The sequence below is a fragment of the Halovivax asiaticus JCM 14624 genome, from assembly GCF_000337515.1.
Lineage (GTDB): Archaea > Halobacteriota > Halobacteria > Halobacteriales > Natrialbaceae > Halovivax > Halovivax asiaticus.
The window spans coordinates 338,427-421,995 of sequence record NZ_AOIQ01000014.1 but is presented as its reverse complement, the minus strand read 5'-3'; the positions used below and the strand labels follow the sequence as shown (position 1 = coordinate 421,995).

The window sequence follows — 83,569 nt, the reverse complement described above, 5'->3', positions numbered from 1 at the left end:
TGTGTATAAGAGACAGGCTCCGGATCGACGAGGCGTACCCCGGCTCCTACGCCATCGAGCAGGACGGTGAGACCGTGACGATCGTTCGCGCCCCGACGACTGCGGAACTCTCGGAAATTCACGAGGGAACGGCCCCCGACGGCGAGCACACGATCGATCACAGTATCTTCGGTGACGCGGGATCCGAATCCGGTGACGGCGAAAGCGAATCGGGTGACGAGAGTGCATCCGGGGGTGACGACAGCGACGACGATCCGATTCCCGGATTCGGCGTCCTGGCTGCCGTGATCGGAACGCTCCTCGCCGTCGCAGTTCGCCACCGACGGTAGCGTTCTCGGACGAACGACGCCAGTGGCGGACGAATACGCTTTATTCCCCGCACGAGAACGGTCAGCTATGACGACACCGTTCGGCACGATTCCAGCCGACGCGATCGCGGATGGCCGTGCCACGGACGCGTACTTCCGCCGGATGGACGAGGCGCTCGCGCACGCGGGGAAGAACCCACGCGTCGTCGCGGAGGTAACGGCCGACCAGTTCCCGACGGGCTCGTTCGAGGTATTCACCGGCGTCGCCGAGGCCGCGCGGCTCTTCGAGGGGCGCGCGGTCGACGTCGACGCGCTGGCCGACGGCCGGCTCTTCGACGGCGGGCCGGTCATGCGGATCGAGGGTGACTACCGCGCGTTCGCCGAACTGGAGACGTCGCTGCTGGGCCTGCTCTCCCAGCCGAGCGCGTTCGCGACGGCCGCCCTGTCGTGTCGGCGAGCCGCGCCGGAGTCGACCGTCCTCTCGTTCGGCGCCCGCCACGTCCACCCCGCGCTGGCGTCGGTCGTCGAGCGCGCCGCCCTCGTGGCCGGCCTCGACGGCTTCTCGCACGTCGCTGCGGGCGAGCTGCTCGACCGCGAGGCGAGTGGCACGATGCCCCACGCGCTCATGTTCTGCTTCGGCGAAGGGAACCAGGCCGACGCCTGGCGGGCGTTCGACGCGGCGGTCCCCGAACGCGTCCCCCGGATCGCCCTGACGGACACCTTCTGGGACGAGGTCGCGGAAACGCTACTCGCAGCCGAGACACTCGGCGAGGACCTGGACGGCGTCCGCCTCGACACGACCGGCTCCCGGCGCGGCGACTTCCGCCACATCGTCCGCGAGGTCCGCTGGGAACTCGACGCTCGGGGCCGCGAGGACGTCGACCTCTTCCTCTCCGGCGGCCTCGGCCCCACCCAGCTCCGCGAACTGCGCGACGTCGCCGACGGCTTCGGCGTCGGAAGCGCGGTCACGAACGCCGACCCGCTCGACTTCAGTCTCGATATCGTCGCCATCGACGGCGAACCCGTCTCCAAGCGCGGGAAACTCTCCGGCGTGAAGGACGTCTACCGGACGCCGGATGGCGGCCACCACGTCGCACTCGCCGATGGCGACGGGCCGGACGAGGGCGAGTCACTCCTCGAACCACTCGTCCGCGACGGCGAGGTCGTTCGGGAGGCAACACTGGACGAGGCCACCGACCGGTGTCTGGCCGACGCCGAGGCTGTCGGGTTCGGCGGTATGGAAGACGCTCCATAACACTCCAGCCTAGAACGATCGGAGTGCGTTCTGGAAAGACTTCGGTGAAATTTATAATTTTCCGCCCCAATAATTCAGTGATGGCGGCCGCCGATGTGCCGATCGAATGGACGGCCAGGCGACCTCGGAAACGCACGTTCGTGATCCGGCTCACGACGGCGCTGAGTGTCGCCTGTCTCTACGGGTTGGTGTGGGTCTCGAGCGGTGATCCGCCGATACGCGGGATGGTCACTGGTGGACTGGTTCTGGTACTTGTCCTGGCCGTGATAGAGAGTGAGTATACCTACCGGGCGACGACGACCGGGCTGGAGCGACGACCGATCCGGTGGGGACCCACCAAGCGCACCCACTTCGCCTGGGAGACGAGTAGCGGCTTCAGCGTAACCAACGATGCCATCGTCCTACACCGTCCTTTCCCACAGCTGGACAGAAGGTGGTCGCGGGCGGATATCATCGAGACGGAGCCGGCCATCGTGGAAGCGCTCGAAGAGCATCTCGATCGGCGGGCGTGAGCGGCGTCGCAATCGCACCGATTCCGGCCGCTCGTATAGAGACGACTACCGAGAAAGACGACTGTCAGGAACAGCGATCGGCTCCGCCGTTACAGTTCTTCGATCGTGCCGTCGGATGCGCGCTCGCGGAAGACGTGTCCCTCGAAGAGTGTGACGGCGACGTCGTCGTCCTGCCAGGCGGTCGGCGGGAGGCCGGCCTTGCGGCAGGTACGATCCAGATACTCGCGGTCGCTCCAGTCGTTCTCGACGGGGACGGTCGGGTAGAGCCAGCCGGACTGACCGCGCCCCTCGATCGCGACACCGTGGGCCCCGAGGTCGATGTCGGCCAGCGGATCGTCGGTCAGGATCACGTTCCGAACCACACAGACCGAGACCGTGAGATTGTCGAGTTCGGTCGGTGTGACCTCCGAGCCACAGGAGTTCTCGCTCGCGGCCCCGATCGCCGAGTCGACGATGACGTGACCGAGCTGGTCGTCGGTGCGATAGCCGCCGGCACAGCCACGGAGGCTGCCGCGGCCCCGGGTCGACTCGAGGCGGACGAACGCGCCCGTTCGCTCGTAAAACGCCTCTCGCATGCTACCCGGATGCTCTCGTTGCCCGTGTCGGACGAACGCTTCGACGGCTTCACGCGCGAGTTCGACCGCGCGAGCACCGTCCTCGTAGGAAAGTTCGACACCCTGTCCCTGGGACATACACGAGTACATAGGGATTACCACCCAAAAGCGCTTCCATTCGTACGCCCCCACGACTGTGACGACCGCGAGACATAAATGTGGGCGATTCCTACCGCAAAATGGGTGAGAGAGCCCGACTGCCGCGACGAGTGCCCCGGCAACGGGACGCTCGATGACTCCGGATACCCGGAGAACGGGGGTGGGTCGTCCAGAAGCACGACTCGTCCCTGCACCGTGACCGTGCCCTGGTTAGCCAGCGTCGGTCACGCCAACAGCGCGACGATCGTCGCGTCGGTCGCACCACGCCGCGAGGCCTGGCGCGTCAGTAGCGTGTCCATCTCTCCGAGATGGGCGACGCAGCCAACGTGGTCCGTCCCTCCGGGACGGGCCACGCCTGCGAGGAAAGTCCCCCCACCTGCCGAACGGGTGACCGGACGCAAGTCCGGGGCGGGAGACCGCCGGCTCTGGAACAGAAACGACACGTCTCGGCCGGACCGATGAGGCGAGCGAACCCGACCGAAAGGAAGGGGAGTTGACCCGCCGAGGGATGCGTGGTTCGGAGCCCGAAGGGCGAGAACCACGACGAAGCGAGCGGCAAACGCCGCGAGCACGAACAGCGCGGTTCAGGGTGTCACAGACACGAGAACCACGCTTCCGATGGCCGAGGATCGATGGAACGGCGAATCCTCACCGGTGCAAGTCCACGTCGCTGGTAGTTCGGCACGCCACGGCATCGCCGTGGGCGGCGTGGACGCTTAGCCAAATGCCGGGCCGAACAGAAGGGGGCTTACTCCTCTCACCCAGTTTTTCCCAGGGAGCCACTGCGACGATACCCGCGAAAGCGACGTGACGGATACCGCAGGGAACGACAGGTACAAACCGTGAGACGGCCTCTACAGACACATGTACGTTCTCGGCATCACCGGCGACGCGCCGACGGACAGTCGCAACCAGGCGGTCGATCGCGTCGCCGATCGACTCGGACAAGCTGGCCGAGTCGGTGTCGTCCGGTACGACGCGACGATCGCGGACGGTGCGGCGAGCCGGCCGGAGCGCCATGGCGGTGACGTCACGTACGAGCTCGGAGCCGACGGCGACTGGGCGGCGACGGGAACCGGGTTGTCCGTTCGAGACGCGCTCGATGGGCTCGCGAGCGACTGTGACTACGCGATCGTCGACGGGGTCGACAGACTCGCCCAGCCACAGGTCGTGATCGGCGGCCCGGCCAGGGGCGTGAACGATCCGCTCGCCATCGTCGAGCACCCGCGCGACCTCGACCTCGAAACCATCGTCGACGCACTCCACGAGCGCGAATCGTACGAGACGCTCGCTTCGCTCGTCGAGACGGTCACGAACGCCTCCGAGGCCGATCGAGCAGGGGCGATTGCTACCTTCACCGGGCGCGTGCGAGCGCGAGACGGTCCCGACGACGTCCGGACGAAGCACCTCGAGTTCGAGAAGTACGACGGGTTCGCCGACGAGCAACTGGTGGCGATCGAATCCGACCTCGCCCGTCGCGACGGCGTGCTCGCAGTCGAACTCCACCACCGGACCGGTATCGTCCCGGCGGGCGAAGACATCGTGTTCGTCGTCGTCCTCGCCGGCCACCGGCGGGAGGCGTTTCGTACCGTCGAGGACGGGATCAATCGGCTCAAAGACGAGGTCCCGCTGTTCAAGAAGGAGGTTACCGTCGACGACGAGTTCTGGGCGCACGAGCGCCGCTGAGGGCGCCAGAAGGGGAGACTGCGTTTCGCACGCAAGTGGGTAGCGAAACGGATCTCGCCGGGTCGCGAGCAGCCGGACGGACCGGGCGGATTGTCGCCGGTTTGCCCCAGTAATGGCGCCCAAACGGCCGGTACACTCCGAATACGGCCGAACGGCTACACCGACGATCGGCGTAGGCGACCCATTCACCCCGATATTGGCCGTAAGCCGCCCATTCTGCCCCCCGTACGCACGAAATACACGTTTCAACGATGGTGACGATAATGAATCCGGTACGCTCCGTCACTCGCGTATTTACCGGTTCGTCGAATAGTCGGCTCTGTTATACCTACTGCGTAGCTAAATAGTCAGTCAGGGTTGCCTCAATCGTCATGTCAGACGATGACACCGGCGATTCGCGAATTGGCCGACGATGGTACCTTCGGAGCGCCGCTGCGACTGGCGCAGCCGCACTCGGCACCGGCGCCGTGAGCGCAGGCGAAGACGAAGAGAAAGACCACAAGAAAAAGAAGGGCGTCACGGTGATCGACCACTGTGGCTACGTCATCGACGAGCCCGGTCACTACGTCCTGGAGAGCGATCTGGAGTGGAACAACGACAACGGGAACAACAACGGCGACTGCGGGTGCAACGGCCACCACCACGACCACACGCACGCCTGCATCGAGATCCGCGCGAGCGACGTCACGCTCGACGGCCAGGGCCACACGATTTCGTGCTACGGTCCCCTGAACGGGCCGAGGAGTCCGTCCGCGATCGATCTGGACTCGATCGACGACTCGATCGACCTGGATGCGGTGACGGACGGCTCGCTCGATCTGGATTCGCTCGACGACTCGATCGACCTGGATGCGGTGACAGACGGCTCGCTCGGCATGAACGGCGAGCGGCCGCGACTGTGGGAGGTCGGACGAGTCGGCGTCCTCGTTCGGCCCCACCATCACGGAAAGCACCACAAGAAATCCGGCAAGCACGGAAAGAAGGACGGCAAGAAGGGCGACTCCCGGGACCGCCTCTCCAACGTGACGGTCAAGAACCTCAACGTGGAACGGTGCACCACCGGAATCGCCTTCGTGCACACGAAAGGTGGGACTATCTACGACAATCGGACCGATGAAACCCTGGTTGGCTACTACCTCTACCGCTCCGACAAGACTACCCTGAAGTCCAATGTCGCGGTTTACAGCGGATTCGGGTTCGTCCTCCACAAATCGAGCCGGAACACGCTCAAGTGGAACAATCCGGCCGACAACTGGGGCCCGGGATTCCTGTTCGTGAACGCCGACGGGAACGCGCTGGTCAAGAACCGGTCCTGGCGCAACGCCTTCGGAGCCATCCTCTGGAGATCCGACGACAACACCATCGAGAGAAACGAGATGAACGACAACGACTTCGTCGGGTTAGCTCTCGTCCTGTCGAACGGCAACGAGATCTCGCGCCTCGAAGCGCAAGACAACGACGAAGACGGCGTGTACCTGCTCGGATCGAAGAAGAACACGCTCTCGTACGTACTCGCGACTGACAACGGCGACGACGGCGTCCAGCTCACGTTGTCCTACGCAAACGCCCTGAAAAAGATCCGTGCGGACGACAACGACGACGATGGGATCGACCTCGACGCCTCGAAGAAGAACACCATCGCGAAGGTCGAAGCGACCGGCAACGGTGCGGACGGGATCGACCTCGACTACTCGTACAAGAACACGATCGCGGGGAACATCGCGAACGACAACGGAGACGACGGCATCGATCTCGACAATTCACACAAAAATAAGATCAAGAACAACACGGCCAACGACAACGACGACGACGGCATCGATCTCGACGAGTCGGACGAGAACACCGTGAAAGGAAACACCACAAACGAGAATGGTGACAACGGCATCGAACTCGACGAATCAGATGGAAACGTTCTCTCCAAGAACTCCTCCGACGATAACGGGGACTACGGCTACGACGTGGAAGATTCCAACGACACGCAAGGCTCCGGCAACAGCGCCGCGGACAACGGCTCCGGCCCGATCGAAATCTCCGGCGGCAGCGGGAACGAGATCGAAGTTAACGGGCAAACCTACTCGTAGGCGGTAGCCCGCGAATCGCCGGTTTTACCCCGCGAACCAGTTACCGCGCCCACCGGCCAACGAGATCGAGCCCCACACGCCCCGACTACAGTGGCGCCACCGTTCTCCATCCGTTGGTCAGCTTGAGAGCGTGAATGAACACCGAATACTTGCCATTATTACAGTATCAGGAACGTTGCCGACCGGTTTCGGCCACCAGACCGATTGTTCAACGGACTCCAGAGCGCGCAGATGAACGGCCCGAAAGTATTCAGGTACCGAGAAAAACCCAGTTTATTTGATTACTATCCGTCTACACTAGCGGCCGAAGTGATCCACGCGAATAAAAGATAAGAAAGGATTATAAAACGTCTAAGCGTTTTTGAGCCATTCGTGAAGAGTCGGCGAAACGCCAGCTATTCGTTCATTACCAGCCAGTATCGTGAACGAACACGAAACGTGCCAAAGTAACCTCCCTTTATAACAGGTCCCGGCCGGTTGGGTCAGATGACGATGAGCACGACTGCATCACCCTCCACCGACACCAAGCGACGTCGCCTGAAGCAGTACCTGCGCGAACGAGCGGAAGATGGCGAGATGTACTTCAAAGGGAAGTTCATCGCCGACGACGTCGGGCTCTCCCCGAAAGAGATCGGCGCGCTCATGGTCTCCCTCGCGGAGTCCGCCGACGACCTCGAAGTCGAGAAGTGGTCCTACACGAGCGCGACCACGTGGCGCGTCGAGGCCGCCTGATCGGAACGAAACCGTCTCTCGGGTTGCGTCGGCGGACGACGCCGACCCGGGTCCCCGCAACACCCTGCATTCTCACCCCGTTTTCACACACCGAGAGACGCATCCGGACCGACCACGGCGAGCAACGAGCGGCGAGGGTGAGCGCCGAGACGGATCGGTGACTGCGAGCCAACAGGCGATTTATCCGGACGGACGACCAAGTGCCGCCGATGGCAGCCGAGTCGCCGGCCGACGGACCGCCGCTCGAAGCGATCGAGTCGGTGTTCGCCGTGACCGAAATCCATCGGTCAGCCGATAAACTCGTCTACGTCGGCCAGCCGCGCGTCTCGCCCGACGCCGTGACGCAGGAACTGTGGCCGACCTTCCACGACGCCGGGTACGAGCTCGAACTGCGCGGCGCCCGCGGGCGCGTTGCGCTCGTCGCCGAACCCCAGTCGCTCGGCGTCGACGGGATTCCGTGGAAACACATCGGCCTGTTCGTCGCGACAGTGCTCTCGACGCTGTTCGCCGGGACGTTCTGGTACCACATCGATCCGTTCGCCGAGCCCGCGGCGCTCCTCCGGGCGTGGCCGTTCTCGGCGGCGATTCTGTTCGTCCTTGGCGTCCACGAGATGGGTCACTACGTCGCGAGTCGCTACCACCGCGTCCAGGCCTCGCTCCCGTACTTCATCCCGATCCCGACGCTGATCGGGACGCTGGGCGCCGTGATCAAGATGAACGGTCGGATGCCGAGCCGGAAAGCGCTGTTCGACATTGGCGTCGCGGGTCCACTCGCCGGCCTCGTCGCCACGGTCACGGTGACGACCGTCGGCCTGCACATGGATCCGATACACGCGCCCGCGGCGGTGGTCCAGAGTCCCGACGCCGTCCAGTTACATCTGGGTTTCCCACCCCTGCTAGAGGGGCTCGCCGCGCTCTTCGACCAGCCGCTGTACCGGGGCGATCCGACGACGATGGTGAATCCCGTCGTCATCGGCGGCTGGGTCGGGATGTTCGTCACGCTCCTCAACCTCATCCCCGTCGGCCAATTGGACGGCGGGCACATCCTCCGGGCGATGATCGGCCCCGATCAGGAGACCGTCGGCGCGCTCGTCCCCGCAGCCTTGCTCGGACTCGCCGGCTACCTCTACTTCCTCACCGATCACACCGGGCAGGCGGCCTCCGTCTGGATCCTCTGGGCCGTCCTGACGACGCTGCTCGCGATCGCCGGCCCGGCGAAACCGTTCGTGGAGGAACGCCTCGACTCCCGTCGACGAGTGCTGGGGGCGCTCACCTTCGGGCTGGGAACGCTGTGTTTCACGCCCGTTCCGATCGAAATCGTCGGGTAGCTCGGCGTCGGATCGTGATTCGGCGAACTACGGTCACGCCCCGTGATCGTAGCCGTCGTCGGGAAGGGCCTGGCCGTCCATCGTCACGCCGGACGCGACGACCTCGCCGAGCACCGTCACGTCGACGGGGACCGCCGTTCGCACCGATTCCAGTGCATCCGGAGCGACGGTGAAGACGAGTTCGAAGTCCTCACCGAACGTGAGCGCCGTCTCGAGAACGGCGTCGTTAGATTCGTCCGCGTAGGCGGCCGACACGGCATCGTCGACCGGCACGGTGGCGGACTCGATGGCGAACCCACAGTCCGAGGCGTCGGCGAGCTGGTGGAGCGAGCGCGCTAGGCCGTCGCTCGAATCCATCATCGCGCTCGCGTGCGGGGCGAGCGCCACGCCGGCGTCGATCCGGGGGACGAAGCGGAACAGGTCGTTCGCTCGCTCGATCGCGCCCCGGTCGAACAGTTCGAGGGCGGCGGCGCTCCGACCGAGCGTGCCGGTGACGCAGACGACGTCGCCGGGACGGGCACCGCTGCGACGAACTGGGGGAGCGTGCTGCCGCTCGACTGCGCCAGCCGGTTCCGGAACACGACCGAGGGCAGTCGTGGCGACCGTGAACTCCGCGTGGTGATCGAGGTCGCCGCCGACGTACTGTGCCCCGACGTGCTCGCAGACGTCCCGGGCACCCGCGACGAACGCGAGGAGGGCTTCGTCGTCGAACTCGGGCGCGGCGTAGACGGCGACGGCGGCCGTCGCCTCGGCACCCATCGCGGCCACGTCGGACAGCGAGGCACCGACCGCCCGCCACCCGGCGGTGTACCGGGTCGTCCCCTCGGGGAAGTCCGTCGTCTCGTGGAGCATGTCCGTCGTCAGCACCTGGCCGTCGACGACGGCCGCGTCGTCGCCCGCGTGGGCGAGTTCGTCTCCCAGAAGGGTGAGTGCCGCGCGCTCGTCCATACGGGCGGGTTGGACGGCCCGTGAGAAAAGCGCCCCGACCACGACCGGGCGGCCCAGGCCGATACGATGGCCTTAAATGGCGCCGAAGGATACGCTCGGGCAATGGCTACGATGTACGACGTCCCGGCGGACGCCCTCATCGAGGCGGTCGCCGCGGACCTCGACGACGAACTGGACGAGCCCGACTGGGCGCCGTTCGCCAAGAGCGGTGTCAGTAACGAACTCCCCCCGGAACAGGACGACTTCTGGGCCACCCGCGCGGCCAGCCTCCTGCGCAAGGTCGCCGACACCGGCCCCGTCGGTGTCGAGCGTCTCTCGACGGCCTACGGCGGCTCCAAGCGCGGCTCGACCCGCTACCGCGTCGCACCCGACAAGCGCGCCGACGGCTCGAAGAACGTCATCCGGACGATCCTCCAGCAGCTAGAGGACGCCGGCTACGTCGAGACCGCCGAGGGCGAGGGACGCCGCATCACCGCCGAGGGCCGCAGCCTCCTCGACGAAACTGCCGGTACCGTCCTCTCGGACCTCGATCGACCGGAACTCGAGCGCTACGCGTAAATTTCGTTCGAGGCATCGCAGCAGTTCGACCGCCGCATCGAGGCGGGTTCCGAGCAGGCTCCGTAATCATTTTCCCCGCCGCGACCCAATCGCACACGTATGAGCAACGCGGACGACGAGATCGACGAACTGCGGCGCGAGCGCATGGAGGAATTGAAAGAGCGGGCCGACTCACAGGGCGGCAACGCCGAGGCCCAGCAGGCCGCCCAGCAACAGGCCGAGGCCCAGAAGAAGGCCGTCCTGCGCCAGCACCTGACCGACGACGCCAGAAAGCGCCTGAACACGGTCAAGATGAGCAAAGAGCAGTTCGGCGAACAGGTCGAACGCCAGGTCGTGGCGCTGGCCCGGAGCGGGCGCATCCAGGGCAAGATCGACGACGAGAAGATGAAACAACTGCTGACCGAACTGAAGCCCGAGACAAAGAGCTTCGACATCCGCCGACGCTAATGCAACTGGGACTGCTGTACAGCGGCGGCAAGGACTCGACGCTCGCGGCGTTGCTCCTGGAGAATTTCTACGACGTCACCCTGGCGACCGCACACTTCGGCATCACCGACGACTGGCAACACGCCGAACGCGCCGCCGCCGAACTCGACCTGCCGTTTCGCCGGATCGAACTCGACGACGCGGTCGCTCACGACGCCGCCGAACGCATCCGCGAGGACGGCTTCCCCCGAAATGGTATCCAGCACGTCCACCAGGAAGCGCTTGAGGCGCTGGCGGCCGCCGACGACTTCGACGCCATCGCCGACGGCACTCGACGCGACGACCGCGTCCCAACGGTCTCGCGCGCCCAAGCTCAGAGCCTCGAAGATCGCCACGACGTCGACTACGTCGCCCCGTTGTCGGGCTTCGGTCGTGGCGCGGTCGACAGGCTCGTCGACTCGACGCTCGACGTCACCGTCGGTCCGAGCGAGGAGATCCCGCGCGCGGACTACGAGGCCGAACTACGAGCCGTGATCGCCGATCAGGGCGGCCAGGAGGCCGTCGCCGAGTGCTTCCCCGATCACGACCAGACGCACGTGACGGGCCGGCGGTAGGGCAGATCAGCCCAATCAAAACGGCCGGATCGATGGCTGTAACCGTTGTAGCGCCTATCTGTACCCGATTCTCACTTCCGTTCAGGGGAGCGGCTGCCTCTCCCTTCCGACCGAGACAAACGCCCACTCACCAGAGATGGTTTGATTCAAGTGAAATAATTTTTGTATCATACTGTCGTCGGGGAAAGATAGACGGCGACCGTCATGTCCCTGGATACAACTGTGAGGAACAGCCGCCTCATCGCACACATCGAACGGCTCCGCCACCGGCGGCAGTATAGCCGATCACCCGCCAAGCGAGCGCTCAGAACGGTCGCAATCGCTGGCCTTTCGATCGGCATCGGTATCGGGGCCTACAGTGTGGGCCAGGGCGTTGGTGAGAGTGAGTTGACGCTGCCGATCGGCGTAATACAGGCCGTCACCACAGTGCTTGGATTGGTCGTTCTGGCAAATGCCACCAGGCGTGCGGCCGTGACGTTCGAGCAGCTCGCCATCGATCACCTGTTCACGACGGTTCGGACGCGCGAGATCGTCCTCGGGGTCGTTGGATTTCTACTCACCCAGTATACACTCCTCCTGGCGCTGCCAGTCAGCAGCCTCGCAACTGGATTTGCGCTCGGGGTCGGTGCTCCCGGGATGGTCGTCTCGATCGTGGGGGCGGGCGGCGCCCTCCTCACGCTACTCGTCGTCGGCGGGAGCACACTCGGACTCGCAAAATTGCATCTGAAACGGCGGTCCGTCCTCTTCACGCGGTTGTACTCGATCGTGCTCTACGGCTTGCCTGTGCTCGCGTGGTTCGTCGTGACGAGTTCGTCACTGTCGGGAGAGGTGCTATTCACCGTGCTGGGAGGCTCCCGATCGCGTGGTTCGTCGATCTGGCCCTGGTCGGGGATGCCACCATCGGTGGGAGCGTGGGTCGTAGCATCGGCGTGATCGGGTTATTCACAGCGGGAGTGGCCCTCCTCATTGGCTCGGCATCAGTACTCGGGAGACAGGTCTGGCAGACTGACGGAACGAAGTCAGCGCCAACCCATCGCTCACGGCCGATTATCGGTGACGGGTTCATGGATCAGGCGTTCGCTGGCCGGGTCTCACGGCCGGTACTAACTGTCGCCCGGAAGCGGTTAGTTCAGGAACGCCGAGTTCCGCGGGCAGCGCATTCGATGTTCGGTCTCCTGACGTTCATTGGAAGTGGCGTTCTGGCATACGCACTCAGTCCCTCGCCAGTACCGGCCGTCGCGCCGCTTGTAATTGCAGTTACCTGCGCGCTCGGAACGGGCCTTGGGTTCGGGATATACGTTCTCCCTGCGGAGTATCAGGGGCTACCCACGACACTCACTGCTGTATCGGGCCACGACATCAGCCGCGGGACGTTGCTTGCTGGGCTCACACTTGGCATCCCACTGACGCTCCTTCTCACGATACTTTCCGGAATCGGGAGCCCGGTGAGAGTGGTCGAACTCATATTAGTCGGTGTGTTAGGGTGCCTCCTCTGTGTTTGTGCGATCACGACCTCGATGGCGCTCGGAATGCAATTTGCGTATTCGACGTTTGTCGTCGTCCCGTCACTCCCACTGGCGAGCCTTCCGTGGATGTACGGACAACAGGGCAACGAACCGTTCCGCTACGCTGGCCAGGCAATCGGGGTACTCGTCCTCGTCGCTCTTCCCGCGTTCGCCAGCTACGTCGGGGAGATCAGGAGGCCAGTCGCCACAGAACTCGGCGTGACACCAGCAACCATCCACATTGGTGCCTTCGTCAGTTCGATACTCCTTGCGGCCGTATTATCTGTGATCGCCTATCGACGAGCTGTTCGTCGATTCGATGCGTACCAGCTACCGTGAGTAGTGACCTCTCACCGGCACTACGGGCGAATTCGAGCGCGTGGGCGGGACAATGGCCGAATCGAATCAGCAGCCGAACCGGAAAGCGAGACGGTCGGCCGAAGGGGGAAATGTAAATGGTGAAGCACACAACGGGCAACCGATGACCGATCCTCGGTGTCCAACGTGTGCCGTCGAGATGGAACCGACGACCGTCACGACGGACGGGGCAGGCACGCTCTACGTCAAAACGAAGCGCGACGGCGGGATTTTAAAGCGACTCGGTCTCGGGGATTACGCGACTCTCGATTCGTTTTGCTGTCCCGAGTGCGGACTGGTTCGACAGTACGCCGATCTCGACGACTAACAGGCGCGCGTCGACCAGTGTCGACCGACAAACTGTGCGTAGTGACAGTTCAGCCCCGTTTCAGCCGCTGTGTTCGAGTGGGGAAGAGAACCCTCCGAGCGGGTTTCTCAGAACTCGAACCGGGCGCCGCCCTCGTCACTCTCGGTCACGGTCGGCTCCCAGCCGTGGGCTTCGGCGACGGCCTGGACGATGGCGAGCCCGAGTCCCGATCCGTCCTGGCTCGACGAGACGCCTTGCTGGAAGAGCGAGTCGCGCACGTCCTCGGGAATGCCCGTGCCGTCGTCTTCGACGTAGAAGCCGGTTCGAAGCGGGCCGACGCGGACGGTGTCGGCCCCGCCGTGCTCGACAGCGTTGCGAAAGCAGTTCTCGAAGAGGCTCTGGGCGCGCGATTCCTCGACGCGGAGCGTGCGATCGCCCTCGAGTTCGAGCGTGGCGTCGCCGGTATCGACGGCGTCCCAGGCGGAGGCGGCGAGGTCGACCAGCGGGACGGGTTCGGGGTCGATCACCTCGGAGCCGCTGCGGGCGACCGAGAGGCTGTCGTCGATGAGTTCGTCCATCCGGTCGAGGCACTCGTCGACGACGTGGAGGTGTTCGGCGTCGCCAGTCCGGAACGCCTCCTGCAGGCGTCCGTCGGCGACCGAGAGCGGGTTTCGGAGGTCGTGACTGACGACGGAAGCGAATTGATCCAGGCGTTCGCGCTGGCGGCGGGCCTCGCGAACCGCGGCACGCTGACGGATCTCGTACCAGCCGGCGACGCTCCCCGCCGCGACGCCGATCGTTCCCGACAACAGCGTCAGATACAGTGGATTTCGCGGCCCAACACCCTCCATGCTGAGTACCAGCAGGTGCAGGGCAGTCACGAGCGCCGCCGCGAGAAAGCCGCTGAGTCCCCAAGCGAAGACGGTCAGTCGGTCCCGTGGCGCGACGTCCCGACTGACCAGATAACGATCGGCGACCACGACCGCCGTCGCGGCCGCCAGCGGGCCGATACTTTCGAGGATGGCCTGCGACGTGGTCTGCTCGACGACTGTCCGAACGGAGATGATCATCGCGAGAAAGAGTCCGAGTGCCGACAGCGGCGAGAAGGGCAATCGCTCGGCGACGTCCGCCACCCAGTCGTCTTCCTCGACCGTCGCGTTCACAAACTGTGTCTCGAACCGGGACTAAATGAATCTCCGGGCTGTGCTCACGCCCCGCCCGTTCGAACCAATCGTGCCGAGCGACTGGAATTAGCGACTCCACCAGGGGAAAATGAGGAGTGGTGATTCGAACCGGTTGTTCGGTGGAACGAGTCACACTGCAGTACCCCGCCTGTCGCCCGTCAGTTCCACGGCCTCTTAGCTCGCCGATCGCACGCCCGCTATCTCGGCAGTCCCAATCTCGTTGTTCCGACGGTCCCACGTTCGCCGTCTCGCCACTGCCTCGCCTGACGGTTCGGCGGCCGGTACCGCGGTGCTCTACCATCGTTCGACGGGCAACCGAGGCCGGATCCGAGTGGACACATCAAAGTACGCCCCGCGCGAACGGGCCGCTATGTACGACCACATCAAGGGCTTCCGCGATTTCTATCCGGAGGAGATGGGCGCCCGTCGGGAGACCATCGACGCGCTCGAAGGCACCGCCCGACGCTACGGCTTCCGTGAGATCGGAACGCCGGCGCTCGAACGCGCCGAAATCTGGACGGACAAGAGCGGTGACGACATCGTCGAGGAGCTGTACGCCTTCGAGGATCAGGGCGGCCGGCACGTCACGATGGTGCCGGAGCTCACGCCGACCGTCGCCCGGCTCGTCGTCGCGAAACAGCAGGCGCTCTCGAAGCCGATCAAGTGGTTCTCGACACGACCCTTCTGGCGCTACGAGCAGGTCCAGCAGGGCCGCCAGCGCGAGTTCTACCAGACGAACGTCGACATCTTCGGCTCCAGCGAGCCGGAAGCCGACGCCGAGATCCTCGCCTGGGCGGCCGACGCGCTGACGAGCCTCGGACTCACCGGCGAGCACTTCGACTTCCGGATCTCTCACCGCGACATCCTTGGCGGGCTCTTCGAAGAGTACGCTGCAGGAACGGCAGGGGACGCAGCCGGCGACATCGACGTCGAGGCCGGCATCCGCGCAGTCGACAAATCCGAGAAGGTCGACCGTGCCGAGTACCTGAGGCTGCTGGAAAACGCCGGTCTCACGGGCGACCAGGCCGAGGAGTTCGCCTCGCTGATCGAGCGAAACGACCTCGACGCCGTCCTCGCCCACACCGACTCCGATCGGGTGACCGAGGCCGTCGACAACCTTCAGAACGTCCTCGCTGCTGCCGAAGACTTCGGCGCTCGCGAGTACTGCACCGTCTCGCTGGACACCGCCCGCGGCCTCGACTACTACACCGGCGTCGTCTTCGAGTGCTTCGACTCGACCGGCGAGGTCTCCCGCTCGATCTTCGGGGGCGGTCGCTACGACGACCTCATCGAGTCCTACGGCGGCCAGCCAACGCCCGCCGTCGGCGTCGCACCCGGCTACGCGACGCTCTCGCTGCTCTGTCAGCGCGCCGGCGTCTGGCCCGACGAGGAACTCGCGACCGACTACTACGTCCTGCAGGTCGGCGACACCCGCCCCACGGCCGCCCGGATCGCCCGCGAGCTGCGGGCAGCCGGCCACGTCGTCGAGGGCGACGTCGCCGGGCGCTCCTTCGGCGCCCAGATGAACTACGCCGACTCGATCAACGCCGAGACGGTCGTCATCGTCGGCGAACAGGACCTCGCGAACGACGAGGTGACGATCAAGGACATGGAGAGCGGCGACCAGGTTACCGCGCCCGTCGACGACTTCCCCGGCGAGCGCGAGCGGCCGAGCATCGACGACTTCGAGTGATCGATCGCTACCGTATATCAGAACTCTCGTTCGACAGGCGTCCACTCGACGTCCGGTTCGGCTGCGGCGGTTGCCGGTTTAGCACGCGGCGTCGCCTCGTCCGTCTCGATCGGCGTGTGGCCCGTCTCGACGTGGTGGTCGATCATCGCTCTGTTCAGGTCGGAGCGGGTCGTCTCCGGCCCCGTTTCGTGGGACCAGCCACAGACCGCACAGTAGGCAGTAGTCACGGCTTACCACCACATAGCGAGCCGAAGGCGGTCAGTCGAAGGGTGTACTGGGACAGGCATTTTTAGCCGAGTAATCTGACCGAACTGTCCTAATCCTTCCGCCCGCGACGAACCGCGACCGAGACTACCGGATTCGAACGGTTCGGTCACGAGGATCCGCAGTTCGCTCGCACCCCACCATTATCACTGCCGTCGGTGTACGCCGCCCGATGGCCGACGCGCCGCCGAACATCCTGCTCGCGCTCACCGATCAGGAGCGCTACGACGTCTCCGCGCCCGACGGACCGCTCGTCGAGACGCCCGCGATGGACCGCCTCGCCGCAGCAGGAATGCGCTTTACGAACGCGACGACGCCGACGAGCATCTGTACGAGCGCACGGGCCTCGCTGCTCACCGGCCAGTTTCCCCACGGCCACGGCATGCTGAACAACCACCACGAGGCCGACGCGATCCGGTCGAACCTGGATCCTGAGATCCCGACGTTCTCCCAGCGCCTCGCCGAGGCGGGATACGCCCTCACCTACACCGGGAAGTGGCACGTCGGGCACGAGGCGACGCCCGAGAAATTCGGCTTCGCCTACCGCGGCGGGAGCGACGACCACCACGACGACGCGCTGGACGACGCCTTCGCACGCTACCGCGAGGAACGGGGCCTCCCGCTGGGCGAGATCGAGTTCTCGGACGCGATCTACACCGCCGGCGAGGACGGCACGCTCGTCGCGGCGACGACCCCGGTCCCCATCGAGGCGACACGAGCGCACTTTCTCGCCGACCGGACGATCGAAGCGATCGACGCTCACGCGGAGGGCGACGTCGACCGGTCCGGAGACGGCGACGCTGACGCCGGCCGGCCGTTCTTCCACCGGGCAGATTTCTACGGCCCGCACCATCCGTACGTGATCCCGGAGCCCTACGCCTCGATGTACGACCCGGCCGACGTCTCCCTGCCGGCGAGTTACGCCGAGACGTTCGACGGGAAGCCCCGGGCACACGAGCAGTTCCTCCGCTATCGAGGGGTCGCGGACTTCGACCGGGAGACCTGGCGCGAGGTGCTTGCAAAGTACTGGGGGTTCGTCTCGCTCATCGACGACGAGTTCGGTCGTGTCATAGACGCACTCGCCGACCACGGACTCGAAGACGACACCGTCGTCGTCCACACGGCCGATCACGGCGACTTCGTCGGCGGGCACCGCCAGTTCAACAAGGGGCCGCTGATGTACGACGACACCTACCGGATCCCGCTGCAGGTCCGCTGGCCCGGCGAGATCGAGCCGGGGACGACCTGCGAGGCACCCGTCCACGTACACGACCTCGCGGCGACGTTCTGCGAACTCGCCGACGTCTCGGTCCCCGAATCGTTCCACGCCCGAAGTCTCGTTCCGCTGCTCTCCGGCCGGCGACCGCACGCCTGGCCCGACTCCACCTTCGGCCAGTACTCCGGCGAGGAATTCGGCCTCTACACCCAACGACTGGTCCGCACGGAACGCTACACGTTTGTCTACAACGGCCCCGACGTGAACGAACTCTACGACCGCGAGGCCGACCCGGCCCAGCTCCAGAACCTGATCGACCACCCGGATTACGCCGACGTCCGCCGGGAGCTGGCCGACCGACTCGTCGCCTGGATGGACGCGACCGACGATCCGTACCGGACGTGGGTGCCGAAGACGTTCTCGTAGCGACGTACCACCACGCATTCGCGGAAGGATTCGTCCTCCCTCGTCTCCCGCCTGCCGCCTCGCCAACCATTATGCCCCGGTCGCTGCAAGCGAGTGCTATGACAGAATCATCGCCCGGCGTCCGGATCGGCGTCGACGTCGGCGGGACGTTCACCGACGTCGTGGCGGTTCGCGACGGCGAGCTCACCGTCACGAAGACGCCGTCGACGCCCGACGCGCCGGACGAGGGCGTCGTCGACGGCCTCGAACTGAGCCGCGACGCCGCCGGCTACGCCGTCGCTGGCGTCGCCGATCTGGCCCACGGGACGACCGTGGCGACGAACGCCGTCCTCGAACGTGACTGGGCCGACGTGGCGCTCGTGACCACCGAGGGCTTTCGCGACGCGCTGGCGATCGGGCGACAGGATCGCCCCGACATCTACGACTACACCGTGTCGAAACCGGAGCCGGTCGTCCCCCGGCGCCGCCGCTTCGAGGTGACCGAGCGTCTCGACGAACGCGGCGAGGTACGGACGCCGCTCGACGAGGCGTCCGTCCGCGCGGTCGCCGACGAGCTCCCCGCGGAAATCGAGAGTATCGCCGTCTCGCTGCTCTTCGCGTTCGAGAACGACACCCACGAGCGCCGGGTCGCGGAGATTCTCGAAGACGAGCTCGGCGGTGACGACGATACCGTCGACGAGAGCGGCGATTCGCCGGTCTCCCTCTCGCTGTCGAGCGACGTCCGGCCCGAGATCAGGGAGTACGAGCGGACGCTGGTGACGGCGCTGAACGCGGCGCTCAAGCCCGTCATGGACGCCTACGTCGGGCGGTTGGAGGAAGCCGTCGCCGATCGCGGGATCGAGCCCGCCCTTCGCATCATGCAGTCGAACGGCGGGACGATCGGCGCCGATCGCGCCCGGACGCGGCCCGTCAATACCCTGCTCTCCGGGCCCGCAGCGGGCGTCCGCGGGGCGGCCCACGTCGCCGGGCTCCGCGGCGAGGGCAACGTCATCACGATGGACATGGGCGGCACCTCCTGCGACGTCTCGCTGGTCAGAGACGGCGAACCGACGGTCACGACCGGCCTCGAGATCGGAGAGTATCCGGTCGCCGTGCCATCGATCGACGTCCATACCATCGGCGCGGGCGGCGGCTCGATCGCGTGGGTCGACGACGGCGGCGCCCTCCGCGTCGGCCCGCGATCGGCCGGCGCTGAGCCGGGCCCGGTCTGCTACGGCCGCGGCGGCACGCAGCCGACGGTGACCGACGCGCAGGTCCTGTGCGGCCGGCTCGATCCGGCCCGCTTCCTGGATCGCGACGCGGACGACCCCGGGACCGCGGGTATCGATCGGGACGCCGTCGAAGCCGCGGTGGCCGAACACGTCGCCGAGCCGCTCGGCCTCTCGGTCCCCGAGGCCGCCGAGGGCATCCTCGACGTCGCGAACGCGAGCATGGAGCGGGCGCTCAGGGTCGTCAGCGTCGAAGCGGGCCACGATCCGCGCGACTTCGGGCTGGTCGCCTACGGCGGCGCGGGACCGGCCCACGCGGCGGCACTCGCCGAGTCCCTGTCCATCCCGCGAGTACTCGTCCCCCGAACGGCCGGGGTGCTCTCGGCGCTCGGGTTGCTGGTCAGTGATCGGCTCGTCGAGCGAAGCGCGTCGATGGTCCGCCCGCTCGCGGCCGTCGACCCGGGCGCGATCGAAACCGCCCTCGCCGACTTCGAAGACGAGGGGTGGGCGCAGCTAGACGCCACAACCGACTCGATCGTCGTCGAGCGCTCGATCGACCTGCGCTACGCCGGCCAGTCGTTCGATCTCACGGTCGACCTGCCCGAGGGGCCGGTCACGGACGAGACGCTCACCGACGCCGTCGAGGCGTTCCACGCGGCCCACGAGCGACGCTACGGGCACGCCTCGCCCGACGAACCCGTCGAACTGGTCACCGTCCGGGCGCGCGTCCGAGCCGTCGTCGAGCCACCGAGGCTCTCGGCGGCCGAGGGAACCGGTTCGGACGCGGACCAGGCGGTCCACGGGACGCGATCGGTCGTCTTCGACGGGACGACCCGCGAGACGCCGGTGTACGACCGCCCCGCGCTCAGCGTGGGGAGCGACGTCACCGGCCCCGCGATCGTCGACGGACCGGAGAGCACGGTGGTCGTCCGCCCCGGCTGGCGCGCGACTGTCGACGGGTACGGCACCATCGTCATGGAGGAAAACGCATGAGCGACGAATCCGATCCGAGGGCAGCAGGTGGCACCGGCGGTGACGGCAAGCGAGACGGTCTCGGTGGGAGCGGCGGTCGGGGCCCCACCGGCGGCGACGGTGAGCGGACCGACCCCGACCGCGACAACATCGACCCGATCACGCTCGAAGTCCTTCGAAACGCCTTCGCCGCGGTCGCCGAGGAGATGAACGCCAACCTGGTCCGGACGGGCTACTCGCCGAACATCACGGAACGTAAGGACTGCTCGTGCGCGCTGTTCGACGCCGACGGCGAGATGCTGAGCCAGGCCGAGACGATGCCCGTCCACCTCGGCGCGATGCCCTTCTCCGTCGCGGCCGCGCTGGAGCGCTTCCCGCCGGAGACGCTCTCGCCCGGCGACGCCGTCGTCCTCAACGACCCGTTCCGCGGCGGCGCCCACCTGCCCGACCTCACGCTCGTGACGCCGATCTTCGTCGACGACGAGGGGACAGACGGCGCGGTCACGGCCGATTCGGTCGGAAGAAGTGCTGACGACGAACCCGTCACGGACGACCTGGAACTCCTGGGCTTCGCGGCCAACCGCGCCCACCACGCCGATATCGGGGGCGCCCGGGCGGGCAGCGTCGCGGCCGACTCGACGGAGATCTATCAGGAAGGGTTGCGGATCCCGCCGGTGAAGCTCTACGACGGCGGCGACGTCGTCACGGACACGGTCGAACTGCTCCTCGCGAACGTGCGGACGCCCGACGAGCGCCGGGGCGACCTGCGCGCCCAGCACGCGGCCAACGAGACCGGCCGGAGGCGACTGCTCGATCTCGTGGGCGACCACGGCGTCGGCACGCTGCGAACCGCCGTCGACGCCGTCCAGGACTACGCCGAAAAACGGATGCGCGCGGCGATCACGGACCTGCCCGACGGCACCTACGGCTACGCCGACGTGCTGGACGACGACGGCCGCGCCAGCGAGGATGTCCGGATCGAGGCGAGCGTGACGATCGACGGCGACGCGCTCACCGTCGACTTCGACGGGACGGACGCCCAGACCGCGGGCCCGATCAACGCCGTCTTCGCGGTCACGGCGTCGGCGACGTACTACGCGGTGCGCTGCGTGACCGATCCCGAGATTCCCGCGAACGCGGGCGCGTACCGGCCGATAGAGATCGAGACGCCCGACGGGTCCGTCGTCGACGCCGAACCGCCGGCCGCGGTCGTCGGCGGCAACCTGGAGACCTCCCAGCGCGTGACCGACGTCGTCCTGGGTGCCCTCGCCGAAATCGCGCCGGAACGAGCACTCGCGGCGGGCCAGGGAACGATGAACAACGTCACGTTTGGCGGCATCGACCCGCGGACCGACGACCCCTACGCCTTCTACGAGACCGGCGGAGGCGGCTTCGGCGCGCACGCGAGCGGCGACGGGATGGACGGCGTCCACGTCCACATGTCGAACACGATGAATACGCCGGCGGAGGTGCTAGAAACCGCCTACCCGCTCTCCGTCGAGCGCTACGCCTACCGGCCGGACACCGGCGGTGCGGGCGAGTTCCGTGGCGGCCTCGGCCTTCGACGAGACATTCGCGTCCGGGCCACAGGATCGACCGGGGTGGCGTTCAGCCTGCTCGCCGACCGCCGAACGCACGCCCCGTACGGCGTCGCAGGCGGCGAAAGCGGTGCGCCTGGTGAGGACGTGCTGTACAGAGCCGCGGTCCATCAGAGCGACGCGGACGACGTCGACGGACCCGACGAACGTACCGAGGCGCTCCCGGCGAAGTGCACGCAGCACCTAGACGCCGGCGACGTCGTCAGCATCCGGACGCCGGGTGGCGGCGGGTACGGCGACCCCGCCGACCGCGACCCGGATGCGCTCCGACGCGATCTCGCCGATGGGCTGCTTTCGGTCGAGAGCGCCCGGCAAGCGTACGACACCGACCTTGTCGAACGCGTCGCGGCCGACTTGGACGCAACCGTCGACGGTGACGAGTCGGCGCAGTCGCGGTGAGCACATCGTCGCGAAGAACAGGCATGTCGGGTCACCGGCCCGCGCCCGATGTTGCACCAGGAGAGGCCAAGGCGGCGCCGATGGGGCCGCAACGCTGGGCGAACGGGATGCCCGGCTATCGAAGCCGACCCGACCGACCGGCGGTCGCGAGGCTGTCGAGACCTCGCGCCGCACAACCGACCGTCGGCGCCGCTCGCGACGGAGTGGAGGACCGGTCCGCCGCGGCGCTGTCAGGGGCGTCGTTGGTGACGAGGAGGGGTGGCTCGCACGCGATCGTGACCGATCACGTATCGACGTACTGTGATTCCCACTCGCGTCGTTCCCGAATCAGCTGCTCGCCTTCTCCCGTGATGTCGTAGTAGTTCGTCCGGCGGTCGAGCTGGCCTTTCTCGACCAGTCCCCGATTGACGAGGGTATCGAGGTTCGGATAGAGCCGACCGTGATTGATGTCGGCGCTGTAGTACCCCTCGATCTCCGATTTGACGTCCTGGCCGGACGGCTGGTCGGCCGCGGCGATTACGTACAGCAGGTCGCGTTGAAACCCGGTGAGTTCGTGCATCGACAACCGAAGAGACACTCCATCCGACAGACCGTTGTTACTCCCGCCGTACGATTCCTAGGCCATCCATACCAGCAGAGTAGCGGGGCCAATACGAGGCGCGGTGAGACAAACCGACGCATCCAGACAGCAACCGGGCCGTGGTGCGTTCGACACTCACCGTCCTCGCCACCGGAGACACAGCCGTCGACCAGTTCCCACCTGGCCACCGAGAGGGGGTAGCCGCGGGCGATGCTGTCAGCTGCTCCCTCCATCACAGCGAGTGAACACTGGTGACGAGGTCGACGGTTTCGACGCACAGACGCTCCAGAAGCGGTAACCGAGACGACTCGGCCGTCCGTAACCCCATATTACTGTACAAACTCAAAGACATTCACAGAATCATACCAATAAAATCCAGATTTTCCCACCTTTCATGAACGAACGAGCCTTTCGACTAGAAGACTTATGGTGGGGCCCCGGCGTTTCCCGGTATGGCACGCGACACGCCGGTACGGACCGGTACGCAGTCGACCACAGACGAACCGCTTCCAAATCTCGTGACGATCGTCGGTCGCGGCGTCCCCTCGTCGTTCGAGGTCACCGTCGACGGCGAGATCGAGGCTGCCTCCGACGACCCCGTCGCCGACGGGACGATCGTCTCCGGATCAGCCGCCGAGGGAACGATCGAGGTGGGCATCACCCGCCTTCGCTTCTCCGGCGAGCTGGCCACCGTCAACCTCGTCGACTGGAACGGCGTCCCCGCACCGGAATCGGAGAGTACACCCACCGTCCACGTCGACTACAACGTGGCACAGTAAGTCGCATCGCGACCCCATTCTCCGTCGAGCCAGGTCGGATAGTGACGCGGCTACCGATAACCCAGATCGGCCAGGCGCTGCTTCGTCCCGTCACTCATCGCGACGGTTTCCGTCTGCGGCGTGTGGTCGACGCCCGCAAGCTGGGCGTCCAGCCTGGCCGAGAGGTCGGCTACCACCGACGGGTTTTCGGCGGCGATATCGCGCCGTTCGTCGGGGTCGGTGGGGAGATAGTGAAGGCGACGAAAGCCGTCAGAGCCCTCGACGTACTTGTACTCGGCCGTCCGGATCGCTCGGAGGCGACGGTCGAACGCGCGGACGCGATCGGGTACCTCGCCGAAGCGAGCTTCGAGACGCTCGATCGACGGCTGCGGTGCGACGTACTCGGCGAAGACGGCGTCTCTCGGGGACTCGTCGGCGCCGGGATGGAGTGATCGACCGGCGCCCTGTTCCCGAAGGGGCGGGTCCGACACACCCGTCACGTCGAGCAGCGTTTCAGGGAAGTCCAGCAGCTGAACGAGGTCGCGACGGGGCGTCCCATCGGTGAACGGGCCACCGTGGATCACTAGCGGGACGTGCAAGAGGGTGTCGTAGAGGTTGTACTGGTGACCGAAGAAACCGCGTTCGCCGACGTGTTCACCGTGGTCGCCACAGACCACGACGATCGTGTTCTCCCACGCGCCAGTTGCTTCGAGCGACTCCCGCAGCCGGGCCAGCTGGGCGTCGGCGTACGCGAGCGAGCCGCGATACAGTCCGCGGAGGGCTGCGAAGTCCTCCTCGTCGAGACTGTACTCCTCACAGTCGAATGCACGGGGGTCCTGCCGAATTGCACGGGCATCCTCGTGTGAGACGCCCGACGGGAGAAACGCCTCGGCGGAGGACTGGGGTGGATCGTAGACGACGTGGGGTTCAATGAGATTACAGAAGCAGAAGAACGGCTCGTCGGTCGACCGGCTTCGGAGCCACGAGTCGATCCAGTCGACGCTCCGGGCGGCGCCGTCGTCGCCCGCCGGTTGGAGGAACTCACTGTAGACGACGTTCGCCAGATTCACCAGCGGGTTGCCCTCGAAGAGACGCTCGCGGGCGGCCCGGAGCTTCTCGGAGAGGCACTCGCCGCGAACGACGGTTCCCATGTCGGTGTCGGACTGGCGATACTGCCACCCCCGTCGGAGGGCGTCGAATCCGCGATCGAAGCCGAACTCGGCGGTAATCCAGGTGTTGTTCGAGACGCCGACCGTCTCGTAGCCCGCAGCCGCGAAGGCCTCCGGGAGCGTCCGCAACCGATCGTCGAGCACCTGGTGGCCGCCGTGGGTCCCGTGCTCGCTCGTGTACGTCCCCGTAAAGAGCGAGGCGTGCGACGGGACCGTCCACGGGGCTGTCGAGAACGCGCGTTCGAACCGCGTTCCGTCCTCGCCGAGACGGGTGAGCGTCGGCATCGTCGTCGCGTCGACGTCGCTCGCCCGCGCGGTGTCGAGAACGACCAGACAGACGTTCGGTCTGTCCGTTTCTTGCGTCCCTGACCGCCCATTGCCATGGCGCTCTTCGTCGTCCGCCGAATCGCCGTGCGTCGTCATGGTACCCTATCTGCAGCAGAAGCGGGGAAGGTCACCGCCCCGGCGTACGCAGGGGGTCAGTCGCGCCAGCACTCGACATCGGTCCCGACGGAGCTAACCCGATCGCGGCGCAATTCGCCCACGATGCGCGCCTACCGGCTCGCCTACGACGGTCGCGACTACTTCGGCTTCCAGCGCCAGCCCGACGTCGCGACCATCGAGGACGCCCTCTTCGACGCGCTCCGGGCGCTCGACGCGTACCGCCCTGCGGCGGCGTCGACCTCGGCCAGCGACAGCCAGTCTGCCGGACCCGTCCCGGACCGCCCGCAGGGCTACGCCGCCGCCGGGCGCACCGACGCCGGCGTCTCCGCGCTCGCCCAGACCGTCGCCTTCGACGCCCCCGAGTGGCTCACCCCGCGAGCGCTCAACGCCGAACTCCCCGCCGAGATCCGGGCCTGGGCCAGCGCCGACGTGCCCGACTCGTTCCACGCGACCCACGACGCGACGGCGCGGACCTACACCTACCACCTGTACGCGCCGCCCGAGAGCAGGAACGATCGACGTCGGGGACGCCTTGCGGCCGCCGACGAACGTCGCGTCGACGATGCCCTGTTCCACGAGGCGCTCGATGGGCTGAGTGGCCACAACGACTACCACAACCTCACGCCGGACGACGAGGGAACCGAGCGGACGCTCTCGCTCGCGGCCGATCGGGGCGGGGACGTTCTCACCGTGACCGTCCAGGCGGGCGGTTTCGCGCGCCAGCTCGTCCGTCGGCTCGTCACCCTCCTCCACCGGGTGGGGACGGGCGAGGCCCCGCTCGAGAAGATCGATCGCGTCCTGGCCGCCGAGTCACTCCCGGGGCACGGAGGCATTCCACCGGCGCCGCCGGAACCGCTCGTCCTCGCGGACGTGACCTACCCCGACACCGAGTTCGCCGTCGACGACGAGGCGGCGACGAGCGCCCGGCACGTGTTCGAGCAACGCCGGATCGACCGCGAGGTCGGTAGCCGCGTCGCCGGGCAACTACGAGACGGCGTTCGATAATCGGGGCGCCACGGTCACCACGACAACGAACCCGGTTACAGGAACGTGGCGAGAAACCCACCGATAGTCACGACCCCGAAGAGCACCAGCATCGCGATGACAGCCCACCGACGGGCGTTACCCTCCGGGATCGGGTGGTCGATTCCCTTGTTTGGATCGCGGTCGGGCGGCCTGAGTTCGTCGTCGGTCAGTATCTCGAATTCGAACGCCTTGGTGTAAAAATATTTTCACGGCGACACGAATGGGCACACCCGATGGTCGCCTTCGGTTGGTTACCGAGCACCAGCGGCCGTCGATGTCGCCTGGCGGACTTACTCGAGCGTGACACCAGGGACTCCAGGTCCAGGTGAACGCGGCGAAAACTGAGAGAGAGATGGGCGGCGAACGAGAGGACGGCCCGTTACTCCTCGCTCGTCAGCAGCTTCCGGAGAATCGAGCCGTAGGCCGGTCGGGTGACGAAGACGCCGATGAGGACGCCGAGGATGGTGATGATGGCGAAGCCCTGGAGGTCACCGAGGCTGCTCGAGACGGCCAGCGGACTCATGGCGATGATCGTCGTCGCCGCCGCGGCGCCGATCGTCCAGAACGCCTTGCGGAAGCGATTGTTGAAGATCCGCGCCTGGGTAACCGAGCCCTCGTCCATCACCTCGTCGGCGATGATGACGAGGTCGTCCACCCCCGTCCCGACGACCGCGATGAACCCGGCGACGTGCGCGAGCGTGATCGCCATCTCCGCCGCGGCGGCCACGCCGAGCAGGATGACGACCTCCGACAGCGCCGTCAGGATCATCGGCAGGGCGACGCGCGGGTCGCGATAGCGGACGTAGACCATCCCGCTGACGGCGAACACCGCGAAGATGCCGATCAGTAGCGAATCGGTTTTGTACTGGTCACCGAGCGACGACTGCACGGACATCACCTGCGCGTTCCCGAAGTCGAGCGGAGCGTCCAGCGCACCGGCCTGGAGGTTCATCGAGATTTCGTTCGCGTGCTGGGCAGCCTCCTCATTCCCCTCGCCGCGGCCGGTTACCATGTTGTATCGCGGGTCGTTTTTCCACTCTCCGGACCGCATATTTGTAGCGAGCCTATCTTCCAGCCCCAGGGCACTGACGACCTCGCCGTCGGACATGGTCAAGAGACACCACTGGTCACCGCTGTCGGCGAAGTCGTAGTTCCCGGCAGCGTTCTGTCGGAGAGAACACTGTCCAACACCCTCGGAGGTAAAGCCGATCTCGTTCATCTGCGACTCGAACTCGGCCGCAGGGCCGTCGTGTAGCGTCACACCGACCTGGTATTGATTCTGTTCGTTATCATACTCAGCCGACATGATGGTGTCGAAGTCTTCCTGCTGGAGCAGCGTGATGTTTTCTTGACTCCCGTTCCCGTCGGGGACGTACGCCCGGACTTCGATGGAACCACGCTGTTCGAGCAGTGCCCGGAGTTCCGCCGCCGTGTACCCCGGCGCCTCCGCGACGATGTAGTGCTCGCCGCCGAGCGTCTCCGTCGTGTAGGCCTGCCCACCGGAGAGCCCGGCCTGGTTGAGTTTGCTCGTGATGACGGAGACCATCGACTCGCGGGTCTCTTCGGTCACACGATCCTCTACGTCGTTTTCGGAGACGTCGTGGCCCTCCGCCGAGAGCGTCTCGGCGAACGCGGCGGCCGAGACGTTGTCGTCGAACACTTCGACAGTGTAGCTGTCGTCGCCCTGGTGGTACCGGACCGTGACGTCGGCGGCCTGGAAGTCGTCGTACTCGGACTGGAACGACTCCCTGAGGGTGCTTTCCAGGTCGTTGCCCGCCTGCTGGGCCTGTTCGGGTGTTCCGCCGTGATCCAGCGTGACGTCGTCGACTGTCATCCCGGTCGCCGGCGCGCTGATACGGGCGCCGCCGTCGAGATCGAGGCCGAAGACGAGGTTGTGCAGCGAGTCGTCGGTTGCGGTCTCGTTCGCGTCGCCGACGGACCCGGTGTCCGACGAGCCGAACATTCCGCCGGGGATGAACAGCGCGTAGAGGGCGACGCTCACCAGCAACACGAGGACGGCGATCCGCCACCACTTCGAGAACGTCTCGCGGGCGCTCATCGGGCCACCCCCTCGAACTTGTACCAGCGAAGCAGGCTCACGTTCATCAGGTAGGTGTTCATCAGGTCCGCGATGAGACCGACGGCCAGGATCAGGCCGATGTCACGAAGGAGACCGATCCCGAAGAACCACGCGACGATCGCCATGACGAGCATCGCGACCGTCGAGGTCACCGTCATCGTGATCCCCGTCCGCATCGAGCGGTGGACGCTCTCGTAGAACGAGCCGCTCCGGCGCAGGACGTGGTTGTTGAGCAGGATGTCCGAGTCGACCGAGTAGCCGATGAGCATCAGGAGGGCCGCAACGGTTCCGAGGGTGAGCTGGATATCGAAGAGACTCATGAATGCGAGCGGGATGATGAGGTCCGAAAAGGCCGAGAGGGAGACGGCGACCGACGGGACGAACGTCCGGAACAGCCCGAACGTGATGGCGCTCATACCGATGAACGCGACGACCAGCCCGATCAGCGCAGTGAACTGGATCTGCTGGCCGAACGACGCCGACGTCAGCGACTCACCGACGACTGGCGACGAGCCGTCTGCCCCGGCTGCTGGCTCCAGGTTCTGGTCGGCCTGGTCGACTAGATCCTGGAGTATCGCCTGCCCGTCCTCGTCGAACCCTTCGAGATCGCTGGCGGCGAACCGGACGATGTACTGTTGTTGCCCTTCGACCGGCTGGATCGACGTCGGTTCCTGCTCGAACGCCGCAGCGACCTCGTCCTGATCGGCCGTGGTCGCGATCGTCAACTCCGTACCACCCGTGAACTCGATGCCGAGGGCGAGTGGCGTGCCGGTCAACGCGAAGGTGATCCCCAGTACGGCCACTGCGACGGCGAGAATCGCGAGCGGGACGGCAGCGAGCTGGCGATTCGTGTACTCCTCGTACGCCAGCTCGGGTACCTCTAGTGAGGCCATAGATGTTCCCGGCTACCAATGGCCGCCACGTAAACCTTCTCAATCGGACCCAGGGCGGGGTTTCCATCGCGAGCCGACGAATTCGCTGCCTGTAGTGACCCGTGAGAGCGGAGACGACGGGTGGCGAGACGGTTTTGTGCGTAGAGTGCATCACTATCGGTATGGCCAACCAGTCCACACAGACACCGGCGATCGACGCAGCCGACAACGACCCCGAGCGGGCCGAGCGCGTCGTCGTCTCCTACCCTGCCGACCTCTCCTCGTGGGGCCGGTTTCAGGTCGAGAAGCCCTCGTTCCGCGCCTACCTCCGAAAGGTACACGACGAGGCCCGCGAGGGCGACGGCTGGGAGGAGTTCGTCGGCGTCGGGTGCTGCGGCAACAGTCTGGACGTCACCCTCCAGGTCGAGCGTGTCGAGGGTGGACCGCTGATCGACGCAGACAGCGAGATCGAGTACACGGTTCGCGAGGCCTGCGACCTGCAGGGCAGCTGGGCGGTCCAGAGCGCCGGCGGTCCCAGCTACTCCGGGACGGCGACGGACGAGTCGAACTGACGGCGACCATCATCAGCCAGCACGGTTGCCACGTGACAATCAATCTGGCAGGTACCGAACGCTGAGTACGCCCTCGGCCCCGTCACGACGGACCTCGACCCGCACGGCGTCGAGCCGGGCCGCTCTGGCGACGGTTTCGACGTCGTCGACGACGTCGGCGGCGGCCGCTTCGACATCCTCCGGCGGCACGGACAGGACGTGGATCTCGCCCGTACCGGCGCGTTCGACCGTCTCCAGGTCGCCGACGGCCAGGTCGTCGGCGAGGTCGCGTTCGTGCGTGGTCGGCGAGAGGTCGCTGTCGATCACGTCGACGGTCCGGCGGTCGACGAGGTCGGCTACCTCCCAGGCGACCCCCATCGGCCGCTCCGGCGCGACGGTCGCCTCGATCACGTCGTGTTCGTCGAAATCCGGGTTCGAGGAGAGCGTGTGCACCTGCGCCGTCTCGACGTCCCGGAGGACGGCGTTGTTCTCGTCCGCGTGCGTGACGACGAACGTGCCCGATTTCGGCGCGGGTTCCGTCGTGTCGGTCATCGACGGAAAGACGCGTTCCACGCCTTTCGCGGTTTCGGCTCGCGGGTCGACTCAGTCGTCTGCGACGACGTCGTTCGCCGTGGATTCGATCTCGTCCCGATGTCGAACGACGATGAGATACGCGACGGCGAGCGCGAGCGCGATACCGGCCCCGAACGCGAACGCCTCGGCGACGACGTGCACGATCGTGACGCTGACGCCGAGCGTGTCGAGCGCGATGACGGCGACGACCGCGTACAGCCCAGCCTTGAGGCCATCGGCAACGGCAGCCTCGTCACCCAGTTTGGCAGCCAGTGCGGAGTCACGGGCTCGTCGCGTCGCGTTGTCCGCGACGACGAATCCGATGACGAGGAGGCCAAGGCCGCCGACGAAGACGGGGACGTAGTCAATCCCGCTCCCTAGCCACTGAGTGACGTGCGTGAACCCGATGTGTTCGAACGCAGCAAAGACCGCCACGAGGAAGACGTAGTATTTCGCGATCGAACCCAGCGCGTTCTCGACGGCACGTTCGCCGTCGCCAAAGAGCGTCCCGAGCGGCGTCCGCCGGACGAGGTCGCCAGCCTGCGCACGCGTCGCAATACGGACTACCGTCGGTCGTACCCGACGAGCCACGACGGTACCGACAAGCAGGATGACGAGCGCGACGATCAGTTCGGGAAGCATATCGAACGCGGCGATGACGCCGGATTCGATCGCGTCCACGAGCGCGCCGGTGAACGACTGATCGTCCGTCATCAGTTGTTCGGTCGTCATCGGGTGCCCTCCGATCCAATCTGTTCTTCTGCTGTACGACGAGCCTCTAATTTTTCTCGCATGCAGATTATAGCCCGGATATTTATTTTATATAAATATCGATTCGTCTTCGTCTTGGATAGATAAAGTCAGATAGTAAATTCCAATGGCGATTGCGGTCGGGGGCCGTCCGCCTGAGACAGCCAACAGAAGCCGGCATCGAACCGTGACGGAACGCCTTTGACGGCTGCTCTCGGGAATGCCAGCATGGACGTCGACATCGGCAACGCGCTCGCGTCGGTCGCGTCCCCGGGCGTCTCCCGGGCATCGCTCGACCGACTCGACGAGCGGGTGGCCACCGCACACGAACGTATCGCCACCGGACGGGCAGCCGACGAACACGGATACGCCGCGCTGAACCTGCCGGAACGGACCGACCCGGACGAGATTCGGGCGGCCGTCGAGCCGATCGCCAGTCCCGACGGCGGCAAAATCGACGCGCTTCTGACGATCGGCATCGGCGGGAGTGCGCTCGGCGCGGCGACGATCGTCGACGCGCTCGACGCCGACGTCGAGACGATCTTCCTCGACAACGTCGATCCCGAGTGGGTGCACGACAGCCTCGACACGCTCCCGCTCGAACGAACCGCGATCAACGTCGTCTCGCGGTCCGGCACGACCGCCGAGACCCTGGCGAACTTCCTCGTCGTCCGCGAGGCCTTCGAGTCGGCGGGTGTCGACTGGACCGAGCGGACGATCGTGACGACGGGCGAGGCGGGTCCGCTTCGCGACCTCGCGGAGACGCACGACTTGCCCGCGCTCGACGTGCCCGACGGCGTTCCAGGCCGGTACGCCGCGCTCTCGGCGGTCGGGCTCGTCGCCGCGGCGGCGGGTGGACTCGACCTCGAATCACTGCTCGACGGCGCCGCCGCCGAAGCCGAGACGCTCACCGGGTCGCTCTACGAGTGTCCAGCCTACGCCTACGGCGCGACCTGTCACGCCCTCGCCGCCCGCGGGGCGCAGGCCAACGCGTTCATGCCCTACGCCGAGTCCCTCGAGACGACGGCCGAGTGGTTCGCCCAGCTCTGGGCCGAGAGCCTCGGCAAGGATGGACTGGGCCAGACGCCCGTCCGCGCACTCGGCGCCACCGACCAGCACTCCCAACTGCAGCTCTATCGGGCTGGCCCGCGAAACACACAGGTCACGTTCGTCACGCCCCAAGAGCGCCCAGAGCAGCCGATTCCACCGACCGACGTCGACGACCTCGCCTACCTCGGCGGCGGCTCGCTCGCGGAGCTCCTCGACGCCGAGTTCCGCGCCACGGAGGCCAGTCTCGCCGCGGCAGGCCGTCCGACGGTCCGCATCGAGATCGAGCGCATCGACGCCTTCGAACTCGGCAGCCTCCTCTACGGGCTCGAAGCCGCGTGCGTGATGGCCGGCGAACTCGCCGGCGTGAACACCTTCGAGCAGCCCGCCGTCGAGTGGGCCAAGAAGGCCACCCGCGGCCTCCTCGGTGGTGGCGACTTCGAGGAGGCGCGGGCCGTCGAAGAGAAGACGTCGCTGCGCGTCGAGCGGTGACCTGACGGTCGCGCCCTGTTAGTGCCTGCGGGACAGTCCGAACGGCCTCGAAGCACAGCCGACCCAAATCCACAGGCCCATTAGCATCGTCGCCCAACCGGCGTGCATGACCGGCGGACGCGACCAGGCCGACGACACCGCCACAGACGGCCCGGACGACGCAACCGAACCGGCGGCGAACGGCGAGCAGTCGGCCGATCCTGCCGCTGATGACGACCGGTCGGTCGACACGACACCGACCGACGGCCGGTCGACCGGCGACACCACGACGGGGTCGTCGGACACCGGTTCCGATTCGACGAATCCGTTTCCGGACACCGTCGCGGACGTGTCGATCGTGGCCGGCCTCTTCACCGCGACGCTCGCGGTCCTGGGCGCCGCCCGGCCGCTCCGGACGGCCGGCGTCGACGCCGTTTCGCTCGCCATCGTCGGATTCGGACTGCTCTCGCTCGCCGCCGTCTTCGCCGTTCGCCACGGAATCGTTTCGCGTCCGGTCGCGGGCCCGCTCGTAGCACTGACGAGCGCCGGGGGCGCGCTCGGCGCGGTCTACGGACTCACCAACGGCTACACGACCGACTTCGGGGTGCCACCGATCGCCAACGCCCCGTCACTGCTCGTCGCGTTCGTCGGGTCGATACTCACCGTCGCCGCGGGGGTAGCCATCTACGCCGAGTTCTCGACCGAGCAACTGGTTCGCCGGCTCCGTGCGACGGTTGGCTACAGCCTGCTCGGGGCGTTCGGCTACGCGGCAATCCTGGCCTGGGCGACACTCATCGGCGGACTCGCCGTACCGCTGCTCACGGGCCAACTGGCGAACGAGTTGCCGACGACCACGATGGCGGTCCTCACGCAGATCGCGACCGTGCTCGGGACGGCCTCCGTCGCCGGCGCCTACCTCGCCTGGACCGGTCGCGATCGGTCGTACATCGACCTGCGCGTCCCCCGGCTACGCGATCTCGGGTACGTCATCGGCGGCATCGCCGCCCTCGCCGGAATCGCGATCGCCATCGGACTCCTCCTCGGCTCGGCCGGGGTCGAGAACACCGACCACAGCAGCTTCGATCGGGCCCAGGGCGCCCCCGAACTCCTGCTCGTCCTGGCCGTCGCCTCGATCCTCGTCATCGGGCCGTTCGAGGAACTGCTCTACCGGAACGTGATCCAGAAGGGGCTGTACGAGTATTTCTCGAAACCCGGTGCGATCGTCGTCGCCAGCGTCGCCTTCGCCAGCGCCCACCTGATCGCCTACTCCGGTGACTCCGTCGGCGGCCTCCTCGTAAGTCTGGGAATCGTCTTTTCGCTCTCGCTCGCCCTCGGCGTCGTCTACGCCCGGACGAACAACCTGCTCGTTCCGGCGCTCGTCCACGGCCTCTACAACGCGTACGTCTACTACACCCAGTACCTCGAACTCGTCGGATAGGCGACACTATTGCCGAGGATCCGAACGCTGCACGCGTGAGAGACCAACAGTGGTACTCACGGACAGTGGTACTCATAGGAGGAGAAGGCGATACCCACACGACAGGCTGTCAGGATAGCTCGCTCACCAGCCACCGGGACCCACACCCGCCGCCCGCGCAACCGACGCGGGCGACCGGTGTACCGATCAGGTCGGATTCTTTCGGGTCAGTTCGCTGCCGCAGATCGGGCAGCGCTCTTTCTTCTCGTCGAACTCTCGCCCGCAGCCGCGACACTGGAAGCGCCAGTCGCGCTGTTCGTCGATCCCCTCGCGGGCGATGAAATCGACGGCGACCGAGAGTTTCTCGGCGACGTTTTGCATCGCGTAGTCGTCGGTGACCAGGGTGCCGTCGAGTTCGAACGTCGCGGCGACGAGCCGAACGTCCGTGTCCGAGAGGACGTCGAGATCGCCGGACTCGCGGGCCGCCCGGCGGACCTTCTCGATCGTGTCCTCGTCGGGAATGTGAATGTGCATCCCCGAGCCCTCCATCGCGTCGTAGCGATAGGCGCTCTCGTCTTCGAGTTCTTCGCGGACGAGCGGGATCGTCGCGGTCTGTTCGGTGGTGTGGAAGTCGTGAATAAACGCCGACGAGTCGAGAACGTACATGCGAGATCGAGTAACGTAGAATTAGCGTTCGACGACGATGTAGTCTTTGACGGCCTGTACCCGAGAGACGGGTATCTGGAAGCGACCGGCGTCGTTGCGGTCGAAGTCGACGGCGCGACCCGGCAGTTCCTCGTCAGGTTCGACGACCAGATCGTGTAGCTGACCCGACGAGAGGTCCATCGTGATGTTGTAGAGGAGTCCGAGCTCGGTCCCGTCCGCCCCCATGACGGACTTGCCCGACAGGTTTTCGGCGAGTATGTCGCTCATGCCGACAACGTCACGCCGGTCGGCTATTAACATTCGGGTTCGTGGAAGACAGGTGTCTGACGCCCGGTGTCGAGCCACGCCGACTCGACCGGGAGCGGTTCGCCTCGACGGGCCCTCCGTCCGAGCCGACCCACACTCCGTGACGATGGGTTTAACTGTCGGCCCGGGGACTCTCGACCAAGAGCCTTCTCTGGTGGTTTGCATGTCGGACTCAGACACTGATTCCCCCGAAAACGCCTCGCTCCGGACACCGATCGTCGCCGTGCTCGGCCACGTCGATCACGGCAAGACGAGCCTGCTCGATCAGATCCGTGGCTCGGCCGTCATCGAGGGTGAGGCGGGCGCCATCACCCAGCACATCGGGGCGACGGCCGTCCCGCTAGACGTCATCTCCGCCATCGCGGGCGACCTCGTCGATCCCGACGACTTCGATCTCCCCGGCCTCCTCTTTATCGACACGCCCGGTCATCACTCGTTCACCACGCTGCGCTCGCGCGGGGGCAACCTCGCCGACATCGCGATCCTCGTCGTCGACGTCAACGACGGCTTCCAGCCCCAGACGATCGAGGCGCTCGACATCCTCCAGCGCTCCCAGACGCCGTTCATCGTCGCGGCGAACAAGATCGACACCGTCCCCGGCTGGAACCCGACCGACGACGCCCCGATCAAACCCACCTACGAGAACCAGTCGGATCGCGTCCGCGGCGACCTCGACGAACGCCTCTACGAGATCATCGGCGAACTCTCCGACGAAGGCTTCTCCGCCGATCTCTACTGGCGCGTCCAGCACTTCCAGCGCAACATCGGCGTCGTCCCCGTCTCCGCCATGACCGGCGAGGGCGTCCCCGACCTCCTGACCGTGATGATGGGCCTCTCCCAGCGCTACATGCGCGAGGAGATGGAGATCGACGTCGCCGGCCCCGGCGTCGGCACCGTCCTCGAAGTCAAAGAGGAGAAAGGCTTCGGCGCGACGGTCGACATCGTCCTCTACGACGGGACCATCCGCACCGACGACACGATCGTCGTCGGCGGCACGACCGAACCCATCGTCACCGACGTCCGCGCCCTCCTCCAGCCCCGACCGCTGGCCGAAATCCGCACGGAGAGTCGTTTCGAGCGCGTCGAGCAGGTCGACGCCGCCGCCGGGATCAAGGTCGCCGCTCCCGACCTCGCCGACGCCATGGCCGGCGCCCCCGTTCGCGTCGTCCGTGACCGCGACAGAGACGACGTCATCGAGGAGGTCGAGGCCGAACTCGCCGAGATCGCCGTCGAAACCGAAGAACAGGGCGTCGTCGTCAAGGCCGACACCCTCGGCAGTCTGGAAGCCATGGCCGACGCCTGCGGCGAGGCCGAAATCCCCATCGTCCGCGCCGAGGTCGGCGACGTCGCCCCGCGCGACATCTCCGTCGCCTCCACCGCCGAGGACACCAAACAGCAGGTCATCCTCGGATTCAACGTCGACGTGTTAGACGACGCCGCCGAGCGAGCCGAGATCGACGACGTGCGCCTCTTCACCGACGACGTCATCTACCAGCTCGTCGAGGGCTACGAGGACTTCGTCGAGGAACTCGAACGCGCCCAGCAGGACACCGTCCTCGAGAACATCACCCGCCCCGCCCGCTTCCGCATCCTCCCCGACCACGTCTTCCGGCAGAACGACCCGGCCGTCGTCGGCGTCGAAGTGAACGCCGGCACCCTCCAGAACAACGAACGCGTCGTCCGCTTCGACGGCAACCAGACCGAACGCGTCGGCGTGGTCAAGGGCATCCAGGAACAGGGGGAGGACGTCGACGAGGCCCGCGCCGGCAATCGCGTCTCCGTCGCCATCGACGGCCCCACCGTCGGCCGCCAGATCCACGAAGACGAAGAGCTCTGGATCGAACTCCCCGAAAAACACGCCAAGATTCTCGAACAGGAACTCGCCGAAGAGATCCCCGGCGACGAACGCGAAGCCCTCAACATGTACTTAGACCGCCACCGGAAACGGGACCCGTTCTGGGGGAAGTAACACCGAACTTTTTCGCTGCGCTCTGGCGAGACGTGCGCCAGCACACTGGCGCCGTCTCGCCGACGCTCGGAAAAACTTCGATGAAAAGCACTCCTCCTTCCGTTACAGCCGCGCGTAGCGCGGCTTTCACATCAGTCGTCGGCCCGCTCACTTCGGCTACGCCTCGTTCGCGGCGAGTACACTAGTGTACACCAGCCCTTCCCCGTTGGCAGGCGGTTCTGACCGAACCGCCTGCCAGGCCACTTGGGATGCCATGGGAGTGCGATTTCGGGTCCGGCAGGGGGATCATCCGGTCACACACGTTGATTGGCGTGCCCGGTCTTGGGTAGTTGTAGACTCACTTGTGTCCTGACACCGTTTCGGGTTGCCGTCTCGGGGGATCTTTCACAGCGAGTCGAAACCTGCCGGCGACGGCGTATCGGGGACAATCCCAACGGCTATATCGCCGTTCGTGTTGGATATAAAATACGACCATGATCGAGCGTCGATCCATCGTTCGGGGAATCGTATCGGGAGCAGTCGTGGGACTAGCCGGGTGTATCACCGGCTCCGAGGGGAACGATGAATCGGATGAATCCGATGGCAACTCGCCCGACGACGGAGGAGTCGAGCCGAGCACATTGGAACGCAGGGCCAGGGAATTCGTCGAGTCACTCGATGCCGGCGAAACGGATGCGGCCTACGAGGTAGTGACGGACACGTTCGCGTCCCAGTTGCCGCCCGCGGAGATGGAGTCGTTCTGGGAGAACCAGATTCGACCGGCCGGCGAGCTCGAGGGCTTCGCCGCGGTGGAGTTTCGGGGCCACCGGGACGATGGACTGGCTGTCGTGGTTGCTCGCGGGCAGTTCAGCGAGTCGACGATCCGGTTCGAGTACGCCTTCGCGAAGGGTGAAATCGCCGAGTTCGTCGCGCAGCCGGGCGAAGAGTGGTCGCCGCCGGCGTACGCGGACGAGTCTGCACTCACCGAACGCGAACTGACCCTCGACGGCCCCGGTGACTGTTCGATTGGCGCCACGCTCACTCGTCCAGCGTCTGACCCTGGCGGAACGGGGATCGTGTTCGTCCACGGCAGCGGCGACCAAGACCGCGATGAGACCGCCGGCGCTAATCGAACCTTCAACGAACTCGCGTGGGGGCTCGCCACCCGGGGAATCACCACGCTCCGCTACGACAAACGGACGGTCGCTTGCGACGTCGACCGGACGGCGGCCACCGTCGACGACATCATCGTCGACGACGCCGTCGCGGCCGTCGAACGACTCCGCGGGGCGGACGGGATCGACACCGTGTACGTCGCCGGCCACAGCCTCGGCGGGAAGTTCGCCCCGCTGATCGCCAAGCGGAGCGACGCGGCGGGCGTGATCATGCTCGCCCCGTCCGGCGTCCCGGTCCACGAGGCGATCGTCCGCCAGCAACGGCACGTGCTGACGCTCGACGGCGAGCTGTCGGACGCGGACGAGGCGGCGCTCGCCGATGTCGAAGCCCTCACCGAACGCATCCGGACGCTCGACATCGGCGACGACGAAGTACTCGAGATCGCCGGCGGGCGCGGCCGCGCATTCTGGCGGACGCTCCAGGCGTACGACCACACCGCGACCGCCGCCGGGCTGGACGTCCCGATTCTGCTCGTCCAGGGCGGCCGCGACTATCTGGTGACCGTCGAAGACGACCTCCCCGTCTGGGAGGACGCCATCGGCGACAAATCCGACGTGCGGATCGAAGTGTTCGACGACCTGAACCACCGATTCCAGTCCGGCGACGAACCGGCGAGGCCGAACGAGTGGGTCGAACCGGAGAACCCCGTCGACGAACGCGTCGTCGATACCGTGGCCGGGTTCGTCGGTGAGAGCCAGTAAACTGGGCGGAACTGGTGTAGTGGATATCCGGCCGATCCACCCAATCTGCCAGAATCGTTTTAGGATCCGGGTCTGTGGTCGGCGGTATGAGAGAAGTGTTAGAGGGTTTCGACAGCCGGCGTGGCCTCGTCGGGTTCGTGGTCGTGGTGAGCCTCGTCGCGGGGTTCATGGTCGTCTCGAACGAGGTACAGGCCGGCGATCGAGAGGCGTTGCTGTACTTTCTGCTGTTCGTGATCGTCCTCGTCGCCGTCGTACTCGGGGGCGCCTACGCCTGGCGATTCGTCGAGGAGTAAGCGAGCCAGACGGAGAGAAAGTACTGCGGTGACGCGTTAGCGGGCAGTCGGCGTGAACTCAGTGCCCATGGCCTGTTTGACCTGCAGGGCGGCGCTCGCGGCGAGGCCGCGGGCGACCTCGGCGCACTCGTCGTCGTCGATGACGGAGTCGGCGTCCTCGACGAGCGAGACGTCAGGGGCGAAGCCCGCACTGACCGGGTGACCGATCGGGGGCTGGACGGCGACGGTGAGCTGCGGGCCGCCGACTCCCTGCGTGATGTCGCTGTCGACGACGAACTCGTCGGGGAGCAGATCCCGGGTCTGGGCGGCGACGCGGGAGACGTCTCGGCGGAGTGCACGCCGCTGGATCGGCGTCACCTCGTCGAGATCGTCCGCCGAACGGTGCCCCGCCTGTGTGGTTCCCGGGCGGCCGGCGTACGGTGTATTGGCGTTCATGAGAAGTCGGTACCGACTCAACGAGTCGGCTGGCCAAAAGCGTTTGGCTCACCGCGTTCGTCTCGACCGAGGGAACAGTCCGACTCCCGCCGCGTCGATACGCACGAGAAGGGCTTTATTCGAGCGAAACGGCGCGTGGAGCCGAAATCGCTTTTTGAGTCGGTACGCGTGTCTGAAGTATCCGATGGTCGTCTACGACAGGTCCTCGGCGGGTGAATTGCAGGTAATCGATCGATGGTCAGGCGGCGTCGGCTGGGTAGCCCATCCCGACGAGACGGGGATGCGATCGAGTCACGCGATCGTCGCGGACGACGGCGTCTGGGTATTCGACCCGATCGACGGAGACGGGGTCGACGACCTCATCGCCGAATACGGGACCGTGTCAGGTGTGGCCGTTCTCTCCAGCTATCACGCTCGCGATGCAGGCGCAGTCGCCGCGCGTCACGATGTCCCCGTTTTCGTCCCGCAGTGGATGGAACGGATCGGAGAACGCGTCGACGCACCGCTCACCCGATACGATACCCGTATCGACGGCTCGGGGTTCACCGTCAGCCGAATCGAACCACTCGGCATGTGGCAAGAGGCGATCGCGTACCGACCGGAGGACGGGACGCTCATCGTCCCGGACATCGCCGGCACGGGACCCGGCTACACTGTCGCAGACGAACGGGTCGGCATTGCACTCTCCCATCGGCTCGTTCCACCCCGAGAGACGTTGGGGGACCTCGAACCGGATCGGATCCTGTTCGGTCACGGCACCGGCGTCCTGGAGGACGCGACGGACGCACTCGACGACGCTCTCCACAACTCGCGGCGACGGTTCCCTCGTGCGCTTGTGAAGCAGCTCGGAACGAATAGTAGGTTGCTTCTCGCGGCGATGAAGGACTAGCCGTCCACTACGGTGGACCGCTCAGACGATCGGTTCGCTCTCGCCGTAGGCGGCCACGACGACCGCCGCGGCGTACGCACCCGACTCGGCGCGGGCCTGCTCGACGTGGACATTCGCTTCCCCGAGGTCCCACTCCCTGAGGTCGGCACCAGCGCCGATCCCCTCCCGAACGCGACGCTCGACATCGTCGGGGTCCGCTTCACCCGCCGCCTCGTAGAACAACCCCGGCCCGTCGTCGATCGACTCCACCCAGCCGAGGCCGGCGCTCACGCTCGTCGGCCCGGCCGCCCGCGCCCGCCCTTCGACGACCGTCAGGCGCTCGCCCGCCGGTCCGAGATCCGGCGCCGTCCCGACCGCCACGACAGGCACGCCTGCGGGAATCACCGACGAAACGGCCACGAGATTGTAGTTCTCGATACCCGCATCCACGAGCGCCGCGTCGTAGGCCGCCATCTCCGTCGGCCCCGTCGCCGACCCCCAGACGACCCGAATCGTACTCATTACCCGCCCTCAGGCCCCGACGGCGTAAGGCGTTGCGATCCGCAATCCACCAGACCGATTGCGGTGCGGCGGCCGCGAGCGTGCCCGGTGGGCACGCGAGCACGGGGAAAGGCTGGGCTACACTAGCACGAGAACCGTGAGCGAGTCCACGGTGTGGACGAGCGAGCGGGCCGACGACTGATGTGAAAGCCGCGCTACGCGCGGCTGTAACGGAAGGAGGAGCGTTTTTCATCGAAGTTTTGCCGAGGGCCGGCGCAGCCGGCCCGTGGTTCGAAAGGCGCTTCGCGCCTTTCGTCATCACGAGAGAGCTTTGCTCTCTCGAACGACAGCGCAAAAGTTCGGTTCAGTTGAAAAAGTAGTTCTCGGAGGAGACGTACTCGCTGCCGTCGTCGGATTCGAGTTTGTCGATGGCGTCCTCGAAGTCGGCCATGGTGACAGCGGTGCGGTCGTCGCGGATGGCGAACATGCCGGCCTCGGTCGTGACGCTCTCGATCTCGGCGCCGGAGTAGCCGTCGGTGCGCTCGGCGAGGACGTCGTAGTCGACGGCGTCGGCGAGCGAGAGGTCCTGACTGTGGATCTCGAAGATGCGTTCGCGGCCCCCGACGTCGGGTTCGGGGACTTCGATGAGGCGGTCGAAGCGCCCGGGGCGGAGGATGGCCCGGTCGAGCATGTCGAAGCGGTTGGTGGCGGCGATGATGCTGATCTCGCCGCGGTGTTCGAAGCCGTCCATCTCGTTCAACAGTTGCATCATGGTCCGCTGGACCTCGGCGTCGCCGGAGGTCTTCGAGTCGGTGCGCGTGGCCGCGACGGCGTCGATCTCGTCGATGAAGATGATGGCGGGTTCGCGCTCGCGGGCGAGTTCGAAGAGGTCCCGCACCAGGCGAGAGCCCTCACCGATGAACTTGCGGACGAGTTCGGAGCCGGCCATCTTGATGAACGTGGCGTCGGTCTTCGTCGCGACGGCTTTGGCGAGCATCGTCTTGCCGGTGCCCGGCGGGCCGTAGAGCAGGACGCCCGACGGCGGTTCGATGCCGACCTGCTCGAACAGTTCGGGTTCGGCGAGGGGCTGTTCGACGGCTTCGCGCACCTCGCGGACCTGGTCGTCGATCCCGCCGATGTCGTCGTAGGAGACGTCGGGCTTCTCCGTAATCTCCATGGCCTGAGCGCGGGCATCGGTCTCGGCCGAGAGGAGCGTCTGGAGGCCGAAGGAGTCGTCGACGGCGACGCGGTCGCCGGGTTCGATGCGGTCGGCCATGCGCGGGGAGACCTCGGTCAGGACCTCCTGGTTGTTGCCGTGTTGTTTGACGACGACCTCGCCGTCGAACGACTCCTCGACGGAGGCGACGTACAGCGGCGAGTGTTTGAGACACTCGTTCTCGCGTTCGACCTGATCGACGCGCTCTCGGAGTTCGTCCCGCCGTTCCTCGGCGGATTCGAGCTGTGAAGCGAGTTTTTCCTGCACGTCGGTCAGTTCTTCGAGGTGAGACCGAAGCGCGTCGAGGCGCTCCTCGTCGGGGAGGTTCGGGTCGATGTCGCGAGTCGGTCGGTCGGGCAACGACGGACTTCGGGCCATTCTGATGAGCGATGGATAATCGGCGGATGTAAATGTGCCTTTGGGTCGCGGGTACGGCTGCGTGCGATAGCTGTGAACGGCGAGAAGACAACGAGGCCGTGAGTGCGACAGAGAACGGCTTGCCGGTTAGTCGACGATGTCGGCCAGTTCGTCGAGCCGATCGGCGTAGCGGTCGATCGCCCGTTCGACGGGTTCGGGCGAGCGCATGTCGACGCCGGCGATCTCGAGGAGGTCGAGCGGGTACTCCCGGGAGCCGAGGCGGAGGAATTCGAGATAGTCGTCGGCCGCCTCGTCGCCGTCCGCGACGATGTCGTCGGCGAGCGCGAGCGCGGCGGAGATGCCGGTCGAGTACTGGTAGACGTAGAACGCGCGGTAGAAGTGCGGGATTCGCATCCACTCGCGGGCGATGTGGTCGTCGAGGACGGCCGGCTCGTAGTAGCGGGCCTTGAGGTCACCGAAGAGTTCGTCGAAGCGGTCGGCGGTCAGCGGTTCGCCGGCCTCCTCGAGTTCGTGCGCGCGGTGCTCGAACTCGGCGAACAGGGTCTGGCGGAAGAGCGTCGAGCGCACGCGCTCTAAGAACTCGTTCAGGATGTGGACGCGGAACTCGGGATCCTCGACGGTCTCCAAGAGGTGCTCGGTCAGGAGCGCCTCGTTGACCGTGCTCGCGACCTCGGCGACGAAGAGTTCGTAGTTCGAATAGACGTACGGCTGGTTCGTCCGCGTGTTGTCGGAGTGCAGCGAGTGGCCGAGTTCGTGCGCCAGCGTGTACATCGAGGCGACGTCGTCCTGGTAGTTCATCAGGACGAACGGTTCGGTGTCGTACGTGCCGCCGGAGTAGGCACCGGCGCGCTTGCCTTCGTTCTCGTAGACGTCGACCCAGCGCGACTCCAGTCCCTCGGCGAGTCGGTCCTGGTAGTCCTCGCCGAGCGGTGCGACGGCCTCGATCACGTGCTCGCAGGCCTCGTCGTAGGGGATCTCTGGGCCTTCGCCGCCGGTGAGTGGCATGTAGAGGTCCCACGGGCGGAGGTTGTCCACGCCGAGGGCCTCCCGCTTGAGTTCGGCGTGGCGGTGCAACGCGTCGAGATTGTCGTTGACGGTGTCGACGAGCGTGTCGTAGACCTCGACGGGGACGTTGGCGTCGTCGAGCGAGGCTTCGCGGGCCGTCTCGTAGTTGCGGGCTTCGGCCAGCCGGACGTCGGCGGTGACGCTCTTGGCGTAGGCCGTCGAGACCGTGTTTCGCACGTCGTCCCACTCCTCGAAGTACGCCTCGTAGACGCGTTCGCGGAAGTCCCGGTCAGGACGCTTGAGCAGGTTGACGAAGTTGCTCTGCGTGATCTCGACGTCCTCGCCGTCCGGATCCTCGACCGTGGGGAACGTCATGTCCGCGTTCGCGAGCATCGAGTAGACGTTGCCCGCGGTCCCGGTGACCTCGCCGAAGTCGGCGAGCAGTTCTTCGACCTCTGGCGAGCGGGTGTGGGGCTTCATCCGGAGGACGTCGTCGACGTACTGACGATACCGCTCCAGATCGGGTTCCTCGTCGACGTAGGATTCGAATTCGTCGGTCGTGAGTTCCTGTACCTCCGGTTCGACGAACGAGGCGGCCGACTGGGCGTCGGCGACGAGCGACTCGGCCCGCGCGGCCATCGCCTGGCGCTCCTGGTCGCTCGTGTCCTCGTCGCGGCGCATCTGCGCGTAGGTCGCGACGCGCTCGACCTCGCGCATGAGGGCGTCTCGCGTCTCGAGCGTCTCGAGAAGGATCGCGGCGTCGGTCGCCGTCTCGCCCTCGTAGGCGGTCAGTTCGTCGAGCCGGTCGGTAACGTCGTCGTAGGCGTCGCGCCAGTCGTCGGGCGAGTCGAAGATACGGGAGAGATCCCAGGTGTGTTCGGTCGGCACCTCTTCACGTGAGGGAACGTCACTCATGAACCGACTTTCGAAACGCAATGGGTAAAGCGTGACGAAGTGATACGGCCGAGGGCGACAGGATCGCGGCAAGCGGGCCCAGCGAACGGAAATAAGTGAGAAAGAGAAGCCACCTCGCTCCGATTGGGCGGATCAGCGCCGACGCTCCGCAGCGACGGCCGTTCTTATCACCCGGGCGAGTCCGAGAACGGCGACGTACGTTCCTGCCAGCGCGGTGCCGGCGAAAACCACGAAGCCGACCGCCGTCGGGCCGAGGCCGTCCAACGCGAGAAACGGACCGGCGGCCGTCCGACCGACCCACGCGAGTAGCACGCCGATCGCGATTCGGACGGCGCCCTCCCAGTAGTCCCCGTACTCCTCCGCCGTGTGTTCCATACGGGTGCCTGCGGACGGAACTGAGAAAAAGCCTCCCCGTTTCCCTGCTGGCTATCACTCGCCAGCGAAATCTGCGAGGCCCGACTGCTGGGCGTCGGCAAGCACGTCACGGCAGGTCGCCCACGACCGACGGGCACAGTCGGGGAGCCGACCCGTCTCGTCCACGTGGGCTTCGAGGAACGCCCGCGTCTTCGGATCGCTCGGGTAGCCGCTCCCCGGGTCGCCGTAGCCGGCGTCGGCGTAGGTTTCGGCGACGTCGGCCATGCGGGCGTCCCGTTCGACCTTCGCGACGATGCTCGCCGCGCCGACGAGCGGGTCGTCGGCGTCGGCGCCGTGTTCGGCTGCGACGTCGATCGGGTGCGAACAGGCATCGGTCACCCGACGAGCGAAGCGGTCTGCATCCGTGTCGCAGGCATCACAGACGCCCGCGGGAGGATCGACGTCGGCCCCCGAGCCGTGGTCCGCGTCGGCCAGCGCCGCCTCGATCGCCCCCGTGTGGGCGGCGACAGCGAGTCCGTTCATGTCCGTCTCCGGGTCGTCGATCCGGTCCGGTGTGATCGCACAGACGCCGACGGCGATGGCGTCGGCCGACCGGAGCCGCGCCGCCAAGTCCTCTCGCCGGTCCGGGGCGAGGTCCTTCGAGTCGGCCATCCCGTCGGGGAGGTGGCCGCGGTCGGCCACCCGAACGGCCGCGGCGATCATCGGCCCGATCGCCGGCCCCTTTCCCGCTTCGTCGACGCCGAAGACCATCTGGTGGGTCATCGTCGGAGGGGTGCAAAATCGTTGTGACTCCGACCGGCCCGACCGAACGCTTATTGACTGATGCACTGAACGATAGGTCGAATAAAATGAAGCGGGAGATCGTCCGAACGGTCGAGACCGCCCTCGCCGTCGGCGTGCTCCTCGTCGTCTGGGTCATAAGTACGGAAGTCCCAGTCGAGTACCCCTCGTGGCCGGAAGTGGCCGGCGTTCCGGCCAATCCGGAACTGCTGGTTCCCGGCGCGCTGGCCGTCGTTGTGCTCGTCAGCGCGCTCCGGACGAGCGCTTCGATCGTTTCGGGCGGTATCGCCGCAATCAAGAGCGCCCGTGCCCTCTGGACGGCCGGGATCGGGCTCCTCGCCGCACTGACACTCTTTCTGTCGGTTGTGAGTCTCTATACCCTGTACGCTGACACTGGCGGCTGCGTCTTCTTCGGCGGCTTGCTCACACTCTCGGCGGGAATCCCGCTCGCACTGCTCGTTCTCGGGCGGCAGCTCTTCGACGGGGTCGCCGGGTGGTATCGCCGTCGGCACGTCGCGAGCGAGTAAGTGGGTGGCGACCGGGTGGAACTGGTCGCCGACGGCGGCGTGGCAGTCGAAAATCAGTGGCCTCACCGCGTCAGTCGGAATCGGAAGACGATGTACGCGAGGATCAGCACGAAGGTCCCCGCGAAGAGGTACTCGCCGGAATCGATGGCGTAGGCCAGCCCGATCGCGTTGAGCGCGACGCCGACGAGGTAGAGGACGTGGAGTTGTCGGTCGGAGGGAGTCACTCCTCACCACCGGCAGCGTCGTCGGCGTCGCTTTCGTCGTCGGCCTCCTCCGCATGACTTGATTCGTCTTCACCGTCGGCCGCCGCCGCGTCACCGGACCCGCCTCCGTCGTCGGCCTCGTCTACGAAGAAGTCGGCGCGTTCGAACGGCTCGTCCTCGCCCTCGACCGCGAGCACGTCGAGTGCCATCACTTCGGCGCCCGTGTCGAGCAGCCCGGCCACGCTCGGCTCGGTGCGGCCGTCGTCCCCGCTGATGAGTTCCTTGATGTAGAGACCGCCGGCGCCGTGGACCTCGATGGTGGCGGTGGTGTCCACGTCTTCGGGCTCCAGGAGTTCCGTCTCGACGCTGTCGGCCATTTCGTCGGCGATTCCCGGCTCGCCGTCGATGGCGTAGACGGTCCGTTCGCGGGTCAACTCGGCCCGGCGGTGGTCGACCCGCTGGGGCGTGTACTGCTCGACGGTGGTTCCCGCGAGTTCGGCGAACGCCTCGTCGAGGGAAGTCGCGCTCACCGGCTCGTCGAACTGGACGGCGGCGCGGTAGCGCTTGCTGGCGTCGTGCTCCTTGACGCGTTCGACCGTGTCGTGGGTCGCGAGGCGGAGGCCCTCGACTTCGACGGCGCCCGCCGCGGCCTCGTTGATCTCGGCTTCGAGCGCCTCGACGTCGGGCGTCCGGTGGTGAGGGTGTTTGACTTCGAGGACGAACGGGCGGCCGGTGCCGAGCATCCGGGCGTCGACGTCCTCCCGGCCCGCCCCGTGGAAGGTTCCCTCGCGGCCGTCCATCGCCGCGACAACGTGGGGGCGAACCGTCTCCTCGATGCTCGTGTCGTAGAGGTAGCCCGACCCGCCGCAGTAGTCACAGGGCTCCTCGCCGTCGTCGGCAAGCTGAATGCCGCTGCCGCCACACTCTCGGCAGGGCCATTCCGTCTGCGGGATGTCGCGCTCGATCTTGCGGTAGCGGCCGTAGACGAACGCGGGGTTGATCTGGCGGTCGACGGCGTGGGCCGTGACGGCGTCGCCATCTTCGAGGAACGCGTGTGGGTCGAACGCCGAGAGGTCGAGCACGGTGAGGACGTCCGGCCGGTCGAAGTCGACCTCGGCACCGGTCCGCGCGCCGACGCGGCGGCCGACCTCGCGATTGACCTCTCGTTTGAGGGGTTCACCAGCGTCGGGTTCCATGCCGGCGTCCTCGCGGAGCAAGCGGTCGTTCTCCTCGACCAGCGGCGGGACGACCGTCCCGACCTGGTACGTGGCGAAGTCGACCCCCTCCAGGGTCTCGACGACGGCGTCCGCGAGCGCGTCGAACGTCCCGCAGTAGCCCTCGCAGACCCAACACTCGACCGGGTCGACCGGGTCGTACGGCTCGTTCGCCTCGAGGGCCAGCGTGGTCCGCAGCGCCCGACCGCGCTCGTCGTTTCGCAGGCCGAAGCTTCGGTCGGCGAACGGCCGCCCGAGGCAGGCGTCACAGACGGGGCCGCCCGCGAGCAGGTCGGCCGCCGCATCCGTGAGAGTCATTGGGCCTAGGTGGGGCGGGCGGGCCTAACACGCTTTCCATTCGTGCGCTCGGGAGCGCTCTCGCACCGCGCACCTGCCTCGGCTCTCACGCGAAGTACCGGATCACGGACTTGAAGGTGGTCCAGGTCGTGGCCGGCGTATGGACGATCCGGCTCCCTCTCGCAGAGCGTTTCTGGCGGCCGGTGGCGGCGGGCTCCTGGCCGCCATCGCCGGGTGCGCAGAACCCGGGTCCCGCGCGCAGGCGGGTCGCGGCGACTCCTCGCTCCCCAGCGCCGTCGACTTCGACGAGCGCGCCGACGGTACGGTCTACACCGGAATCTACGCGGACGTCATCGACTCGGTCGCGATGGTGACCGTCAGCGGCGTCGAAGACGAGAACGGCGAGGAAATCGGCGGCCAGGGATCGGCGTTCGTCTACGACGGCCACCTCGTGACGAACAACCATGTCGTCGAAGGGGCAAGCACGATCCAGTTGCAGTACACGAACGGCGACTGGACGGAAGCCGAGGTCGTCGGCACCGACGTCTACAGCGACCTGGCCGCGCTGGACGTCGTCCACCGGCCCGAGGCCGCCACCTCGCTCTCGTTCACCGACGTCCTCCCGACCGTCGGCCAGGAGGTCGTCGCGGTGGGCAACCCGTACGGGCTCGAAGGCACGATGAGCCGCGGGATCGTCAGCGGTGTGAACCGCTCGCTCCCGGGCCCGAACGACTACGACATCCCCAACGCCGTCCAGACTGACGCGGGCGTGAATCCGGGCAACAGCGGCGGCCCGCTGCTCGACATGGACGGTCGCGTCGTCGGTATGATCAACGCCGGCATCGTCGAGGGCGTCGGTTTCGCCATCTCGGCCGCGCTGGCGACTCGCGTCCTCCCCAGCCTGATCGAGACCGGCCGATACGAGCACCCGCGGATGGGCGTCAAGCTACGCGAAGTGACGCCCGCCGTCGCGGCCGCTAACGACCTCGAAGAAGCCACCGGCGTCATGATCGTCGAGACGCCCCGCGACGGGCCGGCCGACGGCGTCCTGCAGGGCGCCGACGGACGGGTCGCCCGCGACGGCGTCCCCATCCCCGTCGGCGGCGACGTCGTCGTCGGCCTCGCCGGCGAACCGGTTCCCGACAACCACGCCCTCTCGCGCGTCCTCTCTCTCCAGACGAGCCCCGGCCAGACCGTCCCGGTCGAACTCATCCGCGACGGCGAGCGCACGACCGTCGACCTGACACTCGGCGCCCGGCCGGTCTCACCCTGACGCCGCCCGGAGTGCAGGCACGGCGACGACGCACCGTGAACGATGTCACCTTCGGACGAGGAAACTCCCGCACCGCCGGGTACGCGCCGCCTTCTCGCCGGTAGGTGCCGACAACTCGCTCCACCCGCGCGTGTAGCCCTTCGATAACAATGCCCGATTCACGCGTAGCAGGGCTGGCCCGAACACACATGAGCACCGCACCCGACACCGAGTGGCCGGCGGTAGCCACCGATGAACCAACCGACTGCTTCGAGCACGTGATCGTCGACCACCCGAACGGGCCCGACGAGTGTGCGTTCGTCCCGCCAGCGGACGCCTCGGCGTCAGAATCCACCGGCTGGATCCGCGCCACCGGCGACGGATTCGTCGACAGAGAGCGGATGCGATGAGCACCGATCGTCAGTCCGCGCTCGCCGGAACGCCCTCGCTAACAGCCGTCTCCTTCTGGGTCGGGACACTGTTACCGATCGTCTACCTTCCGCTGTTGCTGGCCGGTGTGGACTCGGGTATGCGATTCGGCCTGCTCGTCTCCCTGCTCGCGCTCAACGTCGTCGCGCTCGTCCTCGGCCACGACTATCCGGAACGCCGCCCGCGGTGACGGCGATCGTGTGTTCGGTCCCCGACCCGGCAGCTCTTCCACGAACACGAATGATGCAGTATGCGTCGAGCGGACAGGCGGCCGACCAATTTTCCCCGAACACAAGTTGGAACAGATATACCTAAGGGCGCTGGCGAAGATCAGTGAACCATGGATAGCGGGCTCCGATATCGGCACCCGAGCGCGTCGCACCCGCCGCACCGACACCAGACGGAACCGAGTCGCCGAGCTCGTTGCCACCGATGAAACGACGACCGTTCGTCGCCACCGCCGGCGTGTTCGGAACCGCAGCCGGAGCTGGCTGTCTCTCGACGATCACCGGCGACGACGGCGGACCCTCGTTCGAGATTCAGGACGTCCAAGTGTACCAGCCCGACGATCGAACGGTGTTCGTCGCGCCGACCGTCACCAAACTCGATTCGGGGTCGGGACACCTTCATCTCAGAGCCGAGCTACTGTTTGTGAACACGTACGATCACTCCCACGAACAGCAGTTCGAAGTCCGAGCGAAGGTCGACGAGTACATGTACGCGCTTCCGTTCCGGTGGGAGTCACCGTTCCTCGACGGGAAAACGTACGACGCACGCGCAAAAATCGTCGAAGGTGGCGACGCAGGGTGGGTCGAGGCGAACGAAACGGTGTCGGCCGCCCCGGAGACGGACGACGGAAACCGAAGTGAGAGTGACTGAGTGACGACGCCAGCAACAATTGGATTGGATCGAATCGAACGGACTATCGAACCACAGTCACAATTTGTCGCGAACGGCGTTTCGTCGAGCCGCGTTAGGCGTTACGGACCTGCCGGAGGATCTCCGGCGCGGCCTCGAGTGCGTCTTCCAGCGCGTCGACATCGGGGCCGCCGCCCTGCGCGAAGTCGGCGGGGCCGCCACCGCCGCCGCCGACCTGGGCGGCGAGTTCGCCGACGACCTCGCCGGCGTTGACGCCGACGCCGTCGGGAACGGCGACGACGAACTGGGCGCTGTCCGTGCCGCTGCCGAGGACGGCGATCTGGCCTTCTTCGACGAACGCGGACGCGGTCGCCCGGAGTTCGTCGACGTCGGCGTCGATTCGCTGGACGACCGCGGTCGCCTCGCCGACGTCGACCTCCGTGGCGTCGTCGGTGTTGCCGGCCCGGGCCGTCGCTAACTGTTCTTCGAGGTCCTCGATGCGCTTGCCGCGGTCCTTCCAGGCCTCGAAGAAGCGCTCGGCCGTCTCGGGGACGTTCTGCGGATCGACGTCTAAGATATCGGCAGCCTCGTAGAGGGCGTTCTCGGTCTCCTGGGTGGCCCGGATGGCGGCTTCGCCCGCCGCGAAGACGAGGCGCTCGACACCGTCCTGGACGCGCTCGGTCGAGCGGATCTTGATCGCGCCGATGTCGCCCGTGCGGGCGACGTGAGTGCCGCCGCAGGCCTGGACGTCCTCGGCGACGTGGATCAGGCGGATGTTCTCGCCCGGCGGGACGCCGCCCTGGTAGAGGTCGAAGCCGTGCTCGGCCTCGGCTTCGTTTCGGTGGGGCCACTCCTGAGAGACCTGGACGTTCGCCGTGACGAGTGCGTTCGCGACGTGTTCTATTTGCTCGACCTCCTCGCGGGAGAGCCGGTCGTAGTGGCGGACGTCGAGGCGCGAAGAGTCGACACCTTTCTGGGCACCAGCCTGGCGGATGTGCTCGCCGAGCACCTCGCGGGCCGCGTGGCCGACGATGTGCGTCGCGGTGTGGTGGGCCATGAGCTGACGCCGTCGGTCGGCGTCGATCCGGCCCGTGACGAACTCACCCTTGCCGAGTTCGTCGTCGGTCCGGTGGAGGATCACGCCGCCTTCCTCCTGGACGTCCGTGACGTCGACGGTGGTCTCGTCGGTCGAGAGCGTCCCCGTATCGGCGGGCTGGCCACCGCCCTCGGGATAGAAGTGCGTGCCGTCGAGGACGACGTCGTAGCCGTCGTCGTGCTCGAAGACGTCGAGGACGACCGCCTCGAACTGGGTGCGCTCTTGATCGTCGTAGTAGCGCTTTTCCGTCTCGGGGAGGTCTTCGAACCGGTCCTCGTCGCCGCTCTGGGCGGTGGCGGCGACCTCCTCGTCGTGTCGCGAGGCGACGAGCGCGTAGAAGTCGTCCGGAACCGCGACGTCGGCGCCGTGGTCGGCGGCGATTTCGGCGACCGTGTCCGGCTGGATGCCGTGGGAATCGTAGAGCTCGATGAGGTCGTCCGTCGGGATCGGTGCCTCGCGTTCGGCGTACTCCTCGGCCAGATCCTCGACGCGGCGGCTTCCGCGTTCTAACGTCTCGCGGTACTTCTCGACTTCCGTGCGGACGATGTCGCGGATCGTGTCGCGGTTCTCGTACCCCAGGCGCTCGGCCTGCATGTCGACGAGTTCGTCGAGCGGGGCGTCGACGCCGACGGTGTCACAGAGGCGTTTCATCCGCCGCAGGACCATCCGCGCGAGATAGCCCGTCGCGACGTTCGAGGGGACGATGCCGTCGCCGAGCATGTACGCGAGCGTGCGCGAGTGATCGGCGACGGCGTAGATGTGCTCTAACGGCTCGACCAGGTCGCGCAGTTCGGCGACGTCCACGCCGAGTTCCGCCGCGATGTCGCCACGGGCCGCCTCGACGTCGTCCACGTCGTCGATGTCGAGATTGCCGGAGAGGCGAGCCGCCTGGCCGACGAGATCGGACTCCTCGTCGGTGTAGGAGAGGCCGGCGTTGTCCTTGAGAAACGCGATCATCTCCGGGTAGATCGCCTCGTAGACCGTCGGCGTGCCCTGGCTCATCCAGGTCCAGCGTTCGAGGCCGTAGCCGGTGTCGACGACGTAGGTGTCCATGTAGGAGTAGGTGTTCCCGTCCTTGAGTTCGTACTCGCCGTCGGGATCCTGTTCCATACACATGAAGACCAGCGTCGCCAGCTCGAGGCCCTTGTAGATGACCTCGATCGCGGGCCCGGCGTTGCCGCCGCCGACCCACGGGTCCTCGATGTAGGTGACCTCGGTGATGTCCGCGCCGAGTTCGTCGAGCAGCTCGTCACAGAGTTCGACGGTGCGGTCCTTCCAGTAGACCTCACCCTCGAAGGCGTACTGGCCGGGGTCGTCGAGATCTTCGCGGGCGTTGAACGCGTGGTGGGCCATCATCTCGAAGGCCATCGTGTGCCGGCCGGTCTTGCCGACGTTGTCGATGTCCTGCATCCGGATACACGGTTGCGAGATGGTCAACGGGTTCGCCGGCGGCGGCGTCTGGCCCGACGTGACCAGCGGCTGGAAGTCGTAGATCGACGCCTGGGTGAGCAGGACGTCGTCACGCCAGCGGTTCGCCGCGACCGGGTACGGCTCGATGCGCTCGTGGTCGTGATCCTCGAAGAACGAGAGGAAGGCCTCTCGCATCTCCGCCAAGGTGAACTCCTCGTCGAAGCCGGGATCGCCGATGAAGTCGTAGGTCGCACACGGCGGTTCCCCGCACACCTCGCGCTCCGGATCGCGCGTCCAGAAGTGATTTCCACAGGAGACACACTCCACACGCTCGAACCCCTCCTCCCTGAAGTACTCGAGACGGTACTCCTCCTCGAGGTCGCTCATTGGTGCGTTTTCGCGCCGGAGCGGGTAAAACAGTTCCGCACCCGCCCCAGCGCGGGCGAACGGCGCGCGGCGTGATCGGGGTGGACGACGTGTTCGGTGGCGGTCGACGTGACCGGAGGTGGTCGACGTGATCAGTGGTGGCCGCAGAACGAGTATGTCCCCGCCCAGGTGCGGCCAGGTCGAAACTGTCAATACGATCCACAGAGAAACACCGATTAGATGGCCAATAAATCTGAAGATATATTATCTCATAATATCCGTGAAGGGCGGGCGGGAGAGGGCGATGGCGACGGCCGAGCCAGCAGTCCGTCCGAGCCCAGTCCGGAGACCAGCCACGATGGAGAGTCGGACCGACGTCGCCGAACGGTCCTCCGGGATCTCGGTGCCATCGGTCTCGCCGCAGTCGGTGGACTCGCGCTGGCCCCGTCGCCACCCACGCGCCCGTCGACCGTGACCGCCGCGACCGACGACGCGGGTGCGTTCGACGGCGCACACATCGAGAGCGAGGGGGCGAGTCCGATCGCTCGCTACCACTACGAGCCGACGGCCGACGGGTTTGCCCCGACGTGTCCCATCAACGTCGTCTTCCCGCTCGCCGACGCCGAGATCGGCCTCGACGGCGTGATGGCGGTCCTCGAGACGGCCGGCTGGACGCGATACGTCGAGGAGTACGCCCGATACGCGTGGGATCGGACCCAGGACGCGTACGTTCACCAGCACGCGACGGCGGCCGAATCCGCGCTCGGTCTACACGGTCGCCTCCACGTCCGGTGCTGGGAGCTAGAGGGCGTCGTCTCGATGCAAGCCCACGAAGACACGCCCGTCCGGCCCACACACGGGATCACCACCTACGTCGGCGCTCGCGAGACGATCGAAGCGATCTACGACGCGGCCGGCTGGCGCGTCACCCCCCGTGCACTCGACCTCGCGAACGGCGACGCCGTAGATCACGACGGGCTCGCGTCGCTCGTTCGGCCGCCCGCACCCGATCGGGGGCAGTGGCAAGAGGGTCCACGGGAGCGGGCGGCATGAGCGACGATTCGGTTGGGTCGACGGGCGGACCGTCCCGGGACCCCTCGGCCTCGGAAGCGAGTACGCTCGGTCGAACGGGATCGACCCGCCTCGGCTTCGATCGGTCGCTGTTGGGCCTGACGGGGCGCCGGACCGCCCTCACGCTGCGAACCCTACTCGTCCTGTGGGGGCTCTACGCCCTCAGTGCGCTCACGCGAGGGGAGCTCCGTAGCGGCAAGCTGCAGACGCTCTCGCCGGCGTTCGACGCGTTGAGTACGGTCCTCATCCTGGTGGGGCTCTTCGTCGCGACGCTCGGCCCCGTCGGCTACGCGATCTGGAACGGGGGGCCGGTCCTGGCGTTCGCCATCGCGCTCGCGCCCGAGTTCGTCGGAGAACTCCTCGCGCTTCGCTGGGTTCTCGACCTGGACCTCGCCGTGTCGCTGACGACCGGTGCGGCCGGTGCCGCCGCTGCCCTCGCCGTCACCGTCGTCAGAACGTGTCGATCCCATCCCGATGAACCACTGTCGATGCCGTCACAGCAGCACGTCCTCGCCGTCGGCATCATCGTCGCCGGTTCGGCCGGAGCCGTGACCCGCTTCGCGCTGCAGGCACCGACGCGAGTACTGTCGGCATATCGACCGTTCGCGCTCTACTGGCTCGTCCCGCTCGCCGTCGTGGGCCTGTTCGCCGTCTCACTGCGTCGACGCGCCGCGTAACGTCGGATAACGGCACGGACGGGTCGGACTGATTATCCACTGACACAGACAATACTTACATTACGGCATCTACGCATAGCGTACGGACAGACGGCCGAAACCGATGTCGGATACCCGAACAGTGGTCTACGTCGCCGCGACGATCGAGGCCGCCGAGAGCGGCGCGTCCGCACTGGAGTCGGCGGCGGACGGCCTCGCCGTCGAACCGGCGACGACCGTCGAGGAGATCGGGTACGCCGCCGAGATGACCGACTGCATCGTCTTCGCAGAGACGCCGACGACAGCCGAGGGCGCGGCCATCCTCGACGTGATCGACGTCGCGGCGGGCACGCCCCTGATCCTCTTTTGCGAGCGATCGTTCGACCCGGCGATGGCCCACTCGACCGACGGTGTCACCGCCTACGTCCGCAGTGACACCCCCGAGGCCGTGGCCCACCTCGCCGACGAGGTTGCGTGGCTGTGTTCGCCCGGCACCGAGGCGGGTGCGTCGGTCGACGAGGGCGACCGCCACCGGCGGGCCGCCGCCCACCTCGCATCGTCATACGGACGGCTCACGCGCCGGGTGGCCGAACTGACAGCCGAGCGCGATCGGTTCGAGACCGCAGCCGGCCACCTCGCAGGGGTGGCCGATGGGCTCCGCGAGGAGCGTGGCCGGCTGCGAGCGGAACGCGATCGACTCAGTGACGAGTGCGACCAACTTCGTGAGGAACGCGACCGGTTCGAGCGGACCGTTTCGATCGTCCCCGATCCCGTCTGCGCCTACACCGTCGAGTCGGCGGGGACGGCAACCGTCAGGGCCGTCAACGACGCCTTCTCGGCCACGTTCGGCGTCGACCCCGACACCGCACGGGGGGAAGCGGTGCTCGACGTCGTCGACGCGGCGGGGGTCGAGGTCGACGACGAGCGCTTCCGCGCCGCCCTCGATCCCGCGGACGCCGACCAGAACTGGGTCACCGGAGAGCGACCGGCCGCCGGCCCGACGGTCGCCTCGGAAGGTGGGAGCGGGGCGAGCGACGGGACGACGTCCGCTGACGCCATCGCTGGTGGTGAGGGCCGTGAGTCGACGCTCGACGGACGATACGACGGAGCCGACGGCGAGCGTGCGACCACGGTCACGGTCGTCCCCCCGGCCACTGCGGGTGACGGCCCGGGAGCCGACACCGGCCTCGTCGCCTGCAGGGACGTCACCGAGCGACGACGCGCCGAGGAGGAACTGGCCGCCCGGTCGCGGCGGCTGGAGTCGATCGCCGAACTGGTCGAGTCGGACCTCCAGGAGCCGCTCAACGTCGCCCGCGGCTATCTCGAGGTCGCCGAGGAGACGGGCGATCGAGAGCACTTCGCCGAGGTCGACGATGCCCACGACGCGCTCGCGGAGACGACCGCCCACCTCACTCGACTCGTGGGCCGCGACGCCATGGTCGTCGAGCGCGCCGCAATCGACCTCCACGACCTCGCCCGCCGGGCCTGGAGTGACGCCGACACCGGCGACGCCTCGCTCGACCTCGGGCCGAACGCCCGCTTCGAGGGGAACCGCGACCAGTTGCAGGCTGTGTTCGAAGACCTGCTATCGGTCGCGAGCGGGGACGAAAGTGCGGCAGGCGAGTCCGAAAAGGAGGGAGACGCCGCCGCGGCGCCGGTCGTCTCCGTCGGCGCCACCGACGACGGCTTCTACGTCGCCGGCCGGTCGACAGGTGAGGAGAAGTCGGCCGCAGAGCGAACGGCAACCGTGGACGGCACCGACCTGCGAAGCGGCCGCGTCGAGCGTGTCGCCGCCGCCCACGGCTGGCACGTCGGCGTCGCCGAGAGCGACGAAGGGACGGCGGTCGCGTTTCGCGGGGTCGACGTCGAGCGGGAGTAGTCCCACCGACAGTACAGTCTCGACAGGACGTTCACCCGCCGAGCGTCGCGAACGCGAACACCAGCGCGACGTACGCGGCGGTGACGGTGACCGCGATGACGGGAATCGGCGAGAGGTAGTCGTACCCGCCGTCAGCCCCCGCGACGTCGTCGGGTTCGCGACGCTCGGCGTCGGCCGCACCCGACTCGATGGCCGCTGCCGTCGGCATCACCTCGGGGAGGCCCTTGCGCCGCGCGTCGAGTTTGTTGAGCGCGAGGACCGCGACGATCGTCAGCGCGAACGCGAGCGGCAGCGCGACGAGCGGGCTCCGCAGTCCGAGGCCGTACAGCACGAGGACGATCACGGTGACGCCGGCGGCCGTCGCGGCGAACGGGACCTGCGTGTTGACGTGGTCGATGTGGTCGGAGCCGGCGAAGATCGACGACATCACCGTCGTGTCGCTGATCGGCGAACTGTGGTCGCCCCAGATGGCGCCGCCGAACAACATTCCGATCACGACCGGGAGCACCGACGGGCCGACGAGTTCGAGGCCGAGGGGGATCGCGAGCGGCGTCAGGATGGACATGGTTCCCCAAGAGGTTCCGGTGGTGAAGGCGACGAACATCGCCGCGAGGAAGACGATCAGCGGGAGAAAGTCGCCGGGGACACCGCTGCCGACCATCACGTCCACGATGAACTCGGCGGTGCCGACCTCCTCCGCCGCCAGGCCGATGGCCCACGCGAGGACGATGATCGCGACGGCGATCATCATGGTGTTGAACCCGTCGATGATCGTGTCGCTCGCCTCGTCTAAGTCCATCGTCCGGTAGGCGAGCGAGCCCGCGAACCCGGTGACCATGAACGCGAACGCGCCGTAGAGCAGTCCGAGCGCGACGTCGGTCTCCTCGAAGGCGGTCGCGACGTCGACGCCGGGCTGGTGCCCGCCACCCAGGTACCACATCGAGACGAGGCCGACGACGAGCAGGACGGCGATTGGAACGAAGAAGTTCGCAAGTTTCGGGTTCTTCTCGCTCGGCTCGCCGACGTCCGCGGAGACGTCCGACAGCGGCGTCGCGTCCTCGCGGATCGTCCGGCCCGTCGAGCGGGCGCGCCACTCGGCGTCTATCATCGGCCCGTAGAACCGCTGGGTGAGCGCGATAAAGCCGACCATGAAGAAGGCCATGAAGCAGTAGATGTTCCACGGAATCGACTGCAGGAACAGGCCGAACGCAGTGACGTCGAGGCTCTCGGCGGTGACGTCCGCCGCCTCGAATCCCACGATGACCATCGACACCTGGAAGCCGACCCAGTTCGACACCGGGCCGAACGTGGTCACGGGCGACGTCGTCGAGTCGAGTACGTAGGCGTGCATCTCCCGGGAAGAGCGATTCTCCTGGGCGAGTTCGCGCGTCGCGTTGCCCGTCACGACGGTGCTCGTGTAGGAGTCGAAGAAGATGAACACGCCGAGAACCCAGGTGAGCAGCTGGGAATCGCGCGCGGTGGTCACCCGATCCCCGATCGCGCGTTCGAGCGCCAGGATCCCGCCCGAACGGTAGATGAACGCCGCCCCGGCGCCCATGAACAGGATCAGGACGATGAACTTGGCGTCGAACGGCTCCCGGACGACCGCGACGATCCAGTCCATCGTCAGCGCCGTGGCCGCGATCGGGTTCCACTCGGCGACGAGCAACGCGCCGATCCAGACGCCGGCGAACAGCGACACCAGCACCTGCCGCGTCGTCATCGCCAGCACGATCGCCAACAGCGGCGGCGCCAGCGCGAGGATCCCGAAGTGTTCAGCCATACGCCACGTCTCAGGCTGGGCGAAAAAAGTACGCAGGGCCTACGGGCCGTCGGTCGATCCCGCGCAGGAGACTCGCCGCCGCGTCGGCTCGGCTGAGAACCCCGAGTTCCGCGTTTCATCGACGGGCTCGATCGACGAGCGCCTCGCAGACCTGTTTCGCTGGGCGGTGCTTGAGTGCCCGGCCGAGGGCTTGGACGGCGATACCGTGGGGCTCCGGGAGTGCAAGCGAGCGACGCGCTGAGGGATCCGTTTGACAGGTCCCGGACAGAGAGATCACTGACTGGTGAATACGCACCGTGTCTCTCGCACGGACGCCATAGACTTGGAGCGGTGGGACGCTATTGCGTCGCCCCTGCGGCCGCCTACGGCCCCACCTTCTTCACGATTCCCACCGATATTCCAGCGTATGAACGTGCTCATCGCCGGTTCACACGGACAGGTCGGCCGACACGTGACCCGCATCCTCGCCGAGAGCGACCACGGCGTTCGGGGGATGGTTCGCACGGAGTCGCAGGCGCCAGACATCACGGACCTGGGCGCTGAGGCGGTCGTCGCGGATCTGACCGGGGACGTCTCGCACGCCGTCGAGGGAATCGACGCGATCATTTTCGCGGCGGGTTCGGGCGGCGAGGACGTGTGGGGCGTCGACCGCGACGGCGCGATCAATCTCATCGAAGCTGCCGAAGCCGAGGGCATCGAACGGTTCGTGATGCTCAGCTCGCTCAACGCCGATCGGCCCGAGAAGAGCCCGGAAGCGCTGCGGGAGTACCTCCGGGCGAAGGCCGAGGCCGACGAATACCTCCGGGAGAGCGACCTGACGCACACGATCGTCCGGCCTGGGCCGCTGACGAACGAGAGCGCCACCGGCCGAATCAGAACCGGCACCGAGCTCGACAGGGACGACGTCGAGATCCCGCGCGAGGACGTCGCCCGGACGCTGGTCGCGGCGCTCGGGGCCGAGAGCACGGACGGCGAAACGTTCGAACTCGCGGCCGGCGACGAGTCGATCGAGGAAGCGCTGCAGGCGCCCCTGGACGGCTGATCGCACGGGTCGGTGAGCGGTCCGCGAACGGCGACCGGTCTTCCGTGGTGACTCCCTGAAGGAGACGCAGCCGGACAGCGCGTCACCGGCGCCCGCCGTCGGCAACAGAGCTATTGGGATTCCGCCGATTGTGCGCCTATGGAGAAAGTCACGATCGACGAGGTCGACAATCAGGTGAACCCGTTGCAGGTACACGACGTGCGCCGCCCCGTTTCCAAAGCACTCGGAATCGAACACTTCGCGATGAACTACTTCGAACTCGAGCCGGGAGACTCGTTTTCGGGCGGCATCCACCGACACTTAGACCAGGAGGAGGTCTTCTACATCGAGAGCGGAACGGCCGCGTTCGAGGTCGGACGGGAGCGCGAAAAACACCGGGTCGAGGCCGGCGAGCTCATCAGATTCGAACCCGGCGAGTTCCAGAAGGGGTACGCCGTCGAAGACGGCGAGGGCGTGGTCGGCTGGGCACTCGGCGCGCCCAGCGCGAGCCACGACTGGGAACAGCTCGAATCGCTCGTCTACTGTGGTGACTGCGACGACGAACGGGTTCACGCCACGGAGCTCACCGATGAGGGACGGTTTCGACTCTCCTGCAACGAGTGCGGGACCGAGATGACGCTCTAGGCAACCGCGTCGGTGGCCGGGTTAGAATCCGCGCTGATACTGGACGGGGACGTCGACGGCGTCCTCGCGGCCGAGTTCGACGGCCGCGTGCAGCGGGAAGTGGGGATCCTCGAGGAATTTCCGGCCAACGACGGCGAGGTCCGCTCGGTCGTTGCGAATAATTGCGTCGGCCTGTTCGGCGGCCGTGATCCCGCCGACGGTGCCGACTTTCACGTCTGTATCGCACTCGTTTCGGATGCGTTCGGCGAATCGGAGCTGGTAGTTCGGACCGACCCAGTCGACGGTCTGATCCGGGTGAATACCGCCCGAGGAGACGTCGATGAGATCGGCGCCCAATTCGGAGAGGTCGTCCGCGAGCCGAACGGACTGCTCGATATCCCACGAGTCGCGATCGTCGACCCAGTCGGTCGCGGAGATGCGGACGAAGACGGGCCGGCCGTCGCCCATCTCGTCGCGAACGGCCTCGGTGATCTCGCGGACGATCCGGGTCCGGTTCCGGAAGCTACCGCCGTACTCGTCGTCGCGGTGGTTCGTGATCGGCGAGAGGAACTCGTGGAGGAGATAGCCGTGGGCGGCGTGGATCTCAGCGATCTCGAAGCCGGCTTCGCGAGCGCGGCGCGCTCCCGCCCGGAACGAGTCGACGACGTCGGCGATCCCGGCCGCGTCGAGCCGCGTCGTCACGGGCGGGTCCTCGTCGTACGGATACGGAACGGCGCTCGGCGCCACCGTCTCCCAGCCGCCGTCGTCGAGCTGAAGGGGCTCGCTTCCATCCCACGGTCGCGTCTTCGACGCCTTTCGGCCGGCGTGGGCGAGCTGGATACCCGGCGTCGCGCCCTGTGATTTGACGAATTCCGCGACGGGGGCGAGCGCGTCGCGGTGGGCGTCGCTCCAGATGCCGAGGTCCTCCGGCGTGATGCGGCCGCGTTCCTCGACGGCGGTGGCTTCGGTCAGCACGACGCCGGCGCCGCCGACGGCGCGGGAGCCGAGGTGGACGCGGTGCCAGTCGGTCGCGAGGCCGTCCCGTTCCTCGACGGAATACTGACACATCGGCGACAAGGTGAACCGGTTTCGAATCGTCGTCTCTCGGATCGCGAGCGGCGAAAACACGTCGTCAGTCATCACGCCGGGTAGGGGCCACGCGCCTATCGCAAACGGGGCTGGGGAGATTTTCGCCGCTTCTGGTCGGCAGCAGCGTCCGTCGGCTCGCGAGCGGTGAATGTGCTGCTGGGCCTCGGGGCTGTAGGTCTGACCGTTCGCTGGAGTATTTTATTTGCCAGCAAACCCACGGTCGTCCAGTGCACCGGTTTCGGGATCGATTGCGTACCAGTGATTGTTCCAGCTACGGCCGATGATCTCGCCGTCCCGCAGAGCGATTCCGGAGAACGTGTGACGGGTGTCCTTCTCCGGAACTTCCGACTCCCACACCTTCGTTCCTGTGGGGTCGAAACCGAGCACGTTCCGCGAATCGTACTCACCGCTCTCCGGGTTCAATTTGACGAGGATGATCTCCTCCGTCTCAAGGACGTCACCGATCGAATGACGAAGCGTGTGCGTTTCCCCTGAAATAGTGAGCACGTTATCTTCGTATGATATTTCAGTCATAGGTACTCCTCCAGGAAGACTCCAAGGTCGTCATAAGGTTCATCGAGCATTTTGAACTTGTCATCGTCGAGTCGGCTGGTAAGCCAGTACTGTTCAACACCACCCTGACGGTCTATAGCACCGTCCCTCTCTGAGACGACGGATTCCGAGTCGTCAGTAACTGGAGCGGCTGAACTGATAATAATTTGGCCAGACTCCGATCCATCAAGTGAGAGGGTCGCAATCTTGTTGTATTCCCCCCACTCTTCCTTCAAGGAGAAGGAATTCATCACGTCTTCTCGTGATTTCTTGGACTCGAAGGCTTCTTTTCTGGCCAAAAAGGAGCCAATAGGGAATCCGTCCGTAGTGATTCGGTACAATGTGTCTTCGCTTCCTGGTTCGAAGCTGATGGCGATACACGCCGGTTGATGTGGCGATTCGTCTTCTGGGTTCAAATCGAGGTACCATTCATTGGCTTCGTCGCCGGTCATGAACGCGACCGGCTCGTGGCCCTGCTGGACGATATTTCGATGATACCGATCGAGCGCATTCTCGATCACGTCCCACCCGTTGGCGTCGATCTCACGCTGGATCACGTCGGACTCGATGGTCGACTGCCAGGAGGCCCACAGCTCGTCGTCCGCCCTGATCTGTTCCAGCGCCTCGCGCCTGGACCCGTCGAGCGAGTCGTACAGCGACTCCAGCGATGAGCGTTCACGAGCCTCGCCGTCCATCGAGGCCTGCCCTTGTCCCTCGGACTTCGGGTGGCGCTGGATCGCCGCGCCTCCCATCCCCATGTCGGGAACGCCCGCGTCCGGCATGGGCGCGTCGGGCATCGGAGAATCGGGGATCGGCGCGTCCGGCATGCCCAGTGGGGTCCCGACGGTCGACGCTGCGTCGCGCTCCGCCTCGTCGTCCTGGTCGCGCTCGGTCGCGCGCTCCCGATCGGCGCGCCGCCGGCGCTTCTTCCGGCCCATCTACCCGCCCTCCGCGGGGACAGTGCGGGTTTTGGAGATCAGTGGATTCTGTGAACGCATCATACGTAGCCAGTTCAATTTAGATTACTATAATTGTTTCTGCAATGTGTTCGGAGGCAGAAACGGGCCGCCGGCGCCGACGTGAGGCGTGGTTATGGCTACTCCAGTCGAAACGGAGGGGTTTGGGTTGGGTGAGAAGTGGACTATAGCGTGAATGCAACCGTAACAGCACCGCACAGCGGGTCCCTAGGGGACAACGCCAAAAAAATTACACCACACCGACTCACTCCGCACTGCATACTCCAGTGGAAGCAGTCGAAAATAGTGGTCGATGTATCATCTAGCACTCCGTACACAGCATCAGTATCAGTTCAGGCGCCTTTTCGATCATATTCGTAACCGCTCTGGCGCTGGGATGTTGCAGAAACATCATAATCCGAAGATGACCACCATATTTCGATTTTGCTAGCTCACGAGTGTCATCTGATAGAGATCGAGGAACAATTAGAGGAACTGGAGAGGCAAGCGAGTGGTGGCAGAGAACATTGCTAAACAAATCTCGGTATCGAGGATACTGGGATAGACAGATATATCTAAATCGATTACACATTTCGCTCCAATCGAGTATAGACTATTTTCTTAGAATCTATGCCAGGAGCACAAATCGACCCGGAATTGATTAATGCGGTAGATAGACTGCTCGATGAGTATGTAGCAAAAATGAGGACATTTTGTTTCCTTTTAGGAATTCCATCCTTATTCACAATCATCTCCTTGTTCTTGCTTGCTTTTGCATATGTTATACAGGGGTCCTATTCTGTTCCAATAATCCCGTTCGTTTTTGCAGTGATGGCCCTTACAAGCACCACATTTTTTATATACTATCTCATAAGAGTGGTTCTGGTATTGATACGCATTTCACTGGATTCTATAACTACAAGTTCTGTGAAAACGGATTTCTACACTGTTGAGGAAAATTTGGAATTCGAGACAGTGTGTAGAATCAGCAAGCAAAGCTATCGAGCAGTATCAATAATTATTATTGCTTTTATATTTTGGTTGATCTGGGCATTGTCCCGTGATTTGCTCCGGAACATTTTTTCAAATATCACAAATGCGGAGGGTTTTGATCCATCAGTCCCCTTCGATAGTTTCGGATCTATTGTTGAATTAATTTTGAACTGGTATACACGCTCCTCAGTAGGCTCTGCCCTCGTTGAGCTCGAATCCGGGCAAATATTCTCCATTTTCGAGACTCTATGGATAGTTCTACTCACATATATAATGGCCAAAAACACTGTTGTGATTATTGGGAAGTTGATCAACCATGTAGAGAATCCCATCGAATCATATTATATCATAAATAAATATTTGATTAAAGAAATTCTACTTAGAGAAGATTATCGTAAGAGAGTGTACCAATTCTTGTTTTATTTTCTTCTCTCTGCGATTATTTCGACATATGTATATTCGGTGCTTATTAAAACCCTCTTATTATGAATGTGGGTGCGTCCGAATAGTGGAAATCGTGATTGCTCAACCCCAGTGATCGTGGCTTAACAACTCTGCTTTCCACTGAATGAACACATCACCAGGATCTCCGTGTTCACGAGAGACAGTAGATTGAGACCCCTAGGATGGGATCAGGTCGAAATTACAGCCATCTATACTGTACATAAAAAAACAAACGCCAGCCACATTAGAAAGGCAAAATTTACATTGTCTTGATCACGGCCAACTCAACTGCAGAACAGTACTAGGCAAGTCCCCCACTTACATGCCACCCTCACACCGATCTCTGTCCACCCCCAGACACACCGTTCATCTCGAACTCTAGCATCCCGAGCGCTGCCAGGCAGTCCACGCACATCCGCTTCTCCGAATCTCGATACCCAGCAGCGGACGGCCCGTCGTGGACAGCCCGCAGTTTGGCCCAGTCCGTCTGCTCCAGATCCTGCCCACAGCGCGGACACGGCTCGTCCGGCTCCGGCTCGTCGTAGTCGTAGCGGCCCATCTCAGTTCACCTTCAGAGTGCCGAACCTGAGAACCAGATCCTCGACGAGTTTCGAATCCCAGACGAATTCGGGGTAGTGCTTCGGCTGACGATACCACAGGTGTGCGAGAGCTTTTTGTCTCGATGGTGAATCTCTAAGCATGGCTTCTATCGGTGCCCTCGTATGAGGGAGAAGCCACGTCTCGGGTGCTGATCCCACCCGGGACATTTACACGGCGCATGTCCCCGCGCGTGCCATGGAGGACGTGGCTTCCGTTCTCGCGTTAGGTGTGGAATAATATATAGTTATGGGTGCGTGGAACGTCGGCCGGCGAAACCGATTCCGTACCGACACCGGTCAGTACCCGAACGTCACGGCGACGCCGCCGAGAGCGAAGAAGACGCCGATCACCCGGTAGAACAGTTTCCCGCCCGTCGAGAGCGACTCGCCGTCGATCGTCCCGAAGAACGACAGCGTGAGCAGTTTTCCCGGGACCAAGACGATCGCAACGCCGAACAGGATGACGAACACACCGGCCGGGTTCATGGCAGAACTAACGGCGGGGCCCTCATGAAGGATCGGTGTCGCGACGGCTCGCGGGAAGAATCACCCGCTGTCGACCGCCCCGCGTTCACCCGCCTCCCCACTCGCGTCGAGCCGATCGGCACCCGTCTCGGACGCGCCAGTCGCGGGCACCAGGTCCGTCCCCGCCACCGCGCCCAGGCCGCGCGGCGGCACGTCGCTGTAGAGCGTCTCGTACTCCTCGAAGGGGTACGTCTCGTGCCAGACGCCGACGGCCCCGTCGCCGCCCCGCTCGGCGTACGTCCGCCAGGCGTCGACGTGCCCGCGATCCGGGTCGCGGGCGTAGGACTGGAGCGCCTCGGCGGACTCCCAGTACTGGACGAACCCGATCGTCCGCGGCGGCGAGAGGAACGTCCAGCTCCCCAGGAGCGCCGACTCCGGCTCCGCTTCCAGCTCCCTGACGAGCCGCGGCGCCGCCAGCAGGACGGGCACCCAGCGGTGGAGCTTCCAGAACGAATTGATCCGCATGCCGACGATGAAGACCACGCCCTCGTCCGCCCCGTCGGCGTGAACCGGCGCGCCGTCCCTCGCGTACCCGCGCCCCGGCATCTCGTCCCGCTCACTTCCCGCCGCCTCCCCGATTCCGCCGCCATCCGAAGACTCGTCGCGTCCGTCCGCCGTCGAGCCGACGCCGGGGAACGCGCGGCGAACCCCGGCGGCGATGGATCCGAACATGGGTTTTACTGGGGACCGAAGCAAGGTACCGGTTAGTGCAACATGTTGGGGCCAGCGCATCGCGCACCCGAGGGAGGGCGCGCATGATCGCCGCGCGGTTTCGCATCGAACTGCCGCCGGAGACGTGGATCCTCGAGATCTCCGAGGGCGTCCCGGACGCCACGTTCCGCCTCCTCGCCGGCGTGCGCGCCGACGCGACAGCCGTCGAACTCGGCGAGGTTACCCACGACGATCCGGGGGCCGTCGGCGACGCGATCGAAGCGCACCCGTCGATCGTCGACTACGAGCAGCTGGCGGTCGAGGACGGGCGCGGCCTCGCCACGTACGAGACGACCGACACCGGGCTCTACGAGTTCGTCGCGGCGGCGTCGGTCCCCGTCGAGTACCCGGTGCTCGTCGAGAACGGCTGGTACGAGTTCGACTTCGTCGGCGGGCGGGAGGCGTTCGACCGATTCGGCGCGGGGCTCGACGAACTCGACCGCAGCGCCGAATTGCTGTCGCTCGTCCACGGCGACGACGGAACGGGGTTGCTCACCGATCGCCAGCGGGAAGTCCTGAACGCCGGCCTCCGCGAGGGCTACTTCGAGACCCCGCGCGAGTGCACCCTCGCGGAGCTGGCGGCGGCCCTGGACGTCGACAAGTCCACGGCGAGTCGCGTCCTGCGACGCGGCCAGTCGACGATCGTCGCGTGGTACCTCACGACCGCCGATCGCCCGTCGCGGGGAACGGACCGCTGATGTCGACGAACGAGCGACGACCGGCGACGCGGAAGCGAAGCGACGTCCCGCGCCGACCGCGTTCGCCGACCCAGCGAACGCGGGTAATCGCCTTATCACCGGCACCGCAACACGCAGGTATGTCGAACGCCCGATCACTCCGTTCGCGCCTCACGGATGAACTGACGACCGACCTCACCGTGAGCGTCGTCTCGGTCGTGCTCGCGGTCACCGCCCTGCTCGCGTCGTCCCAGGTCCCCCAGCTGCGGGCGAACGGGCTGTACCTGGCGATCACCGTCGCGGTGTTCGTCCCGTACGTCTACGACCAGGTCTGGCCGGTCACCTACGGCGGGGCCGCCGCGGCAGTGTGGACCGTCTCGGCCGCACTCGTCACGGTGGGGCTCTTCGTCGGGCTCTTGCAACTCGCACGGATCGCAGCCCCGGACGGGTACGCGGGGGCCGTCGCCTTCCTCGCGACCGTCACGATCGAGTACGCGCTCGCCGCGGCGTTTATGCGCGCCCGGCAACATGAGTGACGCACGAACCGCCCCGAAGGGATGCACTGGACACGGAGCCCACAGGATGACGCTCGCCGCACCGGTCGGGCGGTCGACCCCGCGAACGCGACCACCGCTGACGACGGGCACCCGAGCCCGCCACACGGGACGGACGTGGTTCGGCGTGACTGACGAGCCGAACGCGGACGAGGTGCTCGCCCTCTTAGACGACGAGTACGCCCGGGCGATCCTCCGGGAGACGCGCACCGAGGCCAAGTCGGCGAGCGACCTCGGCGACGCCTGTGATATCTCCGTCTCGACGGTCTACCGACGCGCCGAGCGACTCGTCGAGTGCGGGCTCCTCGCCGAGCACCACGTCCCCCGACCGGACGGGAACCACTACAGCACGTACGAGGCCCGACTGGACGAGCTCACGGTCGCGCTCACCGAAGACGGGTTCGTCGTCTCGATCGATGCACAACCGACCGGCGACCTCGCCGACCGCTTCACCGACATGTGGGAGGGACTCTGATGCGTCCCCGAGTACCCGCGGCAGCGATCCCGACGGACCTGGCGCCGCTCCCGACGCCCCAATCGACCGGTCTGACCCGCGAACTGCTCACCCCGCCGGCCGCGGCTCCCATCCAGCCCCGGTCCGACTACCTCCTCGTGCTGTCGGCCTCCCTGATCGCGCTCGGACTGGCGCTGTTCATCGTCTTTCACGCGTTCCGTGGCTACCGGCGAAACGACAGCGTTCGCATGCTCTACCTCGCCACCGGTCTCTGTCTCATCACCGTCGTCCCGACGGCGCTCTCGCTCGCCGTGGACACGGTCGGGCAGCTGGTCGCCCTCGACCCGCGTGTCTACACCGTCTACCAGCCGCTCGCGAATCGGGCGAGCGAGGTTCTCGGTCTCTGCGCCCTGCTGTACTCGCTCCTCGTCACGCCCGCCGAGTCGGGGTGAGCGGCCCGCCGTCGCGCCGTTGGGCACTCGGCACTCACGTAACGCCCGCATTCAGTCGCCGATATATCGAAACCCATAGATAGTAATTCATAGCTGATGCGTTGCCATCAGTACTGTCAGTCCCCTTCCGGTCTGTATGCCAGGGATCAGCGTCCGGGCCGGGCAGGCCGAGAGCCTTCCCGTTCGTGAATCGCTCCGCGACCTGCTGTTCGCAGCGTGGTCCGAAGAGCCCACGAGGGAAGTTCTCCAGTCCAGCTCGTCCCGGGTGGCCACCGAATCGGTACCCGTGACGGGCACTGGCAAACGGAACCCACGAAGCCACCGACCGGTGGGCTGCCGGAGACCGACTCCGGACGGACGAAGGAGACGCAGGTGACGCGGTGCCAGCACAGATCGTCCCCACGGGGGAGCAGTCGCAGTCCCGACGCTGTATCCTGAGTCGCCCCTATGCGGTCCGACGCAACCGGTGATGAGTCACCGGGCTAACTCTCGCGGCGCTCGACTCCCCCGCAGCCGAACCGACGGGGCAAGCGCATATCCAATGCTGTCGCGATTATAGCGCCTGCAAATTGCCGCTACGGCCGGATGAGCGGCTCTACGGCCACTTCGCGCCCGAGACGAATGTCGATTATTTACCGGCCCCATCGTCGGACGAAACGTGATCGGCCAACAGCCCAACAGTTCCCATATACTTACACGACTCGGGTCGAAAATAGCGAGCGGGCGCCGAATTTGCCGGCAGTACAAACCGGATATTCGTCGATAGTACCAGATAATTTTGCCACATCCAAACCACGTAGTAACGGCCGATTCCGAAAGAAATGATACGTTTCTCGGCAGATTCATAACGGGCAAGTCCGCTGTACCCACTGACACCAGCCCGGCCTCGACCAGCGAGCAGAACCTATGACAGGGAACATCGGACCCGGCGACGACGCCACCTGCCCCGAGCCTGGCGAGCGGACCGACGAGGCGACCACCGACGGCGGCGAACCGCTCTCGCCGCCCGAACACGAGGCGACCGACGGGAGCGCCAGCGACGCGGCGGCCACAGCCGCGGAATCGGAGTCGTCCACGGAACTTCCCACAGAGGACGACCGCTCGAAGATCGCCCGATTACACGAGATGGCGACGGAGATCGTCGCCTGTCGCGAGGAAGCCGAGCTGTTCGACCTCGCCGTCGACACCGCCAAGGGCGTCCTCGACTTCGACACCACCGCGGTCCTCATCCACGAGGAACGCGACGACGGGGACTGGCTCGTCCAGCGCGCGGGGACCTCCGCCTTCCCGCTCGACTACGAGATGGAGTTTCGGCCAACGAAGGGGCTCGCGGGCGAGACCTTCCGGACCGGCGAGAGTTTCCACATCGACGACGCCGAACACCATCCCGTCGCCCAGCCCGCCAGCGACCGCTTCAAATCGGCCATCAGCGTCCCCATCGGCGACTCGGACGGCGTCTTCCAGGCCATCTCGACCGAGTACGCCGGATTCGACGACCGCGACGTCGAACTCGCCGAGATCCTCGCCTCCCACGTCGCCGAAACCCTGCGACGCATCCGCGTCGAAGCCCGCCTGCGCGAACGTCGCGAGATCGTCACTCGCCTCCACGAGGGCACGCTCGGCATCACCAGCGCCGACTCCGAGGAGACGCTCTTCGAGCGCGCGGTCGACACCGCCGAACGCATCCTCGACATCGACGTCTGCTACCTCGGGATCGTCGAGGACGGCGAATTCGTCCCGAAAGGCCGCCCCTCCTGGCCCATCCGCGAAGAGATCGGGCCGCTCCCGCTCGAGTATGGCCTCATGGGCGAGACCTACGAGACCGGCGAGTCCACCACGATCGAAGACGCGGCCGCCGACGACCGCACCCACACCGAGGTCGGCGACTTCCGCTCGTGCATCAGCGTCCCGGTCGGCGAGTTCGGGGTCTTCCAGGCCATCTCCACGACGCGGGACGCGTACGACGAGAGCGATCGCGAACTCGTCGAACTGCTCGCTGCGCACGTCGCCGAATCGCTCGCCCGCCTGCGCGCCGAACAGGACGTCGTCGAGGAACACGACCGCCTCTCCGCGCTGTTCGCCAACGTTCCCGATCCCGCCATCCGATTCGAGTTCGTCGACGACGAACCGGTCGTCCGCGACGTCAACGACGCCTTCGAGGCGGTCTTCGGCTACGAGCGCGCGACCGTCATGGGCGAGAGCGTCGACGACTACATCGTCCCGCCCGGCTTCGAGGACGAGGGCAACGCGCTCAACGAGGCCCTGCTGGCCGGCGAGACCGTCCAGCACGTGACCAAACGGGAGACGGCCGAGGGCCTCAGAGACGTCAGAATCGACGTCGTCCCCCTCCAGCTCGGCGAACACAGCCCCGAGGGCTTCGCCATCTACACCGACATCACCGTCCAGAAACGCCGCGAGCGCGAACTCCGCGAGCAGAACGAACGCCTCGACCGCTTCGCGAGCGTTCTCAGTCACGACCTGCGCAATCCGCTGTCCGTCGCCGCGGGCTACATCGAACAGGCACGACAGACGGGCGACCTCTCGATGCTCGACGAAGCCGAACGTGGCATCGACCGGTCGTTCGACATCGTCGACGACGTCCTCACGCTCGCCCGCGAGGGTGGCGAGGTCACGGAGACGGCGCCCGTCGACCTCTCCGCCGTCGCCAGCGACGCCTGGGCGAACGTCGATACCGGCGCGGCGACGCTCGACCTGCCCACGACGGCCACCGTCGAGGCCGACCGGAGTCGCTTCCGACAGCTCCTCGAGAACCTCTTTCGCAACTGCGTCGAACACGGCGCACCCGACGGCGACGAACAGGCGCTCACGATCACCGTCGCTGACACGCCCGACGGCTTCGCAGTGGCCGACGACGGCTGCGGTTTCGGCGACGAGGTCGACTTCGACCGGCTCTTCGAGTTCGGCTACACGACGAGCCACGACGGCACTGGCCTCGGGCTCTCGATCGTCACCGAGATCGCCGCGGGCCACGGCTGGTCGGTCACGGCCGAAGAGGGAGCGGCGGGCGGCGCGCGATTCGACATTCGGGTCGAAGAAGGCGAAGCGGAGTAACCGGCCGCCGAGATCCGACGCCTCCCTCGAACGCGAGCGCCGCCATCAACGGGGCTCGTCGTGCGGTACCCGCTCCACTCCGTCTAGCCGCGCCAGCAGTCGGAGCCGCATGGGCACCGAAGGCGAGGTCCCGAACGGACAGTGCCGTTGCTCGGTGACGTCGCCGCCGCTATCGCGATCGGAACCCGGCGATACCTTCGAACTGCTTCTACGTTATCGGTGACGTTAGGAGGGCAGCCGAAAACGCGAACGTACCGATGGGACGACTTTTCTCGAGAGAGTCTGACGCGGCGGTCGATCGCAGCGAGACACCCCGAGTCGTCTGCCTCGACGACGATCACGCCGGCGAAATTCTCGGAGCGCTCCAGTCCGAGACCGCACAGGCGGCGTTTCGTGCGGTACACCGGGAGCCGATGGCCGCGGCGGAACTCGCGACCGAACTCGACATCTCGGTCCAGACGGTCGGCTACCACATCGAGAAACTGCGCGATGCGAACCTGATCGAGCACCACGAGACGGTATACTCCGAGAAGGGCCGCGAGATGGCCGTCTATGGCCCGGCAACGGAACCGAAGCTGCTGTTTTTCGGTACCTCTGACGACCAACAAGCACTGGAGTCGGTGTTCACGGAGTACGCGTCGGCGCTCGGAATTGGGGCTGTCGTCCTCGCAGTCCGGGGCGCGCTATCGCCGCTCAAGTCCCTCCTCGACTGGCTGTAGCGCTCAGCGCCGATCGACCTCGGGACCGGACGGCGCCGCGGCCGCGGCGAACACCGATTCGTCGAACTCGCCGGGCACGGTTCCAGATCGCGCGAAGACGTACAGCGCCGTTTTCGCGATCGCACCGAGCGTGTAGCCGGCGAGCAGACCGAGACTGGCGAGCAACCCACCACCGAGGAGGGCGACGAGGAGGGCCGAATCACCGGGGACGACGACGTACAACGCAACGCCGACCACCAGGCCCGGAACGAGCAAGAGGGCGGTGACGAACCCGACGCCGAACTCCGACCCGAGCGTCTCGCCCCAGGTGTCGCGGATGAGCCGCCCGCTCTCCTGGACCATCGCGGTCGGTCCGACATCTTCGAGGACGACGACCGGAATGACGAAGTACGTCAGCGCGAGCCACCCGGTGTTGAGCAGCGCCGAGAGGATGGTGCCGACGATATCGCTCGATTCCTCGAGGAGCTGCAGCGCGAGGCCGACGAACGCGCTCAGGATCGCCCAGACCAGAAGCGCCGGGGTGTGACCGGCGGCGGCGCGAAACGCGTCGCGGACCGACGGCGTCCGGCCGGCGAACGTTTCCCGGCTCGCCCAGACGAGCGCCGCGATGCTGAACGAGACGAGGAAAATCGACCCCGCGTACGCACCCACCAGCAACGCGAGCACGAGGGCGAGCGACTCCGAGCCACCCAGCGCGACGAATCCGCCGAAGACGGTGACGATGTACGCGACGGTTGCGAGGCCGCCCAGGAGCGGATAGACGGATAACCCCGGGTTCGCGCGAAGCACTGCGAGGCTGCCACCCGCGAGTCGAAACCCGGTTCCGAGCCGGTCACGGAGACTCATCCGCTGATCACCCCCGTGAACGACTGCGTGCGGTTCGGTCTCACCACCGAGCCCGCCGCTCGAAACCGAGCTGTACTCGAGACAGTCCGTACCGTCGTTCGCCGCCGTTCGAACGGGTCGCCCATACGGTTCTCTGAGGTGGCCGAACCGAAAAACCGGTCGGAGAGTTCGAAGTGCGTCGAACTCATACCCGGCCGAGGCACCTCGTTGGCCGTTCTTCAGAAGCGTTCCGTTCGGGTTACGTCCCGTCTTCGAGTGCCAGATGCGCCAGCATCGCCTCTAGCTGCAAGCGCTCGTTCGCGCCCTCGGTGATCCGGTAGTCCACCTCGCCCAGCCGTTCCAGCAGCCGGACGGTCTCGTGTTCGCCGAGGTCGAACTCCCAGGCCGAGCGGTGCAGTTGGTCGATGACGTCGCCGCCGGCGAGCCCGCGATCGGTCAGCAGGTCCTCGAGCGTCGCCCGCGCGGCGGTGAAGTCGCCGCCGATGGCCTGGTCGACCATCCGCTCGACCTCCTCCGGCCGCGCCGTCGACGTGATCGCGAAGACGGCCTCCTCGTCGACTTCCTCGCCCATGACGGCGGCCGCCTGGAGCCCGTTGATGGCCTTTCGCATGTCGCCCGCGGCGGCGTAGACGAGCGCGTCGACGCCGTCGTCGGTCAGCGAGATGCCCTCCGTCTCGGCGATCTCGCGGGTCTGGGCCTCGATGGCCTCGTCGGAGAGTTCCGTGAAGCGGAAGACGGCACACCGCGACTGGATGGGGTCGATGATCTGGCTGGAGTAGTTACACGAGAGGATAAAACGGGTGTTGTGCGAGAACTGCTCCATCGTTCGGCGCAACGCGGACTGAGCGTCGGAGGTCAGCGCGTCGGCCTCGTCTAAGAAGATGATGCGGTACTCGACGCCGCCGAACGACGACCGCGCGAAGTTCTTGATCCGATCGCGAACCACGTCGATCCCCCGCTCGTCGGAGGCGTTGAGCTCGAGAAAGTGTTCGCGCCAGTCCTCGCCGTAGAGTTCACGGGCGATGGCCCCCGCCGAGGCCGTCTTCCCCACGCCGGCCGGCCCCGCGAACATGAGGTGGGGCAGATCGTCCTGCTCGACGTACTTGCGCAGGCGCGGCACGATATTCTCGTGACCCTTGACGTCGTCCAGCGACTCCGGCCGGTACTTCTCGATCCAGATGCCGGTCGGATCCGGCGACGACTCCGTCTCGGCGTCGGCCTCGGTCATACCGGGAGACAGGGGAAGGCCGAAGATAAAACGACCGAAGGACGATTCGGGCGGCGGACAGCGCTATCGCCCGTGTTCGCCAGCGACGGACGCGGCGCCGGCGACGCATATGCAAGCTACACCCATATGAGTGGCTCCGCTGAACGCAATTTCAGTAATGGCATTCGAACCAGCCGTCGACTGTCCGGTCTGCGAGACGACACTCGCCCCGGATCGTACCCTCGAAGATCACCTCTGCAGAAATCATACGCAAGAAGAACTCGCCAGGTACCTCGTCGGCGCGCACGACGAGGCGGGACAGCCGGCCAGGCGAGCCGTCCTCCCCAGCGTGGGGCCGGGCGGTCGTGGGGGCGACCTGCGCTAACGCCCGCCGGCGTCGCCACCACCCGTTTGCCACCGCCACCCGTTCTCTGCACGATCGACGTGGCAAGCCGTCGCCAAGAGTGTCCGCAGGATTCGAGCGACGGCCGTCACGCCCCGTCGAACGAGAGGCGCTCGTCGACGGGGTCGACCGTCGCCATCGCACCCACGGGAACAGGCACCGTCGGCGCGCAGTGGCCGAACTCGACGTCGAAGACGATCGGCACGTCGGGGTTGTACAGCGCGATCGTGTCTTCGATCTCCGCCCGGAGATCCGCGCGGTACTCGCGGCGCTCGTCGGCCGGCGGCTCCTCGAAAGCGTTGCGGGCCTTCGCACGACCGACGACGACGGCGTCGAACCGGGTCAGCAGTCCTCGCTCACCCATAGCCGTCAGGAACTGGCGTGCCTCCCACGGGTCGGGCATGACCTCAGACGTCTCCAGCAGGAACACCCCACCGTCGACGTCGGCCGGGTCCGGCACGCCGACGTCCGCTGCCAGAAGCTGATCGAGGACGGTGAGGCACCCGCCCCAGGTGCGGCCCGTGACGGCTCCTCCGGATCCGTCCGCGTCGCCGGCCGCATCGCCAGCAGGGTCGCTCCCACCAGCCCAGCGCCAGCCGTCGGCGTCCTCCGTCTCGCGACGGCGATCCAGGTTTTCGGGGTCGGCCCAGTTCAGATCGTGATCCGAGAACGTCTCGGCCGGCCCGATCTCGCCGATCGTCTCCTCGAAGAGCGCCCGGCGGGTGTACTCGACGGTGTGGTCGAACATCGCCCCCTGCATCGCGAACTCCGTCATGACGGAGGGACCCTGATAGGAGACGATGCCCAGGTCCCAGAGGTACGATGCGAGGATCGTGTTGTCGCTGTAGCCGAAGAAGCGCGTCGGGTTCTCCCGTAGGACGTCGGGATCTATGTGTGGCAGGATTCGAATCTGGTCGTCGCCGCCAAGCGTCGTGATGACGCCCGATATCTCCGGATCGCGGAAGGCCTCCTCGACGTCGCGGGCACGCATCTCCGGGTCCGCCGCCAGCGTCTCCTGGTCGGCCGTGGCGGTCGGGTATGCGACCGGTTCGAGGTCGAACTCCTCCCGGATTCGCTCGAGTCCCAGTTCGTAGACGTGCGGGAACGTCGCCGCCGCGCCGGACGAGGTGGCGACGATCGCGACCTTGTCTCCGGGTTCGAGTGCCGGCGGAACGACGAATTCGTCAGCGGGCATACGTTCGCCTTCTCACGCGACACCTAAAATGGTTAGCAGGAGCGGCGACCGGTTCAGCTGAAACCAGGCGCCTGACGATCGACAACCCGATACTACCACCACCTATTACGTAGGCTGCCCAACGTCCCTGCATGGCCTTTAGCGACGAACTGCTCGACGCCGGCACCGAAATCTGGGAAGCGCAGTACGAGCACCCGTTCGTCACGGAACTGGCCGACGGGACGCTCGATCCCGACGCCTTCCGTCACTGGGTGGAGCAGGACTACCGATACCTGCTGGACTACGCGCGAACGTTCGCCATCGCAGCGACCAAGGCCCGGCGGGAGGAGCGGATGGCTGGGCTCCTGAACGTCGCTCACACCACGCTCGACATCGAAATGGACCTCCACCGGTCGTTCGCCGCGGACTACGGCATCAGCCGCGAGGACCTCGATTCGACGCAGAAAGCGCCGACCTGCGTCGCCTACACCAACTTCCTCGTCCGGACGGCCCACGAGGGAACCCTGCCCGAGATCGCCGCCGCGGTCTACCCCTGCGGTCAGGGCTACCTCGACGTCGCCGAACACATGGCCGAGCGGGCCGACGAGGAGCACCGCTACACGCCTTTCATCGAGATGTACACCAGCGACGAGTTTTACGAAGTGGCCGACTGGATGCGGGCCCTCGTCGACGACTGCGCCGAGCGCAACCCCGGCGAGCGCGAGGCCATGCGCGAGGCGTTCCTGACGAGCGCCCGGCTCGAACACGAATTCTGGGAGATGTGTTACGCGAAGGAAGGGTGGTCAGCGTGACCGATCGGAGCGGTTCCGAGACGACCGCGGAGATGACGGGCGCGTACGATCCCGACGCCGACGGCGCCTTCTCGGAGTGGCTCCGCGACCGCTCGGATTGGGAAGCGGCGACGCGCCACCGATTCGTCGCCGAATACCGCGACGGCGACCTGCCCGACGACGTCTTCGAACGGTACCTCGTTCAGGACTACCAGTTCCTGGAGGCCGGCGCACGACTCACTGCCCACGCGGCGAGCCAGGCGCACACGATGGCGGAGATGAACACCCTCGCCGAGTCGTTGACCGTCCTCACCGGGGGCGAGAACGACTACTTCCAGCGGGCGTTCGACGAACTGGGCGTCCCCGAGGCCGGCCGTGAGGCGCCGAAGGTTCACCCCACGACGGCCGCGTTCAACGACTTCATGCTCCGCGCGGCCACCGAGGGCGCCTACGAGGAGTCACTGGCCGTCACCGCGGCCGCGGAATGGGTCTACCGCGACTGGTGCAGTCACGTCGCCGACGCCGGCGCCGAGTTCGATCAGTGGTACCTCGACGAGTGGATCGAGATCCACGTGATCGACGAGTTCGAGACTTACACCGACTGGCTGATCGACCAGCTCGACACGTACGGCCCGCGACTGTCCCCGGAGCGCCGGGCTCGCGTCGCCGACATCTTCGCCCGAACGGTCGACCTCGAAGCGGCGTTCTTCGACGCCGCGTACGAGTGAGAGCGCAGACGAGTTTGCGACGGCTCGTCGATCGCATCACCGGTTCACGGCACCGGCGCCGCTTCCCGTCCCAACGCGCGGTCGTACCGCAAGTAGAGTGGAAGCGACACAACTGTGAATAGGAGGGGAGACAGCTGTACAGTATGGCCGATAGAAACGAGGACAGGCAATCTGGGAACGAGACCCACTCCAGCGGGAACGGGCAGCCCGGCGGCAGGACAGAACCAGGCGGGGACAGTCGTTCCGACGGCGGGACCGTAACAGACGGGGAAGACCACGTCGATCTGGACTACCCGAGCGACGACTGGGCCGGTTTCTTCCGGAATCACTTCGGTCCCTCGATGCTCTGGGCGCTGATCGGGATCGGCGGCAGCCACATCGTCCTCGGGCCGACGATGGGAGCAACCTTCGGACTGTTCGCGATCTGGGTCTTCGCGTTCATCTACCTGGTCAAGTACGGTGCCTGGGAGCTCGGCATCCGGTACAACTACGGGATCGGCGGGAATCCGGTCGAGGCCTACGACCAGCTCCCCGGCCCGGCGAACTGGATGCAGTGGTATACACTCGGCGTCTTCGTGATCGGCTACGCCGCGATCACCGCGGGCGTCGGCCTCTCGAGCGCCGCGCTCGTGAGCCCGCTGGTCCCGCTATCGGTCCCCCAGACGTTCGTCGTCCTCGTTGGGATCGCCGGCGCCCTTGTGGTCTTCGCCCGCTACACGCTCCTGGAGAAGATCCTCCTCGGATTCACGATCGTCCTCGGCATCCTGCTGGTCCTCGGCGCCGTCGTCGGCCCGCCCTCGCTCGATGTCGTGGCGGAGACGGCCATCTCACCCGATCTCGGTGGCGAACGCACGGTCGTCTTCGTCGGCTTGTTCGCCGCGGCCGCGGGATTCGCCCCCACCGGGTTCAGCACGAGCGTGCTGATCGGAAGCTGGAGTACGGCGAAAGGGGAAGGCGCGAGTCAGCTCCGCGACGCGGACCTCGATCCCGACGACGAGCGGTACCACGACTACATCCGCGAGTGGATCCGGACCGGCCGACGTGACTTCAACATCGGATACGCGTTCAGCTTCCTGCTGGTCGCGGCCATGATCGTGCTGTCGTCGAACGTCCTCTACCCGACCCCGCTCGATGACGCGAACTTCGCGTACGAACTCGGGCAGGTGCTCTCGGATTCGTTCGGCGAGTGGTCGTTCTGGGCCATGCTCGTGGGCGGCTTCGCCGCGCTGTACTCGACGGTCATCACGCTCCTCGACGGGGCCTCGCGGGCCGCCGGCGATATCTCGCCGATGGTGCTCGGGGACCGAAGCCCGGACAGTGAGACGGTTCGCCGGGCGGTCGTCTGCACGACCGTCGTCGCGAGCAGCGTCGTCGTCCTCGCGCTGGGGAACGTCCCGGTCACGTTCGTCGTCACCGTCGCGGCGATCCTGGCGGTCACCGAGAGCCTCTTCTACCCGGCGAACTGGTACGTCGTGAAGAAGAACCTCCCCGAAGCGTTCCAGCCCTCCAGGACGTGGGTCGCTTACTACGCGCTCAGTCTGCTCGCCGTCGTCGTCTTCGGCCTCATGGGTGCGGCGGCCCAGCTTAATCTCGTTCCGGAACTGCTCGACGTCCTGCGATGAGGGGGAGCGAGCGGGACGATCGAGCGGCGACAGCCGAGACGACGTCGGCGCGTCCGTCGAAAACGGAGGGGTCCCCCGGTCACGTTCCCTCGACGACGCCCTCAAGCCACTCCGGCCCGAACGGCCGGCCATGCGCGTGACCGTCGACGTCAAGGGCGAGGAGACGCACGAGGTCGACCTCGAGACGGCCGAAGGGACACCGGCCGCCAGGTCGTCACCCCCGACGTACGCGGAACTCCTCGCAGCCATCGACTACAGCCCCCACGAGGTGAGCGTCCTCGTCGACGGCCACCCCGTTCCCGAAGACCAGCCCGTCGAGACCGACGAGGTGACCGTCCTCCGGCTCATCAAGGGCGGGTGATCTGCGTGGCCGAGCCGTCAGTCCCCGCCACGATTCGGCCGGCGACACCCGACGATTCGCTTTCCGTTCGACGAATTCTCGACGCCGCGATGCTCGAATTCGCGCCCCTCGAACCGACAATCGCCGCGGACGACGCCCTCGTCGCGACCGACGGCGCCGGAACGGTCCGCGGGGCGATCGTCCTGAAACCGGAGCCGGCCGCCACGGGCCGAGAACCGGATTCGATGCCAGCCAGCCCGCGTGAACGCGGGGCCCACATCGACGCGATCGCGGTCAGGAACAGCCATCGCGGCCGAGGGATCGGCGCGGCGCTCGTCGACGCGGCGATAGAACGCGAGGGACGCCTGACCGCCCACTTCCACGGCTCCGTTCGACCGTTCTACGAGGCGCTCGGGTTCGAAATCGTTCGAATGGAGGACGACCGGTATAGTGGAATTTGTCGGCAGTAACCGCGGGTTCGTCGGCCCGAGTCCGATCGGAAACCGTGACAGATTGAACGTAAGTTCCGTCCACGTTACTCCCCACCGACGGCCTCGTCCGCACCCGAAACCGACGGATCCGAGGTGTAGACCAGTTCGAGGGAGAGTTCGGCCGTACAGCTCATCGCCGCCTCGTCGAGGTCCGTGTCCGACTCGCGATCGTTCAGGTAGCCGTTGCACCGGCCGTGGGCGACGATATTCGCGATCGTCGCCGCGGATCCACACTCCGGACAGTCGATGTAGTAGCTCCCGTCCTCGTCCTGGTGCCAGGCGTCGGCTCCCAGTTCCATTCTGGCCGCGTCGCCGTCCGATGACATAGGGGGTCTGACGCGCCCACAACTCGTAAAATCCGGGCCGGCACAACGGTTCGACGGGGGTTGTCTGGCGGGGTTCGACGGGCGGGCAGCGGCCGACGGGACCGACTCAGACCAGTCGGGCGACCAGGTCGGTTCCCTCGGTAAGCAGTGCGTCGACGCGCTCGTCGTCGCTCGCCTCGGCGTACACCCGTAACACGGGTTCGGTCCCGCTGGGGCGCACGAGCAACCACGAACCGTCCGCGAGCTGGAGTTTGAACCCGTCCGCCGTATTGACGTCCTCGACGGGCTCGCCGGCCACCGACTGGGGGATCTCGTAGGCGAGCGCCTCGATGACTCGCGCCTTCTCCGCGTCGGGACAGTCGACGCTACGCTTGTCCTGGACCACCGCCCCGTAGTCCGCGAGGAGGCGATCGACGCGAGCGTCGATCGGCTCGTCGGCATGCATGGCCGCGGCGAGCAACGCCACGAACACGCCGTCCTTCTCGCGAACGTGCCCGCGGACGGTGAACCCGCCCGACTCCTCGCCGCCGACGAGCGCGTCGTGGTCGGCCATCGCCTGCGCGACCCACTTGAAGCCAACCGGTACCTCGTGGACGGTCTCGTCGTGGGCCGCGGCGACGCGGTCGATCAGGTACGTAGTCGACACCGTTCGGACGGCCGGCCCCGAATCGAACGTCAAGAGCCAGTCGTACAGCGCCGCGAAGAAGAGGTTCTCGTCGACGAGGCCGCGTTCGGGCGTCACGACCGCAATTCGATCCGCGTCGCCGTCGTTGGCGATCCCGAGGTCGGCGTCACCGCGCTGGACGTGCTCGATCAGGTCCTGCAGGTTTGCCGTGGCGGGTTCCGGCGGCGTCCCACCGAAGTCGGGGTCGCGTTCGCACCGGAGGCGCTCGACGGACGCGCCCGCTTCCGACAGGAGCCGGTCCGCGTATCCGCGACCGGAGCCGTGCATGGCGTCGTAGGCGACGGTGAGGCCGGCGATCGAATCGACGGTACCGGGGGCGATCGCGTCGAGTCGATCGCGGGCGGCCGCGGCGTGTGATCCGCGAAGATCGACCTCCTCGACGGTTCCGTGCTCGGACTCGGGCAGCGCCTCGGGTTCGGCGAGTCGGTCGCCGATCGCGTCCATCACCGCGGGGAGTGCCGGAGCGCCATCGCCGGGGATGAACTTCACGCCGTTGTACTCGGGCGGGTTGTGCGAGGCCGTGACGACGAGCGCCCCGGCCAGCTCCCGCTCGACGATCGCGTGGGCGACCACCGGCGTCGGACAGTCACGCGCCGAGAGCACCACGTCGAACCCGTTCGCACACAGGACGCGCGACAGCTCCTCGGCGAAGCCGCGCGAGGTCTCCCGGGCGTCGTAGCCGATCGCCACCGGGGCCGTCTCGCCTTCCGCACGCAGGTACGTCGCGACGGCCTGGCCGACCATCCGGACCCGCGGCGCGGTGAACGTCTCCAGTGTCGCCCGCCAGCCGTCGGTCCCGAACGAGATCTGCTCCATACCGACCGTCCATCGTCACCTGATAAAAAGTCGACGACCGAACTCTTTCTTCGTCGGGGTCGCCGACTGCGACCCGCTCTCTGCTCACGGCGCGAAGCGCCGTTCGCACGGCTCGCGGGACCGACGGTCCCGCGTTGGCTGAAAAACTTCGATGAAAAAGTCGTCGGCTTCGCCGACGGGAACCTCGCTCACTCCGTTCGCGAGGATGCAACGCTCGTGCCGAAACTGGCGGGTGTTCGACCCACAGCGGTCACACCGCTCGCGTGAGTTCCCAGACCTGAATCGTATCGCCGTCCGCGATCGCCTCGTCGGTGAAGTCGCCGGTGACGGTCCAGTCCGCGAACGGCGACTGTCTGGCCAGCAGTTCAACGTGCTGTTTCGGCAGCATGGAGAGGCGGTCTGTCTCGCTGAAGACGACGTCACCGGCCGGGTCGGACAGCTCCGTCTCGACCTCGAAGTACTGTTCGACCTCGTCGACGAGGCGAGTCCGCGTTCGAAGGTCGTGTTCCGTCCCCCGGTGCGTGACCGTGCGAGGCTGCCACTCGCCGTAGGTCTCACAGATCACGTCGAAACCTGGGACGAACGTGTCGAAGACGAAGCGACCACCGGGTTCGAGCGCGTCGTGAGCGGATTCGAGCGCCGCCAGCTGGTCGTCGACGGTCCGCAGGTGCTGGATCGCGTTGAACGGACACGTCACGAGGGCGTACTCGCGATCGACGGCGAAATCGGTGAGGTCGGCCGTCCAGACGGCGGGATCGAGGCCGCGCTCGGCCGCGTTTTCCCGAAGGACGGCGAGCGCGTCGGGTGAGAGGTCGAAGCCGTCCACGTCGACGCCCGCCGCGAGTAGTTCGAGGGAGATACGACCGGTGCCGCAGGCGGCCTCCAGCACCGGACCGTCGACCGCCGTCGCTAGCTCGCGGTAGTACGCGACATCCGGGCGGTCGGTCTCGCGAAGCTGTTCGTCGTAGAACCTGGCTCGCTCCGCACGATACGAGCCATCACTGTTGTGCATTGGGAGGACGAGACGGGTAATGGACAAAAAAGTGAGGGTTCTTCGGCGAAGAACGCGGCGACGCGAACCGATCGCAAAGACGACGCGTCTATACGATTCGCCGTCGAACGGGCCCCATGACTCGTACACCGACCGTGCTGGCGGTGGTCGGCAGCCTTCGCGAGGACAGCTACACGCGAACCGCCCTCCGATACGTCCTCCAGGCGGCTGCCAACGCCGGCGCCGAGACCCACCTCCTCGACCTCCGTGAGTACGACCTGCCCGTCTACGACCCAAACGTCGACCAGCAGGACGACGCCGAGAACGCCTGCCGACACGTCCGCGACGCCGACGCCGTCGCGCTCGGCACGCCCGTCTATCATGGTTCGTACTCGGGCGCACTGAAGAATTTCCACGACTACTGCGGGTGGGACGAGTACGAAGACACTACCGTCGGCCTGCTCGCCACCGCCGGCGGCGGGAGTTACGGCTCGACGCTCGAACATATGCGATCGACGGTCCGCGGCGTCCACGGCTGGACCCTGCCGCACCAGGTCGGGATCAGGAACGCGAGCGACGCCTTCGTCGCCGCGCCGGACGCCATCGACGGCCGTGCGTTCCGCGACGCGGCGCTCGAAGAACGCGTCGAGACGCTCGGCGAACGACTCGTCGAGTACGCGTTCATCGACGAGCACTGTGTCCAGCCGACCGCCGCCGACGACTGACGACACACGTCGAATCGACGAGCGGACGAGCGTCTCTCGCGTCTACGAGAACCCGACGAGGCGCTCTTTCCGGCGTCGCGAATACTGTTTGATCTCGTACTCTCGGGACATCGCCGCCGATCGCGAGTCGAATCGCTCGACGTGGACGACCTCGACGGGCGTCCGCGAACGCGTGTACTTCGCCCCCTCGCCGGCGTTGTGCTCGTCGACGCGACGCTCGAGATCCGTCGTGTATCCGGTATAGAGCGTCCCGTCGGCGCAGTGGAGGACGTAGACGACGTGCCGGGACATACGCTGGCGTTCGAGCGGATCGACAAAAGCCTCCCGTCCGGAATCGCGAGCCCCGGCTC

General features: G+C 66.2%; 85 protein-coding genes and 1 other RNA gene. 50 read left to right on the top strand and 36 right to left on the bottom strand.

Annotation, left to right across the window (positions count from 1 at the left end):
• The 3 genes from C479_RS09615 to C479_RS09605 form a co-directional block, all read left to right on the top strand.
• A partial coding sequence (locus tag C479_RS09615; RefSeq protein ID WP_007701519.1) for a PGF-CTERM sorting domain-containing protein occupies positions 1-329 on the top strand: 329 nt, incomplete at its 5' end.
• Between the two features lie 67 nt (positions 330-396).
• Positions 397-1,563 carry a nicotinate phosphoribosyltransferase gene (locus tag C479_RS09610; RefSeq protein WP_007701507.1) on the top strand — a complete coding sequence of 389 codons (1,167 nt, stop codon included), beginning with the start codon at positions 397-399 and terminating at the stop codon, positions 1,561-1,563.
• Positions 1,564-1,643: 80 nt separating this feature from the next.
• Entirely contained in the window at positions 1,644-2,075 is a 432-nt protein-coding gene (locus C479_RS09605) for a hypothetical protein (RefSeq protein WP_007701504.1), read from the top strand.
• Positions 2,076-2,164: 89 nt separating this feature from the next.
• Here the strand turns inward: C479_RS09605 and C479_RS09600 are convergent, their stop codons facing one another.
• Both C479_RS09600 and C479_RS17130 read right to left on the bottom strand, forming a co-directional pair.
• Positions 2,165-2,767 (bottom strand): TIGR00296 family protein, encoded by a 603-nt coding sequence (locus tag C479_RS09600; protein WP_007701501.1) that lies wholly within the window; start codon positions 2,765-2,767, stop codon positions 2,165-2,167.
• A gap of 245 nt (positions 2,768-3,012) precedes the next feature.
• Entirely contained in the window at positions 3,013-3,141 is a 129-nt protein-coding gene (locus C479_RS17130) for a hypothetical protein (protein ID WP_449271811.1), read from the bottom strand.
• Here C479_RS17130 and rnpB point away from each other — a divergent pair.
• The 5 genes from rnpB (at position 3,130) to C479_RS09580 (ending at position 8,615) form a co-directional block, all read left to right on the top strand.
• An RNA gene (rnpB, locus tag C479_RS09620) (RNase P RNA component) lies at positions 3,130-3,551 on the top strand. The two genes, C479_RS17130 and rnpB, sit on opposite strands and share 12 nt — an antisense overlap.
• A gap of 101 nt (positions 3,552-3,652) precedes the next feature.
• Positions 3,653-4,474 carry a molybdopterin synthase gene (locus tag C479_RS09595; RefSeq protein WP_007701498.1) on the top strand — a complete coding sequence of 274 codons (822 nt, stop codon included), beginning with the start codon at positions 3,653-3,655 and terminating at the stop codon, positions 4,472-4,474.
• Positions 4,475-4,845: 371 nt separating this feature from the next.
• The gene (locus C479_RS09590) at positions 4,846-6,555 is read left to right on the top strand and encodes a right-handed parallel beta-helix repeat-containing protein (protein WP_007701496.1); all 1,710 of its coding nucleotides are present in this window, start codon (positions 4,846-4,848) and stop codon (positions 6,553-6,555) included.
• 486 nt (positions 6,556-7,041) lie between these two features.
• On the top strand, positions 7,042-7,287 hold the full coding sequence (locus tag C479_RS09585; protein ID WP_007701494.1) for a DUF7123 family protein: 246 nt from the start codon (positions 7,042-7,044) through the stop codon (positions 7,285-7,287).
• A 209-nt stretch (positions 7,288-7,496) separates the two neighbouring features.
• Positions 7,497-8,615 carry a site-2 protease family protein gene (locus C479_RS09580; protein ID WP_007701492.1) on the top strand — a complete coding sequence of 373 codons (1,119 nt, stop codon included), beginning with the start codon at positions 7,497-7,499 and terminating at the stop codon, positions 8,613-8,615.
• 33 nt (positions 8,616-8,648) lie between these two features.
• Here the strand turns inward: C479_RS09580 and thiL are convergent, their stop codons facing one another.
• Positions 8,649-9,563 carry a thiamine-phosphate kinase gene (thiL, locus tag C479_RS09575; RefSeq protein WP_007701490.1) on the bottom strand — a complete coding sequence of 305 codons (915 nt, stop codon included), beginning with the start codon at positions 9,561-9,563 and terminating at the stop codon, positions 8,649-8,651.
• Positions 9,564-9,665: 102 nt separating this feature from the next.
• On the opposite strand from thiL, the gene C479_RS09570 reads away from it, so the two are divergent.
• The 6 genes from C479_RS09570 to C479_RS09545 all read left to right on the top strand — a co-directional run bounded on the left by C479_RS09570 (position 9,666) and on the right by C479_RS09545 (position 13,351).
• Positions 9,666-10,121 carry a 30S ribosomal protein S19e gene (locus C479_RS09570; protein ID WP_007701488.1) on the top strand — a complete coding sequence of 152 codons (456 nt, stop codon included), beginning with the start codon at positions 9,666-9,668 and terminating at the stop codon, positions 10,119-10,121.
• A 99-nt stretch (positions 10,122-10,220) separates the two neighbouring features.
• Positions 10,221-10,568, top strand: a complete 348-nt coding sequence (locus C479_RS09565; RefSeq protein WP_007701486.1) for a DNA-binding protein — start codon at positions 10,221-10,223, stop codon at positions 10,566-10,568.
• Complete coding sequence (locus tag C479_RS09560; protein WP_007701484.1) at positions 10,568-11,161, top strand: DUF7411 family protein; 594 nt, start codon at positions 10,568-10,570, stop codon at positions 11,159-11,161. The genes C479_RS09565 and C479_RS09560 overlap by 1 nt, the downstream gene beginning before the upstream one ends.
• A 222-nt stretch (positions 11,162-11,383) precedes the next feature.
• A complete protein-coding gene (locus C479_RS09555) occupies positions 11,384-12,094 on the top strand; it encodes a hypothetical protein (RefSeq protein WP_152415853.1) in 711 nt (236 codons plus the stop codon).
• A gap of 131 nt (positions 12,095-12,225) precedes the next feature.
• Positions 12,226-13,005 (top strand): hypothetical protein, encoded by a 780-nt coding sequence (locus C479_RS09550; protein WP_152415852.1) that lies wholly within the window; start codon positions 12,226-12,228, stop codon positions 13,003-13,005.
• A 142-nt stretch (positions 13,006-13,147) separates the two neighbouring features.
• Positions 13,148-13,351 (top strand): hypothetical protein, encoded by a 204-nt coding sequence (locus C479_RS09545; protein WP_049907228.1) that lies wholly within the window; start codon positions 13,148-13,150, stop codon positions 13,349-13,351.
• Between the two features lie 107 nt (positions 13,352-13,458).
• Here the strand turns inward: C479_RS09545 and C479_RS09540 are convergent, their stop codons facing one another.
• Entirely contained in the window at positions 13,459-14,493 is a 1,035-nt protein-coding gene (locus C479_RS09540; RefSeq protein WP_007701480.1) for a sensor histidine kinase, read from the bottom strand.
• Positions 14,494-14,884: 391 nt separating this feature from the next.
• Between C479_RS09540 and hisS the strand changes: the two genes are divergently transcribed.
• Positions 14,885-16,207: a histidine--tRNA ligase gene (hisS, locus tag C479_RS09535; protein ID WP_007701478.1), complete on the top strand. Its 1,323-nt coding sequence runs from the start codon at positions 14,885-14,887 to the stop codon at positions 16,205-16,207.
• A 17-nt stretch (positions 16,208-16,224) separates the two neighbouring features.
• Here hisS and C479_RS09530 read toward each other — a convergent pair whose 3' ends face one another.
• Positions 16,225-16,434, bottom strand: a complete 210-nt coding sequence (locus tag C479_RS09530; protein ID WP_007701477.1) for a hypothetical protein — start codon at positions 16,432-16,434, stop codon at positions 16,225-16,227.
• Between the two features lie 209 nt (positions 16,435-16,643).
• Here C479_RS09530 and C479_RS09525 point away from each other — a divergent pair, with 209 nt between their 5' ends.
• From C479_RS09525 to C479_RS09515, 3 genes are all read left to right on the top strand, one after another.
• Entirely contained in the window at positions 16,644-18,113 is a 1,470-nt protein-coding gene (locus tag C479_RS09525; protein WP_007701476.1) for a sulfatase-like hydrolase/transferase, read from the top strand.
• A 98-nt stretch (positions 18,114-18,211) separates the two neighbouring features.
• Positions 18,212-20,314, top strand: coding sequence for a hydantoinase/oxoprolinase family protein (locus C479_RS09520; protein ID WP_007701475.1), 2,103 nt, complete (start codon positions 18,212-18,214; stop codon positions 20,312-20,314).
• Positions 20,311-22,290, top strand: coding sequence for a hydantoinase B/oxoprolinase family protein (locus tag C479_RS09515; protein WP_007701474.1), 1,980 nt, complete (start codon positions 20,311-20,313; stop codon positions 22,288-22,290). The genes C479_RS09520 and C479_RS09515 overlap by 4 nt, the downstream gene beginning before the upstream one ends.
• 283 nt (positions 22,291-22,573) lie before the next feature.
• Here the strand turns inward: C479_RS09515 and C479_RS09510 are convergent, their stop codons facing one another.
• A complete protein-coding gene (locus C479_RS09510; protein ID WP_007701473.1) occupies positions 22,574-22,849 on the bottom strand; it encodes a PadR family transcriptional regulator in 276 nt (91 codons plus the stop codon).
• Between the two features lie 473 nt (positions 22,850-23,322).
• Between C479_RS09510 and C479_RS09505 the strand changes: the two genes are divergently transcribed.
• Entirely contained in the window at positions 23,323-23,649 is a 327-nt protein-coding gene (locus C479_RS09505) for a hypothetical protein (RefSeq protein ID WP_007701472.1), read from the top strand.
• Positions 23,650-23,699: 50 nt separating this feature from the next.
• On the opposite strand, the gene C479_RS09500 is transcribed toward C479_RS09505, so the two are convergent.
• Positions 23,700-25,220, bottom strand: coding sequence for a sulfatase (locus C479_RS09500; RefSeq protein WP_007701471.1), 1,521 nt, complete (start codon positions 25,218-25,220; stop codon positions 23,700-23,702).
• Positions 25,221-25,343: 123 nt separating this feature from the next.
• On the opposite strand from C479_RS09500, the gene truA reads away from it, so the two are divergent.
• Positions 25,344-26,246 carry a tRNA pseudouridine(38-40) synthase TruA gene (gene truA / locus C479_RS09495; RefSeq protein WP_007701470.1) on the top strand — a complete coding sequence of 301 codons (903 nt, stop codon included), beginning with the start codon at positions 25,344-25,346 and terminating at the stop codon, positions 26,244-26,246.
• A 400-nt stretch (positions 26,247-26,646) separates the two neighbouring features.
• On the opposite strand, the gene C479_RS09490 is transcribed toward truA, so the two are convergent.
• Both C479_RS09490 and secF read right to left on the bottom strand, forming a co-directional pair.
• The gene (locus tag C479_RS09490) at positions 26,647-28,326 is read right to left on the bottom strand and encodes a preprotein translocase subunit SecD (protein ID WP_007701469.1); all 1,680 of its coding nucleotides are present in this window, start codon (positions 28,324-28,326) and stop codon (positions 26,647-26,649) included.
• Positions 28,323-29,240: a protein translocase subunit SecF gene (gene secF, locus C479_RS09485; RefSeq protein WP_007701468.1), complete on the bottom strand. Its 918-nt coding sequence runs from the start codon at positions 29,238-29,240 to the stop codon at positions 28,323-28,325. The genes C479_RS09490 and secF overlap by 4 nt, the downstream gene beginning before the upstream one ends.
• Before the next feature lie 161 nt (positions 29,241-29,401).
• On the opposite strand from secF, the gene C479_RS09480 reads away from it, so the two are divergent.
• Entirely contained in the window at positions 29,402-29,791 is a 390-nt protein-coding gene (locus C479_RS09480) for a hypothetical protein (RefSeq protein ID WP_007701466.1), read from the top strand.
• A gap of 39 nt (positions 29,792-29,830) precedes the next feature.
• On the opposite strand, the gene C479_RS09475 is transcribed toward C479_RS09480, so the two are convergent.
• Positions 29,831-30,322, bottom strand: a complete 492-nt coding sequence (locus tag C479_RS09475) for a DUF5812 family protein (protein ID WP_049907226.1) — start codon at positions 30,320-30,322, stop codon at positions 29,831-29,833.
• A gap of 51 nt (positions 30,323-30,373) precedes the next feature.
• Complete coding sequence (locus C479_RS09470; RefSeq protein ID WP_007701463.1) at positions 30,374-31,075, bottom strand: mechanosensitive ion channel family protein; 702 nt, start codon at positions 31,073-31,075, stop codon at positions 30,374-30,376.
• 246 nt (positions 31,076-31,321) lie between these two features.
• On the opposite strand from C479_RS09470, the gene C479_RS09465 reads away from it, so the two are divergent.
• Entirely contained in the window at positions 31,322-32,632 is a 1,311-nt protein-coding gene (locus C479_RS09465; RefSeq protein WP_007701461.1) for a hypothetical protein, read from the top strand.
• Positions 32,633-32,738: 106 nt separating this feature from the next.
• The gene (locus C479_RS09460) at positions 32,739-34,049 is read left to right on the top strand and encodes a CPBP family intramembrane glutamic endopeptidase (RefSeq protein ID WP_007701459.1); all 1,311 of its coding nucleotides are present in this window, start codon (positions 32,739-32,741) and stop codon (positions 34,047-34,049) included.
• Between the two features lie 186 nt (positions 34,050-34,235).
• On the opposite strand, the gene C479_RS09455 is transcribed toward C479_RS09460, so the two are convergent.
• Positions 34,236-34,694, bottom strand: coding sequence for an NOB1 family endonuclease (locus C479_RS09455; RefSeq protein WP_007701457.1), 459 nt, complete (start codon positions 34,692-34,694; stop codon positions 34,236-34,238).
• A 21-nt stretch (positions 34,695-34,715) separates the two neighbouring features.
• On the bottom strand, positions 34,716-34,961 hold the full coding sequence (locus C479_RS09450) for a PRC-barrel domain-containing protein (RefSeq protein WP_007701455.1): 246 nt from the start codon (positions 34,959-34,961) through the stop codon (positions 34,716-34,718).
• A gap of 202 nt (positions 34,962-35,163) precedes the next feature.
• Here C479_RS09450 and infB point away from each other — a divergent pair, with 202 nt between their 5' ends.
• From infB to C479_RS09435, 3 genes are all read left to right on the top strand, one after another.
• Positions 35,164-36,969 (top strand): translation initiation factor IF-2, encoded by a 1,806-nt coding sequence (infB, locus tag C479_RS09445; RefSeq protein WP_007701453.1) that lies wholly within the window; start codon positions 35,164-35,166, stop codon positions 36,967-36,969.
• Between the two features lie 521 nt (positions 36,970-37,490).
• A complete protein-coding gene (locus tag C479_RS09440; RefSeq protein WP_161607169.1) occupies positions 37,491-38,825 on the top strand; it encodes an alpha/beta hydrolase in 1,335 nt (444 codons plus the stop codon).
• An 86-nt stretch (positions 38,826-38,911) separates the two neighbouring features.
• Positions 38,912-39,118, top strand: coding sequence for a hypothetical protein (locus C479_RS09435; RefSeq protein ID WP_049907189.1), 207 nt, complete (start codon positions 38,912-38,914; stop codon positions 39,116-39,118).
• Between the two features lie 36 nt (positions 39,119-39,154).
• On the opposite strand, the gene C479_RS09430 is transcribed toward C479_RS09435, so the two are convergent.
• Entirely contained in the window at positions 39,155-39,553 is a 399-nt protein-coding gene (locus C479_RS09430; RefSeq protein ID WP_007701448.1) for a DUF5811 family protein, read from the bottom strand.
• Positions 39,554-39,737: 184 nt separating this feature from the next.
• On the opposite strand from C479_RS09430, the gene C479_RS09425 reads away from it, so the two are divergent.
• Positions 39,738-40,442: a hypothetical protein gene (locus tag C479_RS09425; protein WP_007701447.1), complete on the top strand. Its 705-nt coding sequence runs from the start codon at positions 39,738-39,740 to the stop codon at positions 40,440-40,442.
• A 21-nt stretch (positions 40,443-40,463) separates the two neighbouring features.
• Here the strand turns inward: C479_RS09425 and C479_RS09420 are convergent, their stop codons facing one another.
• The 5 genes from C479_RS09420 to rnhB form a co-directional block, all read right to left on the bottom strand.
• Positions 40,464-40,943, bottom strand: coding sequence for a pyruvoyl-dependent arginine decarboxylase (locus tag C479_RS09420; RefSeq protein ID WP_007701445.1), 480 nt, complete (start codon positions 40,941-40,943; stop codon positions 40,464-40,466).
• 343 nt (positions 40,944-41,286) lie between these two features.
• Positions 41,287-42,516 carry a proteasome-activating nucleotidase Pan2 gene (gene pan2 / locus C479_RS09415; RefSeq protein ID WP_007701443.1) on the bottom strand — a complete coding sequence of 410 codons (1,230 nt, stop codon included), beginning with the start codon at positions 42,514-42,516 and terminating at the stop codon, positions 41,287-41,289.
• A 126-nt stretch (positions 42,517-42,642) separates the two neighbouring features.
• Positions 42,643-44,436, bottom strand: coding sequence for an oligoendopeptidase F (gene pepF, locus C479_RS09410; RefSeq protein ID WP_007701441.1), 1,794 nt, complete (start codon positions 44,434-44,436; stop codon positions 42,643-42,645).
• A gap of 132 nt (positions 44,437-44,568) precedes the next feature.
• Positions 44,569-44,811, bottom strand: a complete 243-nt coding sequence (locus tag C479_RS09405) for a hypothetical protein (protein ID WP_007701439.1) — start codon at positions 44,809-44,811, stop codon at positions 44,569-44,571.
• Positions 44,812-44,865: 54 nt separating this feature from the next.
• Entirely contained in the window at positions 44,866-45,561 is a 696-nt protein-coding gene (gene rnhB, locus C479_RS09400) for a ribonuclease HII (protein WP_049907225.1), read from the bottom strand.
• A gap of 98 nt (positions 45,562-45,659) precedes the next feature.
• On the opposite strand from rnhB, the gene C479_RS09395 reads away from it, so the two are divergent.
• Complete coding sequence (locus C479_RS09395) at positions 45,660-46,118, top strand: hypothetical protein (RefSeq protein ID WP_007701433.1); 459 nt, start codon at positions 45,660-45,662, stop codon at positions 46,116-46,118.
• Between the two features lie 62 nt (positions 46,119-46,180).
• Here C479_RS09395 and C479_RS16540 read toward each other — a convergent pair whose 3' ends face one another.
• Together C479_RS16540 and C479_RS09390 are read right to left on the bottom strand one after the other, a co-directional pair.
• Positions 46,181-46,342 (bottom strand): hypothetical protein, encoded by a 162-nt coding sequence (locus C479_RS16540; protein ID WP_169317776.1) that lies wholly within the window; start codon positions 46,340-46,342, stop codon positions 46,181-46,183.
• Entirely contained in the window at positions 46,339-47,853 is a 1,515-nt protein-coding gene (locus tag C479_RS09390) for a tRNA pseudouridine(54/55) synthase Pus10 (protein WP_007701430.1), read from the bottom strand. Before C479_RS09390 ends, C479_RS16540 begins: the two co-directional genes overlap by 4 nt.
• A gap of 139 nt (positions 47,854-47,992) precedes the next feature.
• Here C479_RS09390 and C479_RS09385 point away from each other — a divergent pair, with 139 nt between their 5' ends.
• The 4 genes from C479_RS09385 (at position 47,993) to C479_RS09370 (ending at position 50,392) form a co-directional block, all read left to right on the top strand.
• Complete coding sequence (locus tag C479_RS09385) at positions 47,993-49,105, top strand: S1C family serine protease (protein ID WP_007701427.1); 1,113 nt, start codon at positions 47,993-47,995, stop codon at positions 49,103-49,105.
• 188 nt (positions 49,106-49,293) lie between these two features.
• Positions 49,294-49,494: a DUF7511 domain-containing protein gene (locus tag C479_RS09380; RefSeq protein ID WP_007701425.1), complete on the top strand. Its 201-nt coding sequence runs from the start codon at positions 49,294-49,296 to the stop codon at positions 49,492-49,494.
• Positions 49,491-49,703, top strand: a complete 213-nt coding sequence (locus C479_RS09375; protein ID WP_007701423.1) for a hypothetical protein — start codon at positions 49,491-49,493, stop codon at positions 49,701-49,703. Before C479_RS09380 ends, C479_RS09375 begins: the two co-directional genes overlap by 4 nt.
• Positions 49,704-49,945: 242 nt before the next feature.
• Positions 49,946-50,392, top strand: coding sequence for a hypothetical protein (locus C479_RS09370; protein WP_007701420.1), 447 nt, complete (start codon positions 49,946-49,948; stop codon positions 50,390-50,392).
• Positions 50,393-50,486: 94 nt separating this feature from the next.
• Here the strand turns inward: C479_RS09370 and alaS are convergent, their stop codons facing one another.
• Complete coding sequence (gene alaS / locus C479_RS09365; protein ID WP_007701418.1) at positions 50,487-53,264, bottom strand: alanine--tRNA ligase; 2,778 nt, start codon at positions 53,262-53,264, stop codon at positions 50,487-50,489.
• Between the two features lie 219 nt (positions 53,265-53,483).
• On the opposite strand from alaS, the gene C479_RS09360 reads away from it, so the two are divergent.
• The 3 genes from C479_RS09360 (at position 53,484) to C479_RS09350 (ending at position 56,849) form a co-directional block, all read left to right on the top strand.
• Entirely contained in the window at positions 53,484-54,296 is an 813-nt protein-coding gene (locus tag C479_RS09360; protein WP_193788369.1) for a hypothetical protein, read from the top strand.
• Entirely contained in the window at positions 54,293-54,991 is a 699-nt protein-coding gene (locus C479_RS09355; RefSeq protein WP_007701416.1) for a hypothetical protein, read from the top strand. The genes C479_RS09360 and C479_RS09355 overlap by 4 nt, the downstream gene beginning before the upstream one ends.
• A gap of 103 nt (positions 54,992-55,094) precedes the next feature.
• The gene (locus tag C479_RS09350) at positions 55,095-56,849 is read left to right on the top strand and encodes a hypothetical protein (protein WP_007701415.1); all 1,755 of its coding nucleotides are present in this window, start codon (positions 55,095-55,097) and stop codon (positions 56,847-56,849) included.
• Between the two features lie 31 nt (positions 56,850-56,880).
• On the opposite strand, the gene C479_RS09345 is transcribed toward C479_RS09350, so the two are convergent.
• Positions 56,881-58,572: a Na+/H+ antiporter NhaC family protein gene (locus C479_RS09345; protein ID WP_049907223.1), complete on the bottom strand. Its 1,692-nt coding sequence runs from the start codon at positions 58,570-58,572 to the stop codon at positions 56,881-56,883.
• A 466-nt stretch (positions 58,573-59,038) separates the two neighbouring features.
• On the opposite strand from C479_RS09345, the gene C479_RS09340 reads away from it, so the two are divergent.
• Positions 59,039-59,674, top strand: a complete 636-nt coding sequence (locus tag C479_RS09340) for an SDR family oxidoreductase (RefSeq protein WP_007701408.1) — start codon at positions 59,039-59,041, stop codon at positions 59,672-59,674.
• Positions 59,675-59,812: 138 nt separating this feature from the next.
• Complete coding sequence (locus C479_RS09335; RefSeq protein WP_007701407.1) at positions 59,813-60,298, top strand: cupin domain-containing protein; 486 nt, start codon at positions 59,813-59,815, stop codon at positions 60,296-60,298.
• Between the two features lie 21 nt (positions 60,299-60,319).
• On the opposite strand, the gene C479_RS09330 is transcribed toward C479_RS09335, so the two are convergent.
• The 6 genes from C479_RS09330 to C479_RS09305 all read right to left on the bottom strand — a co-directional run bounded on the left by C479_RS09330 (position 60,320) and on the right by C479_RS09305 (position 66,107).
• Complete coding sequence (locus C479_RS09330; RefSeq protein WP_007701405.1) at positions 60,320-61,417, bottom strand: NADH:flavin oxidoreductase/NADH oxidase; 1,098 nt, start codon at positions 61,415-61,417, stop codon at positions 60,320-60,322.
• Positions 61,418-61,564: 147 nt separating this feature from the next.
• Positions 61,565-61,900: a PQQ-binding-like beta-propeller repeat protein gene (locus C479_RS09325; protein ID WP_049907188.1), complete on the bottom strand. Its 336-nt coding sequence runs from the start codon at positions 61,898-61,900 to the stop codon at positions 61,565-61,567.
• Positions 61,897-62,856, bottom strand: a complete 960-nt coding sequence (locus C479_RS09320) for a hypothetical protein (RefSeq protein ID WP_007701400.1) — start codon at positions 62,854-62,856, stop codon at positions 61,897-61,899. Before C479_RS09320 ends, C479_RS09325 begins: the two co-directional genes overlap by 4 nt.
• A gap of 1,786 nt (positions 62,857-64,642) precedes the next feature.
• Positions 64,643-64,870, bottom strand: a complete 228-nt coding sequence (locus C479_RS09315) for a hypothetical protein (RefSeq protein ID WP_007701397.1) — start codon at positions 64,868-64,870, stop codon at positions 64,643-64,645.
• 337 nt (positions 64,871-65,207) lie between these two features.
• Positions 65,208-65,396: a hypothetical protein gene (locus C479_RS09310; protein WP_007701395.1), complete on the bottom strand. Its 189-nt coding sequence runs from the start codon at positions 65,394-65,396 to the stop codon at positions 65,208-65,210.
• Positions 65,397-65,456: 60 nt separating this feature from the next.
• Positions 65,457-66,107 (bottom strand): DUF4188 domain-containing protein, encoded by a 651-nt coding sequence (locus C479_RS09305; RefSeq protein WP_007701394.1) that lies wholly within the window; start codon positions 66,105-66,107, stop codon positions 65,457-65,459.
• An 83-nt stretch (positions 66,108-66,190) separates the two neighbouring features.
• On the opposite strand from C479_RS09305, the gene C479_RS09300 reads away from it, so the two are divergent.
• The 6 genes from C479_RS09300 (at position 66,191) to C479_RS09275 (ending at position 72,074) form a co-directional block, all read left to right on the top strand.
• The gene (locus C479_RS09300) at positions 66,191-66,844 is read left to right on the top strand and encodes a helix-turn-helix domain-containing protein (RefSeq protein WP_007701393.1); all 654 of its coding nucleotides are present in this window, start codon (positions 66,191-66,193) and stop codon (positions 66,842-66,844) included.
• A 119-nt stretch (positions 66,845-66,963) separates the two neighbouring features.
• Complete coding sequence (locus C479_RS09295) at positions 66,964-67,359, top strand: hypothetical protein (RefSeq protein WP_152415850.1); 396 nt, start codon at positions 66,964-66,966, stop codon at positions 67,357-67,359.
• Positions 67,360-67,504: 145 nt separating this feature from the next.
• Entirely contained in the window at positions 67,505-67,852 is a 348-nt protein-coding gene (locus C479_RS09290; protein ID WP_049907222.1) for a winged helix-turn-helix domain-containing protein, read from the top strand.
• Entirely contained in the window at positions 67,852-68,283 is a 432-nt protein-coding gene (locus tag C479_RS09285) for a DUF7521 family protein (protein ID WP_007701383.1), read from the top strand. The genes C479_RS09290 and C479_RS09285 overlap by 1 nt, the downstream gene beginning before the upstream one ends.
• A 906-nt stretch (positions 68,284-69,189) precedes the next feature.
• On the top strand, positions 69,190-71,355 hold the full coding sequence (locus C479_RS09280) for a GAF domain-containing protein (protein ID WP_007701379.1): 2,166 nt from the start codon (positions 69,190-69,192) through the stop codon (positions 71,353-71,355).
• A 257-nt stretch (positions 71,356-71,612) separates the two neighbouring features.
• Entirely contained in the window at positions 71,613-72,074 is a 462-nt protein-coding gene (locus C479_RS09275; protein ID WP_007701377.1) for an ArsR/SmtB family transcription factor, read from the top strand.
• A 3-nt stretch (positions 72,075-72,077) separates the two neighbouring features.
• Here the strand turns inward: C479_RS09275 and C479_RS09270 are convergent, their stop codons facing one another.
• Positions 72,078-72,920 carry a DUF6159 family protein gene (locus C479_RS09270; RefSeq protein WP_007701375.1) on the bottom strand — a complete coding sequence of 281 codons (843 nt, stop codon included), beginning with the start codon at positions 72,918-72,920 and terminating at the stop codon, positions 72,078-72,080.
• Positions 72,921-73,158: 238 nt separating this feature from the next.
• The gene (locus C479_RS09260) at positions 73,159-74,148 is read right to left on the bottom strand and encodes a replication factor C small subunit (RefSeq protein WP_007701369.1); all 990 of its coding nucleotides are present in this window, start codon (positions 74,146-74,148) and stop codon (positions 73,159-73,161) included.
• A gap of 157 nt (positions 74,149-74,305) precedes the next feature.
• Between C479_RS09260 and C479_RS09255 the strand changes: the two genes are divergently transcribed.
• Positions 74,306-74,512, top strand: a complete 207-nt coding sequence (locus C479_RS09255) for a hypothetical protein (protein ID WP_007701366.1) — start codon at positions 74,306-74,308, stop codon at positions 74,510-74,512.
• Positions 74,513-74,618: 106 nt separating this feature from the next.
• Here C479_RS09255 and C479_RS09250 read toward each other — a convergent pair whose 3' ends face one another.
• A complete protein-coding gene (locus tag C479_RS09250) occupies positions 74,619-75,725 on the bottom strand; it encodes a S66 family peptidase (RefSeq protein WP_007701363.1) in 1,107 nt (368 codons plus the stop codon).
• Positions 75,726-75,856: 131 nt separating this feature from the next.
• On the opposite strand from C479_RS09250, the gene tenA reads away from it, so the two are divergent.
• From tenA to C479_RS09225, 5 genes are all read left to right on the top strand, one after another.
• Positions 75,857-76,516, top strand: a complete 660-nt coding sequence (tenA, locus tag C479_RS09245) for a thiaminase II (protein ID WP_007701361.1) — start codon at positions 75,857-75,859, stop codon at positions 76,514-76,516.
• Complete coding sequence (locus tag C479_RS09240) at positions 76,513-77,223, top strand: TenA family protein (protein ID WP_206536717.1); 711 nt, start codon at positions 76,513-76,515, stop codon at positions 77,221-77,223. Before tenA ends, C479_RS09240 begins: the two co-directional genes overlap by 4 nt.
• A gap of 143 nt (positions 77,224-77,366) precedes the next feature.
• Entirely contained in the window at positions 77,367-78,845 is a 1,479-nt protein-coding gene (locus C479_RS09235; protein ID WP_007701357.1) for an Nramp family divalent metal transporter, read from the top strand.
• A 130-nt stretch (positions 78,846-78,975) separates the two neighbouring features.
• Complete coding sequence (gene samp2 / locus C479_RS09230) at positions 78,976-79,206, top strand: ubiquitin-like small modifier protein SAMP2 (protein WP_007701356.1); 231 nt, start codon at positions 78,976-78,978, stop codon at positions 79,204-79,206.
• Entirely contained in the window at positions 79,203-79,655 is a 453-nt protein-coding gene (locus C479_RS09225) for a GNAT family N-acetyltransferase (RefSeq protein ID WP_007701354.1), read from the top strand. The genes samp2 and C479_RS09225 overlap by 4 nt, the downstream gene beginning before the upstream one ends.
• Before the next feature lie 65 nt (positions 79,656-79,720).
• On the opposite strand, the gene C479_RS09220 is transcribed toward C479_RS09225, so the two are convergent.
• From C479_RS09220 to C479_RS09210, 3 genes are all read right to left on the bottom strand, one after another.
• Positions 79,721-80,002, bottom strand: coding sequence for a hypothetical protein (locus C479_RS09220; protein WP_049907187.1), 282 nt, complete (start codon positions 80,000-80,002; stop codon positions 79,721-79,723).
• A 106-nt stretch (positions 80,003-80,108) separates the two neighbouring features.
• Positions 80,109-81,503 carry a phosphoglucomutase/phosphomannomutase family protein gene (locus C479_RS09215; RefSeq protein ID WP_007701349.1) on the bottom strand — a complete coding sequence of 465 codons (1,395 nt, stop codon included), beginning with the start codon at positions 81,501-81,503 and terminating at the stop codon, positions 80,109-80,111.
• A 250-nt stretch (positions 81,504-81,753) separates the two neighbouring features.
• A complete protein-coding gene (locus C479_RS09210; RefSeq protein ID WP_007701347.1) occupies positions 81,754-82,515 on the bottom strand; it encodes a class I SAM-dependent methyltransferase in 762 nt (253 codons plus the stop codon).
• A 116-nt stretch (positions 82,516-82,631) separates the two neighbouring features.
• On the opposite strand from C479_RS09210, the gene C479_RS09205 reads away from it, so the two are divergent.
• Positions 82,632-83,219 carry an NADPH-dependent FMN reductase gene (locus C479_RS09205; RefSeq protein ID WP_007701344.1) on the top strand — a complete coding sequence of 196 codons (588 nt, stop codon included), beginning with the start codon at positions 82,632-82,634 and terminating at the stop codon, positions 83,217-83,219.
• Between the two features lie 42 nt (positions 83,220-83,261).
• Here C479_RS09205 and C479_RS09200 read toward each other — a convergent pair whose 3' ends face one another.
• Positions 83,262-83,510, bottom strand: a complete 249-nt coding sequence (locus C479_RS09200) for a GIY-YIG nuclease family protein (protein ID WP_007701341.1) — start codon at positions 83,508-83,510, stop codon at positions 83,262-83,264.
• Between the last annotated feature and the right edge of the window lie 59 nt (positions 83,511-83,569).

What these genes read in the sequence shown, in the direction of transcription:
- C479_RS09425 (WP_007701447.1), top strand. Translation starts at nt 39,738, where the DNA reads ATGGTCGTCTACGACAGGTCCTCGGCGGGTGAATTGCAGGTAATCGAT.
- C479_RS09325 (WP_049907188.1), bottom strand. Translation starts at nt 61,900, where the DNA reads ATGACTGAAATATCATACGAAGATAACGTGCTCACTATTTCAGGGGAA.
- C479_RS09345 (WP_049907223.1), bottom strand. Translation starts at nt 58,572, where the DNA reads ATGACGACGCGGCAGGTGCTGGTGTCGCTGTTCGCCGGCGTCTGGATC.
- C479_RS09515 (WP_007701474.1), top strand. Translation starts at nt 20,311, where the DNA reads ATGAGCGACGAATCCGATCCGAGGGCAGCAGGTGGCACCGGCGGTGAC.
- truA (WP_007701470.1), top strand. Translation starts at nt 25,344, where the DNA reads ATGCGCGCCTACCGGCTCGCCTACGACGGTCGCGACTACTTCGGCTTC.
- C479_RS09450 (WP_007701455.1), bottom strand. Translation starts at nt 34,961, where the DNA reads ATGAGCGACATACTCGCCGAAAACCTGTCGGGCAAGTCCGTCATGGGG.
- C479_RS09560 (WP_007701484.1), top strand. Translation starts at nt 10,568, where the DNA reads ATGCAACTGGGACTGCTGTACAGCGGCGGCAAGGACTCGACGCTCGCG.
- C479_RS09405 (WP_007701439.1), bottom strand. Translation starts at nt 44,811, where the DNA reads ATGGAACACACGGCGGAGGAGTACGGGGACTACTGGGAGGGCGCCGTC.
- C479_RS09280 (WP_007701379.1), top strand. Translation starts at nt 69,190, where the DNA reads ATGACAGGGAACATCGGACCCGGCGACGACGCCACCTGCCCCGAGCCT.
- C479_RS09310 (WP_007701395.1), bottom strand. Translation starts at nt 65,396, where the DNA reads ATGAACCCGGCCGGTGTGTTCGTCATCCTGTTCGGCGTTGCGATCGTC.
- C479_RS09300 (WP_007701393.1), top strand. Translation starts at nt 66,191, where the DNA reads ATGATCGCCGCGCGGTTTCGCATCGAACTGCCGCCGGAGACGTGGATC.
- C479_RS09435 (WP_049907189.1), top strand. Translation starts at nt 38,912, where the DNA reads ATGAGAGAAGTGTTAGAGGGTTTCGACAGCCGGCGTGGCCTCGTCGGG.
- alaS (WP_007701418.1), bottom strand. Translation starts at nt 53,264, where the DNA reads ATGAGCGACCTCGAGGAGGAGTACCGTCTCGAGTACTTCAGGGAGGAG.
- C479_RS09200 (WP_007701341.1), bottom strand. Translation starts at nt 83,510, where the DNA reads ATGTCCCGGCACGTCGTCTACGTCCTCCACTGCGCCGACGGGACGCTC.
- C479_RS09275 (WP_007701377.1), top strand. Translation starts at nt 71,613, where the DNA reads ATGGGACGACTTTTCTCGAGAGAGTCTGACGCGGCGGTCGATCGCAGC.
- C479_RS09600 (WP_007701501.1), bottom strand. Translation starts at nt 2,767, where the DNA reads ATGTCCCAGGGACAGGGTGTCGAACTTTCCTACGAGGACGGTGCTCGC.
- infB (WP_007701453.1), top strand. Translation starts at nt 35,164, where the DNA reads ATGTCGGACTCAGACACTGATTCCCCCGAAAACGCCTCGCTCCGGACA.
- C479_RS09355 (WP_007701416.1), top strand. Translation starts at nt 54,293, where the DNA reads ATGAGCGACGATTCGGTTGGGTCGACGGGCGGACCGTCCCGGGACCCC.
- C479_RS09395 (WP_007701433.1), top strand. Translation starts at nt 45,660, where the DNA reads ATGAAGCGGGAGATCGTCCGAACGGTCGAGACCGCCCTCGCCGTCGGC.
- pan2 (WP_007701443.1), bottom strand. Translation starts at nt 42,516, where the DNA reads ATGGCCCGAAGTCCGTCGTTGCCCGACCGACCGACTCGCGACATCGAC.
- C479_RS09205 (WP_007701344.1), top strand. Translation starts at nt 82,632, where the DNA reads ATGACTCGTACACCGACCGTGCTGGCGGTGGTCGGCAGCCTTCGCGAG.
- C479_RS09510 (WP_007701473.1), bottom strand. Translation starts at nt 22,849, where the DNA reads ATGCACGAACTCACCGGGTTTCAACGCGACCTGCTGTACGTAATCGCC.
- hisS (WP_007701478.1), top strand. Translation starts at nt 14,885, where the DNA reads ATGTACGACCACATCAAGGGCTTCCGCGATTTCTATCCGGAGGAGATG.
- C479_RS09505 (WP_007701472.1), top strand. Translation starts at nt 23,323, where the DNA reads ATGGCACGCGACACGCCGGTACGGACCGGTACGCAGTCGACCACAGAC.
- pepF (WP_007701441.1), bottom strand. Translation starts at nt 44,436, where the DNA reads ATGAGTGACGTTCCCTCACGTGAAGAGGTGCCGACCGAACACACCTGG.
- C479_RS09420 (WP_007701445.1), bottom strand. Translation starts at nt 40,943, where the DNA reads ATGAGTACGATTCGGGTCGTCTGGGGGTCGGCGACGGGGCCGACGGAG.
- C479_RS09595 (WP_007701498.1), top strand. Translation starts at nt 3,653, where the DNA reads ATGTACGTTCTCGGCATCACCGGCGACGCGCCGACGGACAGTCGCAAC.
- C479_RS09605 (WP_007701504.1), top strand. Translation starts at nt 1,644, where the DNA reads ATGGCGGCCGCCGATGTGCCGATCGAATGGACGGCCAGGCGACCTCGG.
- C479_RS09460 (WP_007701459.1), top strand. Translation starts at nt 32,739, where the DNA reads ATGACCGGCGGACGCGACCAGGCCGACGACACCGCCACAGACGGCCCG.
- C479_RS09295 (WP_152415850.1), top strand. Translation starts at nt 66,964, where the DNA reads ATGTCGAACGCCCGATCACTCCGTTCGCGCCTCACGGATGAACTGACG.
- C479_RS09315 (WP_007701397.1), bottom strand. Translation starts at nt 64,870, where the DNA reads ATGGGCCGCTACGACTACGACGAGCCGGAGCCGGACGAGCCGTGTCCG.
- C479_RS09330 (WP_007701405.1), bottom strand. Translation starts at nt 61,417, where the DNA reads ATGACTGACGACGTGTTTTCGCCGCTCGCGATCCGAGAGACGACGATT.
- C479_RS09585 (WP_007701494.1), top strand. Translation starts at nt 7,042, where the DNA reads ATGACGATGAGCACGACTGCATCACCCTCCACCGACACCAAGCGACGT.
- C479_RS09215 (WP_007701349.1), bottom strand. Translation starts at nt 81,503, where the DNA reads ATGGAGCAGATCTCGTTCGGGACCGACGGCTGGCGGGCGACACTGGAG.
- thiL (WP_007701490.1), bottom strand. Translation starts at nt 9,563, where the DNA reads ATGGACGAGCGCGCGGCACTCACCCTTCTGGGAGACGAACTCGCCCAC.
- C479_RS09335 (WP_007701407.1), top strand. Translation starts at nt 59,813, where the DNA reads ATGGAGAAAGTCACGATCGACGAGGTCGACAATCAGGTGAACCCGTTG.
- C479_RS09305 (WP_007701394.1), bottom strand. Translation starts at nt 66,107, where the DNA reads ATGTTCGGATCCATCGCCGCCGGGGTTCGCCGCGCGTTCCCCGGCGTC.
- C479_RS09385 (WP_007701427.1), top strand. Translation starts at nt 47,993, where the DNA reads ATGGACGATCCGGCTCCCTCTCGCAGAGCGTTTCTGGCGGCCGGTGGC.
- C479_RS09590 (WP_007701496.1), top strand. Translation starts at nt 4,846, where the DNA reads ATGTCAGACGATGACACCGGCGATTCGCGAATTGGCCGACGATGGTAC.
- C479_RS09490 (WP_007701469.1), bottom strand. Translation starts at nt 28,326, where the DNA reads ATGAGCGCCCGCGAGACGTTCTCGAAGTGGTGGCGGATCGCCGTCCTC.
- C479_RS09455 (WP_007701457.1), bottom strand. Translation starts at nt 34,694, where the DNA reads ATGTACGTTCTCGACTCGTCGGCGTTTATTCACGACTTCCACACCACC.
- C479_RS09370 (WP_007701420.1), top strand. Translation starts at nt 49,946, where the DNA reads ATGAAACGACGACCGTTCGTCGCCACCGCCGGCGTGTTCGGAACCGCA.
- C479_RS09350 (WP_007701415.1), top strand. Translation starts at nt 55,095, where the DNA reads ATGTCGGATACCCGAACAGTGGTCTACGTCGCCGCGACGATCGAGGCC.
- C479_RS09550 (WP_152415852.1), top strand. Translation starts at nt 12,226, where the DNA reads ATGGATCAGGCGTTCGCTGGCCGGGTCTCACGGCCGGTACTAACTGTC.
- C479_RS09270 (WP_007701375.1), bottom strand. Translation starts at nt 72,920, where the DNA reads ATGAGTCTCCGTGACCGGCTCGGAACCGGGTTTCGACTCGCGGGTGGC.
- C479_RS09470 (WP_007701463.1), bottom strand. Translation starts at nt 31,075, where the DNA reads ATGACGACCGAACAACTGATGACGGACGATCAGTCGTTCACCGGCGCG.
- rnhB (WP_049907225.1), bottom strand. Translation starts at nt 45,561, where the DNA reads ATGGTCTTCGGCGTCGACGAAGCGGGAAAGGGGCCGGCGATCGGGCCG.
- C479_RS09430 (WP_007701448.1), bottom strand. Translation starts at nt 39,553, where the DNA reads ATGAACGCCAATACACCGTACGCCGGCCGCCCGGGAACCACACAGGCG.
- C479_RS09390 (WP_007701430.1), bottom strand. Translation starts at nt 47,853, where the DNA reads ATGACTCTCACGGATGCGGCGGCCGACCTGCTCGCGGGCGGCCCCGTC.
- C479_RS09545 (WP_049907228.1), top strand. Translation starts at nt 13,148, where the DNA reads ATGACCGATCCTCGGTGTCCAACGTGTGCCGTCGAGATGGAACCGACG.
- tenA (WP_007701361.1), top strand. Translation starts at nt 75,857, where the DNA reads ATGGCCTTTAGCGACGAACTGCTCGACGCCGGCACCGAAATCTGGGAA.
- C479_RS09220 (WP_049907187.1), bottom strand. Translation starts at nt 80,002, where the DNA reads ATGTCATCGGACGGCGACGCGGCCAGAATGGAACTGGGAGCCGACGCC.
- C479_RS09235 (WP_007701357.1), top strand. Translation starts at nt 77,367, where the DNA reads ATGGCCGATAGAAACGAGGACAGGCAATCTGGGAACGAGACCCACTCC.
- C479_RS09360 (WP_193788369.1), top strand. Translation starts at nt 53,484, where the DNA reads ATGGCCAATAAATCTGAAGATATATTATCTCATAATATCCGTGAAGGG.
- C479_RS09580 (WP_007701492.1), top strand. Translation starts at nt 7,497, where the DNA reads ATGGCAGCCGAGTCGCCGGCCGACGGACCGCCGCTCGAAGCGATCGAG.
- C479_RS09465 (WP_007701461.1), top strand. Translation starts at nt 31,322, where the DNA reads ATGGACGTCGACATCGGCAACGCGCTCGCGTCGGTCGCGTCCCCGGGC.
- C479_RS09340 (WP_007701408.1), top strand. Translation starts at nt 59,039, where the DNA reads ATGAACGTGCTCATCGCCGGTTCACACGGACAGGTCGGCCGACACGTG.
- C479_RS09255 (WP_007701366.1), top strand. Translation starts at nt 74,306, where the DNA reads ATGGCATTCGAACCAGCCGTCGACTGTCCGGTCTGCGAGACGACACTC.
- C479_RS09610 (WP_007701507.1), top strand. Translation starts at nt 397, where the DNA reads ATGACGACACCGTTCGGCACGATTCCAGCCGACGCGATCGCGGATGGC.
- C479_RS09250 (WP_007701363.1), bottom strand. Translation starts at nt 75,725, where the DNA reads ATGCCCGCTGACGAATTCGTCGTTCCGCCGGCACTCGAACCCGGAGAC.
- samp2 (WP_007701356.1), top strand. Translation starts at nt 78,976, where the DNA reads ATGCGCGTGACCGTCGACGTCAAGGGCGAGGAGACGCACGAGGTCGAC.
- C479_RS09520 (WP_007701475.1), top strand. Translation starts at nt 18,212, where the DNA reads ATGACAGAATCATCGCCCGGCGTCCGGATCGGCGTCGACGTCGGCGGG.
- C479_RS09375 (WP_007701423.1), top strand. Translation starts at nt 49,491, where the DNA reads ATGAGCACCGATCGTCAGTCCGCGCTCGCCGGAACGCCCTCGCTAACA.
- C479_RS09320 (WP_007701400.1), bottom strand. Translation starts at nt 62,856, where the DNA reads ATGGGCCGGAAGAAGCGCCGGCGGCGCGCCGATCGGGAGCGCGCGACC.
- C479_RS09525 (WP_007701476.1), top strand. Translation starts at nt 16,644, where the DNA reads ATGGCCGACGCGCCGCCGAACATCCTGCTCGCGCTCACCGATCAGGAG.
- C479_RS09285 (WP_007701383.1), top strand. Translation starts at nt 67,852, where the DNA reads ATGCGTCCCCGAGTACCCGCGGCAGCGATCCCGACGGACCTGGCGCCG.
- C479_RS09260 (WP_007701369.1), bottom strand. Translation starts at nt 74,148, where the DNA reads ATGACCGAGGCCGACGCCGAGACGGAGTCGTCGCCGGATCCGACCGGC.
- C479_RS09210 (WP_007701347.1), bottom strand. Translation starts at nt 82,515, where the DNA reads ATGCACAACAGTGATGGCTCGTATCGTGCGGAGCGAGCCAGGTTCTAC.
- C479_RS09475 (WP_049907226.1), bottom strand. Translation starts at nt 30,322, where the DNA reads ATGACCGACACGACGGAACCCGCGCCGAAATCGGGCACGTTCGTCGTC.
- C479_RS09570 (WP_007701488.1), top strand. Translation starts at nt 9,666, where the DNA reads ATGGCTACGATGTACGACGTCCCGGCGGACGCCCTCATCGAGGCGGTC.
- secF (WP_007701468.1), bottom strand. Translation starts at nt 29,240, where the DNA reads ATGGCCTCACTAGAGGTACCCGAGCTGGCGTACGAGGAGTACACGAAT.
- C479_RS09480 (WP_007701466.1), top strand. Translation starts at nt 29,402, where the DNA reads ATGGCCAACCAGTCCACACAGACACCGGCGATCGACGCAGCCGACAAC.
- C479_RS09500 (WP_007701471.1), bottom strand. Translation starts at nt 25,220, where the DNA reads ATGACGACGCACGGCGATTCGGCGGACGACGAAGAGCGCCATGGCAAT.
- C479_RS09380 (WP_007701425.1), top strand. Translation starts at nt 49,294, where the DNA reads ATGAGCACCGCACCCGACACCGAGTGGCCGGCGGTAGCCACCGATGAA.
- C479_RS09565 (WP_007701486.1), top strand. Translation starts at nt 10,221, where the DNA reads ATGAGCAACGCGGACGACGAGATCGACGAACTGCGGCGCGAGCGCATG.